The sequence below is a fragment of the Streptomyces sp. NPDC034103 genome (genome assembly GCF_055575395.1).
The window spans coordinates 279,542-391,929 of record NZ_JBVISS010000002.1; the positions used below are offsets into that span (position 1 = coordinate 279,542).

Consider the following 112,388-nt stretch of genomic DNA (forward strand, 5'->3'; position numbering starts at 1 on the left):
GCGAGCCGGCCTGCCACAGCAGCGAGGTGGTCAGGCCCGCGTCACCGGTGTCGTTGGCGATGTAGGCCTTGGGGTCGGCCTTGTGGAGCTTGCGGGCCGCGTCCAGGTACTCGTCCCAGGTGGTCGGGACGGCGATCTTGTACTTGTCGAAGACCTTCTTGTTGTAGAACAGCGCCATCGGGCCCGAGTCCATGGGCAGGCCGTAGACCTTGTCGCCGTCGCTGACCGCGTTCCACGGGCCGGGCGTGTACTTCGAGGCGAGCTTGTCGGCGCCGTAGGGGGCCAGGTCGGTCAGGCCCTTGGTGAGGGAGTACTGGCCGAGCGCGAAGTACTCGACCTGGGCGACGTCCGGGACGCCCTTGCCGGCCGAGATCGCGTTGGACAGCGCGGTGTAGTGCTTGTCGCCGGAGCGCTCGCTGACCAGGTTGACCTTGACCTTGGGGTACTTCTTCTGGAAGTCGGCGGCCACGGTCTTCAAGGTGGGCTCCCATGCCCAGACCGTGATGTCGCCGCCCTTGTCCAGGGCCGCCTTGATGTCCGCGGCGGAGACGGCCTTGGTGTCGGAGTCGTCGTCGGAGCCGCCGCAGGCGGTCAGGCCCAGGGCGAGGGTGGAGACGAGGGCGATGCCGCGCAGGATGCGGCTCGGTGTTCTGCGCATGGAGGTGCTTCCACTTCTGCGTGGGTGGGACAGGTGAGGGTGGGGGTGGTGCGGGTGGTGCTCCAATGGGGGGCTTGCGGGCGCCGGCCTCGTCACTCCTTGACGCTTCCGGCGGCGAGACCGGACTGCCAGTACTTCTGGAGGAACAGGAACGCGGCGATCAGGGGGATGATCGTGAGCAGCGAGCCGGTGATCACCAGGTTGAAGATCACGTCGCCGCCGATCGTCTGGGCCTGCGAGCTCCAGGCGCTCAGACCCAGGGTCAGCGGGTACCAGTCCGGGTCCTTGAGCATGATCAGCGGCAGGAAGTAGTTGTTCCAGGTGGCGACCGTGGTGAACAGCAGTACGGTCACGATCCCCGGCGCCAGCAACGGCAGCGCGACCTGGAAGAAGGTGCGCACCTCGCTCGCCCCGTCCATCCGGGCCGCCTCCAGGAGTTCGGTCGGGATGGCCTCGGCGGCGAACACCCACATCAGGTAGAGGCCGAACGGCGAGACCAGGGACGGGATGATCACCGCCCAGGGGGTGTCGGTGAGCCCCAGCTTGCTGAACATCAGGAAGGTCGGCACCGCCAGGGCCGTAGCGGGTACGGCCACCGCGCCGATGACGACGGCGAAGATGGCGCGCTTGCCGGGGAAGTCGAACTTCGCCAGCGCGTAACCGCCCAGCACCGCCAGCAGCGTCGCGCCGCCCGCGCCGAGCACCACGTACAGCAGGGTGTTCAGCAGCCAGCGGCCGAAGATGCCGTCGTGGTAGGTGAAGGTGGTCCGGATGTTGTCCCACAGGGCGAAGTCGTGGGCGAACCACAGCCCGTTGGAGTCGCCCAGACCGGCCTGGGTCTTGGTGGAGTTGATGACCAGCCAGATCAGCGGCACCACGGTGTAGAGGACCATCAGGGCCATCAGCACCGTCATCAGCACACTGCGGCGCGGCTTGTCCGGGCTGTGCTTGCGCGGGGTCCGCAGCCGGGGCGGGCTGCTGCTCCGGCTGCTGCTCTTGGCGGGGGAGGCGGTGGGGGCAGAGGTGCTCATCGGGTCACGCTCCCTTGCGCATGCCGCGCAGCTGCACGACGTAGGCGACCACCATGGTGAGCAGGCCCATGATGATGGCGACCGTCGCGGAGTAGTTGTGCTGCTGGCCGGCGAAGGACAGCGAGTACGTGTAGAAGTTCGGGGTGTAGTCGGTGGTGATGGCGTTGGGCGCCAGCGGGCGCAGGATGCTCGGCTCGTTGAAGAGCTGGAAGCTGCCGATGATCGAGAAGATCGTGGCGATGACGAGCGCGCCCCGGATCGCGGGCAGTTTGATCGAGGTGATCACGCGCCACTGTCCGGCGCCGTCGATCTCCGCCGCCTCGTAGAGGGAGTTGGGGATGACCCGGAGCGCCGAGTAGAAGATCAGCATGTTGTAGCCGACGAACTCCCAGGTCACGATGTTGCCGATGGAAGCGAGCACCCAGTCGGGGGAGAGCAGGTCGGGCAGCGAGGTGCCGAACGCCTCGTTGATGTCGCCCACCAGGCCGTACTTGGTGCCGTACATGAAGCCCCACATCAGGGTGGCGACCACGGCGGGCACGGCGTACGGCAGGAAGATCGTGATCCGGAAGAAGCTCTTGCCGTAGAGGCGGCCGCTGTCCAGCGCCAGCGCCACCAGCAGGGCGATACCGAGCATGATCGGCACCTGGATCGCCAGGAAGAGCCCCACCCGGCCGACGGCCGACCAGAACTGGTCGTCCTTGAGGGCCTGGGTGTAGTTGTCCAGGCCGACGAAGTGGTTGCCGCCGATCAGCTGGTTGCGGAACAGGCTCAGGTAGATCGAGTACGCGATGGGTGCGAGGAAGACCAGCGCGAAGACCGCCACGAACGGGCCGATGAATCCCCACCCCGTCCAGGAGCGTCGGTCCCGTTGTGCCGGAGGGGGCGCCGGGCGCGGCTCGGCGGTGGCCGGCGGGTGCAACGTTGTCATGATCGTTCCTCGCTCGTTCACTCATGGAACCCCCGCCCGCACCGGTTTCCCGCGTGGAGCGGCCGAGATGTTTACGCAAACACCGAACAGCGAAAAAAGAGATCTGAGCTGTTATGTTTACGTAAACATCCGATGGCGGCATGTCTACACTCCTCCGATGACGCGGGTCAAGAGTCTCCCGGGCGGATCGTGATCAAAGCGATGTAATGACAGGCAGGGGGTAGGAAATGGACGCCACGCAGGACTCGCCGCCACAGGCGCCCGCACCTGCGGTGACCCGTGGTCGGCGCTCGTCCGGAGGGGGCCGGTCCTCGGTCTCGATGGCGGACGTGGCACGGCTGGCCGGGGTGTCGTCCCAGACCGTCTCCCGCGTGTCCAACGGCTACGCCGGTGTCAACGAGGAGACGCGCCGTCAGGTCCTCGCCGCCATGCGGGAGTTGGGCTACCGCCCCAACAGCGCGGCCCGCGCCCTGAAGCGAGGCGAGTTCCGCACCCTCGGCGTGATCACCTTTTCCCTCTCCACGACCGGCAACGTCCGCACCCTGGAGGCGATCGCGACCGCGGCCGCCGCCGAGGGGTACGCGGTGACCCTGCTCCAGGCCACCGTCCCCACCCAGGACGAGGTCCGGGGCGCCTTCTCCCGCCTGGAGGAACTCGCCGTCGACGCGGTGATCGTCATCATGGAGGTGCACCTCCTGGACGCGGCCACCATCAACATCCCGCCCCATGTGCAGGTCGTCGTCGCCGACTCCGACGCGGGCGAACGGTATACGGTCGTCGACACCGACCAGGCCGGCGGCACCCGCGCGGCCGTCGAGCACCTCCTCGAACTCGGCCACGACACCGTCTTCCACCTCGCGGGCCCCGAGGACTCCTACGCAGCCCAGCGCCGAACCGACGCCTGGCAGGCCACGCTCGTCGAGGCGGGCCGCAGCGTGCCGCCGCTGGTGCGCGGCGACTGGTCCGCGGAGTCCGGCTACCGGGCGGGCCTGGAGCTGGCCGCGCGCGAGGACTGCACGGCGGTCTTCACCGCCAACGACCAGATGGCCCTGGGTCTGCTGCGCGCCCTGCACGAACGCGGTCGGCGCGTCCCCGAGGACGTCAGTGTCATCGGCTTCGACGACATCGCCGAGGCGTCGTCCTTCCAGCCGCCCCTGACCACCGTCCACCAGGACTTCGCCGAGGTCGGCCGGCTCTGCGTCCAGGCGGTCCTGCGCAAGATGCGCCACGACGGCGTACCCCACGGCGCGCCTCACGGCACGACCCTTGTGCCGACCCGGCTGATACTCCGGGCCAGCACGGGACGTCCGCGAGGGCGCTGAACGTCGGCGGGGGGTGGCGGCCCGGGGTGCGCGGGGCCGCCGCGGCGGAGGGCTCGCCCGTGCTTCTACGGCTGGGGCTTCTGACGGTCTGCCTTCGAACGCGCCTCTCGTTCGACGCCGCTGCACGCCAGGAGTTCGGTTCCGGTGGCGTCGAAGTACAGCGTGAAGTGCCAGGACCGGTCCGGCGTGTCGATGAGGCCGGTACGCAGGGGCTCGCCACGGTGCCGAGCCAGGATATCGACGGTCTCGTCGAGGCCGAGGGTCGTCAGGCCGATCCGCAAGGACCGCCTCAGCCGTGTGGCGGTGATGCCGTAGACCATCCAATGCGGCCCGGCGTCACCGCAGAGCGTCACCGTGCCGCCGGCGGCGATGGCGGCACGTGCCGCCCCACAGGCACGGGTCTGGTCGGTGAGCATCGCCGCGATGTCGGGCTGAGCTGGGGGCTGGTCCTGGGTGGCCATGGGGTGACTTTAGGGAGGGGGTCGAGGGTGTGGCCATGGGGTTTCGCGGGGTGGGGTGTGTGGGGGTGGGGGGCTTGCGTGGGCGGAGGCGGGGCGGGGCGCCCGCGCCCTCCTCCATGCGCTGCGCGCTCGCCTGAAGCTCTGGCGCGTCACCTGGGCGGCCAGGGCCATGAACGGGGCTATGCCGGTGGTGGGCTCGCAGTGGTCGATCACTCGTGCCGAGTTCCGTCGGCGACCGCGTGGAGCTTGTCGGGGTTGGCCACGTTGTGGATGGTCGAGATGCGGCCTTCCTGATCGAAGTCGAAGGTCAGCGTGGCGACCACGCGGTCCGGGCCGCGGAAGACGACGCCCGGCCCGCCGTTGATCCAGGTGAGCTCTGCCCGCATGTGCCCGGGCTCGATGCCCTGGTAGGTCGCGGTGCCGAGCGCGGCGAACCAACGGGCCACGGTCTCGAGGCCGACGACCGGCTTGAGGGCCTGGCGGACCTTGCCGCCGCCATCGGTCCAGAGGGTCACGTCCGGGGAGAGCAGTTCCATGAGGGCGTTGATGTCGCCGCCCGCCGTCGCCGCGAAGAAGCGCTCGGTGACGTCGCGTTGGCGGGAGCGGTCCGCGGAGAAACGGGGCCGGCGGGCCTGGACGTGCTCGCGGGCGCGGTGCGCGGCCTGCCGGACCGCCACCTCCGAGCGTTCCACCGCCTCCGCGATCTCCGCATAGCTGAAGGCGAAGACCTCCTTCAGCACGAAGACCGCGCGCTCCAGGGGACTCAGCGTCTCCAGCACGACCAGCAGGGCCATGGAGACCGAGTCCGTCGTGGCGACGCCGTCCGCCGTGTCCGGGCCGGTGAGGATCGGCTCCGGGAGCCAAGGCCCGACGTAGGTCTCACGCTGGTGGCGAGTCGAACGAAGCCGCTCCATCGCCAGGTTGGAGACGATCCGGGTCAAGTAGGCCTTTGGGTCGGCGACCTGGGAGCGGTCGGCCGCCGACCACTTGAGCCAGGCGTCCTGGACCACGTCCTCGGCATCGGCGGCGCTGCCGAGGATGCGGTAGGCGACGGAGAAGAGCAGGGTGCGGTACTGCTGGAAGGCGAGCTGGTCGGGGTCGGCCTGCTGCGGCTGGGTCACTTGGCGCTCCGAATCCGGGTGTAGCGGCCGCCGTGCGGCCAGAACGCGCCCGAGACGGGCATCTTCTTCATGCGGGCGAAGGTCGGCCACGGCGCGGCGGTGACCGCCTCCTTGTACTTCGCGGCCCGCTTGCCGGTCAGCACGATCCGGCGCGGGCTGTCGTCGGGGTGGGTGAACTGCACGACGGCGTCGTTCCGGCCCAGACTGACGGGTGTGTGGTAGTAGCCGAAACGGAAGGGCTTGGGCTCCTTGCCGGCCAGCACCCGCAGGATCGAGAGGGCCGCGTGCACACCGGTGGGCATACCTCCCTGACAGGTCCCGTGCATCACGCCGTAGCCCTGACGGATCGCCGCCGCATCGCCCACGGCATAGACATCCGGGTGGGAGACCGAGCGCAGCGCGCTGTCGGTGACCACACGGCCGCGCTCGTCGACGGTCAGGCCCGCGGTGGCCGCCAGCGGCGAGACACGGGTGCCGCTGGTCCACAGCACCGCGCGCGCCGGGATGCTGGATCCGTCCGCGAGCTCGACACTGTCCGGCAGCACCTTGGCCACCTCGACGCCGCTGCGTACCCGCACGCCGAGCCGGGCGAGTGCCGCGTCCAGGTAGGCCTTGGCCTTCGGGTGCATGCTCGCGCCCGGCTCCTGCCGGCCCAGCAGCAGCACCTCGAGCTCCGGGTGCCGCTCGGCGATCTCCGCCGCGGCCTCGACGCCGGTGAGGCCGCTGCCGCCGACCACGACGGTCCCACCGTCGAGCCGGGTCAGCCGGTCGGCGAGGACGGCGGCGTCCTCCGGGCTGTTGAGGGTGTAGGCGTGGTCGTCCACGCCGGGGACGGCGGCGGTGTCCGCGATGCTGCCCAGGCCGTAGACCAGGGTGTCGTAGCGCAGGACCCGGTCGTCGTCGATCCGGACGGTCTTCGTCTCGGCGTCCACGGCGGTGACCCAGCCACGGACGAAGCCGGCGCAGGTGCCGTCCAGCAGATCCGGGATGCTCATCTCGGCCGTCTCCTGACCGGTGGCGGTCATGTGGAGTCGGAGTCGCTCGGTGAAGGTGTCGTAGGGGTTGACCAGCGTCACTCGCAGGTTCCCGCCTTTCCTGGTGCGGGCCGCCAGCTGGATCGCGGCGGAGAGGCCGGCGTAGCCGGCGCCCAGGACCAGGACCTCGTGCTGCTGCGCTGCTGTCGCGTTCATCGCTCTGTTGTCTCTTTCCTGTCGGTCGCTCCCGCTGAGCGGACGACCAGCAGACGCAAGGTGCCCTGCCGTTCGTGACATGGGTTCGATGTGACCCGCGTCACATCCTGAAGAGAGAGTGGGCGCGCGGTATCGGCCCCCCGAGCACCGCGACGCTCAGCAGTCAATCATGATCGACTGGCTCCGCACAGGCACTGACGGAACAACAGGAGCCGGAGGTCAGCGGCGGGGCGTGCCGTCCGCGTCGGGATTGAGCTGCCCGGCACCGCGGGGGCGCTCTCGGTGAGGGCGGTGGCTGTTGGGCTGCGGTTTCCCAGGGTCACCGTCGATTCCCCCTCGCGCGAGGTGAACGAAGCGTCCGTAGACAGGACGGCGCGTCCGGATCGGGGGAGGATGGTCGGTATGACGCTGCCTGCCCTGCCCGAGGAATCCTTCCAGCGTGTGCTCTGTGTCGTCGCCCATCCTGACGACATGGAGTACGGCACGTCCGCGGCCGTCGCCCGCTGGACCGCGCGCGGTATCGAGGTCGCCTATCTGCTGCTCACCCGCGGCGAGGCCGGCATGCCGAATCCTCCCGAGGAGACGGCTCGCCTGCGCGTCGCCGAGCAGCAGGCCGCCTGTGCCGCCGTCGGGGTCGAGCGGCTGACCATCCTCGACCATCCGGACGGTGTGCTCGTCTACGGCCTCGACCTGCGCCGCGACATCTGCCGGGAGATCCGCCGCTTCAAGCCCGACGCGGTGCTCGGTGGAAGCTACGACATCGAGACGCCCTTCGGCTTCGACCAGGCCGACCACCGCGCCGCCGGACTGGCGACACTGGACGCGGTGCGCGACGCCGGCAACCGGTGGGTCTTCCCGGAGCAGATCGACGACGAGGGTCTTGAACCGCACTCGGCGCGCTGGCTCATCCTCCCCGCGTTCGCCGGCGCCGGCGCGACCCACGGCGTCGACGTCACGGGTGAGCCGTTGCGCCGCGGCGTCGCCTCCCTCGAAGCGCACGCGGCGTACCTGGCCGCGCTCCCGGGCCACCCCGCCCCGAGGGACTTCATCCCGAAGATCGCCGCCATGAGCGGCAAGGCCCTGGGCGTCGAGCACGCGGTCCTGTTCCGCGCCCATGACCTGGAGGCACCACCGGAGTTGTTCACCGAGGCCGCGCAGGACTGACGCCGGGAGTCCCCGGTGGCGAGACCGCCGGTCAGGCGCATCGCAACGTCCGTGCGCTGCTCCCGGTCCTCGTCCGGCGCCCTGATGGGGGCGAACTCCCCCTCGCCCCAGCGGACTTGAGGTGCCGTACTGACCGTCCCCGGGGGCGGGGAATCCGCCCGCCGGTCCGCCTCGTCCGCATCCGGCCGGTCAGTGGTGGCCGGCCAGTGCCTGGTCGGCGTTGGCCAGTTGCGTACGTATGTCCTGCTGGACGGCGGCGAGTTCGCGCTGCTTCCCCGTCATCGCCCGCCGTTGGTACGCCGCGTCGACGGCGGACCAGACGCCGATGACGTTTGTCTCCCGTTTGCACGCCACGTCGGCCTTCGCGAGCGCGAGTTCGGCCCGGCCGGCGGTCGGGCCCTTGAACTTGGGTTCCTTGCCGGGTAGTTGGGTCGGGTCGGCGTAGGTGTAGTCGTCGTTGTGCCGCGCCATGCACCGTGACCAGGCATGGAAGACCGCCACCACACGAGGATCGCGTTGTGAGTCACGGTAGCTGCCGATGTTGATCGCCCCGACGAGTTCCCGGTTCCCCAGCTTCCGCGGGTCGCCCGACAGCGCTTCTACAGCCTCGCCCTGGCAGCCGCCCGCGGGGAGCCGACGACCGCGCGAGTCGGTGCCCGCGGGTGTGCCGTCCGGCTTCAGCCCGCGCAGAACGAGCATGGCCTCTCGCCCCGGCTGCGGCCCCGTGGCCTTGTCCTTGACCTGTGGCGGCACTGAGCCGGGAACCGGGTGGTAGCCATGGCGTGCTGCCTCGGCCGCGTCCGTATGGGGTGTTGGACGTCGGTGACTTCGCCGTACAGGTCGGGTAACTCGTCGAACTTCTCGTCGGTGACGCCGTGGGTCAGCGTGCTGCCGCGGGGGCGGGTTCGGTTGTGACGGCCTGCTTCGGCTTCGATGTGCGGGCGATGGTCAGGAGGAGTACGCCGCATGCGGCGACGAGGATCCAGCCGGGGCGGGAGGCGTGCGCGAGTCCGGCGGGGGTGGTGTCGGCGACCAGGGCGCCGGCGAGGGCGATGCCGAGGGCGGCACCGAGTTGTCGGGCGGTGGAGGTGACGGCTCCGGCGACACCGGCACGCGCGGATGGCAGTCCGTTGACCGCGGTGTTGGTGAGGGGGGCGTTGGCGAAGCCGAACCCGATGCCGATGAACGCGTACGAGGTCAGCAGCAGGAGCACGCTCGTGTGCGCGGTGAGCCGGGTCAGGCAGAGCCCGCCGGCCGTGATGAAGCCGCCGGCCAGGAGCAGCGGCAGGCGGGGACCCGCGCGGCCGACCATGCGGCCGGAGAAGGGGGCGCAGAGCGTCGCGCCGAGGGCCAGGGGCAGGGTCGCCACACCGGCGGCCAGTGGCGTCCATTGCCGGGTGTGCTGGAGATAGAGGGTGTTCAGCAGCAGGGTCGTGTTCAGGGCGACGAAGACCGTCACCGCGCCGACGACGGCGGCGCTGAAGGACGGGCGGGTGAAGAGCCGCAGATCCATCAAAGGCTCCCGGCGGCGTGACTCGACCCGCACGAACCCGGCTGCGGCCAGCACCGCCGCCGCGTACCCCGTCAGGGCCATGGACGATGTCCAGCCGATGTGCGGGCCCTCGATCAGGACGCCGACCACGGCCGCGAGGAGCAAGGTCAGCAGCACCTGGCCGGGCAGGTCGAGTCGCCGGGCGTGCTGGGCCCGGGACTCCGGTACCAACACGGCGCTGAGCAGGAGGGCGGCCGCGATGACGGGTGTGTTGATCCAGAACAGGGCCCGCCAGTCGAGTGCCGCGAGGAGCGCGCCGCCGGTCACGGGGCCGGCGGCCATGCTCAGGCCGAACACGGACGCCCAGATGCCGATGGCCTGCGCCCGTTCCTTCGGGTCCGGCATCGCGTTCACCACGATCGCCAGCGCGACGGGGCTGAGCATCGAGGCGCCGATGCCCTGAAGGGCGCGGCCGGCGATCAGGACACCTGCCGACGGGGCCAGGGCGCAGAGCAGCGAGGCGGCGCCGAACGCGGCCAGCCCGTACTGGAACACCCGGCGGCGTCCGAAACGGTCCGCCAGCGCGCCGGAGGAGATCAGGCAACTCGCCAGGACGAGGGTGTAGGCGTCCACGATCCATTCGAGATGGCGTGTGTCGACCTCCAGGCCGCGCCCGATGGCAGGCAGCCCCACATTGACGATGGTGGTGTCCAGACCCACCAGGAACATGCTCAGGCAGCACACGGCCAGGATCGTCCAGCGTCTGCGCGCGCTGAGCGCGGGTGGAACGGTTTGTGTCGTCGCGGTCATGGTGTACCTCGCAGGTGCGGGAACAGTGCCCGGCAAGACTCCGCTCGGGTCCCGGCCGCGGCCCATCAATTTTGCGAACACTGCAAAAATGGGTCCATGAACACAGGCGCCGGCTCCACGCACACCGGTCTCCAGGACGCCGAGCTGACGGAGATTCTCGACGGCATCGGGTCCCGACTGCGCCGACTGCGCAGGGAACGGGGTCTCACGCTGGAGGCGCTCGCGGCCACGACCGGGATCTCGGTCAGCACGCTCTCCCGGGTGGAGTCGGGCAAGCGGCGCCCGACGCTGGATCTGCTGATCCCGCTGGCACGCGCGCACCGCGTCGCACTCGACCAGCTGGTGGCGGCACCGGCCAGCGGCGACCCCCGGGTGCATCTGCGGCCCCTGCACAGGGACCGCGGGAGCGTCCTCGTCCCGCTGACGCAGTACCCGGGCCGGGTGCAGGTCTTCAAACAGGTGCTGGCACCCCGTCCGCCGGAACTGGTCACCCACGAGGGTTACGAGTGGCTCTACGTCCTCGCCGGCCGGCTCCGCCTGATCCTCGGGGCGCAGGACTTCACGCTCCGCCCCGGCGAGGTCGCCGAGTTCGACACCTCCGAGCCCCACTGGTTCGGGCCCGCGGACACCGAGGCCGTGGAGATCCTGCACCTGTTCGGTCCCCGCGGAGACCAGGCCGTCGTCCGCGCCAGACCGTCGGCGACCGACCCGACCGAGCCGTCCGACCCGTCCGACCCGAACCCACCGGGGATGACGTCATGACGGGGCGCCCGGGCGGTTCTCATCGGAACTCCGCAGGGCGGGCACTCCTCACCCAGTGGGTCAAGGACGCCAAGGGGTGATGGCGTAACCGTTCAGGGAAAAGTCGGCGGCCCGGGGCGACCGGGTCCGCCGACTCCCGCGGTTGCCTCGCCCTCACCTGGCGCGCCGTACAGGTCATGCCACGGCGTCCTCCACGGTCGCCCGTACGTCGAGAACCGTGTCGGCCCCGGTCAGTTCCAGGATCCGTCGCAGTTGTGAGGGCGGCCCGGCCAGCCGTAGCTCGGTCTGCCGGTGCAGGTGCAGCAGGAGATTCAGGAACGTTGAATCGGCGAAGGTGACACCGGCGACATCCAGCACGACCCGGGCATGCTTCTCGGCCGCGGTGCCCAGCGCTTCTGCGAGCGGAGGCAGCGAGTCCATGTCGTAGGAGCCGTGGGCGACCACGACCCACGCCCCGTCGCGCTCGTACTGGACCACCACCCCGGACTGCTCCTGAGCGAACCCGTTGACCTGGTCGGATCCGTTGGCGTGGTCGAACGATCTCTTGTCATCGTCGGCGCTACTCATCGCGTCATTATCCCCGCGGGGCGCTTCGCGGTGGATCACGGATGGATCACGCGTGTGGGCCGCTCGTCTGCCCAGCCGCGGTCCGGCGTGACGCGGGGGTGACTTCGTCCGCGGTGCTTCGACTCCGAGCGGCTGACCGGTTGACCGGATGCGTCCCAGGTGGGTGGAGGCGTGCCTGTCTCGAATGACGACGTCGGTCTCCAAGACCACAACCAGGTCTTGGAGACCGACGTGACGTCAGGCCCTCCGAGGCGCGGGCCGGGGGCGGATCACGGAGGCGAGCAGGGGTAGTTGTTGCCGGTGCCCAACACGATGGAATTGATCGGGCTCAGATTCTCCACAGACCCGTACGGGGCGGCGAAGATGATCGCTTCGCCGCGGCCGGTTCCGTTGTAGCCGGTGCACAGCTCCACCCAGGCGTTACCGTACTGGTTGTTCACCACGTAGTGATCGCCGTACTGGTTGCTGAGGTTGTGCGGGCCGTAGGCCCAGTAGACACCGCCGTTCTCGATGCCCGAGTCGGGGTTGTCGTTGTTGTAGATGCAGACGGCTCCATACGGACAGCCGTAGTAGGTGGCGTCGGCCCTCGCGGACGCCGGCCCGGCGCTGACGGCCATGAGCGACCCTGCCACCGCGACGGCCGAAACCGCCAGCCTCACCAGTTTGCCGAAAATCGCAGGTACCTCCTTGTAGAAGCCCGGGTGGACAAGTGATGTGCCTCGGTCGGCAGTTGCGTATCGACCAGGCCGGATCCCAGTCCCCGTCGGGTGCGTCGTGCTGACCGCATGTGTGAGGTGGTGCGCACAGCAACCTAGAGGGACGTCGATCCCGACGGTCCTGACAGATGTCAGGGGGCTGCCGCCGGCTGTGGTGGCACCTGCTGAGCTCTCGATGTCGCCCATGGGAAAAGAACTTGGCCCGGATTGAGGGGCCTTGAAGAATGGTGGCCATGCAGATTCGACAGGCATGGCCTGATGACGCATCAGCGGTTGCTGGTGTCCACGTGCGCTCCTGGCGAGCGGCCTTTGCCGGTCTTGTTCCGCAGCACTACTTGGACGCCATGGACCCGGTCCGCGAAGAGTCCGACTGGAAGACACGCATCGCGGAGACACGATGGCCGTCATCGGGGGTACTGGCAGCCGAAGCCGAGGCGGGAATCATCGGATTCACCAGTTTCGGCCCGTCTCAGGAGACCCCTGCCGTCGCGGAGATCGGCACGCTCTACGCCCTCCCCGAGGTGTGGGGCACCGGGGTCGGAAAGCAGTTGATGCTTGCCACTTTGGCGACGCTCGGACAGGCCGACTACACCCGAGCCACGCTGTGGGTACTGGAAGGCAATGAACGTGCCCGGCACTTCTACGAGGCCGCCGGTTGGCGCGCGGACGGCGCGGCCGTGGAGGACACCACCGGCGGGGCCTCTCTGAACAAGTTGCGCTACGCACGCACTCTTGGCTAGGGCCCGTCCAGCGGATCATGTCGCAGTCGCGGGGTCTGGCACGCGTATCTGCGCTTTCCGGTGAAGCCCACCTCAAACGGCCTGATCCGCCGGACAGACCCTGGCGGTGACCAGGCGTACGTTGAGCTACGTGCGGGTGACGATGGCGGGGGCGGCTACTCCAGCAGCCGTTGCCTGATCAGCTCCATCACTTCCGCGCGGCTGCGCTTGCCGTTGTCGGCGGCGTTGAAGTGGTTGCCGATGCGCACCGAGGTGGCGAGCAGGCAGCGGACCTCGACCTCGTCCTCGTCGGGGCAGAACGAGGAGAACAGGGAACGCAGGTAGTCCATACGGCGGTTGTCGACGCGGCGCAGGCGCTCGGCGACGGACGCGTCGCGGCGGGCCCAGTCGCGGATCGCTATATCGGCGGTGGTGCCCCGCACCGGCCCGTCGGTGGCGGCCGCGACGATGGCGAACAGCCGCTCCAGTCTGGCCCTGGCGTCTCCGCCGCCGCTCTCAACCTCCTCGATCACGCTCTCGGTGACCTCGTACTCCCAGGTGTCGAGCATTTCAGTGAGCAGCGCACCCCGGTTGCGGAAGTACCCGTAGAAGCCACCTTTGCTGACGCCGAGTGCCTGCGCCAGTGCCTCGATCCGGACGGCTTCGGGGCCACCTGCGACCAGCGCCCGCAAGCCTTCCTCGATCCACTTGCCGCGTGGCGTGCGGGTCGCGCCCATGGTGTGTGCCTCCTCACGCCGTGCCGAGTATACGGCGGCGTATAGATGGGTCTACGCTCGATCTATACGCCACCGTATAGACAGGGGCCTGCTCATGCGACTTCCCCGTACCGCCCACACCGGCCGCCCCTGGCGCATCCACGAGATCGCCGACGACTTCACAGTCGAGGACGTGTGGGCACTGCCCACCCCCGGCGGACCCGACGACCTTGTGTGGCTGGTGCGCCAGTTCGCCGAAGGCATGCAGAACGGGGTGCTTGGAGAAGGTCCCGTGTCCCGCGTGCTCTTCGCCGTCCGCTGGAGGCTCGGAGCACTGCTCGGCTGGGACAGGGCCGGTACCGGCATCGGCGCCCGGCTGCCTTCCCTGCGCGACCGGTTGCCGGCGGACCTTCGCGAGGGTCCCCAGGGTCCCGACCTCGGCTCGTCCGCGTTCACCTCCCTCTATCAGCGGGATGACGAATGGGCCGCCGAGATGGGCAACAAGACCGTGCAGGGGGTGATGCACATCGGCTGGGTCCCGGACGGGTCCGGCGGCTACCGCGGTCAGATGGCCGTCCTGGTGAAGCCGAACGGGCTGCTCGGCACCCTCTACATGGCCGCCATCAAGCCCTTCCGGTACATCGGGGTATACCCGGCGCTCATACGCTCCATCGGCCGCGAGTGGCAGGCGAACGCCGCCGGGCGGAGCGTGCGCTGACCGACTCCGTCGCGTTCGTGAATCACCTACCGGAGATGCGCCGCGCGTTGACTGACCCGAGGGGCGCGCCCGCTGTGGCGCGGGGTCCGCTTCCGCCCAGCGCGTGGGTGGCTGGGCGGAAGCGGGGCGGCTCCCCTCCGGTGGTTCTTGAGCACGAGGGGTCCGCGCGGCCTTCCAGACAAGGAAGGTGCGACGCCGGGGTGGCGTACGTTTTCCATGGTGCGCCATCCGGCTGGTGCCGCAAGAAGAACTACGGCTTCGCCATCAAAAGGGTTCATTACCCCATGATTTGGCGGCGGTAAAAGCGTTCTTGCGGTAACGCGCCCTGATATGCGGGGGCCTGATGGGACGTCAGCGACGCCGTGCGATCGCCTGGTGACGATGTGTTCACTCGGCGACATTGTTCCGCAATCTCATGATCACGTTGAGTGGTGGCCGCCTCACCCAGCATGCTGTCGTGCAACTCCTCCGAGGCGCTTGAGCACCGCCTCGGAGGGGCCTTTCCAGACGCCTGTACGTCCTTCCAGGGAAGGTGCCATGACAAGCAAGCAGGTGATGACCGTCATCGTCCTGGCGGCGGTCCTCACATGGAGCACGGTGATGACCGTGCTGGGCCAACTCGCGGCCATGGTCGCGCTGTTGCCCACGCTGGGGCTCCTCATCCAGCAGATCGTCTCCGCGCTCGGCGGCTCGGACACACGGGCCACCACGGCGGCGCCCGCACCGCCCGCGGGGCCGTTGGGAAGTCAGGAGCCGCCCCAGTGATAACACCCCCCGTACCCGAACGACCCGCTGAACCTCCCCATCGGCGCGGCCGCCCGCCGGAGCCGATCTGCAAGGAGGCCGGAGTCGCGCACAGGACGTGGCTGGAGCCGGTCCGCACCCGCTTCGCCGCCAGCGGACTGACCCTGGACGAGCTGGTCGGCCGTTCCGGCTTCTCCAAGACCCGCCTGTCCGAACTGATGCGAGGCAAAGGCCTCTACCCCACCTGGGAGATCACCTACAGCGTGGTCCGTGCCCTGGACATACCCGTCGGCCCGTTACGCAGGCTGTGGCGGGTCGCCGCCATCGAGGCGGAGAAGAAACCGTCCTGGATAGACGATCGCATCCAGGCCGTCCAGTCGGCTGACGCCGATGAGCAGCCCCTCGCCCACGTAGCGCTCTACCAGGCCATGGCCGAGCCCTACAGCGCCTACGCCCAGGCCTTCCTCCAGTCCCTGCCCCGCGCTCGCCACGCGGTCGGCGAGGTCTTCGACCTTCTCTGGCTGACCTGGGACGAAGCCACGTCCAGCCCGGACATGCCGCGCCACGCCTGGCAGATGCTGCGGGCCACCGTCCTGTCGAGGGCCGCCAAGCGGCCCGCCGGTCACCACGACCTGCGTGCCGCTGCTTTCACCACCACTCATCAGGCGCAGGCCCAGAACCTGATGGAGCGCCTGGCCCGCATCGACGCCCTGGCCCGCTTCTTCGACGCGATCGCCCAGCTGCCCGACGACCAGATGGACGTCACGGTCCTGCGCTACCTGTGCGGGATAGACCCCGACGCCATCCCCGCCGTGGTCGGTCTGCCCCCGGCCATGGTCCACACCCTGGACCACCACGCCCGCTGGGCTCTCAAGCAGCTTTTCCCCGACACCGAAACCCAGGAGTGATCCCGCCGCCATGAGCACCATCGACGACCTCCTCGCCCAGTCGCTGCTGCTGCGTGAGCCCCACGTCCCCGCCGATGTCGTCCCTCATGACGAGGCTCTCGACGACGACCTGCTGCTGTGGCAGCACCGGGCGGACGACACCACCGACAACAGCGCCGCCCACAGCCTGAACGCCCTGTGCGAAACAGTCGTCAGTCACTGCACCCCCGACCAGCTCGCCGACTTCCTCACCGACCAGATCCCCCAGCCCCGCACCGCCCGGATCCTGGGGTGCGCCCTGCACCTGGCCGGAGTGGACATCGGCGCCCGCTTCTGGTGGCAGTACGCCGCCGGTGCCGAAGACGCCCCCGCCTCCTACTGCCTCTACCTCCAACACCTCGCCCACGGCGAGACACACGCCGCCGCCCTCTGGCACGCCCAGACCGATGCCCCCGCACCGGCCGAAGGCAACACCGACGCCGACGCCGAGGAGTACGCCCCGGCCCTGCACTCGATGACCGCCGACAGCAGCCTGGCCACCGTACTGCGTGTCCTGGCCCAGCTCACCCGCACCATGCCCACCCGCCGGCACACCCCGGCCGCCCGCGCCGTCATCGAGTTCGTCGGCACCGCCGTCGCCGGTGGCTACGCCCGCCATCCCGACCTCGAAATCCCCCTGCCCGGCACCTACTTCGCCGAGCGGCTCGAGATCGTCGTCGCGGCCACCACCAGCAGCGATCAGGTCCCGCCCACGCCCGCGCACGCCGCCCCCGCGCATCCGTCGCCCTCGGCGGACGACCTGCCCAACCGGCTCGCCCCTGACGAGGGCCGCAAACACATTCCCAGCAGAGCCACCCCCCGCGACCCCGAACACCTGCTGGTCCAGGTCACCGCCGCGGACCACGAACCCACCACCGCGCACACCTTCTTCGAGAACGCCGCGGCCGTCTGCTGGAGGACCGCGACCGAACAGGACACCCGGGGCAATGGCATGGCCTACCGCCTGCGCCGCTTCGCCCAGCGCCTGGCCCCGGCGCCCTCCGGCTTCGGCCAGCTCAGAGCGGCCTCACCCTCCGGTGGCGCACCCGTGCCCTTCCATCGGCTGTGAGAGGGCAGCTTGAGCAAGTGCCCCGAACTTTCCTTCATAAACAAGGCGATATTCGGGAGTTGAGGCGCAATGCGAGGGCAATCGAGGGTGCAGGAGGTTGATAACTATGGTTCCCCTGCTTCTTGTTCTGCTTCTCGCGTTGCTTCTCTTCGGTGCTGGATTTGCCGTCAAGCTGCTGTGGTTCGTTGCCGTCGCGGTGCTGGTGCTGTGGCTGCTCGGCTTCGTGATGCGCTCCACCACCGCCGGTGGTGGTCGCGGTCGCTGGTACCGATGGTGACCTGACGAGGTAAGCACCCCTTCGTAGGGCCCGGCCGTCTTGACGGCCGGGCCCTACGGGTATGCCCCGACGAGAGCCGGACGCCCCGACCCTCGTGCCGAGGGCGCCGCTCAGATCTGACCGTGGCTGTCCTTCGGGTGCCCGCAGCGCACGATCGCGTGGCCCCCGTCGACATCGCCCTCGGTGTAATCGGTGAAGGTGTTCCGGCAGGGCTCGCCATTGCTGCCCCGGTAACGCGGGCAGAGGCAGGTGTGATGGACCGGCGGCGGGGGCAGTTGCGCCATGCAGCGGTCTCCCGCGAACCACTCGCGCTCCTCGGGCAGCAACTCCGTGCCCCCTCTCCGCAGGATCTCCATGGCATCGCGTTGTGCGCCGGCGACCAGTGCCGCGGCTTCCGCCAGCGCCTGCCGCTGCTCCTCGGTCCGCTGGTGCGTCGTACTCGCGTCTTCGGACATGTACGCCCTCCTCGGAGTGGTCGAGGCCAACCTCGTACAAGACAGTCGACGCCAGATCGGGGCAGGGCGCGCGCCGACAGCGCCGCACGGCGGACCCCCGCGGCCTTCACGCAGGGGACCGGGTGGCCCGAAGCGCCGCGCACCTGCACACCCGCCCTCCGCACATCCGCGGACCCGCGCATCCGCCCTCCGCGCCCCGCGGACCCGCCCTCAGCGCACCGCGCTCTTCCCCCGCCACTCCTCCCACGACAGGTTCCACGCGCCGAACCCGTTCCCGGGTGCGACCACGCCCTTGGTCTCCTTGCCGGTGATCTCGAAGGGGTCGCCCGGCCGCACCTGCCGGTAGAACCAGGCCGCGTCCGCGTCGCTCATGCCTATGCAGCCGGAACTGTGGTTGGCGTTGCCGAAGTAGCGGGCGTTCCACGGGGCGGCGTGCGCGTACATGCCCGACCAGGTCAGCCGCATCGAGTAGTCGACCATCTTGTCATAGGCGTTGGCGAGGCCGACCGTCTCGGAGTTCATGTTGATGGTGCCCTCCTTGGCCATGAGCACGGCGGTTCCGCGCCAGGAGCGCCGGTCGCCGCCGGGGGTGCCGCCGGAGACGGGTATGCGACGGACCGGCTCGCCGTCGCGCAGGAGGGTGAGCTGATGGCTGTCGAGGTCGACCTTGACGATCTGCCGGGCGCCGACGGTGAAGGCGGTCGTGTAGTCGCGTACGAACCAGCCGCCGCCCGCGCCCGAGTCGGTGCCGTTCAGCCGGGCGTTCAGCGTGACCTTGGTCCCGGGCTTCCAGTACGTCCTGGGCCGCCAGTCCACCCGGTCCCGGCCCGACCAGTCCTGGATCCAGCCCCAGGAGCCCTCGGTGTTGTTCGAGGTCGTGATCTTGAGCTGCTTCTCGACCTCGGCCTTGTTCTTGACCGGGTTGTCGAAGACGAGCGAGATCGGCTGGGCGACCCCGACGGTGGCCGCGGCGCCCGGTCGCCAGTCGACCTTGTTGACCTTGTCCGCCGGGGCCGTGGTGAAGGCGGCCTTGGTGGTCCTGGTGGTGCCGTCCTCGGTCCTGGTCGCCGCCGTCACCGAGTACGCCGCCCCGGGTACGGCCTTGCGCGCGGAGACCCACGACCGGCCGTCGGCGGCGAGCTTGCCGACGAGCCGCTGGCCCTCGGCGTCGGCGACGGTGACCGAGGTGAGGCGGCCGCCCGCGGCCGTGACGCGCACGGGCCGGCCCGCCCGCACCTGGTCTCCCTCAGGGGTGAAAGTGACCTTGACGGGACGGTCGTCGCCGCCCGGTGCCGGCTTGGCGTCCTGGGCGCCGGGGGAGGCGTTCGACGAGCAGGCGGCGAGCGGCACCAGCAGGGCGGCCACGACGGCGGCCCTGACGCGGGCGGGGGCGAGTGCTCGGGTGCGGGACATCGGGACCTCCGGGGAGACGGGAACGGGTGGGCAAGTCGGGCGATGTCGTGACTGTAGAGCCGGAAAACCCGAGGTCAGCCGCTGTAGGGCTGTGTGACGGCGACTGGTGAGGAACGGTCATGGTCCGGTCACATTCGCCGCGCGGAGCGGTCATGGTCCGCTGTGAGCATCCTTTGCGTCCCCGCGAACAGGGTCCGGGGAGAAGGAGAGGCTCAGACTGTGTCAGCGCTGCTCGTGCCACCCAGCCGCGTGTGCCGATCGGGCAACCGGGGCTTCGCCCTGCGGACCATCACCGCTCGGACCTACCGGGCCTTCCTCGCGTCCCGCGACGGTGCCGCGCTCGGCGCCGGCTTCCTGCAGTGCCCGTCCTGGGCCGACGTCAAGGAGGGCTGGCGCGCTCACCTGCTCGGGTGGGGGCCGGATCCGGAGGCAGGGGCGCTGGCGGGTGTGGCGCTGGTGCTGATGCGGCAGTTCCCCGGCACCCGCAAGTACTTCGCCTACCTCCCCGAGGGACCCGTGGCCGACTGGAACGATCCCGACGTCGACGGCTGGCTCGATCCGCTCCTCGAACACCTGCGCCGTGCGGGCGCGTTCGCCGTGCGGATCGGCCCGTCGCCCGCCTATCGGCGCTGGGACGCCGCCCTGCTCAAGCCGCTCGTCGGTCCAGGCCGACACCTGGGCGACGTCCTCGCCAGTGAGGTCGACCCGCTCGGCACGGCCGTCGCCGAGCGGCTGCGGGCGCGCGGCTGGCGCCGCTGCGGTGGGGACGGCACCGGAGAGGGCGCGGACGCCCAGCCCCGGCACGTCTTCCACGTACCGCTCGCCGGACGCACCGCCGAGGACCTGTGGTCCGGGCTCAACCAGGAATGGCGGCGCAACGTGCGCCGGGCCCAGAAGGAGGGCGTGGAAGTGGTGGTGGGCAGTGCGGCCGAACTCCCGGAGTTCTACCGGCTGCTGGGCATCACCGAGCGCCGCGACGGCTTCCGGCTCGGCCGCTCGCTCGCCTACTACGAGCGTCAGTACGCCGCGCTCAACGCCGAGGAACCGGGCCGGATGAAGTTGTACCTGGCCCGTCATCAGGGGGAGATCCTGGCCGCCCACACGATGATCACGGTGGGTCGCCGGGCCTGGTACCAGACCGGTGCCTCGGCCGACCACCGCCGTGAGGTCCGGCCCTCCAACGCCCTGCAATGGCGGATGCTGCTGGACGCCCACGCCCTCGGCGCCCACGTCTACGACATGCGCGGGGTACCCTCCACTCTCGATCCGGAAGAACGTTCGTACGGATTGCTGCGGTGGAAGCTCGGCACCGGAGGGCAGGTCGTCGAGACGCTGGGGGAATGGGAGAGGGCCTTGGGCGGCAGCGCCAACCACGCACTTCACCGTGCTTTCCAGGCATACCTGAACCGCCGATGAAACAACAGATGTCGACCATGTCGAACAGCGCGCAGAAGGAGACCAAGGCGGTCTCCGCAGCCCGCGGCAGCGCCGTCATGGCCGTCGGATCCATCGTCTCCCGCGCCACCGGGTTCGTCCGGTCCGCCGTGGTCGCGGCGGCGCTGGGCACCATCGGGCCGACCGCCGACGGCTACGCGGTCGCCAACGCCCTGCCCACCATCGTCTACGTGCTGCTGCTGGGCGGCGCGTTGAACGCGGTGTTCGTCCCGGAGCTGGTCAAGGCCGCCAAGGAGCACGACGACGGGGGTGCCGCCTACACCGACCGCCTCGTCACCGTGTGCGTCGTCGCCCTGCTGGCGATCACCGCGACCGCGGTGTGGGCGGCTCCCGCGATCATCGACGCGTACACCGACTACACCGGCCCGCAGGCCGCCATGACCACCGCGCTCGCCCGCTACTGCCTGCCGCAGATCTTCTTCCTCGGACTGTTCACGCTGCTCGGGCAAGTACTCAACGCCCGGGGCCGGTTCGGCGCGATGATGTGGGCGCCCGTCCTGAACAACGTCGTCGTCATGACCGTCTTCGGCCTCTACCTGGCCCTCGCCATGGGCGGGGACGGCCGCCTGCTCACGCCGACCGAGACCCACGTGCTCGGCTGGGGCACGACCGCCGGCATCGCCGTCCAGGCACTCGCTCTCCTCCCCGCCCTGCGCGCGGCCCGCTTCCGCTGGCGGCCCCGCTTCGACTGGCGCGGCAGCGGACTGACCCGGCCCCTGCGCTCGGCGGGCTGGCTGGTGCTGCTGGTCCTGGCCAACCAGGCCGCGTACTGGGTCACCACCCGGCTGGCCACCACCGCGGGCCTCGACGGCGGCCCCGGATACGGCGCGTACAACAACGCCTATGCCCTGTGGGTCGTACCGCACGGCATCATCACCGTCTCCGTGGTGACCGCGCTCATGCCCCGGATGAGCGCGGCCGCCGCCGACGGGGACACCTTGGCCGTGCGGCGCGACGTCTCGCACGCCCTGCGCGTGTGCGCCTCGGCCGTCGTCCCCGCCGCCTGCGCCCTGTTCGCCCTCGCCCAGCCGGTGACGGCCCTGGTCTTCGGCCACGGCAGGACCAGTGCCGACGACACGGCCGCCATGGCCGGGATCCTGATGGCCTTCGCACCGGGACTCATCGCCCTGTCCGGCCAGTACGTGCTGTCCCGCGCCTTCTACGCGCTCTCCGACACCCGGACGCCGTTCCTGCTCAACCTGGTGATCGTCGCCCTGAACGCGGGACTGTCCCTGGTGGCCGCACAGTCGCTGCCGGCCCGCTGGGCCGTGACGGGCATGGCGGCGGCGTACTCGCTGGCGCTGTGCGTGGGCTGGGCGGTGACCGGGCTGGTGCTGAGCCGCCGACTCGCCGTCGCACACCCGCTGCGCTCGTCCGCCGCCGGCGCGCACGCGCGGTTGCTGCTCGCCGCCCTGCCCGCCACCGCTCTGGGCCACCTCGCGACCCTGGGCGCGGTGCGGGCCGGCTCCCTGGTCTCCGCAACTGCCGGGGCGGTCGTCGTCGTCCTCACCTTCGCCCTGCTCGCCCGTCCGCTGCGACTCGCCGAGCTCACCGCGCTGCTCTCCGGCCTCCGCCGGCGACGGACGCGGATCTGACCTTCACCTAGGGAGAACTGCCCATGCCCCGCGTGCTCCTCATCGAGGACGACCCCTTCGTACGCGAGGGGGTCGAACTCGGTCTGCGCCGCCGCGGCCACGAGGTACGGGCGACCGCGACCGGCGAGTCGGGCCTTGCCGCGCTGGCCGAGTTCCGCCCCGACCTGCTGCTCCTGGACCTGATGCTGCCCGGGATGACCGGCGTCCAGGTGTGCCGGCAGGTCCGCGAGCACAGCCAGCTGCCGATCATCATGCTCACCGCGCGCGGCGACGACTTCGACGTGGTCATCGGTCTCGAGGCCGGCGCCGACGACTACATCGTCAAACCCGCGCGCCCCGAGGTGATCGAGGCCCGCATCCGTGCCGTGCTGCGCCGCCTGGACGACAGCGGTCCGGGCCGTCCGGCCATCGAGGTCTACGGCGAACTCACCGTCGACCGGGCCGGGTTGACCGTGACCAAAGCCGGCCGCCGGCTTGAGCTCGCGCCCTCGGAGCTCAAGCTGCTGCTGCATCTGTCCGCCGCCCCGGAGCAGGTGTTCAGCAGGCAGCAACTGCTGGAGCACGTGTGGGAGCACAGCTTCCACGCCGACGCCCGCCTCGTGGACGCGTGCGTCCGCCGGCTGCGCGGCAAGATCGAGGACGAGGCCGGCAGCCCCCGTTACGTCCAGACCCTGCGGGGCTTCGGCTACCGCTTCGGGCCGCTGTGACCGTCGGCGAGCGGTGGCGGATGAGGGCGTTCGGGCTGCGTACGCGGCTGTTGCTCGCCTTCCTTCTGGTCGCCGCCGTCAGCGCGGGCACGACGGCGGCCCTGACCTACCGCGAGGCCCGTAACGCGCTGCTGAAGACGGCGCAGGACACGGCGGTCTCGTCGTTCCGCGACCAGGTCCAGCAGACGGGCTTCTCCCTGCCGGTGCGGGAGGAGGGGCTGGAGGAGGTCCTGCGCGACATCGCCCGCAAGGGCAAGCCGCACCCCTGGGTGGTCTTCGCCGAGTACGGTTCCCTCCGCGCATCCTCGGGCGAGAACCCCGTCTCCACCGTCATCACGCCCGAACTGCGCCGTGCCGCGCGGGCCGACCCGCACGGCAGCTTCGAGCGGGTCGTCAAGGACGGCGTCCCCTACCTGACCATCGCCATGCCCACCGTGTTCAAGGCGAGCCCGGACAGTGTGCTGCCCACCGGACTCGTCCTGTACGCCGTCATGCGGATGACCGACGAGCAGGTCAACGTCGACGCCCTGCTGACGGCCGGGCGGGACGGCGCCGTGCCCGGTCTGGCGGTCGCGCTGATCCCCGGTCTGATCGCCGCGCGGAGCGTGCTGCGTCCGGTGCGCAAACTCCGCGAGGCGGCCCTGAGCATGGGCAGCGGCAAATTCGACACCAGGATCCCGGTACGCGGCAGTGACGAACTGACGGACCTGGCACGCACGTTCAACGCCTCGGCGGGGCAACTGGAGCAGTCCGTGCGGGAACTGCGCGAGGCCGAGGCACGCGCCCGCCGCTTCGCCTCCGACGTCTCCCACGAACTGCGCACCCCCCTCGCCGGAATGCTCGCCGTCACCGAGATCCTCGACGACGGCGCGGAGGGCCTGGACGCCGACACCGCCAGGGCCGTCCGACTGGTCAGCGCCGAGACGGGGAAGCTCGCTGTGCTCGTCGAGGACCTGATGGAGATCTCCCGCTTCGACGCCCGCGCGGCCGAGTTGAACACCGACGAGGTCGACGTGGCCGAGGCCATTCGAAAGACCCTCCACAGCCGGCACTGGACCGACGACCGGATCCGCGTCGAACTGCCCGACGGCATCCGGGCCCGGCTCGACCCACGCCGTTTCGACGTGGTGCTCGCCAACCTCGTCGGCAACGCCCTGCGCCACGGAGGCGCACCCGTCACCGTGCGTCTGCGCAGCGAGGCGCGCGACCCGGGCCCGCCCGTGCTGATCACCGACGTCATGGACAGCGGACCGGGCATCCGGCCAGAGGTGCTCCCGCACATCTTCGACCGCTTCTACAAGGCCGACGCGGCCCGCACCCGTTCGACGGGCAGCGGTCTGGGGCTGGCGATCACGCTGGAGAACGTGAAGCTGCACGGCGGAACGATCCATGCGGGGAACCGTGCCGGGGGCGGTGCCGTCTTCGCCGTCGAGATCCCGCTGCACACGGAGGAGACCTGCGGATGAGGCGACGTACGTCCGCCGTCGCCCTCGCCCTCGCCGTCACGGCCGCCCTGCCCCTGCTCGGCGGCTGCGGGATCCAGGAGAGCGACGTCATCGAGGCAGGCGGTCCCGCCAGCGTCCAGGCCTTCCTCAACCGCGAGTACGACATGCTGCTCTTCTTCCGTTCCCCCGACGGGGACTTGAGCCCTGTGATCCGCACGACCGGCCCCTCGGCAGGCTTCGACGGCGAGTACGAGGTGGCGGGCGCGGAAGGCCAGAACACCGGTGACCCGGAAGGACCGGTGCCGACGGAGAAGGTCGTCCTGGCATTGCTCGCCGGCCCGCGGGAACTGGACCGGGCCGCGGGCCTGAGCACCGCCCTCCCTGCCCTCACCCGCGGCGCCCACGTCAAGATCGGTCCCCCTTCAGGCGGCAGGGTCACCGCCCGCGTGCCACTTGCCCTGGCGGCCCTGGACAGCACGGCTCTACGGCAGCTGACCTGCACGATCGCCTACGGCGAGGACCCCGAGGGCCAGCTCGTCGTGGAGCTGAACGGACAGGACGGCGCATCGCGGTCGGACACCTGCGGACTGGCCCCGGCGGCACGGAGGACGTCCCCGTGAAGGCCGGGAAGCGGGCGCCGGGCACGCCCCTCCAGCCGATTCCTTGGGTACGGCTAGGGGAACTTATGGGGCGCATCACTACCGGCGGGTGTCGCGGCAGCACCGGCCGTTAGGGGACGGTGCTGCCGCGTCCGGGTGTCAGGGCTGAGCGGCCAGCCGGAAGCTCTGCGCGGCCGAGTTGTCGCAGGCGCGCTGTACGAGCTGCACGCTGTTGGCGGACGTGCCGTTCGTGCTCAGGCACTTGCCGCTGTGCCGCGCGACGAAGCGATAGGTGCCGCCGCTCTCGCGTACCGGCAGCCACTGCTGGTTGCCGCCTCCGCCGTACGCCCACAGTTGCAGGGGCGCGTTGTCGGCCGTTGACACGTTGGTGACGTCGATGACCTGCTGGGGATTGCCGCGGTTGGCGATACGTGTGTATCCGTTGTCGGTGGAGCGGAACTGGAACTGCTGGGCGAGTGTGCCGTTGCAGGTGTACTGCTGGACCGCCGTGCCGTTGCCGGTGGCCGCGCCGCGTGCGTCGGCGCAGACCGCGGCCGCGTTGCTCGTCAGGGAGTACCAGGTGGTCTCGGAGATGGGGTCGGTGGGCGCGGGGTCACCGCCTGCGCCGCCGAGCCACTTGAGCCCGTCGATGAGGAAGCGGTTCTGGGTGGGACTGGCGAACGTCGAGGACAGCCGGGTGTTGGTGTCGTAGTTCATGGCGTTGTGCCCGAAGTTCGCGTACAGCATCCGGTACTGGGTGTTGGTCCACAGGATCGGGTAATAGCCGCTGTACCAGGACTGGTTGGGGTCCGTGCCGAGGGGGAAGCTACTGGGGTCGACGGAGGCCAGCACCTTGATGTTCGGGTTGGCCCGCAGGTCGTTGGACCAGCTGTACCACTCGCTGACCGCCGAGGTGAACGTCGTGGGAAGCGCGGCGGTGGCGGGGTGGGCGCGGTCTTCGGTGCGCAGGACCGCCGTCGTCGGGCCCCAGGTGTTCGAGCGGAAGCTGCCGCTGCCGAGGAAGGTGTTGTAGTACCAGGGCCATTCCCCGGCATTGGTGGTGAACGCCGATACATGGAAGCCCAGCCAGCCCCCGCCGGCTCGCATGTACCGCTCGAAACCCGCCTGTTGGGCAGCCATGGGCGGGGCGTCGTCGAGGAACAGCACGACCTGGTATTCGTTCACGCCGCCGTTCGCCAGCAGGTTCCAGTCGGTGGTCGCGCGGTAGGTGAAGTTGTTCTCCGCCCCGGCCCGGGGAAACCACTCGTTGGCTTCCTTCACGAAGTCGATGTGGGCGGCGTCCCAGGTGCCGTTGTAGAAGGCGATCACCTTGAACGGGTCGGCCTGGGGCGCGGCGGACACGGAGGGGGCGGGCGTGGTGAACGCCAGGACGAGCGCCAGCAGGGTCAGCAGCTTAGCCGCGAGCCGTCTTACGGATGACTCGACGGGACGGTCGCGCAGGTGGACGGGGCGAAGGGGCCACGGTCGGGTGGGTCGGGGCATGACTGCTCCTCCTGCCGCCGAAGCGGCCAGAGACGGGGGGTGGGAGCGGTGATGGGTGCGGTCAGCCGCTGTACTGGGCGAAGACGCGGGTGAAGTCCCAGGGCTGCTGGGAGACGCCCGAGCAGGTGTCGGCGCCACCGCCGGTGCAGGGGCGGTCACGGTTGACGGACCAGAAGGTCAGCCGGGCCAGGTGTCGCTGCTGGGCGTAGGCGAGGATGGTGCGGAAGTCGGCGACGGTCACCGTCTCGCCGTTGTCCGTGATGCCGTTCATCGAGGAGATCCCGGTGTGCCGGTAGGCCTGGTCGTCGCTGTAGCCGTACGCGTTCTTGACCGCGGTCTTCAGGCCCTCGGCGGCGCGGACGGTGAGCTGGCCCATGTTCTGGCCGGCCCCGCCGAAGTTGAACGGCATGATCGTCCAGCTGTCCACGGTGAGACCGGATGCGGCGGCCTTGTTGATCAGGCTGCTGTCCGGCCCGTTCTGGCCGGTACCGAAGGTGACGTACACCTTGATGCCGGGGTTGTTGGCCTTGACCGTCTTGAGGGCGTCGACCGTGCGCTGCTGCACGGTCGGGCTGTCGTAGGCCGCCGCCTCGATGTCGATGTCGATCGCCTTGAGCCCGTAGGCGTTGATGACCTTCTGATAGGCGGCGGCCAGTTCGCCCGCGCTGCCGCAGGAACTCTCCAGCTTGTTGCCGCTCCAGCCGCCGAAGGACGGGATGACGTCGCCGCCCGCGCCCCGCACGGTGTTGATCGTCTGCTGGTCGACACCGCCGGTCAGCGGACGGTTGCCGTCCCACTGGGGGTTGCAGTAGCCGTTGCTGAGCACGAAGGCGAGCGTGAACCACTTGACGCCGGTCGCGTTCATCACGGTGGTGGGGCTCGGCGGGCTGCCCCAGCCGTTGTAGAGGTAGGGTGCGACCGCCATCGCGCCCGGACCCGGTGATGGGGTGTCGCCGGCGGGGGCGGTCCACTTCTGGTTGGCGGCGCCGGTGCAGGTCCAGATCTGCAGCGGGGTCGCGTTCGCCGAGCTGTTGCCGGTCGCGTCCAGGCACTTGTCGGCCTGCGGGTTGACGATGTCGCGCGCCGCGGTGACGGTCCACTGCTGGGCCCCGCTGCCGTTGCAGTCCCACAGCTGGACCCGGGTGCCGTTCGCGGTGCCCGCGGCGGCGACGTCCAGGCACTTGCCGAGGGCGCGGATCGTGCCGTCGGAGCGGACGTCCCACTGCTGGGCGGCGCTGCCGTTGCAGTCGTAGAGCTGTACGGGGGTGCCGTTGGCCGTGGCGGCGCCCGCCACGTCCACGCACTTGCCGCCGAGTCCGGTGATCTGTCCGACGGCCGCGGCAGCGGCGCCCGCCGGTGTGCCGGTCGTCCCGACGAGGAGCGCGGCAACCGCCGCACCGAGCGCACCGCGGACCGCGGCTTTGGGGAGAGGGGTCGTCGTCATGCGTCGCGTCCTGTTCTGTCGTCAGCGGCCGCCACATGCTTCGCGGGTTGGGGTGCCCATGACATGTGGGCGATCAGGCATGCCCATGACATCTCAGGTCGAGGGGAGGGGCTGCGAAGTCGTGAGCGGCGCGCGGCGGTGGGGGGAGGTGAGGGGCCAAGGGGCAAGGAGCCAAGAGGCGAGGAAGACAGGGTTACTTCACACCGTGATTTAAGATCTGGCGTAAAGCCCTGTCAAGAGTTTGGTCCAGTCCAATCGGCTGTCTCGTCGGCATTGGTGATGAGTTTTCGGCCCCCCGGCCGTCACACATACGACGGGAGATCGACGCGGCGGAGGGACGAGGCGATGGGTGCGGACACGGAACTCGGTGAGCTGGACGTGAGCGGTCTGGGCAAGGTCGGAGAGGCGGCGTTCTCGGGGCTGGCGGAGCGGCATCGGCGGGAACTGCATGTGCACTGCTACCGGATGCTGGGGTCGTTCGAGGACGCCGAGGACGCCGTACAGGAGACGTTCCTGCGTGCCTGGCGTCGGCGGGAGACCTTCGAGGGGCGGTCGACGCTTCGGGCGTGGCTGTACCGGATTGCCACCAACGCCTGCCTGGACCTCCTGGCCAAGTGCCGTCCGGAGCCCGCGAGCGGGGGTGAGGTGTTGTGGCTGCAGCCCTACCCGGACCGGTTGCTGGACGAACTGCCGGCGGCGGACGCGGACGAGCCGGAGGCGGTCGCCGTCGCCCGGGAGACGATCGAGCTGGCGTACCTGGTCGCCGTCCAGCACCTCGCGCCGCGCCCCCGGGCCGTGCTGATCCTGCGGGACGTGCTCGGCTGGCCGGCGAAGGATGTCGCCGAGTGCCTGGGGGACTCCGTCAACTCTGTGAACAGCGCGCTGCAGCGGGCCCGCGCCGGCATGCGGGAGCACCTTCCTGCCGAGCGGCAGGACTGGTCCGGCGGTGAACAGGACGCCGGTACACGTGAGTTGGTGCGCCGTTACACCGAGGCCAGCGTGGCGACCGACATGGACGGCATCGCCGCACTGCTGCGGGACGACGTGCGCTGCTCGATGCCGCCCACGCCGGGCCTGCACGTCGGCCGCGACGCGGTGGTGAACGACTGGGTCGAGAGCGGCTTCGAGGGTATGACGGGCCTGCGCGCGGTCCTGACCCGCGTGAACCGGCAGCCCGCGGCCGCCTTCTACCTCTGGCGCGAGACGGAGGGCGCGTACCTGCCGCTGACGATCGACGTACTGCGCGTCACCGGCGGGGCGATCGCCGAGATCGTCACGTTCCACGACGACCAGTTCCCGCGGCTCGGTCTGCCGGAGCGCCTGCCGGCGGACGTCACGCAGTAGCCCCGGCGGTCGGCTGTTCACCCCCTGGGGCGGGCATTGTTGGGGCATCTCCGGGGCCTGAACCCTCGTATGCCGGTCAACGCCCCTTACCTCCTGTGCCGGTTATCGGATTGCGGAGGATCGACATGGACAACGCGAAGGGCGCCGGGTGGTCGCGGGACCGGTGTCGGGTCCTACCGCTCCTGCTCACCGGCTTCGCGGACTCGCCGGGGCCGGTCTGGCTGCCGCGCTCACGGCGACGGTGGTGACCACTCTCGCCGCGGCGCTCGCCCGGGCGATGGGCGTCGACTTCGAGATCCCTGACGGCGGCGAGAGCATCCCGTTGTCCGGCATCGCCGTGGTGACCGGCTTCTTCTCGGTCGTGGGCGTCCTCATCGCCGTAGCTCCCGCCCTGGCGCGGAGACTGCGCGCCAGGACTGGTTGACGGCGGGCAGAGGACTTTGTCCTGTGGGTGGAAAAAGAAGCACCCTACTCGCGCGTAAGTACTTCCCAGCCTGGAAAATGGTTGTTACGTTCCTCTCCGACAGGCAGACGGCGCAGTCGGTGCGACAGACGCCTGGGGGCCCCGCAGCGGGGGAGGGGAGGGATCGTGCGACGTATGACCGCTCGACCTGAGAACGCACATCAGGCGCGGCTGCTTCGTCTACTGCGTGACAACGGCTCCAACTCTCGAGCCGAGCTGGGTGACTTGGTGGACCTGTCCCGTTCCAAGCTGGCGGTCGAAGTGGACCGGCTCCTGGCGACGGGGCTGGTTGTCGCGGACGGGCTGGCGCCCTCCCGGGGCGGCCGGCGGTCGCACAACATCCGGCTAGCGCCGACGCTGCGTTTCCTCGGTGTCGACATCGGTGCCACGTCGATCGACGTCGCCGTGACGAACGCGGAGTTGGAGGTCCTGGGGCATCTGAATCATCCGATGGATGTCCGCGAGGGCCCGGTCGCGGTCTTCGAGCAGGTCCTGTCCATGGCCGCCAAGCTGAGGGCCACGGGGCTCGCGGAGGGGTTCGACGGTGCCGGCATCGGCGTCCCGGGTCCGGTCCGCTTCCCCGAGGGCGTACCGGTCGCGCCGCCGATCATGCCGGGCTGGGACGGCTTCCCGGTCCGGGAGGCGCTCAGTCAGGACCTGGGCTGCCCGGTCATGGTCGACAACGACGTGAACTTGATGGCGATGGGGGAGCAGCACGCGGGCGTCGCGCGGTCCGTGGGCGACTTCCTGTGCGTCAAGATCGGCACGGGTATCGGCTGCGGCATCGTCGTCGGCGGCCATGTCTATCGCGGGACGACCGGCAGTGCCGGCGACATCGGTCATATCCAGGTGGAACCGGGAGGCCGCTCGTGTGCGTGCGGCAACCAGGGGTGCCTGGAAGCCCACTTCAGCGGTGCCGCGTTGGCCCGTGACGCCGAGCAGGCCGCGCGTGAGGGCCGGTCGATGGAGCTCGCTGTCCGGCTGGAGACGGCCGGGCGTCTGTCGGCCGAGGATGTCTCGGCCGCCGCGGCGGCAGGGGACGCGGTGGCTCTGGAGCTGATTCGGGAGGGCGGGAAGCGTCTGGGGCAGGTCATCGCCGGTCTGGTCAGTTTCTTCAACCCGGGGCTGGTGGTGATCGGCGGCGGTGTGACCGGGCTCGGACACACCTTGCTGGCCAGTGTCAGGACCCAGGTGTACCGGCAGTCGTTGCCGCTGGCCACGGGCAACCTGCCCATCGTGCTGGGTGAGTTGGGACCGGCAGCTGGAGCCATAGGCGCCGCGCGGCTCATCAGCGACCACGTCTTCTCGCCGGCCTGACCGCGGAGGCCCCTCGGCGAACGACCACGACTGGTGGCATCACTGCCCCCCCGTCGGGTGCACTGCCCCCGACGGGGTCACTGCTCCTGATGACGCCACCGCACATGCCGTCACAGCCACAGCCACCCCACTGGCGACACTGAGCGCTCATAGCGGCTCGGCCACCTCACGGTGCCCTCGGCGACCCCGAGTGCCACCGTGACCTCCGGCGAGCCACCGCAACCCCGGGACGGGCACCGGAATCCCCGGGCAGTCAACGAAACTCCCGGGGCGCCCACCACACCCCCGACGACCAGCGCGACTCCCGGACCCAGCGCACTCCTCGGACGGCCGGCGCAGCCCTCAGCTCAGCGCGACCCTCGGACGACCAACCCAGCCCTCAACCCAGCGCAACTCTCATCGGCGCCCGGGCTGAGCTCTACGCAGTGATTCGCCGACTGGCCGACGACGGTCTGGCCGTACTTCTCGTGTCCAGTGAGGTGCCCGAGGTCCTGGGCCTCGCCGACCGGGTGCTGGTGCTTCGCGAAGGCAGCGTCGTGCACACGGCGGACGCCCGGGAGCTGGACGAACACCGTGTACTCGATCTTGTGATGGAAGGGAGCCCGACGTCATGACGCAGCCGGCCACCGCGGCGCAGCAGGAAACGCCGACGTCCGCCAGCAAGTCTCCTCGGAAGCAGTCGAGTTCGGGCCGCCCTGGACTGCCGTGGGACGTGCGCACGCTGTCCCTGCTCGGTGTCCTCGCCGCCCTCGTCGCGGTCGGCGGGATCACCGCACCGGACGAGTTCCTGTCGACGAGTAACCTCCAACTCGTCCTCACCCAGGCATCCGTGATCGGCGTCGTCACCGTCGGCATGACGTTCGTCATCACCAGCGGCGGGATCGACCTGTCGGTCGGCGCCATGGTGGCGACCACGACGACGACCAGGGCGTGGGCGCGCTGCGCGCCATCGACCAGGCCGGCCGCGACGACTTCCTGATGGTCGGCGGCGCGGGCGCCAAGTCCGCGATGGACGCCATCAAGGCCGGTGACAGCGTGCTGAAGGCGACCGTCCTGTACCCGCCGACCATGGCCGCGTCCGCGATCGACCTCGCCCGTGCCCTGGGACAGAGCAAGGGTGTCGGCGGGCTCGCCGAGTTCGAGATCCCGTCCTCGCTGACCCTCTACTCGGCCGTGGTCACCAAGGACAACGTCGAGCAGTACCCGCCGACCGGCTTCATCTGACCCGGCCGGGCCGCGAGCCAGGCCAACACGGTGATGAGTCAGTGACACTCCGACGAGGAGGAATCCGTATGGGAAAAAGGGACGTTGGGACCGCAGCGCCGGCACTTGGTGTGGGCATGGTCGGTTACGCGTTCATGGGCGCCGCCCACTCACAAGGGTGGCGCACCGTTGGGCACGTCTTCGACCTGCCGCTGCGGCCGGTCATGGCCGCGATCGCCGGCCGCGACCCGGTCGCGGTGCGAGCGGCGGCCGACAAGCACGGCTGGGCGGCGGCGGAGACCGACTGGCGCGCCCTCGTGGCCCGTGACGACGTGCAGCTCGTCGACGTCTGCACCCCGGGCGACAGCCATGCGGAGATCGCGATCGCGGCGCTGGAGGCGGGCAAGCACGTGCTGTGCGAGAAGCCGCTGGCCAATTCGGTCGCCGAGGCACAGGCCATGGTCACGGCCGCCGAAGCGGCCCGCGCACGCGGCCAGTTGGCCATGGTGGGCTTCAACTACCGGCGGGTGCCCGCCCTCACCTTCGCCCGCCGGCTGATCGCCGAGGGCAGGCTCGGCGTGCTGCGCCACGTGCGGGTGAGCTACCTCCAGGACTGGCTGGTCGACCCTGAATTCCCCCTGACCTGGCGGCTGCAGCGGGAGCACGCGGGGTCGGGGGCGCTCGGCGACCTCGGCGCGCACATCGTCGACCTCGCCCAGTACCTGGCCGGTGAGACGCTGGTCGGGGTCTCCGCCCAGATGGAGACCTTCGTCAAGGAGCGCCCCCGCCTCGACGGCCCCTCCTCCGGGCTGAGCGCTTCCGGCGGTACCCGGCGCGGTCCGGTGACGGTCGACGACGCGGCCGTGTTCACCGGCCGGCTCGCCTCAGGGGCCCTCGCCACGTTCGAGGCGACCCGGATGGCGTCGGGGCGCAAGAACGCCCTGCGGCTGGAGCTGAACGGCGAGCACGGCTCGCTCGCCTTCGACCTGGAGCGGCTCAACGAGCTGTCCTTCCACGACCACCGGGAGCCCGCCGCCACGGCCGGGTTCCGCAGGATCGTCGTCACCGAACCCGAGCATCCGTACCTGGACGCCTGGTGGCCGCCGGGCCATGGCCTCGGTTACGAGCACACCTTCGTCCACCAGGCCCGCGACCTGGTCGAGGCCATCGCGTCCGGCACCGACCCGATGCCGTCGTTCGCCGACGGACTCCAGGTCCAGCGCGTCCTCGCGGCGGTCGAGGAGAGCGCCGAGAAGAACTCCGTCTACACCCCCGTCCAGGCAGTCGAGGCCGAAGTCCGGTAGAGAGCCGCCAGGAACCCCGCTCGGAGGCACCATGCCACGCCAGTTCACGTTGCGAGGTCCACCCCAGTGAGCATCTGGACGGCCGCAACGGCCGTCTGGGCTCGCACCTGCCCTGGGGGGACCCGCGCCGGGGCTGGGACTTCGTCTCCGCCGGTCATGGTGATGCGCATGGACCGGCTCCAGGGTGCCCCGGAAGCGCTGAAGAGTCTGAAGGCCTACGACAGAGCCTGAAGGCCTAGGACTTCGAGCCGCCGTCGGCTTCCTTCGACGCCGCGTTCGCAGGCGGCGACGACTAGGTGCTCCGCCGGTGCCCGGTGGCGGTTGCGCCGCCGGGCCGGTCCGTGTTGCCCCCAACTCTCCTTTGTCCTGGGCCTGGAGGAAGTTGGCGCTCTTCGTGCATAAGGGGTTCCGGTCGGGGACGAACGGGGCTACGGTCCCCTCGTGCACAGGAACCACACGGTGGTTCGAAACTGACGGCTCATTCGGACCGGGCGGCACACCGCTCGACCGACCGACCTATGAAGCAGCGCCCCTGCCCAGCGCAGGGCCAAGGCCTTCGGGTATCCCGCACGTCTCACCGGCGGTCCATGTGCCGCCCACTCGCACGCCGTAACCGCGCCGACCACGGAGACAGCTCCTGGGCCGCGGCCAAAGCCGCCCAAATGCCGGCGGTGGGCGGGAGGCCACAGCGCCCCCCACCCACCGTCCTCCACACCACATCGGAACTTCGACATGGCAGGGAGGCAGCCCGTGAACCACGACGGGAACGCATCGGAGCCCCAGATCCGTGACCGGACCGCACGCACCGGCGTCTGGTTCGTCGGAGCCCGCGGATCGGTGGCCACCACCGCTGTCGCCGGGTGCGCGGCAGTCACCGCCGGACTGCACGCCCCGACCGGCATGGTCACCGAGACACCGCCGTTCGACGGCACCGGCCTGCCATCGCTGGCCTCACTCGTCTTCGGCGGCCACGACACCGCCCACTGCCCGCTGCCCAAGCGGGCCGAACACCTCACCGAGGCGGGCGTCCTGCCGCACGGCCTGGCCCCCGCCGTACGCGCCGAACTCCAGGCCGTGGACGCGGAGATACGGCCCGGCGGCCCGCTCCCGGACGACGCACGCAGCGACGAGGAACTCACCGAGGACTTCGCCACCGACCTCACCTCGTTCCGCGTGCGCAACGCACTGGCACGGGTGGTCGTCGTCAACGTCTCCTCCACCGAACCCCTGCCCGCGCCCGGCGCCGAGCGTCTCCCGCCCAGCTCCCTGTACGCGGCCGCCGCCGTGCGCGCCGGCTGCCCCTACGTCAACTTCACCCCCTCCACCGGGCTGCGCACCGCGCACCTCACCGACGCCGCGGCCGCGAGCGGACTTCCCCACGCGGGCCGTGACGGCAAGACCGGCCAGACGCTTCTGCGGGCCGTGCTCGCCCCGATGTTCGTCCAACGCGCCCTTGAGGTGCGGGCCTGGTCCGGCACCAACCTGCTGGGCGGGGGCGACGGTGCGGCGCTGGCCGACCCGGGGGCTGCCGCGGCGAAGAACGCCGGCAAGGAGCGGGTCCTGGCCGAGATCCTCGGGCACACACCGCAGGGCGAGGTACACATAGACGACGTACCGGTGCTCGGTGACTGGAAGACCGCCTGGGACCACATCGCCTTCGAAGGCTTCCTCGGCTCACGCATGATCCTCCAGACCATCTGGCAGGGGTGCGACTCGGCCCTGGCCGCACCGCTCGTGCTGGACCTGGCGCGCCTGGTCGCCCGCGCCCACGAGGCGGGCCTGTCCGGTCCGCTACCGGAACTGGGCTTCTACTTCAAGGATCCCGACGGGGGACCGTCGGGCCTTGCGGAGCAGTTCACCGCGCTGCTGGGGTTCGCCGACCGCCTACGGGAGGCACGGTGATCCGCCTCCTGGCGAACCGCCTCGCGGCGCCCGTTGCGCGGCCCGCCCGACTCCGGAACGACCAGCGCCCCGTGGCCACCGGGCCAGGGCGGGGGCTGCGGGCCCGGCTGGGGGACTGGGCCGAACTGCTGCGCGTCTCCGCGCTGTTCACCGTGCCCGGTGACGCCCTCGCCGGTGCCGCGGCCGGTGGATCGCGACCCAACCAGGGCACGGTGTACGCCGTGGGCGCCTCGCTCTGCCTCTACGAGGCGGGCATGGCACTCAACGACTTGGCCGACCGGGACGAGGACGCCCTCGACCGCCCCCATCGACCCATCCCCTCCGGCCGTATCTCCCGCTCCAGGCCACGCTCGCCGCCCGGGCCGGGGCGAACGTCACCGCCCTCGCCCTGCTGGGCCTCGTCCCCGTGGCCCGCACCCTCGCACGGAAGGTGAGCCTCACATGAGCCCGCGACAGCGACTGCGCCTCGGTTACGGCACCAACGGACTCACCGACCTCCGCCTGGACGACGCCCTCGGTCTGCTCGCGGACCTGGGCTACGACGGCGTCGGTCTCACGCTCGACCACATGCACCTCGACCCGCTCGCCCCCGATCTCGCCGCCCGTACCGCCCGGGTCGCCCGTCGGCTCGGTGAACTGGGCCTGACCGCGACCGTCGAGACCGGCGCCCGCTATGTGCTCGACCCGCGCCGCAAGCACGGACCCTCACTGCTGGACGCGGAGCCCGAGGCGCGTGCCGCCCGCGCCCGGTTGCTGACCACGGCGGTCAGGGTCGCGGCCGACCTCGGAGCGCATGCCGTGCACTGCTTCAGCGGCATCACACCGTCCGGCACCGACGACGACACCGCGTGGCAGCGGCTGCGCGAGGCGCTCGGGCCCGTGCTCGACGCCGCTGCCGCCGCCGGCATACCGCTGGCGATCGAACCCGAACCGGGCCATCTCCTGGCCACCCTCGCCGATTTCCATCACCTGCGCACCTCGCTCGGCAGCCCTCCCGCGCTCGGTCTGACCCTCGACATCGGCCACTGCCAGTGCCTGGAGCCGGATCCGCCCGCCGAGTGCGTCCGCGCGGCCGGGCCCTGGCTGCGGCATGTGCAGATCGAGGACATGCGCCGCGGGGTGCACGAGCATCTGCCGTTCGGTGACGGCGAGATCGACTTCCCGCCCGTGCTGGACGCCCTCGCCGCCACCGGCTACCAGGGCCTGACCGTCGTCGAGTTGCCCCGCCACTCCCACGCCGGGCCTGAACTCGCCCGCAGCTCGATCGAGTTCCTCCGAGCCGCGGGAGCCGCCACGCGAGAGGCGACGGCGGCATGACGCACACCGCTCCCTGGACCCGCGACGACGTCGCCGCCTCGCTGCCCGCGGGCACCGCGCGCGCCTGGTTCGACGCGGCGCTGGCGGAGGCCGCGTCAGCCGCCCAGGCACCGCCCGCGGCCCCCTCCCCGGACCTCGCCCACAGCTGGGAGTCGCGGTTCGCCGCCGCCGGGCGGCACTGCGGCCACGACCACGCGGACGCCGTCCGTACGCTGCTGCTGGTCGAGGCCCGGGCGAGACCCGAGACCCTGACCCGGCTCTACCAGCAGGGCAGTGCCGCCGAACGCCGCGCCGTGCTCCGGGCGTTGCCGACCCTGGTCGAGGGACCACACGCCCTTCACCTCGTCGAGGACGCCCTGCGCAGCAACGACACCCGGCTCATCACCGCTGCCGTCGGCCCGTACGCCGCCGCCCACCTCGATCCGCACGCCTGGCGTCACGCCGTTCTGAAGTGTCTGTTCACCGGCGTCCCCGTCGACGCCGTCGCCGACCTGGCGCGGCGGGCGGCAGGCGACGGTGAACTCGCCCGCATGCTCGGCGACTACGCCGCCGAGCGCACCGCCGCCGGCCGTGCCGTCCCCGACGACCTCGGCCGCGTGCTGACCCTGACGGGCGAAGCGCCCGAGGAGGCGTGATGCGCGTTCTCGCTCCGCCCGTCAGAGCGGCCCGCCCAAGACCCGAAAGGTCCCCGACCCCCCGCTCGACCCCGCACCCGGCCGCGGCAGCCACGGTCGCCGCCCCCCCGAGCGACGGCGAAGGTCCACTCGTCCTGGTCTCCACCCCCCGCGCAGTGTCCGGCCGCGTCGCGGCCGCCGAAGTGAGGTCCCTTCTCCCGCGGCTCGCCGGCCTCTCCTGAGGCGGGGGCCGTCAGACACCCGCAGCACCGCGACAACGAATCAGACACCCGCAGCACCGCGACAACGAAAGAGAGAACCACTGTGACCGCGTTCAACGACGAAGCCGTCACCGGCGACTCCCTGCGCCGCGCGCTCGGCGTCAACCGCCGCCGTTTCCTCAGCACCTGCACGGCCGTCACCACCGCGGCGATCGCCGCCCCTGTCTTCGGCGCCGGCCCCGCACTGGCGCAGGACGGAGCGGAGGCAGCCGGCCATGACCGGGGCCGTTCCGCGCTGGTCCCGCCGCACAAGCGCGGCATCATCCTCTACACCGTCCGTGACGCGATCGGCCGCGACCCGCTCGCGTCCGACCTGCCCTCCGGCTTCCGCGAGGTGTTCCGGCAGCTGTCGCGCTTCGGTTACCGCCAGGTGGAGTTCGCCGGTTACGGCCAGCACGCCAACGCCCCCGGCGGCGCCGATCTGGGCACCGTCGCGGGCGCGAAGCTGCTGCGCTCCTGGCTCGACGAGTACGGCCTGCGGGCCCAGGGCAGCCACGGCTTCATCCCGCCGTCCTGGCCGCTGACCTCGTCCGACCTGGACACCTTCAAGCGGTTCCTGGAGATCGCCAACATCCTCGGCATGGCACACATGGGCACCGGGGCCGACCCCACCAACACCCCTTACCGGGCCGACTGGGACGTGGCCGCGGAGAAGTGGAACACCCTGGGCGGCATCGCCCGCCGCGAGGGCATCAAGCTCTACACCCACAACCACGACGCGGCCTACGACTTCCTGCTCGACGGCGGCCCCCTCGACGCCCAGGGCCGGCCGACCCGCAGCTCCGGGACCCGCAAGCTGGAGTACTTCCTGAAGGTGACGGACCGCAAGAACGTGTATCTGGAGCTGGACGTCTTCTGGGCACACGTGGCCCGGTACAAGTTCCACACGTACACCGCCCACGACGGCTCGCAGCGCAGGGACGTCTTCGACCCGGCCGCGCTCGTGGTCCGCAACACCAACCGCTTCCCGCTCTTCCACGCCAAGGACGGTGTCGTCAACCTCCAGAGCGGTCTGGGCTACGACATGGTGCCCTTCGGCACGGGCGACATCGACTACCGGAGGTTCTTCACCCGGGTGGGTGCGAAGAACTACCACAACCCGATGGTGGAGCAGGACAACGCACCGAGTGCGACCGCTCCCGGCCAGTCCCTGGAGTTCGCCAAGATCGGCTACGACAACCTCGCGGCCCTGCGCGCCTGCAACTGACGACCCGTCACCAGCGGTCCCCGCCCGGTGCCTTAGGGCGGGGCGGGTCCCGGGTGCGCCCGGAAACCATGAAAGACAGGGACAAACTTTCCTCGGACTGCTTGTGACTTTGTCCTTGACGAGTTGAAAGTGGGCGCCCTAGCGTCCACCCCACGGCGTCCAACTCACGCGTTTCGCCTGGCTTTTCACCTGCTGGCCAGACCAAAGGAGTTCTGAGTGCGCAACAGACGGATCGTCACCCTCGTGGGTGCGGCTGCGTTGGCCGGAGCCGTCGGGCTCCTGCCGCTCTCCGTGGCCGAAGCCGCCAAATCAGACCCTGTGCCGCCGAATTCGTCGGACTTCCAGAAGGTCACCCTCAACGACCGCCCGGGCGAGCCCATGGCCCTGGCCGTCCTGCCCGACCGGCGGGTGCTGCACACGGCGCGCACCGGAGAGGTCCGCATCCACGACCCCAAGAGCGGCGTGAACTTCCTCGCCGCCGACATGAAGAAGAGCCCCGCCGGGCTCTACCAGCACGACGAGGAAGGCGTGCAGGGCATCGCCCTCGACCCCGGCTTCGCCAAGAACCACTGGGTCTACCTCTACTACTCGCCGCGCCTTGCCACCCCCGTGGACGACCCGGCCACCCCGGGCGTCAACGAGGGGGACGCACCCCAGTTCGGCACGGCCCAGGACTTCGCCAAGTACAAGGGCGTCACACGGCTTTCGCGGTTCAAGCTCGTGGGCAACAAGCTCGACTTCGCCACCGAGCAGAAGGTCATCGACGTGCCCGCCGACCGCGGCATCTGCTGCCACGTCGGCGGCAAGATCGACTTCGACCCCAAGGGCAACCTGTTCCTGTCGACCGGCGACGACTCCAACCCCTTCTCCTCGGACGGTTACGCCCCGCTCGACGACCGCCCCGACCGCAACCCGGCCTACGACGCGCGACGCACCGCGGGCAACACCAACGACCTGCGCGGCAAACTGCTGCGCATCAAGGTCAAGCAGCGCGGCGGCTATTCCATACCGAAGGGCAACCTCTTCGCGCCGGGCACCGCGAAGACCCGCCCCGAGATCTACGCCATGGGTCTGCGCAACCCGTTCCGCTTCGGCGTGGACGACAGGACCGGCGAGGTCTACGTCGGCGACTACTCGCCCGACGCCAACACCGCCAACCCGGGCCGCGGCCCCGCCGGCCACGGACGCTGGATGGTCATCGACCGTCCCGCCAACTACGGCTGGCCGTTCTGCGTGACCCAGGACATGCCGTACCAGGACTACGACTTCGCCACCCAGACCTCCAGCGGCGCGTTCGACTGCGCCAAGCCGGTCAACGACTCGCGCCACAACACCGGCCGCAGCGCGCTGCCTCCGGTCGAGGACGCGGAGATCGTCTACGGCTACGGGGCCTCCGCGGAGTTCCCCGAGCTCGGCACCGGCGGCATCGGCCCGATGGGCGGCCCGGCGTACCGTTACGACCGGCACAACAAGGCCGCGAACCGCTGGCCCCAGTACTTCGACGGCAAGCCGCTCTTCTACGAGTGGACCCGTGACCAAATGAAGGCCATCACCCTCGGCAAGAAGAACGAGGTACTGAAGATCGAGGACGCCATCCCCTCGATCAAGACGGACGGCCCGATCGACGCCGAGTTCGGCCCGGACGGCGCGCTCTACGTCCTCGAGTACGGCACCGGCTACTTCGCGGAGCTGCCCGAGGCCCAGCTCTCCCGCATCGACTTCACACGCGGCAACCGCACCCCGGAGCCCAAGGTCGCCGCGGACGTGGTCAACGGCACCAGCCCGCTGACGGTCCAGTTCTCCAGCGCCGGCACGAAGGACGCGGACGGCGACGCACTGCGCTACGCCTGGGACTTCGACGCCGACGGCATCGTGGACTCCAGGGAGGCGAACCCTAAGCACACCTACGACAAGAACGGTGTCTACGACGCCACGCTGAAGGTCACCGACAGCACCGGCCGCTCGGCCTCCGCGTCCGTCCCCGTGGTGGTCGGCAACAAGGCGCCGGTCGTCGCCCTCACCACCGACCCGGCTCCGCACGGCGGCACCGCGTTCCACTGGGGCGACACGGTCACCTGGCAGGTCACCGTCACCGACGACCAGCCGGTGGACTGCTCGAAGGTCACCGTCTCGTTCATCCTCGGCCACGACTCGCACGGTCACCCGCTGTCGACGAGTACCGGCTGCTCCGGGTCGTTCAAGACCTTCGTGGACGGCGGTCACAGTGGTTCGGACAACCTGAAGGCGGTCTTCAACGCCACCTACACCGACACGCCCCCGGCCGGCCTGCCGGCTCTCTCGGGCAGCGCCGAGGTCGCCCTGACACCGGCTGACTGATCACCGGCGACGACACCACGACGGGGCGCCCTTCCGGGGGCGCCCCGTTGGGGGTCACGGACGGACGTGACACTCCGCCCGGTCGGTCAGGCGCAGGCGCCCCCGTTCAGAGCGAAGGCGGCGGGAGCGGGATTGCCACCGCTGAGCGAGCCCTGGACCCCGAAACTCGCCGTCCCACCAGGTGCGATCACCCGGTTCCAGTCGGTGTTGCGGGCCACGACAGCCGTCCCGCTCTGGGTGACGGTCGCGTTCCAGGCGCTGGTGACACGCTGGCCACCCGGGTAGCCCCAGGTCAACTGCCAGCCCTCGACGGGGGACTGGCCCGTGTTCTTGACGGACACGGTGGCCGTGAAGCCGTCGCTCCAGGCGTTGTCCACCTTGTACGTCACCGTGCACGCCGCGGCAGGCGGCTCACCGCCGGTGGACGTCCGCTCGGCGGCGTAGGCGGCGAGCCACGCCAGCGGGGCGTTCCAGTTGACGGCCACCTCGTTGGTGGAGTACGAGCCGATGTCGTCGACGTAGCAGGCGGCGGGCGCGCATCCGGCCAGCTTCTGCTGTGCCACCGGGTCTTGCAGACCGGCGTTGGGGCCGCCCGCGAGTGAACCCGCCGGAGGATTGGGCAGCGAGGCGTCGGACTGGTGCGCCCAGAAACGGTGATGCTGGTTGCGGGAGTCCTTCTCGCCGTAGCCGGTGACGTAGGACTGGCCGAGGGCGTTGCGGCCGAGGAGATAGTCCATCGCCTCCAACACGCCGGTGTGATAGCGCCCGTTGCCGGTCAGCTCCCCGGCGACGGCCAGGACGATCGCGTTGTTGCCGACCATGCTGTTGGAGCCCCAGACATACCCGTCCGCCGGGAGGGGAACGGCGTAGCCCTGCGCGGCCATCCGGGACAGGTAGCCGTCGGCGGCCGACGTCACCGAGGTGCGCACGCGCGCGAGGTCGGAGGCGGGCAGCCCGTTGGGGACGGTGGCCAGGGTGAGCCGGCCGAGGGCGGCGGTGTCGGCCCAGCCGAAGCCGTAGGGGGTGAAGGCGTCGGCGGAGGTGTGCCAGGACGAGGACGTCACGGCGTCCCGGTAGGTGCTCTCGCCGGTCGTCGCGTACAGCTCGGCGGCCGCCCAGTAGAACTCGTCCGTGACCCTGGTGTCGCCGTAGGCCCCGCCCCCGGTGCTGTCGGAATCCGGCGCGTACATCGCGGGGTTGGCCCGGGCCGCCGTCCAGGCCCGGCGGGCGGCCGCCAGGCAGCGGTCGGCGAAGGCCGCGTCGTACGGGCGGAAGACGCGGGCGCACTGGGCGGCGCTCGCCGCGAGGTTGAGGGTCGCCGCGGTGGACGGGCGGTGCAGCTCGCGCTGTTGGGCGTCCTGCTCCGGGCGGGTGGGGATGCCGGTCCAGTTGGCGTCGTGGATCTTGTGGAAGGCCATGCCCGCGTACGGCTTGCCCACGGGCACCTGCATCCGCAGCAGGAAGTCCAGCTCCCAGCGCGCCTCGTCCAGGACGTCCGGGGTGCCGTTGCCGCGTTCGGGGACGCGCAGGGTCGAGTCGCCCAGGGCGCCCGCCGTGCCCGCGCGTTGGGCCCGCTCGAAGGAGTTGACCACCAGCCAGGCGGAGATCCCGCCGTTGACGACGTACTTGCCGTGGTCGCCGGCGTCGTACCAACCGCCCCTGACGTCCTGGGTGTAGTCGCAGACCCCGGACTGGCAGGGGACGGAGGTGTCGCCCTTGTTCGGCGCGACGCCGAGGTGCCCGGCCGGGTGGGCGTAGGCGGAGCCCACCAGAGAGGCGTCGATGGCGATCCCGCTGCGCTGGTGGTAGAAGAACGCCATCGCGTCGGAGCGCAGCCCGTCGTAGAGGTTCGCGCGGATGTCGAACGGGTCGCTGGTGCTGCCGTCCGCGGTCAGGACATAGCCCGAGCCGGGGGTCTGGTACGACGAGAAGTCGGCGACCTGCACGGACTGGCCGGAGGGGGCGTCGGCGCCGCGCGGGGTGGTGGAACCGGAGGCGACCACGGTGCCGGCGGCGTTGCGCAGCTGCCAGGTGAGCGACTGGGCCGCCGTGGTGACGACCGTGGCGCGCTTGGGTCCCTCGGGCAGGTAACCGACCTGGTTGACGCGCACGGCGCTGGTCGCCGCGGCGGCGGTGGGGGCGGTCAGCACGCCACCGAGGAGGAGTGAGCTTGTCAGCAGGGCGACGGCGAGGGGCCTGCTGTGGTGACGTAGCGAGACGAACGTGGGCATCAGCGGCTCCTGATGGGGGATGTGCGCATGAGGTGGGAGCGCTCCCACTGGGAGCGTGGCATGGGCACGTCCACTCGTCAATCGGTGTGCACGCGGGAGCCGTGGGAGGCCCGCCCCGCACGCGGCGGGGCGGGCTCCGGTCACTGTCCGGGCGTGAGGATGTAGGTGTTGAGGGTGGTGACCGTGCTGAGCGGGGTGGGGGAGCCCAGGTCGTAGCGGTCCACGGCGAGGTAGGTGGGCTTCTTGCGGGCGGCGGGGGTGCAGAAGTTCTGGGCGCGGTTGAGGAGTTTGCCGTTGTCCGTCGTGGCGGTGGAGGCCATGGTGTAGTCACGGAAGTGGTTCATGACGAACAGGGGGTGGAAGGCGGACGAGTCGGTGGTGAGCGGTCTGTCGGTGCCCCAGCGGCTGTAGCAGGACCAGTCGGAACCGCCGATCCCGCCGCCCATGGACCAGTAGTTCTCCACGGTCCATTCGCGCTGGTACATCACCCCGAAGGTGTCCCGCGTGGTCCAGCCGTTCGCGGTGTCGCTCGCCCGGGTGCGGTCGCTGAAGATCAGCAGCTGTCTGCCGCGGGCGGCGAGATCGGCCATGGTGGGCCAGCCCTTGGTGGCCACGCCCTCCTGGTCGGGCCGGTAGAGCACGTCGTACAGCCCGCTGACCGAGGCGAGGGACGACTTCAGTACGTCGGAGGAGACGTAGTCCTCCAGGAACACCGTGACGAACTGGCCTGGGTGCGCCTTGAGGAAGTCGACCATCCGCTGGAGGTCGGTGGCCAGAGGCACGGGGTTGCTGACGCCGCCGCAACTGTTGTGGCACAGCACGGGCCGGCCCGAGACGGCGTAGTCGTCCAGCATGAAGCCGCGTACCCCGTCGTTCAGTTGCCGGCTGATGCCGTTGCTCTGGTTGGGGAACAGGCTGACCGGGAACGAGGCGAAGTTGCCGTCGGCACTGTTGGCGAAGGCGTTGTGCGAGGTCAGGAACGTGACCTGGTCCAGGGTGCGGGTGTCCCCGGAGGCCGCCGTGGTGGCGTAGGCGGCCGGGGTCAGATACCAGCGGGCCAGGTCGCCGGAGGAGCCGAGCTGTACGGCGGCGGAGTTCGAGGGCGCGGTGGTGAGGTACTGCGAGGTCCCGGGCGCGGAGACGGTGTACGTACCGCCGGCGGCGGCCGTGATCGTCCACGCGGTGCCGTCCGCGCCGCACGAGGCGGTGACCGCCGAGGTGCCGCTGCGGCCGAGACAGGTGCCGGACTCGTCGGCGTTCTGGAACTGGTAGCCGCCGCTGACCGCGACCGGGGTCCACTGCTGGTGGTCCTCGTTGCCCTTGGGGTTGTGGGCGGCGACGGTGCCGCCGCTGTCGGCCGCGTTCAGGCCGGTGACGTAGTTCTGGAGATAGACCGTGGAAGTGGGGACGGCGGCCGCGGCCTGGGCGGGGTGCAGGACGGGCAGGGTGAGGGCGAGCGCGGCTGTGCCGCACAGCGCGCGCAGGGGGTGTATGCGCACGGGGGGTCCTTTCTCCGACACTGAGGGTGGTGTGGCAGAGACATGACATATCTGAAGTGGGGGGCGCGTGCCAGGCCTGGCGCGTGAACTGTGGCCGCCTGTTCAGAGGTGCGGGCTGAAAGGTGGGCAAACGCGCCCCCCTCGGGGCCGGGGCGCCGTCAGCGTTGCCGGCCTTCGGCGCGTGTGCGCGGCGTGCCGACGAGTGAGTCGGCGAAGGCCAAGGACGTGGTGAAGCACTGCTCGACGTCCTCGTCCGACAGGCCCGCCCATGCGTGGTCGGCACCTGGAACGGGGCGGAAGTCGACGTGCGCGCCGGCCTGTTGGAGAGCCGCGGCGAGTTGCTCGCCCTGGGCGAGCGGGATGAGCGTGTCGTCGGTGCCGTGCAGGATGAGGAAGGGCGGGGCGTCGGCGGTGACGTGGGCGACCGGACTGGCGGCACGGGCGCGGTCCGGGGCCGCCGCGAGAGGCGCTCCGATGAGCTGGGCCTCGCGTGTCGTGGGGCTGGCGGGGTCGTAGGCGCCGGGTCGGGACTGGTCGGGCAGCGTGGTGAGGTCGGTGGGCCCGTACCAGGCGATGCAGCCGCGGACCGGGGCGGTGAGGGCCAGCAGAGCTGCCAGATGGGCCCCGGCGGATTCGCCCCAGGTGACGGTCCGGTCGGTGTCCAGGCCCAGCTCGTCGGCGCGGGCCTCCAGCCAGGCCATGGCGGCGGTGACGTCCTCCAGCTGGGTGGGGTGGACGGCCTCGCCGGTGAGCCGGTAGTCGAGGCTGGCGACTGCGAACCCGGCCTGTGCGAGGCGGGCGAAGGGACTGGGCAGCCACGTCCGAAAGCGCGGTCCCATGTCCGTACGGGTGCCCGTCCGCCAGCCGCCGCCGTGGAGGTAGACGATGACCGGCACCGCTCCTCGCGGCTTCTCGGGCAGCCACAGGTCGAGTTCCAGTGGCCGGATGCCCTCGGGGGCGGCGTAGACGACGCCGCGCAGCAGTTGTGCGCCCGGGGCGGGGTACGCGGCGGGTGGAAGCGGCAGTTGGGCGGGGGCGGGCGCGGCGAGAAGGGCGGCGAGCTCCGGCGACATGGGCATGGGCGGGCACTCTCTTCGAAGGGACGGGCGGAGCCGAGGGTGAGTTGGCGTGCGGGTCAACGCGGTGCGGTCGGCAGGCAGGTGCAGTGGGAGGGCGGTCCAGGGGCGGTGGGGGGCGGGGCCGGAGGGGTGCGGTGGCGGGCCACCCGGACGCCCAGCGCCGTGGCCGCGCGTTCCCCGACGCCGATGCCCAGGAGCCCGGTGAGCCCGAGCAGGGCCGGCGCCGGCGCCCTGAGGTCCCAGGCCCAGTAGAGGGCGCCCATCGCCAGACCGGCGGCGAAGGAGATCACGATGCGGCGGCCGTACGCGAAGGCGCGAGCCCGGCGCGCGGGCCTCACAGCTTCTCCAGCAGGCTCTGCCCGAGCAGGATGCCCAGCAGGCCGGCCAGCGCGACGGGCGGGGGAGCGGGGGCTTTGACGCGCAGTGCCGCGTACAGCACGCCGACCAGGGTCCCGGCCAGCAGCGCGTGGACGTACGCCATCGCGCTCAGTTCCCGGTGCGCCACTGGTGGTCGGGCAGGAACCGTACGTCGTACTCGCGCGGCACGGTGCCGAACTTGTGCGGCTCGGGAACGTACGGCCGCGCGGGCAGACCGAGTTCCTCGGTGGGTGTGCCGAGGTTCTCGAAGAACCGCTCGAAGGTGCCGCCCGGGCCGGCGGCCACACCGACGATCCGGCTGTGATGGCGCTCGATGCGGTAGGCGTGCGGGCAGTTCTTGGGTACGAATCCGAAGTCTCCCGCGGTGAGGAGCTTTTCGTACTGCTCGCCCTGGAGGTCCTCGACGAAGAGCCGGACCGCGCCGTCGGTGACGTAGAAGACCTCGTGGGTGTCGGCGTGGGAGTGGGCGGGGATGAGGTCGCCCCTGGGGCCTTCGACGGTGAAGAAGTTGAAGGCGTTCTCGGTCTGCTCGCCGCCCGCGTAGACGGTGACCAGGTCCGTGAACAGGTGCGCGCGGTCGCCCATGCCCTTCTCGATGAAGTACGGCTTGCCCGCCTCGGCGGGGATGCGGGAGCGGGGGCGATAGCGGGTGGCGAACTCCATGGTCATGGAAAACCTCCGGCAAGACGAGGAAGCAAGGATGTCAGGCTACCTGACATTATTGTGTTGGGGTGCCCCTCTGCGACGAAACCGGGTTTGCCGCCCGGGGCAGCCGGTGATCTGTTCCGCTGTGCTCGTCGGTGATCTGTCTCGCTATGCTCGACACCCCGTCCCGCCGAGGAGTCATGATCACGCCCGCGCCCAACCTGCCCCAGCTGTTGACCGAGGCCAAGCGGTGGTTCGACGACGCGTTGCTGGCCAGCATGGAGGCCGCGGGGGAGCAGCCGGTGACCGTCGCCCAGGCCGCCGTCTTCGCCACCCTGGACGAGGACGGCACCACGATCTCCGAGCTCGCCCGCCGGATCGGCGTCACCCGCCAGACCGTCCATCAGGCCGTGCACGGCCTGATCGGCATGGGCCTGCTGGAGCAGGTCCCCGACCCCGCCTCCGCCCGCAGCCGTCTGATCCGGCCCACCGGGGAGGGGGTCCGCGTGCATCACCGGGCCCAGGCCGCGCTCGCCGTGATCGAAGGCGTGCTGGCCGAACGCATCGGCACCGCCGCCGTCGACGCGCTGCGGCAGGCGCTGGCCGTCTCCTGGGGGGAACCGCCCCTGGTGCGGGCTCCCTGAGTTCCTGGGAGCGTTGCCTCCGCGGCGGACTCAGGTGGACACCTCGGCATGCCCCTCGGCAGGTGTGCTCGTGGAGCGTGTCGACCGTGTAGGTGTGTGTGTTCCAGTCCCCGCGGTCACGGTGCCGCCTGTCGGGAGGCGAAATTCTGCCTCGGTGCCTGGAGGGATCGGTGCCGTGCGGGTGAACTGCCTGTCCTCCAGGAGCCATTGGCTTGCTGCGCAATCGTGCGGCGACGTGCCGGGCTCACCTCCGCGTCCGGGCCGGGCCAGAGAAATGGCGAGGCGCCGGTATCCGGCTTCGCTCGCGTGCGGATGGGGGAGACGAGCCGGCCGGCTGTGCGGGCACTGAGCGGGGCGGTGTCGGGTCGAGGCCCGCGCGCACGAGGGTGGCCTGGATGTCGGGGCGATCGTGCCGTCGGCGGTGAGGTACTCGCGCTGCCAGGAGCGGTCCCGGGCGCCCTCGGTGATGCGGTGGTGGTGGGCCTCGTCGGCCCGGCGCCGGAGCGGAACGGCGGTGCGGATCAGCGGGGCAGCAGATCGGCCGAGCGATGCAGGTAGGCGGTGGCCACGTCGGCGTGGTGGTGACGGCTCTGCCGTCCTCCCTGTTCGTCCCGCCCCTGCGTGCCCCGGAGAGGGAGGATCTGCGGGCCGAGCCGCATCCGGTCTGAGGGCGTGGGCTGCGGTGCCGTGTCTGGTGCCGGGGATAGCCGATCGGGGCGGGGGCGCCGTCAGGTGAGCGGCTCCGGGGCGGGGAGGCGACAGCTCACGCGTGGGCCTCATCGGCGCGGCCGCCGCACCGTCGAGGTCGCCGCCTCGGACCGTCGTACTCCGTACGAAGGCAGCGCGGCGGTATCCGGCCCGGAGTCCGGACCGGACACCAACCAGCGCGTCGTACGGTCGTCAGTTCGTGCCCTGGGACCGGCGGCGGCGCACGATGACGAGCGTGCCCGCACCCGCGACCAGGGCGGCGCCGGCCGCGGCACTGAGCGGCAGCGTCGAGGAGCCGGTCTCGGCAAGATGACCGCCGTCCGGCGTCGTCCCGTCGCCGCCGGTCGACGACGACCCGCCCGCCGAGCTGCTCGGGGCACCGGACGGGCTGCTCGTCGGGCTGCTCGTCGGACTACTCGTCGGGCTGTTCGTCGGGCCGGTTGGCACCCCGCCCGTGACGTCCAGCGTGATGGCGGCCTTGTCGTTCTCCTTGTTGGGGTCGAACGGCCGTGCTTCGCTGCTCAGCGCCACCGACCCCGTGGCGTCCGGCACGCGCTTCTCGATCTTCAGTTGGAAGGTGTAGGTCTCTCCGCTGCCCTCGTGGAGCGACCGCATGCCGCAGACATACGCCGCACCCCTGGCCTGGCAGAACTGGCCGCGCTTGACGACGGACGTGCCGGCGGGAGGTGTGATGCGGACGCTGACGGCCTTGTCCCCCTCCCTGGGCCAGACCCAGGCCGGCCCGGCGTTGGTGAACGTCGCCTTCATCGTCACCGTGTCACCGACGCTCCCCTTCAGCGCGTCACCCGTCACTTGGTAATCGGCCGTGTTGACGGCCGTGACCGGCACGTCGACAACGCTCCTCGAGCCCGCGCCCCCGGCCGGTGCCTGGACCAGTGTCACCGCCGGCGCGGTGCCCGCCACCGGTTCGGTGCCGTTGTCGTCAGCCGCGGGCTGGACGCCCTCGACCCGCACACGTAGCTCCTCGTTGAGCGCGCGGTCCAGCACCTTGACGCCCACGGGCTTGTCCGTGGTGTAGACGGCGCCCGGCTCCACCGCCTGGTCGAACGCGCACGCCGCCGTCCATCTCTCGGGCATCTCGTCGTAGGAGGGGATGTGCTGCACGAGGCAGTTGGAGGGCACGGCCGCGAAGTCGAGGCCCCGGGTGACCGAGTAGGAGACCCACACCTTCTCGGCGGTTGCGACGCCCTTGTTCGCCACGGTGGCCCGCACGTCGAAAGCGCCCCCCGGCTTGACCCCGTCGATCGCCTGGATGCCGCCCGCGACCAGTTCGGGCCCGGGTTCATCGCCGAAGGCGGCGGGAGCCGCGGCCAGCGCGATCAGGCAGGCGGCGCCCAGGACGCCGACAGCGGTACGAGAGGCGCGGCGGTGGCGCGGGGGCATGAGCATGGGGAGATCCTCTGGTGAGACGTGGTAAAGGGACGGTGCCTGCGAGGAGGCCCAGTCCTTCGCTCGCTAGACTCCCGCCGCAGTCGCAGGGTTGCACGGTCGGTGCCACTTCCGTTCAGCGGGTCACATCCACGTGCCGGCGCGTGACACCGGTCCCGGTTGCGAGGTCATCGGAGGTCACCTCGGCCGTCCGGCGGCCGAGCCGCCGTGGGCCGCCGTCGGCAGCCGGCGTTCCGTACGGCTCCCGGTGGCGCGGCGCGGCGTCTCGCACTCACGCCTGTCATCGGCTCCGGCCGGCCAACTGCGCGGCGCGCGGTGGTCGTTGGGGTGGGGGAGGGGAATGATGATCCGCCGTGTCCGAGGCGTGTGTCGGCCACTCCTTGCTCGTTCACCGTTCATCTATCGGCTCGATCCTCCACACACGCGGCGCGGTCGCGCGGCGGAAGGCAGCCGCAGCAGGCAGCGGCAACCAGGAGGCGTCATGGGTCACGGACATCACCACCACAGACACGACCACGAGCACGGTCACAGTCACGCGCAGGAGGCGGCCCCCGCCCTGCCCGCGGCCTTCGACACCTCCGTACCCGACGATGCCCTCACCCCGGAGCAGCGCTCCCGTCGCACCCTGCTGCGCCGGGCCGGACTGCTCGGCGCGGGGCTGGCCGCCGGGAACGTACTCGGCGGCGCCACGTCGGCCGCCGCCGCAGCGCCCGGGGCCGCCCCCTCCGGCGGTCGGCGATCGCACGGTTTCCTGTGGCTGGCCGGCGATCACCACATCCACACCCAGTACAGCAGCGACGGCAAGTACCGTGTCGTCGACCAGGTCCGCCAGGGCGCCCGCCACGGTCTGGACTGGATGGTCATCACCGACCACGGCAGTGCGACGCACGCCAGGATCGGCGTCGACAAGGTGAACCCGGACATCCAGCAGGCCCGGGCCGCCCACGAGGACACGCTCGTCTTCCAGGGCCTGGAGTGGAACATCCCGGCCGCCGAGCACGGCACCGTCTTCGTGCACCCCGGCAAGAACGAGGTCGCCGTCCTCAAGCAGTTCGAGACGGACTACGACGGCAGCGTGAAGGGCGCGAGCGACTCCACGCCCGCCAACGAGGCGCTGGCCGTCGCGGGTCTGAACTTCCTCGCCGAACAGGTGCGGCGGCGCAAGGTGAAGGACGCGCTGATGCTCGCCAACCACCCGGCGCGGCGCGGTGTCGACTCCCCGCACGAGATCCGCGGCTGGCGGGACGCGACCGGCACGGGCCGCCAGATAGCGGTCGGGTTCGAGGGCGCCCCGGGCCACCAGGCCGCCGGTCTCCCCGGCCCGCTCGGCATGGCCCGCGCCCGCGGCATCTACGACAACAGTCCCAGCGCCGCCTCCTTCGCCGGCTACCCGCTGGAGAGCTACCGCACCTGGGGCGGCTTCGACTGGATGACCGCCACGGTCGGCGGACTGTGGGACAGCCTTCTCGCCGAGGGCAAGCCGTGGTGGATCACCGCCAACAGCGACAGCCACCAGGTCTACGGCGACACCGCGGTGCGGGGACCCGGCGGAGACTTCAACGCCAACGGCCGGTACGAGGACCCGGTGTACGGCGGCAAGATCGACATCACCCAGGGCGACTACTGGCCCGGCCAGTACAGCCGTACGCATGTCGGCGCCGACGGGTTCTCCTACGCCGCGGTGATGGACGGCATCCGCGCGGGCCGCGTCTGGGTGGACCACGGCGGGCTTCTCAGCGGTCTGGACGCCAGGGTCTCGGGCGGCGGCCGCTGGGCCACACTGGGCGGAGCCCTCCATGTGAAGAAGGGCGCGAACGTCACGCTGACGGTCGATGTGGCGTTGGCCGGAGGCCCCAACTGGGCCGGTTTCGTGCCCACGTTGGCACGCGTGGACGTCATCCGGGGCGCGGTGACAGGTCCCGTCGCGGACAAGGACACGTTCACCGCCCCGACGGCGCAGGTGGTCCGCTCGTTCGAGGTGGACAAGTCCTCCGGCGTGGTCCGGCTGACGTACCAACTCGGCCGCGTGGAAGACCCGTTGTACGTCCGTCTGCGGGGCAGCGACGGCAACCGGTCCGCCGTCGGTGCGATGGGTGCGGCGGTCGACCCGGCGGGTCCGGCGATCGACGTCGTGGGTGACGCGGACCCGTGGCTCGACCTGTGGTTCTACTCCAACCCGATCTGGGTGCTGCCGTCGTGACGCGCTACGCCCTCACCGTGGACCCCGGTGTGCGGGATCTGCGTGCGGCCGATCACGTGCTTCAGGAACTGGCTGCCGAACTTGCCCTCACAGACGGCGTGTTCGGCTGCACCCACCTGGTGCGGGGAGACCGGCCGCGCGTCGTTCTCTCGCTCGTCCTGCCGGTCGGGCCGCTCGCGGGCACCGTCGAGGAGCGGCTCACGGCCCGGGGTCTGGAGGTGCGGGGCGGTGTGCCGGACGCGGTGGGCCGTGCGGTGCTGTATCCGGGGGGCGCCGCCCTCACCGGCACGCTGACGGTCGCGGATCTGCTCGCGCGCTCCGCGATCGACCGGGTGGCGGTACTGGGTGCCCCCGGTCCGCCCGACCCCGGTACGTCGCTCGTCACGCGCGACCACGTGCGCCCGCAGTGGCAGGACGGGGAGCTCGTACTGACGGCCATGCCGGCGGCCGGGGGCGCCCTCGTGCCGTTCGAGGTGCCGGAACCGACCCCGTGCTGCGCTGACCACTGACAATCGGGCCGTGGCGGCGGCGGTCCACCGGCTCACCGTCCTCGCCCTGGCCCCGACCACCGGCCGTCATGTCACCGCGGAACAGGGGTACTTGAACGGTCATGACTGTGCCGAAGCCGTTGAAGATCGCCCTGCTGGTAGTGCTGACCTACGCCGTTATCGTGCTGTTCATGCACTACCGAAGGGAGGGCATGGACTGGGGACCGGCGCTCCTGATCGGTCTGCTCGCAACGCCGCTGGCCCTCCTGGCGTCCTGGGGACGGGATCGCCTGAACGGCAAGGCGAGAGAGGCGGGGCTGCGGGCGCGGGCCCGCCGTCGAGGCGAGACGACCGAGTGACGCCTGCTTCATCGGTACGCGCCGACTGACGGCTGCGTGATCCGTATGTGGCGAGTGATGCCTGCGTGATCCGTGTGCGTGGGGGTGCGTGCTACCTAACGGCGGCACCTCGGCCCAGGCCGCAGCCCGGCACCCGCGCCGGTTGTTCCGGGCGGGGTGCCGGGTGGTGTGGTGAACCGAATGCGGGGTCAGAGGGGTGATCGGCGCCTGGAGGCGGTGACCAGTTCCGCGACCGTGGCGAGCTTGGTGCGCGGTCTGCCGTCGCGTCCCCCGCGCAGGCGCTCGGCCCGGTCGATGGCGGCCATGCCACGGGCGTCCACGACATGCGGCGCGCGACGGCGGGCCAGGCGCGAAAAGGACTTCGGCGCGTGACCCGGTGCGCGCAGAACGCCCTCCACGGCATCGGCGAGCAGACTGCCGACGGTTTCGGCGGCGCACGTCCGGTTGGCGCCGATACCCCCTGACGAGCCGCGCTTGATCCATCCGACGACGTAGGTGCCTGGCAGCCCGGTCACGCGCCCCTTGTCGTGGGGCACGGTTCCGGTCGCCTCGTCGAAGGGCAGACCGGGCACCGGTGCGCCGCGGTAGCCGATGGCCCGCACCGCCGTCGTGGCGTGCAGCAGTACGTCGCCATTCGCACCGCTGACGCGCACGGCCCGCACCCTCGCGTCGTCGGTGCCGACGAACTCCGCGGGCGCGGAGTGGAAGCGCAGGACGATACGGCGGCCCGGGGCAGGCGGTTGTGCCCAGTCGACCTTCTCGCGCCGTACGTCACGCAGGAGCGCGGCGGGCTCGTGCGGCCCGGCCGTGTCGATGGCGTCGGCGATGCGCGGGTCATGCTCGTCGACGACCAGGCGCACACCGGGCAGCTGGGTCAGGGCGAGCAGCTCGGGGCGGGTGCAGGCGGCGTCCTGCGGGCCGCGGCGTCCCAGGAGCACGACCTCGCGGACGGTGGCGCCACGCAGGGCACGCAGCGCGTGGTCGGCGATGTCGGTCCCGGCGAGTTCCTCCGGGTCCGTGACCAGGATCCGGGCCACGTCGAGGGCGACATTGCCGTGGCCGACCACGACGACGCGCTCGGCGGACAGGTCGACCGCGTCGGGCGCGATGTCCGGGTGGGCGTTGTACCAGGCCACGAACGTCGTGGCGGACACGCTGCCCGCCAGGTCCTCCCCGGGGATGCCGAGCCGCCGGTCGGCGGAGGCTCCGACGGCGTACACCACGGCGTCGTGATGGGCGGCGAGCTCCTCCGCCGTCACGTGCTCCCCGACCTGAAGCCCCAGCAGCATCCGCACCCGGGGGTGGGTGTGGAACCGCGCGAACGTGTCCCCGATCCCCTTGGTCCCCGGGTGGTCGGGAGCGACGCCGTACCGGACGAGGCCGCCCGTCACCGGCAGCCGGTCGATGAGCGTGACCTCGGCGTTGGTGTGCAGCAGCAGGTCCTGGGCGGTGTACATGCCGGCCGGTCCCGTGCCGACGACGGCGACACGCAAGGGACGGAAGTCGGCCGGCAGGGCGCGGTCGAACGTCGGGCTGTCCCAGGCGTGGAAGTTCGGGCTGCCCTCGGCGGGTTCGGGCGCCGGGGCATCGGCGAAATAGGCGGCGTTGATGTCGACGTACGCCTTCTGCGGGCCGGTGAGTTCGTCCACGGGGAAGATGGCGTCGACGGGGCACGCGTCGGCGCACGCGCCGCAGTCGATGCAGGCCCTGGGGTCGACGTAGAGCATCTCGGTGCTGCCGAAGGCCCGTTCCCGCGGTGTGGGGTGGATGCAGTTGACCGGGCAGACGGCGACGCAGGTGGCGTCGGCGCAGCAGGTCTGAGTGATCGCGTAGGTCATGGGGTCCGCTCTGCTCGGCAACGCTGCCGTCGGGTCGGTCAGATCAGGTGGGCACGCTTGTAGAACGCCAGGGCCGGCTTGGTCAGCAGCCCGGTCGAGGCCAGGAACTCCATCAGGCCGGCGCAGCTCGAGCGCATCATCGCCTTGTGGTGCTCGTTGGCGCGTGCCTCGGCGAGAGCCCGCTCGGAGTCCAGTCCGGCGTTGGCGTACACGGACTTGTTCACCATGCTCGTCACGATGACGTAGGCCGCCACGGCGATCACGAACGCGTGGATGTGGCGGCGCACCCGCCCCGCCTTCGCCAGGTGACGGCGCGTCTCCTCGCGGGCGAACTTCATGTGGCGGGACTCCTCGACCACATGGATGTTGTTGATGGTCCTGACGAAGGGCACGACCCGCTCGTCGCGCATCCAGTCGCGCTGCATGACGTCGAGGACCTCCTCGGCGACGAGGATCGCCGCGTAGGCGGCCTCGCCGAACGCCAAGGTCTTGAAGGCCCTGCCCAGTTCGATCGCCACCCGGCGCGGTCGGTAGGCCGGTGCCTGGAGCTTCTTGGCGCCGCGGGCGAACATGATCGAGTGCCGGCACTCGTCCGCGATCTCGGTGAGGGCCCACTGGACCGTCTCGTCGGTGGGGTCCTTGGCGTAGACGTCGCGGAGGATCAGCTGCTGGAGGATCATCTCGAACCAGATGCCGGTGCTGGCGACGGAGGCGGCTTCCTGCCGTGTCAGCTCCTTGCGCTGCGCGTCGGTGAGCTCGTTCCAGTACGAAGTCCCGTACAGGGTGCTCCATTCCGGGCTGGCGCCGTGGAAGTCCTTGTCCAGCGGGGTCTCCCAGTCCACCTCGGTGAGGGGGTCGTAGGAGAGTGTCGCGGCCGAGTCGAGCAGTCGGCCGGCGACCTCGCCGGCCGGAGTGCCGCGCTCGACTCGCGGCCGGGCGGTGCTGCTTGCCATGCTCCCAACTCCTCAGTCTCGATGACGGACCGTCTTCGTCTGTCGGGCTTCGTCTGTGGTGCGTGCGATCGCGGGGCCTCCGGCAGCGTCCCGAAGCGGGAGGAGGTCTCCCTTGCGTTCACGCGCGGGCGCGGAGGGCCGCCGGGCCACCCCGCGGGCGTGACCTGCTCAAGGGCAGCGTGCGGTACGGGTTCCCCACCCGCTCCCTTGTTAGACGGAATGTATAACAAGGGAGTGGGCTGGGCCTACCCCCGAGTAAGTAAGAGTCCGCGGGACTGTCCGCCGACGCCGCGTTGTCAGTGGTGGGTGCCATGCTGACCTGCATGGACTGGTCGCAGATCATGCGGGGCCGTGTGTACGGCGCCGACCACGACGATGCCGGGCCCCGGCCGGACCGTGACTACGCAGAACTGGTCGGGGGGCCGCTGGACGGACTGTTGCTCGACATCACCGGCCGCCCCGAGCGGGAACTGCGGGAGGGCGTGCAACTCCCCACGGAGATAGGGGCCCACGGCCCGGGCGGCCGCGCGCTGTACGTGCTCCGCGCGGCGGACGACAGGCACCTGGACTGGCGTGGCGACAGCCCTTGACCGGATGTCCACCGGTGATCCGAAGTCCGCCGGTGATCCGACGCCGGTGATCCGAAATCCACCGGTGACCCGAAGTCCACCGGTGATCCGAAGTCTGCCGATTGCGTCCGCCGCCGCGTTCCGTGTTCGGCTCGCAGGCAGATTCCGCGTTCGGGCCGCCGCCGGACCCGCCGACCGAACACGGCCTGCACCGAGTGGTCACCAGACCTTCACCTGGTGCGGGTCCGGGGTGGCCTTCGGTGGGAACCCGGCCGCTCACCCACCAGGAGGGAACCGGACCGTGTTCGCTGTTGCCGTTGTTCTGCTGCCCGCCCTGGGTGTGCTGTTGTACGCCATGGACCGAGTCGAGGGCTGGCTGTCCGCCGGACCGCCGACGGCCCGCCACGCCCGCCGCCGCCACCTTCGACTGGTCCACGACGCCGACTCGTCCGTCGACGAGCGCAGTCCCTCTCCGCGGGAGACGCGGCACATCGAGGCGGCGTGACGCTGCCGCAAGGCAGGTCATGATCGGGGCCGCCCGCCCCGGCACGGGGTTCGCACGTCACCCCCCGTCGAGCTCTCCGGCACCACTGCGGGGAGCTCGGCCCCTTTCCGGGCAGGATTTTTGGCGCGCATGCCTGATGAGGAGTACCGGGCGCCACATGCCCCGGAGCCACGGCGCGGGGCACGGCGGAGTACCCCCAGATCAACTCAAGGACGGTTGGGTCTCTGCCGCGGGGTTACTCGGGCGACATGAAGCTGCATCTTCCAGGGCGTAAAGAGCATCACGGCAGCGACGAGGCTCCACGCGAGGTCCCGCCGCCGGAAGAGGCGGGCCCCGGGCCCGACGTGGAGCGGCGAGCGCCGGATACACCGACGGAGCTGCCGAAGACAGCGTGGGGTGCGGTGCTGAAAGGCAGCCTGCGCGAGTTCAAGGACGACGAGCTGACCGACCGGGCCGCGGCGCTGACCTACTACGGTCTGTTGTCGCTGTTCCCGGCTCTGCTGGTCCTGGTGTCCATGCTCGGTCTCACCGGCAAGTCCGCCACGGAAACGGTGCTGAAGAACCTCCAGCAGTTCACCCCCGGCTCCGCCCGCACCATCATCACCGGTGCTGTCGAGCAGCTGCAGAACAACGCCGGGGTCGGCTCACTCATGGCGATCATCGGCATCGTCCTGGCGGTGTGGTCGGCATCGGGGTACGTGGCCGCGTTCATCCGGTCCGCCAACCGGGTCTACGACATGCCGGAGGGGCGCCCCATCTGGAAGATCCTTCCGGTACGGGTCGGTCTGACGGTCGTCCTGCTGGTGCTCGCCGTCATCAGTTCGCTGATCGTCGTCTTCACCGGCACCCTGGCCAGTAAGGCGGGCAAGGCACTCGGGATCGGTGACAGCGCCCTCACGGTGTGGTCCATCGCCAAGTGGCCCGTGCTGGTGATCCTGGTCACGATCATGATCGCGCTGTTGTACTGGGCTACCCCGAACGCCCGGGTGAAGGGCTTCCGGTGGATCACGCCCGGCAGTTTCCTCGCCCTGGTGATCTGGCTGATCGCGTCCGCCGCCTTCGCGTTCTACGTCGCCAACTTCGCCTCGTACAACAAGACCTACGGCACCATGGCCGGTGTCATCGTCTTCCTGATCTGGCTGTGGATCAGCAACCTGGCGATCCTGCTGGGCCTGGAGTTCGACGCCGAGACCGTCCGGCAGCGGGCGATCGCCGGCGGTATGCCGGCCGACCAGGAGCCCTACACCGAGCCGCGCGACACCAGTAAGTGGGATGAGGAAGACCTGAAGCGGCTGGACGAGTCGTGACCACACGCAGCGCGTGCGACGAACCGAACCGGACGGACAGGGCTGCTCAGCCCGGGGAGCTTGGGGACAACCGCAGATCATGAGGCTGCTGACGGGCCTGGAGAAGGCCGATCGGGAACTGACACAGCGAGCCGCTTCCCAGACCCCACCGGGCCTGGCGAAAGCGCTGTCGGCGGTGGAGGAGTGCGCGGAGAGCTCGAAACTGTGGTGTGGCGCCGCGATCGCCATGGCATGGCTGGGCGGGTGGCGGGGGCGCAAGGCCGCGGCCGCGGGTCTGGGCGCGCTGGTGATGGCGCAGGTGGTGTCGAACGGTGTGGGCAAACAGCTCGCCGACCGGCCCAGGCCGCCCGTGGAGTGGATTCCGCACGACGAGGTGGAGGACCGCCCCGACTCTTCGTCGTTCCCTTCCGGACATACGGCGGCCGCGGTCGCCTTCACCGCCGCCGTCGCTCCCACATGGCCGGCCGCGGGCGCGCTGTGCGCGGTGCCCGCGGTCATGGTGTCCGTGGAACGGGTGCAGTCCGGCGCCCATTATCCCAGCGACGTGGCCGCCGGCGCCGCCATCGGCCTGGCCAGCGCCTGGCTGGCGCACCGCGCCCCGTCTCTCCTTCTGCGCCACTGGCTGTAGCACGAGAGCCAGCGGCTGGACATAAGGGAAGGGGCTTCCATCGAGGTCGGCCGAGTGCGCGGAGCCGTTCTCGGGAGCCCTACGAGTTCCTGCGAGTCCTTGGGATTCGGCACGAGGTGGCTGATCGGCTCGGGGTCGTCTGCTCTAGACGGCCCCGACATCGGTCAGGGCGCTTTCCGGCTCGTTCCCGAGGGCGATGCGGGCGCTGACGCGCTTGCCGACCGACGTGGGCTGGGCGTCGAAGCCATGGGCGACGGCCATCACGATCTCAAGGCCGTGCCGTCCGATCCGGCCCGCGTCCGTGGCGCTGGCCACCGGCAGCGTCGGCTCGGAGTCGCACACCACCACTTCGACCAAGCCGTCGACGATCCGCAGCTCCATGAGGACCGGGCCGGGCGCGTATTTACGGGCATTGGTGACCAGCTCGCTCACCACCAGCTGGGTGACGTCCTTGGCGCGCTGCGACACGGACAGCCCGTGCTCGACCTGCGCGCGCATGAGGAAATCGGCCGAGAGGCGACGGGCTTCCGCGATGCAGGTGCTGTTCCCGTCCAGGGCCACCGCGGTCTGGACAACGTGATCGTCCGTAACGGTAGCGTCCTCACCCCCAGGGAAGCTGTCCACGTCCACTTTGCCCCTTCTCGCCCTGTTCATACATCCGTGCGTACCCGAACCAGCCCGAGGCACGCTCACCGCCGCTCCCGCTCCCGCTCCCGTTGCCCGGCTGCGATGCCGCCGCCGCTGCTGCCGGTCGGGCGAGCACCTGCTGGAATCCACCCCCCATACATTCAAGCTCGGATCAGAAGATACCGAGGGCTTGCTCCTCCCGGGCTCGACCGTTCCAGGCCGACTCCTGGGCACGGGGTGTGATCCCTTGTGCAGACGCCCTGTGCGGCGGCGCGGTTTCATCCAGCGGGCGGTTCCGGGACCTGGGTGGGGCCATGACGGTCGAGTGTGTCTTCCAGCGAGGCGCGGACCTCTGGGGGGATGTCGCCCTTCTGCCCCCAGATCAGGATCAGCTCCGCGACGTTGCGGAGCCTGATGTTGGTGTGCTGGGAGACCTCCTTGAGGACGTTCCAGCCCTGCTCCGGGGTGACCCGGCCGAGGGCGATCATCATTCCGATGGCCTGGTCCACGACGGCATGCGAGGCGATGGCCTGCTTGAGCTGCTGGACTTCCTCTTGCAGCTGGCAGACGCGGTCGGTGTCGCTGTCGCGCTCGTGGTCGCGCTCGTGCTCGTTCTCGCGCTCGTGGTCGCCGGACAGTCTGTTCGTCGTCGATGTCACACGTCCATCGTGGTCACGGCTGTGGATCGGTGCCACAGGGGCGGCTCCGCCGTGGACAGGAACGGTGAATTTCCCTGTGTGTCTCCGGCTGCTCAGCCCCCGGAGGCGCTGAGCAGATGGTCAAGCAGCTCAGGGGCGCAGCCCTGGAGGCGACGGTGCAAGCCGAACACCCGCCTGGCGCCGGGCGCGGCGCGCCCGTCAGGGACCCGTGGCCACAGGAGGGGACCGACATCTTCGGCAGTCACGGCAAACACAGGGTTATCTCTGCTCAATCCGGGTTACCCGAACAGCGTGGCCTTCCGGGCAGCCGCGGCGGCGCTCTCGGCAGGCTTCTTCCGGGGTGTGTCCGGCGGTGTGGGGCTGCCGACACACAACTGCCGGCCCGCTCAGCAGGTCCGAGCGGGCCGGCTCGGGCGAGCCGTGCCCCCGACGTCCTGCGGAAGTGCGCCGACCGATCCGCAGTACCCCACCCCTTCGGCAACCCAAGGCGCTCAGAGCGCTGCCGATACCTCCACAACGACCCCGCACCTGACCGAGCCGTTCATCACGCGCTGATTGACCGCCGACCCCGCCCCGAGTCGGCTGACGCCAACCCCCTCGCGGCCATGGCGGGCCGCATCGCCGACGCCGAGGTCTGCGCCCGAACCACTCCTCCGCGGCCAGGGGCGGCTCGAGGATCGCCTCGCACGTCCAGTCGCCGCCGCTGACCCAGACCGCGACACGCACACCGAAACGGCACGCACACGTCGACCGGTTCGCCCACCACTCAAGCGTCGCGATGCCCTCGTAGCTGTCCACCGGCCAAGTATCGCGGGCACGTGCCTCCCCTCGGCCCTGGCCCGCGGTGGTTCCGTCGGGACGCCGTCCGTGTCCGGGTCAGGGGGTGAAGACCTGCTCGAGGCGGTCGATGGCTCCGTCCGCGCCGAGGTGGTACTGGAAGACCAGGCCGCTGTCGGGGTGGGCCTCCAGCCAGTCCAGGAACTCCTGGACACCGATGGGCTGGTTCTCGGTGCTGGCCACAATGGGGTTGGTGACGGTGATGTACGCCGCCTGGTCCATGGGCAGATAGGTCTCCTTGCCGACCGTCTCGAACGGTGCGCCGTCCGAATCGGGTGTGCCGCAGCCCCAGTTGCCGTGGCGGAAGATCAGGCTCAGAGCCCCGCCCTCGGGCGTGTAGCGGTAGACGGCGATCTCGTCCGGTGAGATGGGCATCTTGTGATCGCAGCCGTCGTCCTCGCCACCGCTCCCGGCGGCGATCGGCGAGCCCGTGGGCGACACCGCCGGAGAGGTGGCGGACGCCTTGCTGTCGGGCGACGCCGAGGTCTTCCCTGCGGGCAGCGCTTTGGCGGACGCGGACGCCGACGCGGTCGCCTCGGCGCTCTTCTCGCCCTTGGCCGGCGAGGGAGTGACGGCCGGCGTCGTACTGTCCGCGTCAACGGAGGTGGGGGAGCAGGCGGAGAGCGCCAGGACGCCGGCCGCCCAGGCACTCAGGGCGAGCGTCCGGAACGCGATCCGTCTGCGGCGATGCGTGGTCATCATGATGTGTCCCCCAAGGTGGTGGCAGCGGTCACCTGCGCGACCGCGTGAGCTGGAAGACCATATTCAGCCACACTGCCGGGTTCTCGATCACCCTGGCACCGTCCGTTGCGAAGCGGTGACCAGACCGACGCAATCCGAAAGGGCACCGGTGGCCCTGCCATTGGCCAAGACCTCGGCGCTCTAGGGAGTGTTGTCGTCGGCGCGCTCCTCCTCGGGGGTGCGGCGGATGCGCCAGACGCCGAAAGCGGCTCCGAGGACCCCGCCCACCACGGCCGCCACACCCGCCCCCACGTCGCTGCCTGAGAGCCCTACCACCAGCAGACTGGCCAGGAGGGACCCGAGCAGCACATACATGAAGACGATGAACCCCATGGCCAGATGACGGTCCCGCAGCGGGGCCATGCCCCCGCTCATCCTCTCGCTCCTCGAGCGCGGTCCGCGCGGAGAGCCGCCACGGCAGGTCGGCGTCGTTGCATGAGGCTCCTCGATTCGTCGTCTCAGGTAAGTCGTCCTCCTGACGTGTGTCCCGCAACGGCCGCGACAACCCGGCGCCACGACGGGTCGTGTCAGCACGACGACCGGGTCGCACCTCCGCTCAAGGCCGCCGCAAGGCACGTTCCCCGGTTGGCGCGCCCGTGCGCTCATCGTGGCGCCGGTACGGCGTCGGCACGCGTGCAGGCGCCCGGTGCCCCGCCGTCGGCCTGGCACAACTGGTGGGACGTCAGGCGGGGTAGGCGTGGGTCTGGGCAGCCTTGACGGTCGCCCAGACCTCGGCGCCCGGGTGCAGGTCGAGTTCGGCGGCGGCGATCGTGGTGAGGTCGGCGGCCAGCGGCAGCTCACCGGTGAGGGCGGCACGGATCTGGTCACCGTGGGTCTCCAGGCCTGCCACTTCGCAGCGCCAGAGGTTGCGGGCGCTGGAGCCGGTGGGGCGTTCGCGGTGCAGGGTGACCGCGCTGGGCGGGAAGGCGACGAAGACCGGGCCGGTGAGGTTCTCCGTGGTCGTGACCTCGGCGGCGCCGTCCACGCGGACCGCGTGGCCGTCCGCCTCGCCCCGGTAGAGGTTGAGTCCGACCAGATGCGCGATGTAGTCCGTACGAGGGTGACGGGCGATGTCGGCGGGCGCGCCCTCCTGGACGACGTGCCCGTCCTCGATGACGACGAGCCGGTCGGCGAGCACCATGGCGTCCAGCGGATCGTGCGTCACGAGCACGGCGACCGCCTCGAACTCCGCCAGGTGGCGGCGGAGTTGGGCGCGCACCTCCAGCCGGGTGCGCGCGTCGAGTGCGGCCAGCGGCTCGTCGAGCAGCAGCAGGCGCGGACGGGTGGCGAGAGCGCGGGCGAGTGCCACCCGCTGCGCCTGGCCGCCGGAGAGCCGTCGGGGCTTGGCGGACTCGTGTGCCGAAAGGCCCATGCGTTCCAGCCATACGGCGGCCTCGGCGCGGGCTTCCGCCTTGCTCGCGCCGTGGCATCGCGGACCGAAGGCCACGTTGTCGAGCGCGGTGAGATGCGGGAAGAGCAGGTAGTCCTGGAAGACGACCCCGACAGGGCGCGACTCGGGCGGTGTACGGTCCAACTCGGCTCCGTCCAGGCGCAGATGCCCGTCGGTGAGCGGGGTGAGCCCGGCGAGGGCGCGCAGCGCGGTCGTCTTGCCGGCGCCGTTGGGCCCGAGGAGCGCGACCACGTCACCGGGGGCCGCCGTGAGTGCCACGTCGAGGCGGAAGGAGCCCCGTTCGACCACGAGCCGGGCGTCGAGTCCGTCACCGGCGGGGGCGCCGACGTCATGGCGCGCGGTGCGCTCGGGGCGGGTCATGAGGTGGTCATCCAGCGGTCACGCAGTCCGGCCAGCACCGCGATCGACACGGCGAGCAGGACCAGGCTGAGGGCGATGGCGGTCTCCGGGTCGTTCTGGAGGGCGAGGTAGACGGCGAGCGGCATGGTCTGCGTGCGGCCGGGGAAGTTGCCGGCGAAGGTGATCGTCGCTCCGAACTCGCCGAGCGCACGGGCCCAGGCGAGCACGGCGCCCGCCGCGATGCCGGGGGCGATCAGCGGCAGGGTGACCCGGCGGAACGCGGTGAAGCGGGAGGCGCCCAGGGTCATCGCGGCCTCCTCGTAGCGCGGGTCGGCGGCGCGAAGTGTGCCCTCCACGCTGATGACGAGGAACGGCATCGCCACGAACGCCTCGGCGACCACGACTCCCGTGGTCGTGAAGGGCAGCGTGATCCCGAACCAGGCGTCCAGCCACGTGCCGACGACCCCGTTGCGGCCCAGCGCCATCAGCAGTGCCACACCACCCACCACGGGCGGCAGCACGAGCGGGAGCGTCACCAGGGCCCGGACGAGACCCCGTCCCGGGAACTCCACCCGGGCCAGCAGCCACGCCAGCGGCACCCCGATCACCAGGCTCACCGCGGTCGCCGCCGTGGCGCAGAGCAGGGACAGCTGGAGTGCCTGCCACACCTCGGCGCTGGTGAGCAGATCGGGCATGCTTCGCCAGGGCGCCCGGATCAGCAGGGCGATCAACGGCAGAACCAGGAACGCCAGACCGATCAGCGCGGGCAGGAGCAGGGGCAGCGGGGCGCCGCCGCGGACGTTCTTGCGGGTCCGGCGGCGCCGCGGCCCACCCTTCAGCGTGTCCACGGCATCGGCCTTCCCGGCGGAGAGAGGGGTCACGGGGTGAGGAACCCGGCCTCGGTCAGCACCTTCTGCCCCTCGGTCGATCGCACCAGGGCGATGAACGCCTTGGCGGTCTCGGTGTTCCTCGACTCCTTGAGCAGGGTGATGGGGTAGTCGTTGACGGCGTCGGCGGACTCGGGGAACTCCACGCCCTCGACCTTGTCACCGGCCGCCTTCACGTCGGTCTTGTAGACGACCGCCGCGTCGGCCTCCTTCAACACCACCTTGTTGAGCGCGGACCTGACGTCCTCCTCGTAGGAGACCGGGGTGAGCTTCAGCTTGCCCGCTGTCAGGGCCTTCTCCGCGGCGGCACCGCAGGGCACCGTCCTGTCGCAGAGCACGACCTTCAGGTTCTTGTCCGTGAGGTCTTTCAGCGAGGAGATCTTGTCCGGGTTGCCCGGCAGGGTGGCGATCTCCAGCTGGTTGCGGACGAAGGTGGCCGGGGAAGCGGCGTTGTCGCCGGCGTCCATGACGATCTTCATCGTCTTCGGGCTGGCGGAGGCGAACACGTCCGCCGGCGCGCCCCCGGTGATGGAGGCGGCGAGCGCGTCACTGCCGCCGAAGCTGAACGTGACCTTCGTGCCTGGATGCGCCTTCTCGAACTGCTTGCCCAGCGTCTCGAAGCTCTCCTTGAGTGAGGCCGCGGCGAAGACGGTGACCTCGCCGGACAGCTTGCCCGAGGACGCGGAGGAGCCCGACGAGCCGGAGTCCGAGTCGGAGGAGGAGCAGGCGCTCAGGGCCAGCAGCGCGGCGGCCCCCGCCCCGGTCACCTGCGTCATCCGGCGGGGCCTGCGCACGGTACGGGTCATCACGCGTCCACTCTTCCTGGTCCTGACGGACTCGGCTACGACTCGCTCGCGTCCACCGCCGGAGCGCGGGGTGCCGGCACCGACACCGAGCGAGGCGGCGGCGTTCCCGATCCGATGGGTGGCCATACGTCGATCATACTGACGCATATGCGAGGCGTAGGTCTCCTGTCGCATTGCATGAGCAGGGCCTTCCGCCCGTTGGCTTGGTATGTGCGTTTGTACGAGATCTGCGGTCCGGGAATCAGAGTTCCGCCCACGCGGCCCGCTCACCCCTGCGCCGAGGGCCGGCAACCGCGCCGACGCCCGCGTGTGTCCGGGGTCTTGACCGCACTGGCGGGCATCGTTAACTTTCGTCAGGTCCACCACGTGGACACTGTTCAGAATGTCGAACGACAGGTAGCGCCTGACTGAATCCGCAGGGCGGCGTCGGGCGACACAGCAGCACTTTCCGCCGAAATGAGCACGTGTGTAGTCATCCATGCGAATGGGAGCGCTCCCATGGACTTCGTGCCGAGGTGGGCCGGTGAAGCCCTCAGAGGTCCGGAGCGGAACCCGCGGCCCAAAGGAGGAGACGTGGCACAGAGTCGGAAAGAGCCCCTGAGCGCCGACCGGAGAGCACCGAGCCGGAGGTCCGTCCTGGCGACGATGGGGGCCGTGCCCGTCCTCTCCGCCACGGCGTCGGTCGCGCGAGCCTCCGACGCCGGGACCGCGGCGGTCGCGGCCACTGCGGTCATCGATCCGTCGGCGACGCGGCAGACGATCCGTGGCTTCGGCGGCATGACCCACTCGGCCTGGATCGGCGACCTCACGGCGGCTCAGCGGGACATGGCCTTCGGAACCGGCGACGGGCAGCTGGGGTTCACGCTGCTGAGGATCCCCGTGCCCGAGGACCGGGCGGCCTGGAACCGCGATCTGGCGACGGCGAAGCGCGCGGCCGAACTCGGTGCCGCCGTCATCGCGTCACCCTGGAATCCGCCCCCGTCCATGGTCGAGACCTTCGTCCGCGGCAGTCAGACCGACGCGCGACGGCTCAGGTACGACATGTACGGCGCCTACGCCCAGCACCTGAACGACTTCACCACCCACTTCCGCAACAACGGGGTGAATTTGTACGGCATCTCCGTGCAGAACGAGCCCGATTACGCGCATGACTGGACGTGGTGGACCCCCGCCGAAATGGTCCGGTTCCTGCGCGAGAACGCCGCCTCCATCGGCACCAGGGTCATCGCGCCGGAGTCCTTCCAGTACCTCAAGAACATGTCGGACCCGATCCTCAACGACCCGGTGGCACTCGCCAACGTGGACATCATCGGGGCCCACCTGTACGGCACGCCGTTCTCGAACTTCCCCTACCCCCTCTTCAAACAGAAGGGCGCGGGCAAGGAGCTCTGGATGACGGAGGTCTACTACCCCAACAGCTCGGATTCGGCGGACCTCTGGCCGCAGGCGCTCGACGTGGGGGAGCACATGCACCGGGCCCTGGTGGACGCCGAGTTCCAGGCCTACATCTGGTGGTACATCCGGCGCGGCTACGGACCCATGCGCGAGGACGGCAGGATCAGCAAGCGCGGCGCCGCCATGGCGCACTTCGCCAGGTTCGTCCGACCCGGGTACGTGCGGATCGGGGCGACGGCGAATCCGGCGACGAACGTCTACGTCTCCGCCTACCGCGGTGGCGGCTCCACGGTCGTCGTCGCCATCAACAAGGCGACCGCCGCGGTGAGCCAGCAGTTCACCCTGGCGAACGGCTCCGGCTCCAGTGTCGCTTCGTGGCTGACCGACGCGAGCAGAAACGTCGCGTCCCAGGGCACGCGCGGCATGTCGAACGGCTCCTTCACCGTAGCGCTGCCCGCTCGAAGCGCGATGACGTTCGTGATCCGCTGAACGGGACGTCCCAGGTACCCGCAACGCAGTCATGGACGGTTGTCGTGTCTGCCTGCGTCTGCCCGCGTCGGCTTGCGGAAGGCCTCTGTCCGCAAGCCGGTCCGCGGTCGTTCGGGGTGCGGATCGCGCGGTCCCTGCCGAGACTGCCGGCGGGTAGCCATTCCCGGCCCTGAGCAGCCGCCGCATGGGGCAAGGAGCGCGGCCACGAACGACACCGGCCGGTTCACGGGGCCCCGCCTCGCTTCTCACCACCAGTTTTTCGTCGTCGTCGCAACCAATCCGTACTCCCGACAGGAACGGATTAGGTACGGACATGTCCCGACGACGGAGGCCCTCGGTGAAGGAAGCAGTACATATCGGCAGACATGCGGCGGCCGGGCCTGACCTGCAAGAACTGGTCAGTCGGGTGGCCCTGGGCGACGAGGCGGCGTTCGCCGGTGTCTATGACACCGTCGCCGGCGGGGTGCTGGGAGTCGTACGGGCCGTGGTGCGAAACCAGGCGCACTCGGAGGAGGTGGCGCAGGAGGTGCTGGTGGAGGTGTGGCGGACCGCCCCGCGCTACCGGCCCGAGCTGGGTACGGCCATCAACTGGATTCTCACGCTGGCACATCGGCGGGCGGTCGACCGGGTGCGCTCGGTGGAGGCGGCGGCGGCCCGCGACCACAAGGCCGCCCTGCTGGAACAGGTGCCCGCATACGACGAGGTGGTCGAGCATGTCGAGGCGCGACTGGAACGGGAGCAGGTGCGGCGCTGTCTGCGCACGCTGACCGAGCTCCAGCGCCAGGCCGTGACCCTGGCGTACTACCGGGGGCTGACGTACCGCGAAGTGGCGGAGGTGCTGGCGCTTCCGCTGGGCACCGTCAAGACCCGACTACGGGACGGGCTCATCCGTCTGCGTGACTGCCTGGGGGTGACCGCGTGACGACCACCGATCCGCACCGACTGACCGGCGCCTACGCCCTGCACGCCCTGTCCGACGACGAGGAAGAGGCGTTCGAGCGGCACCTCGACGGGTGTGAGGCCTGTGCGCAGGAGACTCTCGAGCTGCGGGCCACCGCCGCGCGACTGGCACTGGCCGTGACCGTCCGGCCCGCCCCGGAGCTACGCGCGCAGGTGCTCGGCAGAATCACCTCCGTCCGACAGACGCCCACAGCGCCGACTCGGGCACTGCCGCTCCGGGCACGGGTGCGGCGGCGGGCTCTGTCCCGGTGGGCACTCGCCGCCTGCCTCGCCGCCGCGGCGGCATTGGGCGGAACGACCGTATGGCAGCAGCAACAGGCCCAGGAGGCTCGGGATCAGACGCGCCGGGCCGCACAGGCCGCGGACGAGCTCGCCGCCGTGCTGGCCGCGCCCGACGCCCGGACCCGGGCCGCGGAACTGCCGGGCGGCGCCACCGGCACCGTCACGGTGTCCGGCGACCGGGACAAAGCGGTGTTCGCCGTGTCCGGGATGGCCCCCGCGCCGAGCGGGAAGGTCTACCAGCTGTGGTTCGACGACCACGGCACCATGCGCTCCGCCGGTCTGATGGACCCCGGGCGCACCCAGCAGGCCGTGCTCATGAAGGGCGCCGTCGACGGGGCGTCCGGTATGGGTGTCACCGTCGAACCCAGCGGCGGTTCCGAACAGCCCACCTCCACGCCGATCGTCCTGATGAGCTTCCCGGGGTGATCGAGTCCGCACCCACTGGCGGCCGCTCCCACGATGAACTCGTCGGAGCGGCCGTTCTGTTCCGCAGCTCTCGGCAGACGCGCTTTTCGGTGGGGATCAGATATGCCCGCATGCCGAAGGCGGTGCGTCCTCGCCGCTTCGGCGGCGCCGAAAAGGGCAGCGGTCTTTTTTGCGATCCGTAGCCGTAACGCCTCCGGATTGGCCCAGAAGAAATATTCATTCGATCGTGGGCACGACCAATCCGGAAGCGTCGCAGGGCCGGATTCCCCACGTGACCGAGAACAAGAAGGACCGGCGGATCCGCCCCGGCCAGTGGGCGCTGGGAGCCCTCAGTGGCGTACTGGCGGCTTTCGCCGCGCTTGCGGTCGCCGAGCTGGTGGCCGGAATGATCCGCCCGCAGGCCGGACCGGTCGTCGCGGTCGGTGGCGCCGCCATCGACCGTACGCCCGCCGCTGTCAAGGATTGGGCGATCCGGCATTTCGGTACCGACGACAAACTCGTGCTCCAGCTCGGAATTCTCGCCGTACTCACGCTTTTCGCATTGCTGCTCGGAATGGTCGCAGTGCGTTTGAGGCGCGGTGGGGCCGCTGGTGTGCTGCTGTTCGGTGTGGTCGGAGCAGCCGCGGCCATCAGCCGGCCTGACTCCACCGGTGCGCTCGACGCCCTGCCCTCGGTGGCGGGCGCTGTCGCGGGTGCCGCGGTCCTGTATCTCCTCGCGGGCCGTCTCACGCCTCGTCGCCGGGTCACGGCAGCAGACGAGGTCTCCTTCTCCGGTGCCGACTGGGACCGGCGCGGGTTCGTGATCACCGCGATGGCAGCCGCCGCCGCGTCGGCCGGGGCGGGCGTGCTGGGCCGTTCACTGAGTGGTTCCCGGGCCCGGAACGCGGCCGCCTCCCGCAGGGACGTGGTCCTCCCGGCGCCGGCTTCCCCGGCCCGGCCGGTGCCGAGGGGCGCCGCGTTGCGCATCCCGGGAGTCAGCGCCTTCACCACGCCCAACAGCGACTTCTACCGGGTCGACACCGCGCTGGTGGTACCCAGGGTCGACGCGACGGCCTGGCGGCTGCGCATCCACGGCACAGGAGTACGACGGCCCGTCACCCTGTCCTTCGACGACCTGCTGCGGCGTGCGCTCGTCGAGCGGGACATCACGCTGACCTGTGTCTCGAACGAGGTCGGCGGCCCCTACGTCGGCAACGCCCGCTGGATCGGCGTACGCCTGGCCGACCTGCTGGCCGAGTGCGGGGTGCGTCCACCCTCGAAGGGCGGCCCGGCCGACCAGCTGGTGGCGCGCTCGGTGGACGGCATGACCATCGGCAGCCCGGTCGAGGACGTCATGGACGGCCGCGACGCGCTCCTCGCCCTCGGCATGAACGGCGAACCGCTGCCCTTCACCCATGGCTTCCCGGTCCGCATGGTGGTGCCCGGCCTGTACGGGTTCGTCTCCGCCTGCAAATGGATCGAGGACCTCGAACTCACCACCTTCGGCGCCTACGACCCCTACTGGGTCAAGCGCGGCTGGGCCCGCGAAGCACCGATCAAGACCCAGTCCCGCATCGACACACCGAAGCCGTTCGCCCGGCCCAAGTCCGGCACGGTCATGGTCGCCGGGGTCGCCTGGGCCCAGCACCGCGGCATCGACACGGTCGAGGTCCGCGTCGACGACGGCCCCTGGCAGCAGGCCCGGCTCGCCACCGAGAACACATCCGACACCTGGCGCCAGTGGTCCCTCCCGTGGGAGGCGACCAAGGGCGGCCACACGCTCACCGTGCGCGCCACCGACCGGACCGGTCAGGTGCAGACCGACAAACGCACCCGGACCATCCCCGACGGCGCCAGCGGATGGCACTCCGTCGTCGTCACCGTCGACTGACCCCGAAGCCACTTCTCGACCCCCATCAGGAACGCGGCATGCCCGCATCCACCAACAGGAGAAACACCATGAACACCCGTATCCGCCGTACCGCCGTCACCCTGGCCGCCGCGGCCGTCCTGCCGCTGGCCCTGAGCGCCTGCTCCGGCAGCGGGAGCGACTCCGCCAAGTCGGACTCCTCGTCGAAGGCGTCGGCATCCGCCGCGGCGCCGGACGACAGCATGTCGGACTCCGGCGCCGCCGCCGCGGCGGACCAGCCCTTCGGCCCCGCCTGTGCCACGGTGCCCACGAGCGGCGCCGGGTCCTTCGACGGCATGGCCCAGGACCCGGTCGCCACCGCCGCCTCCAACAACCCGGCCCTGTCCACCCTGGTCACGGCGGTGAAGAAGGCCGGGCTCGTCGACACCCTCAACAACGCCCAGAACATCACCGTGTTCGCGCCGACCAACGACGCCTTCGCCAAGATCCCCAAGGCCACCCTGGACAAGGTCCTCAACGACAAGGCCCAGCTGACGAAGATCCTCACCTACCACGTCGTCGGCCAGAAGCTCGCCCCCAAGGACCTGGAAAGCGGCTCCTTCGAGACGCTGGAGAAGTCCAAGCTCACCACCGCCGGCTCCGGCGAGTCCTACACCGTCAACGACTCCGCCAAGGTGGTCTGCGGCAACGTCAAGACCGCCAACGCCACGGTCTACATCATCGACACCGTCCTGATGCCCACCAGCTGACACACCCCGCCTGCCGGGCACCGCGCGCTGGTGCCCGGCAGGCGCGTTCTCACCCGCCTGCTCACCGCGGGTCCCTCACACCAACCATCTGCTGGCACCGGCCGTTCTGAGGTCCCAGGTCGCCGAGGTCGAGCGCGTCCACTGGCATGTGGGCCTGCGTGTGGCCTGGGAAGCGTGGCTCGACGCCCCTCTCTGCCACCCGGCAGACCGTCCTGGACGGCGCTCCGCGGTCCATCCGCAACTCCTGCTTGGCGCAGCCGGGTTCGTCGAGGGACCGCAGCAAGTTCGGTTGGGCGCGCCGTAGTCGAGGGGGGCGTTGGGCCGTCGTAGGGCGAGGTCAGCTCGTGGGGTATGACCGTCCGCGGCTCGCTCCGGGCCGTAGGAAGTGTCATTGGCGGGTTCGGCCGAGGGGCGGCAGGGAGGCGCGTGCCCGGGGCCGGGTTCAGGCGGTGGCTGGCACGGGGGTCGCGGTTTCCCAGACGAATCCGTCCGGGTCGTTGAACGGACCGGCGGTGCTGGAGAGGACGAGTCGGTGCGACCCGGTGCCGTCCGCGGGGACCCCCGCGTCCTTGGCGAGTGCGCGGCGCTTGTACAGAGCGAGCCTGACGGGGCTCGACCCGGTGGCGAACTCGACGTACTTCCCGCCGAAGCTCTTCCCGACGGACAGGCCTCGCTCGACATAGAACTGCTTCGTGGCCTTCACGTCCTCGACGCCCAGCAGGAGCACTAGGTCGTCGAACTGGCGGGCCACCGGGGCCGTGTCCTTCTTGGCCGACGTGGCGATCTTCCAGATCGTGCCGTCCGGGGCTTGAACGACACCGCCGTAGCCCCACAGCGACTTCGACATGGGCTTGAGGACGGTGGCGCCGGCGTCTAGAGCGGCGCTGACGAGGGCGTCGACGTTGCCCGGCTGCGACACCACGAGCGACAGCGTGAAGCCGCGGAAACCGGTCGCGGGGGTGTCACAGGCGCGCAGGCGCAGCTGCGAGGAGTCCAGCCCGAACGCGGCGGAGTAGAAGCGGGCGGCGGCCGTGGGGTCGGCCACCTCGAGCGTGATGGAGTCGATGGAGTTCATGTCCTTGACGTTAGGGGCGGCCCCGTCGCGGACGCTTCTCGAAAACTGACCGGCCCGGCCTGGCCCGGCGGCCAGCCGTGCTCTCGCACCGAGCAGCCGAGCGAACGAGGTAGTTGTACGGCTCCGCCGTTCAGCAAGTCGACCAGCGAGCACGCCGCGCGGCCGCGCCGGACACGGCGACCACCGGTCCGGGCATCGCGCCCGAGGGGTCACGGAGACCAGAGACGGACCACACCGTCGCCAAGTTGGCAGAACTGCCGTGCTCCTGGGTGGTGGTGCGTGGGGGAGAAGCCGGGAACGGTACCCAGGTGTTTCCCTTCGACCGGATCCCAGATCGACAACTCGGTGTCGCCGCAACCGAACAGGTGGGTGCCATCGCTGAAGAAGCGTCCGGTCGGGCCCTCGAAGGCGAGCAGTTCCGTCACTGCCGGTGACTTCCACAGTTCACCGTGACCGGTTCGGCTCGTGTCGAAGATCCGTGCCCCAGGCCGCATGACACCGCCGTCGTCGCCGAGGCCCTCGACGGCGACCCGGGTCGAGTCGATCCAGGTCACGGAGTGATTCCAGTAGTAGCCCCGATCGCAGACCTCGACCCGGCTCGGACCGTCCTCAGACTCCCAGACGTTGTTCTCGATCCATTCGACCAGATCCCATACCGCGGGGATCCCGGCCGGATGCCACACCCAGCCGTCGTCCAGGACCCGCTTCCCGTCGGGGCTCACACAGAGCGCGCCGTGGAAGTAGTCGAGGTAGTGCTCGGGTGCGGGGTCCGTAGGCGTCGGCGCGGGCAGCGAGCGATCAGTCAGCAACATCCCCGTTCGCGCGTCGGAGACATCCAGCCGGTTGCAGTTCGTTCGGTGGATCACCACGCAGCGGCCGCGATGTCGCGCGAAAGCCAGTGAGAACGGCACTGTCTCCTCGTGATCTCCCTGGTTGTCCAGGGCCAGAGTCACCTCGCCGGTCCGGAGGTCGACCACCTCGCCAAAGCGGCCGTAGTCGTTGACCACCGCGGCGAACATGCCGTCGTGGGAGGCATGCAGGCGCCGTTGGAGCCGACGGCCGTTCCATGGCTCGTGATCGGCTTCCGGAGCAACGCTGGTGACCCCGACCACCTCGTGAATCCCCGATGCCAGGTCCCACCGGCTGATCGTGCCGTCCTCAGCCAGCGCCAGCCAGACAGGCCGATCGCGATCGCGCACCGGAGCCAGATCGACAACAACCGAACCTGGCGGTACGGAGATCTCCGTTATGGCGTCGTCGCCACCTGCCATGGCTGCCCCACTCCCCAAGGGGATGCCCCTCGCGGACGGTCCCGAAGTCAGTCTCCACGCCGGGCGGGGAAACAGCACCCTGAGCGGGCCCATGCAACCCCCGGCCGCCACCAACTCCCCACCAGTGGGGCGTCGTTGACACCCCGCACACGTGGGCGGTCCGGCGGAGCGTCAGCCGGAGTTCTCGTCAGGCCGGAGGTGTGAGGAGCCGGTGAAGGCGTCCCGGTGGGCGAGGGCCCACTGACGGAAGGTGCGCGGCGGTCGGCCGGTCACCTGCTCGACGGTGGGGTGGATCAGGGACTCGTCGATGGTCCCGTCGCCGTAGAAGCTGAAGAACGCGTCGACGTACTCCTGCGGCATGCGTCCGGTCATGTCGGCCCGCGCCTCTTCGTCGGTGAGGGCGCGGAAGCGCAGATCGCGGTGGAGTACGTCGGCGAGGACGGCCAGGCGCTGGGCGGGCAGCAGCCGTTCGGGACCGCTGAGGAGGTGAACGCGCTCCTCGTGGCCGGGGTCGAGCAGGGCTCGGACGGCGATGGCGGCGATGTCGTAGGGGTCGACGGAGGCGATGGGCACGTCACCGAAGGCGTCTTCGACGATGTCCCCGGTGCGCAGTTGGGGCAGCCAGCGCAGCGCGTTCGACATGAACGCGTTGGGGCGAAGGAACGTCCAGGCGAGCCCGGACTCACGGACCGCCGTCTCGGATCGGATCATGAACTCGGAGACGGCGTTGTCGGTGTCGGTGGCTACGGCGGCCAGGCTGGACAGCAGCACCACGCGTTCCACCCCCGCCCGCCGCATCCCGGCGAGCAGACCCGGCATGTCGCGGTAGCCGGGCAGCAGGAACACCCCGCGGACGCCGTCGAGGGCCGGGGCGAGCGAGTCCGGGGCGTTGAGATCCCCGACCGCCTGCTCGACGGGCAGGTCGGCGGGTTTGCGTACCAGCGCGCGGGCCGCTTGCCCGGCCCCGGTGAGGGCCCGGACGACTTCGCCGCCGACCTGACCGGTGGCTCCGGTGACGAGGATCATCGCAAGGTCCTTCCGAAGTGGGCGGCCACGGTGTCCGCCGCGAGGGTGACGAGGGGTTCCTGGTCGTAGTAGTCGAACTGGGTGCCCTGCGTCCAGAGGATGTCCTTGGGACCGGCCAGCCCGGCGTGGAAACGGCGGGCTCCCTCGGGGATGGCCGCGTCCTCGCTGTGGACGAGCAGGGTGGGCTGGGTGATGCGCGGTGCGAGGGCGATGGAGTCGTAGGTGAGAGCCAGTCCTCCCAGGCCACCGACGCGACCCAGCACCTGCTCGCCAACCACCTGGTGACGCCGGCGGGGGACACCGCAGAGTGCGCCCGCGGTGGCATCCCGGCCTGGCCCAACCGTTTCGCCGTGACGCACCTCACCGGCGAACACCTCCTTCAGCGCACCCCACTCGCGCTGGTCGGCACGGGGAGTCCGACAGGCGGGTCGTGTCGGCCGGCAGCACGAGTCTGGACGCGGTGACCTCGCCGGGGGAAACAGCAAGATCTTGTGCCTGATACCGCAAATCGCTGTGGGAGCTAGGGTGTTGAACGTGAGCGAAATCGACCTACGGCACCTGCGTTCGTTCCTGGCCGTGGCCCGGCGGCGATCCATCACCGGCGCCGGGGCGGCGCTCCATCTGACGCAGCAGGCGGTGTCGACCCACGTACGGCAACTCGAACGGTCCCTGGGCGTCGACCTGTTGGTGCGCACCTCACGTGGTGTGCTGCTCACGGCCGCCGGAGAGGAACTCGCCGCCGGTGGCGCGACCGTCATCGACGACGTCGTCCGCTTGGCGGCGCGGGTGCGTGCCGTGGCCAACGCCGAGACCGGCACGCTTCGTCTGGCCTGCTGCCCCGCCGCCACCACCCTGTTCGCCGTCGACGTGGCCGATGCCCTGGAGGCGGCGGTGCCCGGGCTCCAGGTGACCTTGAAGGGTGCGCAAAACCCCAGGCAGGAGCGGGAACTCCTCGACGACGGCCACGCGGACGCGGCCTTCATGTGGCTGCCGCTCGGTGATGTGGGCCTGCACACCGCGGTGGTCCGCACCGACCCCCGCGCCGTGGTCCTCTCCGCCCGCCATCCGCTGGCCGACCGTTCCACACTGACGCTCGCCGACCTGGCCGACGACCCGGTGGTACGTCCTGACGTCCTGGTCTCGCCGGAAGCCGAACGGTTCTGGCTCGCGGACCCACGACCCGACGGCCGTTCCGCACCACGCGGCCCGAGTGTGCCCACCGTCGAGGACTGCCTGTGGGAAGTCGGCCGCGGCCACGGGATCTGGTTCGCCCCGCAGCCACTGCACGCACTGCTGCCGGCCGGCAACGTGCGCTGGATCGAGGTCACGGACGCCGAGCCGTTCGACCTCGCCGTGGTCTGGACCGACCGCTCTCCGCAGCCCTTGATCACCCGCCTGATCGCCGAAGTCCGTTCCGTCGTCGAGCGCGATCCCCGGCTGCACGCCGCGTAACGCACACAGACGGCTCGCACGACGCCGCCCTGGACCGCTTGCTCGAACATCTGGACGACACTCCGGCACCTAGTCACCCAGGGACCCGGTCAGTCCGACACCCGGGCAGTCGGCCACCCGCGCACACCCCCGCCCCCCGAGGGTCGCCCCGCGCCCGGGTATCGCGCCCCGACACACCCACAGGTGTCGCGCTCGTCTGCGCGGCACGTATCCCATACGGGCATCTCCCCGTGCTTACAGATCCGCGTCCTGGGAACTTGGTCTTCGTCGCAGCCGCCGTATCGCCCGGTGAGGGACTCGCGCTCCCGGGACGGCAGGTATCGAGGCCCAAGGAGTGACCGTGAGCGTGCGTATCGGTGTCGAAGAGGAGTTTCACCTCCTGGAGGTGAACAGCGGCCTGCTCGTGCCGCGGGCCGAGGCGGTCCTCCGGCGGCTTCCGCGGGAGACCTTCACCAGTGAGCTGCATCAGTCGACCGTGGAGTCGAACAGCGCCGTGCACACGTCGCTGCACGATCTGTTCGCCGACCTTTCCAGAACGAGACGGCGGCTCGACGCGGCAGCCGGCTCCCTGGGACTCGCGGCGGTGGCCGCGGGCACGGTGCCGCTCGCACCCGCGTCCTCGGGGCACCCGACCGCCGACGCCCGCTACCGGCACATGGTCGACGAGTACCGCCAGGTCGCCGACGAGCAGCTGATCTGCGGCGCCCAGATCCACGTGGATCTCGCTGACCGGGACCTGGCGGTGCGGGTCATGTGCGCGGTCTCGCCGTGGCTCCCCGTGCTGCTGGGGCTGTCCGCCAGCTCACCGTTCTGGCAGGGCTCCGACACCGGCTATGCCAGCTGGCGCACGATGCTCTGGCAGCGCTGGCCCACCGCCGGCCCGATCGGCTGCTTCCCGAGCGCGAGCGCGTACGACGCGGCGGTACGGGACCTGGTCCGCGCCGGGATCATCAGCGACTCCGGGATGATCTATTACGACATCCGTCCCTCCGCGCACCTGCCGACTCTGGAGCTGCGGATCTGTGACGCCTGTCCGCGCGCGGAGACCGTCGTGCTCCTCGCCGGGCTGTTCCGCGCCCTGGTGACCGAGGCCTGTGAACGGCTGCGCGCGGACGACGCGCCGGCCTGTCAGGGCGGTCACGAGTGGCTGCGCGGCGCAGCTTGGCGGGCGGCTCGCTCCGGCCTCGAGGGGACCCTGGTGGAGCCCGAGACGCGCGAGGAGGCGCCCGCGCCCCAGGTCGTCCGGGCCATGCTCGCCCGGCTGCGTCCCGCGCTCGAGGCCCAGGGGGACTGGCAGACGGTCAGGGAACTGACGGAGGAGGCCCTCGCCGAGGGCAGCGCCGCTGAGCGCCTGCGCCGTACGGCGCGGAAAGAGGGCCTGCCGGCCTGTGCCGACCTGCTGATCGCCGAGACCCGCGGCGACCGCGGAAGCCGCGCGCCCCTGCCGTTCGGCAGCGTCAGTGTCCCGTGCCGCGGCTCGGAGGCGGCCGGTCCGCCGCCCGGCACCGGGGTCCCGGAGGTCATCGGCCGCTGACATGCCCGTGGACGTCCTGAGGTCGGCCCGGCCCGTCGTCGGCACCTCACCTCGCAGCGCCCTGCTGCGTGAATCATTTGTCGAAGAGAGGTTCACCATGCCCACCAGCACGCTCCGGCCCACGGAGGAAGGCGGTCTGAAGGGAGGCGGAACGACATGTGCGGTCTGAGCGGTGAGATCCGCTTCGACGGTCACAGTCCCGACCTCGCCGCAGTCGAGCGCATGAGCGATCGGCTGGCGGCCCGCGGCCCCGACGGAAGCGGAGTCTGGACGCACAAGGCGGTGGCACTGGGCCACCGGCGCCTGAAGATCATCGACCTGTCGGACTTCGGCGCCCAGCCGATGACGGACGAGGCGGGCCGGATCACCGGTGTCTTCAACGGTTGCGTGTACAACTACCGGGAGCTGCGCGAGGAGCTGCGCGGACTGGGCCACAGCTTCGCGTCGACGTCCGACACCGAGGTGATCCTCAAGGCCTACCAGCAGTGGGGAACCGCCTGCGTCGAACGCTTCTACGGCATGTTCGCCTTCGCCCTGGTCGAGCACCGGACCGGCCGTGTGGTGCTGGGACGCGACCGGCTGGGCATCAAACCCCTCTACCTGGCGCGGACGCCGGGCCGGTTGCGGTTCGCCTCCTCGCTGCCCGCCCTGCTCGCCGCCGGGGACGTGGACACCTCCCTCGACCCGGTCGCCGTACACCAGTACCTGAGCTGGCACGCCACCGTGGCGGCGCCCCGCACCGTCCTCAACGGCGTACGCAAGCTCCCGCCGGCCACCGTGCGTGTCGTGGAGCCGGACGGCACCGAGCGGGACCACTGCTACTGGCAGCCGTCGTACACACGGCGCTCCGAGTACGCCGACATGGCCGTCGACGAGTGGCGCGACGCGGTGCTGGGGGCGCTGCGCACCGCCGTACGCCGCCGGATGGTGTCGGACGTGCCGGTCGGGGTGCTGCTCTCCGGCGGACTGGACTCGAGCCTGATCGTCGCGTTGCTGGCCGACGAGGGTCAGCGTGATCTGCGGACCTTCAGTGTCGGCTTCGAGGCGGAGGGCGGCGAGGAAGGGGACGAGTTCGCGTACTCGGATCTGGTGGCCCGGGAGTTCGGCACCGACCACCGCCGGATGATGATCCCCTCCCGCCGGGTGTCGGAGGCGCTGGACGGGGCCGTCGCGGCGATGAGCGAGCCGATGATCAGCCATGACGCTGTCGCCTTCTACCTGCTGTCCGAGGAGGTGTCGAAAGAGGTCAAGGTCGTGCAGAGCGGGCAGGGCGCCGATGAGGTGTTCGCCGGCTACCACTGGTATCCGGACCTGGCGGGGGTCCCCCGTGAGCAGGAGCCGGAGCAGTACGCCGAGACGTACTTCGACCGGCCGCATGCCGACCTCAGCCGGATCCTGCGGCCCGGCATGCTCCCCGCGGAGGACGTCTCGCGCCGCTTCGTCGAGGACCACATGGCCGTCCCCGGGGCGGAAACGGCGCTCGACGCGGCTCTTCGGCTCGACACGCACGTCATGCTCGTCGACGACCCGGTCAAGCGGGTCGACAACATGACCATGGCCTGGGGTCTGGAGGCGCGTGTGCCGTTCCTCGACCACGAGCTGGTGGAGCTGGCCGCGGCCTGCCCGCCGGAGCTCAAACTGGCCGACGGCGGCAAGGGCGTGCTGAAGGCAGCCGGCCGAAAGCTTCTGCCCACGCAGGTCGTCGACCGTCCCAAGGGCTACTTCCCGGTCCCGGCCGTCCGGCACATGGCAGGCCCGGTCCTGGAGCGGGTGCGCGAGGCGCTCGAAGCGCCCGAGGCCAAGCAGCGAGCGGTGTTCCAGGAGTCCTACCTGGCCGAGCTCCTGGCGGCACCGGACCAACACCGGACCAAGCGTGGAGCCAACGCCCTGTGGCAGGTGGCTCTGTTGGAGATATGGCTGCAGACGCACGGAATCAAGTGAGCGACGAGCTGAGCGCTCGGGCCCCGCGGGCGGCGGCACCCACCGGATCGCCGGCCGCCGCCCGCCCGCGCACCCCCGGCCTGGCGTCACAGGCCCCGCCGCCTTCGGAGACCTGGTCGGCCGACGGGCACGGGCCTGCCTGGGCCGCTGCGCCCGCCCTCACACCGCTGCCCGTGGCGGGCGGGCCGCGGGATGCCGTGACACGGCTGCGTGCGCACGGCTGCTGGTATCCGTCCGCCAACGCCGAGGGCACCGAGGTCGCCTTCATCTGCGACCGAGGCGGCGTACCCCAGTTGTGGGCCGGGCCCGTCGACGGTGACGGGGTGCGGCTGCTCGACTCCTCCCCGGACCCCGTCAAGGAGGTCGCCTGGTCACCGGACGGCCGCTGGATCGCGTACACCACCGCACCCGGCGGCGGCGAGCACTCACGCGTGCTGTGCGTACGGCCCGACGGCTCCGGACGCCGCCTCCTCGCTGGAGCGGAGCCGGGCAGTACCGCGTACCTGGGATGCTGGACCCACGACGGGTCCGCCGTCGCCGTCACCGTCGCCGCGCCGAGCGCGTACGACCACGCGCCGAGCACGGCAGCGCGGCACTCCACGGACTCCGACCCCACCGAGCTTCCGCTCTCCGCCGACTGGACCGGCCGGGACGGCCGCGCGACGCTCCTCGGCGGAGTCCACGACGAGGCCGCGCAGCCCTCGATCGATCTCAGGGCGCGAGCGGCACCGGCGGCACGCCCCGGTGGCGGACTGTCGGCCTACCTGCTCGACCCGGACGGTCTCGCCTCCCCGGTGCTCCTCGCCACGGAGACCCACGCCGCCACCCTGCGCGTGTGCGACCTCAGCCACGACGGAAAGCTCGCACTGCTGCGCCGGGGGCCGCGCGGACGGCGTGAGGCGGTGCTCCGGCGCACGGCCGACGCGGTGACGACGTACACCGCGCCGGTCGCCGACGGCGATCCGTGGATCGGCCGGTTCTCCCCGGAGGGACGAACCCTCTGGCTGCGCAGCGACGCCGACCGCGAGTACGCGGCCCTGCTGGCGATCGCCCTCGGCGCCGACGGCGAACCGCGCGGCGCCTCGGTCGTGGCGGAACGCCAGGACCAGGAACTCGAACTGCTCACGATGGACCACGACGGTCGTACGGCCGTGCTGGTGTGGAACGCCCAGGGCGCCGGGGAACTCGAACTCGTCGAGACCGTCCCGACGCGCCAGGAACCGGCGGTGGGGCCCTCCAGGCCGGTCGCCCTGCCGCACGAAGTCGTCACGCGCGTCGCGGCGGCCGGACCGGGACGCCTGCTCCTCGCGCTGTCCGGCTCGCAACGCCGCCCGGGCGTGTGGTGGGCCCACGAGGGCGTGTCCCTGTCGCGCACCCCGTGGTCCTCACGCGACGAGGACGCCGTGCCACCGGGCCGACCACCCGTGCGCCCCGTTCCCCTGCGCTTCACGGCACGCGACGCACTGCCCCTGAGCGGCTGGTACTACCGGGCGCCGGGGCGCCCTCCCGGCGAGCCCGCGCCCTGCGTGATCCATCTGCACGGCGGACCGGAGGAACAGGAACGCCCGGTCTTCAACCCGCTCTACCACGAACTGCTGGGGCGCGGGCTGGACGTCTTCGCCCCCGACGTCCGCGGCTCCTCAGGACACGGCCGGTCGTTCGTCGACGCCGACCTGGGCACAGGCCGCTTCGCCGCGCTCGACGACGTCGCCGACTGCGCGGCCCACGCGGTGACCGCGGGCCCCGCCGACCCGACCCGGCTGGCGGTCATGGGGCGCTCCTACGGCGGCTACCTGACGTACGCCTCCCTCGTGTGGCACCCGGACCTCTTCCGCACCGGGGTGGCCGTCTGCGGCATGTCCGACCTGCTGACCTTCTTCGCCGCCACGGAGCCGTGGATCGCGGAGTCGGCGGCGCACAAGTACGGCCACCCCGAGCGCGACCGCGAACTGCTGCGGGCCCTCTCCCCGATGAACCGTGTCGACGCGCTGCGTGCCCCGCTGCTCGCCGTCCACGGGGAGCACGACACCAACGTGCCACCGGGGGAGTCCCACCAGTTCGTACGGGCCGCCCGGGAGCGCGGCATCCCCGCCGAGCTGCTGTCCCTGCGCGACGAGGGCCACGACTTCCTGCGCGCGGACAGCCGACGCCTGTTCCGCCGGACGGCGGCCGACTGGCTGGAACGACACCTCAGCGGCTGACCCCTGCCTGTGCCCGTACGGGGCCCGGCCGCCATGTGTCATGTGCCGGGTACTTGGTACTCCGTACTCGGAAATGATCAGGCACGACCCGGAGGCGATCATGAGTGATGAGGCCATGGCGGATGACGTCTACCAGCCCACCGGCGGCAATGAGGAGCAGGAGGACGCCGCCCCGCTGGACCTTCAGGACGCGGTGGACGAGCGCACCTACGACGACCAGCTGGACGAGGGCTACTCGCCGCCGGAGAAGCCTCTGGGCGTGACCAAGGTGGGCACCACGGCCGCCGAGCAGCACGAGGGCGAGTCCCTGGACGAACGCCTGCGCCAGGAGGTCCCCGACGTGGAGGCGCCGCTGGGGGACGAGATCGGTGACCTGCCCGACGGGGAGGGCGAACCCCTCGACCCGGAAGCCGGGGCCGAGCGCGCCGGCCGCCTGGTGGCACCGGACGAGGGCGTGCGGGAGGACACCACCAAGGAGCTCGTCGCCGAGGACGAGGGCATCGACGGGGGAGCGGCGGGCGCGGAGGAGGCCGCGATGCACGTCGTACCGGACGACCAGCTGCCGTAGCCCGGCGAGCGGTCGGAGCACGGCCCAGGACTGAGCCGCCGACGCACAGAGGCCGGCGCGGCCCGGACGGCGAGGTGGTGAACCGTCATCGTGCTCCTGGCAGGAAGGGAGAGCGAAGCGCGACGAAACACCTCGACCTGCAATCCACCTGGGTGAGTTGACGATTTCCTGGGGTCGCCGCGGCTTCCGGGGGTATGGGCATCACGATCGTGTTCAAGCTTCTTGCGAAGGTGGGTGCCAAGGCCGTGGCCGACGATGCCTTGTTGTTCGTTCTCCCCGAGCGCCATCCCCGGCTGGGTGCGGCTCTGACCGCTGTCGGTGACTTGGAGTGCGCCGAGACTCCCGCGGTACTGGGGTGGCTGGGCGCGCACGGGGTTCCCGCCTCCTCCGAGTGCGTCCGGATCGTCCCGGCCGGGGCCGAGGTGCTCATCCCCGAGGACGCGGAGCGGTTGCCGGTGCCGCTGACGGAGGAGGAGACGGTACGGGTGGAGCAGGCCTGTGCGCCCACGTCCGTGACGGACATGGAGTCCGAGCTGCTCAACTTCCGGGACACCACCCAGGACTGGCAGTCCCTGGTCCACCGGGCGCTCACGTCCGGGATTCCCGCTGCGCGGATCGCGCAACTCACCGGACTGGACCCGCAGGACATCCTCAAGGCCGCCGAGGGCTGATCCCTCGCGGAATGCCCTCGGCTCCCGGGACCTGGCCGAACCGCTCGGGAGCCGAGGGCATGGAGCCGCCTTCGGTGGGCGGGGTACTGGCGCCGATCGTGAATTCCCCCCAGGTGGCTCGTCGTTGCCGCGGTCGGTCGGCCGCCCCACGCGCTTCTACGTGAGTGCGTCGGCGTAGACCATGTGGTGCACGTTGTCGACGCTGCCGCAGCGTGCGTCCAACAGGTCGGCGCGGGTCCGCGCGAAGTCCTCTGCGAGGTCTGCCCGGGAGTCCGGGCTGAGGGTTTCGCGCACGTGGTTGACGAGGGTGCGTTCCTCCTCGTCGGTGTGGCGGGCGACGGCCAGGGCCAACTGCTTCAGCCGCCAGTCCCATTCGACCGAGCCGACCTCGCGCACCTCCAGCAGCGCGAGGAGGACCTTGACGGCTTCCCGGTGTGCTGCCTCGACGTGCTCGACGGTGTCGGAGTCCTCGAAAGAGGCGAGTACGGAGTGCACCGAGGACTCCTCGGCCTCGCCGTGCGCGACCATCAAGTGCGCGAAGTCGTGCAGTGCGGCCTCTCGGTCGGCCTCGACGCTGCGCATCACGCGAAGCAGGTCCTCCAACGTCCGGTGATCCTCAAGGATCAACTCGACGACATCCTGGGGCGGTGTCATGCGATACGCCTCCTCCCTGGAGTGGTTCACCTCCCGCTACCCGATCCGGCGGTGGCCAAGGCTCTTGATGCCCCATATGCGCTAGAGCTCCACATCTCCCCGTCCAGTACCGCTCAGCGCGGGGATACGCGGGCACTGTCAAGACGGCCCGGCCCCCGCGTGGTTGGCGATCACCGCTACGGGGCATCACGAGTGGGCGGAACCGCCCGCACAAGACGTGAAGCGGCCCCGGCGAGCGGCCGGCCGCGGGGGTGCAGGTTGTCCAGGAGGGGAAGTGATTCGCCATGCGTACGCATCGGCGTACCCATCGGCGTTCCGTACGAGTGGAATACCTACTGCCCGAGGAGGCCGCGTCGGCGGGAAGGGCGCGGCGGCTGACCACCGTGTTCCTCGCCCGGTCCCGCCATCGGATGGCCAAGGTGGACGCCAGGCACATCGATGACGCGACCCTGATCGTGTCCGAACTGGTCACCAACGCCACCCGGCATGGCCGCAGTGCCTGCCGTCTGCGTCTGCAGGTGTCCGACGACCGGGTGACCGTCGAGGTCTACGACGGCAACCCGAACCGGCCCCGGGTGCGGCCGTTGACGGCCGACGGCGAGAGCGGCCGGGGTCTGGCCATGGTGCGGGGTCTGGCGGATCGATTCGACGTCACCCCCGTCAACGGGGGCGGCAAGCGGGTGCGCGCGATCCTGGCCATCTGAACCGTCCGACGCCAGGGCTCGGCAGGCCGTGATGGTGCCGGTCGGTGTCGGAGGCACCGGAGGCGCCGGAGGGCGATGCCGACCGGACACCTGTTCGCCTTCGTGACGGTCCTGCGGAACGGCAGACGTGGACCGTTCGGCTCCGGAACGCCCGACGACGCCTGTGGGTCACGGCGCCGAAGCCCCGGGCGGAAGCGGATGCGTGTCACTCGCCAAACGCACACAACAGTGGTTGCTTGCTCGTCGGGTCTTCGGGTACTGCGTTTGAATGAGCATTGCATTTGCATGGCCTCGGGCTGACGGAAAGTGACTCGTTCGTGACCCACCTCGACAGCACCGGCGACGAGCAGGCGAAGGGACCGGGCGGCAGCCCTGAGGCCATCGCGCTCGAGATCGCCGACGCTGTGGAGAGCCTGACGGATCTGTGGACCGTCGCCGCACAGGGCGCGGCTCTGCGCCTGTCCCTGCACCAGTTGAGGGCGCTGCGTGCTCTGGAGGCGGCCCCGGGGTTGAATCTGACGGCCTTGGCGGAGCGGCTGGACATCGGGCTGCCCACGGCCAGTCGACTGTGCGACCGGCTTGAGGCGGCCGGCTTGCTGGAGCGCGCCTACCATCCGCGCAGTCGCCGTGAGGTGCAGCTGAGCCTGACCGTGACCGGTCGGCATGTGCTCAGGGACGTGGCCGGGCGGAGGGCTCAGGCCGTGGCGGCCGTTCTGAGGGGGATGGGACCTGCCGAGCGGGTCGCGTTGAGCCGGGGGCTGAAGGCCTTTCTGGACGCGCGGCGCGCCGCGCCCTCGCGGCCGGAGGAGCCGGGCCGTGGGTGAGAAGGGTCAGTGCGTCGGCGGTGCGCCCTGCCACCTCAGCTGACGCGTCCCTTCCAGTCCAGGCACACGACCGCGGCGTCGGCGGCGAGTTCGTCGCTGCCGAAGTGCTCCATCAGGCCGGCGACCATGGCACGCGCCGCCTCGTGCGGGGGTGTCAGCCGTGCGGCGCTGATCGTCTGGCGCAGGGCGCGTTCCCCGAAGGACCCGCCGTCGGCGGCGCGTGCGCCGTGTACGCCGCTGCTGACCGCGATCAGGCGGTCGCCCGGCTCGACGTGGAAGGTCTGCTCGTCGTAGAGGGTCTCCTCGAACATGCCGAGAGGAAGTTGGGCTTCCAGCTCGATCTGCTCGATGGCACTGCCGCGCTGGCGGTAGAGCTGGGGGGAGCCCGCGTCGACGGCGCGCACGGTGCCGGAGTCCAGGTCGAAGTTCAGCAACAGGGTCGAGGCGTACGCCTTGCCCCCGTACTGGGCGAACAGGGCCTGGTCGGCGAGGCAGGCCTGGTCGGCGAGCCCTATACCGGCGCGGCGGGCGTTGCGCAGCGCGCTGACGGTGAGGCTGGTGAGCAGCGAGGCCTCGATGCCCTGGCCCATGCCGTCGGTCACGGTGAGGGTGAGATGGTCGGCGCTGGTCGACCAGTCGAAGTTGTCACCGCCCACGGCGTAGGCCGGCTCCAGGTGGGCGCCGATGACGTACTCCTGGCGCGAGCAGCCCCGGCCGGGCAGCAGCTGCCACTGCATCTCGGCGGCGAGGGTCAGCCGCCGGGTGCGCCGGGCCTGGAGGTAGAGGTCGGTGTCGCGGGAGGCGGTGGTGACCTCGTGGCCCAGGGCGGTGGCGAAGTCGGTGAGCTGGAGCACGGTGGTGGGGGTACCGGCGTCACCGGGCAGGCGCACGGACAGGACGCCGAGACGGTCGCCGCGGACGGTGATCGGCAGATGCACGAGGTTGGTCGCCGTCGCGTCGTCCCTGACCTCGACGACCGGGGTCTGGCCGTTGAAGGCGCGTCCGGCGGGGCCGTCGTGGGCGGGCACCGCGGGACCGGTGTGCGGCAAGTGGGTGACCGGTTGCAGGACGCTCAGCCCGTAGTCGGCCAGGAGCAAGGTCATGTCCTCCGCGCCGAACCGTTCGGCCAGCAGGCGGCGCGCGGTCGCGACCAGCTCGTGGGGTGGGGCGGCGCGGAGCCGGCCTTCCGCGGACGGGCCCGGTTCAGATGTGTTCACGTCATCCACCCTCTTCGTTTGTCGCCTCCACGCTATCGCTGCGAGCGACGGTTGCGCGGCGCGCGGAGGGAAGCATGAATCGGTCCACCGGTGCGGCCTGGGCGTGTGGCGGCGCGCTGACGGGCGGTGCGGACGCGGTGTGGCACAGCAGCAGGCAGATGTCGTCGTCGCGCTCGGACTCGCGGAGCAGGGGCTCGAGCAGGGATTCGGCCGCGGCGTCCAGGTCCTGGTGCAGTTCCGTGGCGTTCAGCGAGGACAGGGCCCGGGCGAGACGGTCGATCCCGAGGTCTATCCCCAGGGCGCGGCGCTCGACCAGTCCGTCAGTGTAGAGCGCGAGCGTCGAGCCGCCGGTCAGCTCGACGGAGTGGTCCTCGTAGGTGTAGGGCAGGGGGACACCCAGCATGATCCCGGGTTTGGTGTCCAGGATGCGCACCGTCCCGTCGGATGCCCGCACCACGGGTGGCGGATGTCCGGCTGAGGCCCAGACGACGTGGGGATCGCCGGGTCGGAAACGGACGAGGGCGGCGGTCGCGTACAGCTCCGGCTGCTGGTGGTGGAGCAGTCGGTGCAGGCGGGTGAGGAGCTGGGCGGGGCTGTCGCCCTCGACGGCGTAGGCGCGCAGCGCGGTACGCAGCTGGCCCATCATGATGGCCGCGCGCAGCCCGTGTCCGGTGACGTCGCCTATGACGGCGAGCAGGCTTCCGTCGGGCTGCTGGAAGGCGTCGTACCAGTCGCCGCCGATGTTGAGCCCACGGGTGGCGGGCAGGTATCGGGCGGCCAGAAGCAGGCCGTCGGCGGCGGGCAGTTCGGTGAGCTGGGCGCGCTGGAGGGCTTCGGCGGTGTCCCGGTGCTGTTCGTAGCGGCGGGCGTTGTCCAGGGCGATGCCGATGCGGCGGGCCAGTTCGACCAGCATCACGGAAGTGTCGGGATCGAAGTGGGGGCCGGGCGAGACGAGGGTGAGCACCCCCAGGGTGTGACGGACGGTGAGGGGGATGCACAGCAGCGGGTGCGAGGGGGCCAGAAGCGAGGGCGGCAGGTCGTCGACGCCTGGCAGGCCACCGGGATGGGCGGCGGCGTGCTGCGGGCGGCCCGTGCGGGCCGCGGCGACCGCGGCGGCCGGCCGGTGACCGCTATGCGGAACCGATTCGTCGTCGAAGAGCCAGAGGTCGACCTGGCTGGCGTACTCGGGGATCAGGAGCTCGGGCAGGCGGCGCTGGATGTCCTCGTGGTTGAGGGACGCGATCACCTCGCCGCTCGCGTCGGCCAGGAAGGTCAGCAGCCGCCTGGCCTTCTCCGCCTCGCTGCGGGCGGTGCGCTCACCGTCGAGCAACTGGCGCTGAAGGAGCGCGGAGGCGTCCAGTTCCGCGTGGAGTGCCAGAACGCCCTGGTTGGTCCGGTGCAGCTCCTCCCGGTGGAAGCGGATCAGCTCCTCTTGCTCGTCGAGCCTGCTGAGCACCGCCGCGGTGTCGTCGTCCGACGCCAGGAGGGCCTTGGTGAGGGCCGTCCCGTCACTGCCGGACGGGTGGGGCTGTGCGGGCCCGCGACAGGGGAGCGTGAGCTGCCAGGGGGGCGAGTGGTCCGGTGGGCCTCCCGCCGGGCGCACGGCGACGGTCAGATGCCCATGACCGAGCCCGTCGGAGGCGGCGGGCGGCTGGGTGCTGAGGTGAAGTTCCCAGCCACCGCCCTGTTCGAGACGTTCGCGGAGGTGCGCGGTGAGGGCGGTCAGCGAGCGTGCGCGCTCGGTGAGGGGCACCTCGGCGGCTGACATGAAGTGGGCCGCGAGGGCACGGGCATGGGCCGCGTCGGTGGTGGAATCGATTTTCCAGGTTGCGGAGGCGGCTGTCATGGGCTCAGGTCCGGTCGTCGGGGGCCAGCACGGCGACGCTGGTGTCGTCGCGCACGGGGCGGGCGTCGCTGCCGGCGTTCCGCAGGATGGCCGCGGCCACCACGGCCGGCCGGGTCGCGGGCCAGCAGGACGGCGGCGTCGTTCGGCGGTGTCCAGCGACTGGGCGGTCCGTCGCTGTGCAGGACCAGCAGGCTGTCGGGGTGCCAGGCGACGCGCTGGACGGGCACGGTGTGGGGGAAGCGCGCGCCGACGATGCCGGGATAGGAGAGCAGCGGCCGCCAGCCCGCGGGGGTGTCCAGGCGTGCACCGATGTTGCCCACGCCGGCGAAGCAGAGCCGCTGGGCGTCCGTGTCGAGCTGTGCCACCGAGACGGCGGCGCCCCGGGTGCTCCGGAGCCGCGCGTGCGGGCGCCGCAGGATCTCGGCGGGCGGCACATGGCAGGCGCGGGCCAGCTCTCCCGCGGCGGCGTTGGACGCCTCCGCGGCTCTGGCGCCGTGGCCGAGCCCGTCGGCGAGCATGAGGGTCGTGAGCGTGGCGGAGCGCGCCCAGCTCCAGGTGTCGCCGGAGAACTCGGCCCGGGCGAGGGGGACGTTGACGCCTCCGGCCCGTGCACCCCTCGGACGCTGTGGCGTCCGGTGGTGGCGAGACGCGGGCCCGTGGTCGATGCGGGCTACCGCGACCGTCCCCCGGCCGGGCGTGCCGTGCAGGCCGAAGTCGTTGGACACGCGCATGCAGGTTCCCAGGCCCGCGCCGAGTGAGGCGGTGACGGTGGTGTGGCCGTCGCGCAGCGCCGCGCTGACATCGGTGATGCCCGGGCCGTGGTCGAGGGCGAGGAGTTGCACCGCTGTCCGGTGGGCGTCGGGGCCGGCGGGCAGGCGGCCGACGAGGTTGATCAGGATGTGTCCGCCCCCGGCGTGCTTGAGGAGGTTGGTCGCCGGCTCGGTGGCCACGAGAGCGGCGACCGCGGTGCGGTGGGGAGTGAGCCCGGCATGCGCGCAGGCCGACTCGGCGGCCACGCGGAAATCCCGGACCCGCGTCGAGTCGTGCACCGGGATGTCCCACACCCGGCTCACGCCGGCCCCGGCCGGGGTGAGGGCACGCCGCCGGCCCAGGCGACGACGGTGACCGTGGTGCCCTGACCAGGCCGGCTGTCGACGGCGAACTCCTGCACCAGCCGCTTGGCGCCGCTCAGGCCGACCCCCAGACCGCCGCCGGAGGTGTAGCCGTCGGTCATCGCCTGCTCGAGGTCGCGGATGCCCGGGCCGGCGTCGATGAACGCCAGTCGGAGTCCCAGCGTCTGCGCGTGGTCCAGCGGGGTGATCTCCACGTACCCGCCCCCGCCGTGGATGAGGGTGTTGCGGGCCAGTTCACTGGCGGCGGTGACGAGTTTGGTCTGCTGCACCAGGCTGAACCCGAGCTCGGCCGCGGTTCGGCGCACGTGCTGCCGTACCCAGGCCAGGTCCGCGTCCGAGCCGATGGGCAGGTTCGTCGCGGTGGCGTGGCGGGAGGCAGGCATCATGGACCGCCTTCCGCGCCCACGGTCGGCACCGGCCGGTTGAACAGGTCCCTCGCGCGGTCGACGCCCAATGCGGTGGACAGCCCCGGCAGGGTGAGTCCCAGCTCGACAAGGGTGTTCGCCACCGCGGGACGCATGCCGGCCAGGACCGTGCGTGCGGCCGACAGGCGGGTGCTGGAGGCGATCTCGGCGAGGATCCGTCCCAGGAACGAGTCGACGAAGTCCACGCCGGAGACGTCGATCACCACTCCGGTCGCCGTGCTGTGCGCGATGCGACGGGTGACGTCCTGCTGGAGCTGCTCCGCCGTCCCGTCGTGCGGTTCGCCCTGCAAGGTGACCAGCAGGGTGTCTCCGAGAACCAGGACCGGAACCGGAGGCGCGAGTGCGGAGAGCGCGCCGTTCACCGCCGGCTCGCCCCGGCCGGGGTGCGCGCGGAGACTTCGATGCCCTGCTGGCTCAGGGCATGGGCCAGGGCGTCGGCCAGCGAGGAGCGGGTGAGCACGGTCCCCAGGTCGATGCCGAGCTGGACGATGGTCTGCGCGATCGCGGGTCGGATGCCGGAGACGACGCACTCGGCGCCCATCAGCCGGGCCGCGGCCACGGTCTTCATCAGATGCTGGGCGACGAGGGAGTCGACCGTGGGTACACCGGTGATGTCGAGGATGGCGTACTGGGCGCGCTCGGTGACGATCGCGTCCAGCAGGCTCTCCATCATCACCTGGCTGCGAGCGCTGTCCAGGGTGCCTATCAGCGGCACCGCGACGACGCCCTCCCACAGGTTGATCACCGGTGTGGCCACTTCCAGCAGCTGCTGGCGCTGCCGTTCGATGAGTTCCTCGCCCGTCCTGAGAGCCGTCTCCATCACGACCAGGCGCAGGGTGCCCATCAGTACGGTCAGAGCCAGCAGGCACTCGTGGAGACGAGCGTCGGAGAGGTCCGGGAACTCGCTGCGCATGAGGCTGATCACCGGGTCGCGCAGCTTGGCCACTTCGTCGGCGATCCGGGCCGGGGAGCAGCCGGCGCGGGTCCTGGCGGCGGTCATCCGGCTGAGTTGCTCACGCACCGGCGAGAATCCGGGCGCCGTGATGTCCTCGAGCCGGCCGGAGGCGGCCACCGTCGCCAAGGCGTCGACGACGGCTTTGGCGGCCTCCACGGCCTCGTCCCGGGAGACCGTGAACACGGTCCGGAACACGGCGGCGTCCGCCCATCGCTGAGCTACCTGCTCCTGGCGACGCACAAGGAACTCGCCTGTCTGCCGCGCCGCCGATCCGGCGACCGCTTCCTGTTCCGACACTCAGGTCTTCTCTCTCTGGACAGGGCTCCGTGGCTACCGAACGGCAGGCGAACCGCCATTAGTTGCCGTATGACAAACATTAGCGGTTGGGGTGTGGCGCAAACAACACGCGCCCGCCGAAACCTGGGCCGGGTCACGTGACGGCGGTCACGCCTGCCGCCCGCGCCAGTCCAGGCAGACCACCAGGGCGTCGTCGTTCGGCATGGCCTGGCCGCGGTGGCCGGTCAGCTCCCGCAGAACGGCCCCAGGGACCTCGGCGGCCGGCAGCAGCTGCGTGGAGAGGATCGCGCGGGTGAGCGCGGCGTCCCCGTACGTCTCGCCACCCGGCGAGGCGACGGCGTGGACCCCGTCGCTGACGAACATCAGGCGGTCGCCCGGCTCGACATCGAACTCCTGCACCACGTAGTCGGTCTCCTCGAACATGCCCAACGGCAACTGCGCCTCGAAGGTGATGCGCTTCACCGTGCCGTCGCGCAGGCGCAGCAACTGCGGGGACCCGGCGTCCACGGCCTGGACCCGTCCGCTGGTGAGGTCGAAGTCGAACATCAGGACGGACAGATAGCAGTGACCCCGGTAGTGGGCATACACGGCCTGGTCGGCGAGGGCCGCCTGATCGGCCAGCGGGAGGCCGGCGCGCCGGGCGTTGCGCAGCGCGTTGACGGCCAGGTTCGTCAACAAAGAGGCCTCTATCCCCTCGCCCATGCCGTTGGAGACGTACAGCATCAGCCGGTCGGCGGTCGCCGACCAGTCGAAGTTGTCGCCGAAGATCGCGTACGCCGGCTCCAGCTGCGCCCCCAGCTCGAATTCCGGGCGGGCGCAGGACCGGCCGGGAAGCAACTGCCACTGCATCTCGGCGGCCAGGGTCAACCGGTCCTTGCGGCGCGCCTGAAGGTAGAGGTCGGTGTCCCGTTCGGCCACGACCACTTCGTGCCCGAGCACCTCGGCGATCTCCGCCAGCTCCTTCAGGCAGCCGCGTGCGTGGTCCCCGCCGGGCAGGGTCACCGACAGGACGCCGAGCCGGTCTCCGCGCACGGTGACGGGGAGATGGACGCGGACCCGCCCCTCCGGGGCGCCCTCGATGAACGCCTCCTGAGCGCCGAAGGCGCGGCCGGCCGGGCTGTTGTGCGCCGACACCGGCTCCAGGGTGTCCGGCAGCACGGAGACCGGCTGGAGCACGGTCAGGCCGTAGTCGGCCATGAAGAGCTCGACGGAGTCCGCCGCGTACTGCTCCGCCAGCACACGACGGACCGCGTCGAGCAACTCATGAGGTGCCGCCGCACGCAGGGCGCGCTCAGCGGTCACAAATCTGTTCACGATGGTAAACACACCAATCTTTCGTCGGATGGCGACAGGTCGCGCACACGAGACCACCCCTTGGAAAGGGCGGCGCCCGGGCCCGGCCCATCCCTAGTCGGCCTGCTCGCCTAGTACGCTGGCCGTCACCCCGGTGCCTGCGAGAGTGTGACTGTGACTTCCTTCCGCCCCCGCCCAGAGCCTGACGAGGTCGCGCGCGTGACCTCCACGGCCGCGGAGCTGCTGGAAGTCCTGTGGGGCCGGGCCTCCACCGCGCCCGTGTCCGCGTCCCAGCTGCGCGTCCTGCTCATCCTTGAGCACCATGAGGACATCAACCTGCGCAGTCTCGCGGACAGTCTGGCGTCCACGCCGCCCTCGACGAGCCGGCTGTGCGACCGACTGCAGGCCGCAGGCTTCGTCGAGCGGGTGGTGAGCCCGACCGACAGGCGTGAAGTGCGCCTGCACCTCAGCGGTCGGGGCCGTGACTTCCTCACGGATCTGCGTGCGCGCAGGGAAGAGGCGCTGCGGGCGGTCCTCGACCAGATGCAGCCCGCCCAGCGGACCGCGCTGTTGCAGGGGCTCGAGGCGTTCTGCGACGCCGCTGCGGCCCAGATACACGACGACGCCCAGGGCTCCGGTAGCCAGACCGCCTGAGCGGACCGCCGCGGCACCGGACTCGCCGTACACCGGAGCATTCCAGGTCCTTCCCCGCGCACGTCCGACCTCCACTTTCTTGCCTCCTGGCTATAGTTGTCAAATAGCAACTGTCGCCCTCTGGATACCCGTTCGCCTTCAGATCTCGCTTACCCGCTGTCTCGGCGACCTGCATGACTGTGGGAAACGTCTCTGAGTGGCATGAGGCGGAAGGGAGCCTCTGACGTGGCTTGCGTCGCCGATCGAGCGGCCTGCGCTCCGGCGCCCTGGATTGCGCTCCACTGCGCTGTTTCGCGGCGGCTTGGGCCGGGCCTCGACGTCTGACCTTGATGCGGGCCAGGGCGAGTGGGGCCGGCTCCCGGCTCACGTCCGGCAGCCCAGCTCATGCACTCCGTGCTGCGGACTGCGGACTGCGGACTGCGGACTGCGGACTGCGGACTGCGGACCGTGGACTGGACGCTTGCGAGCGTTGAAGTGCCGAGCGCTGCGAGCCAGGTGACGGCGGACTCGGAAGGACATGGCGCCGGCCGTGTGCGGTCCACCTGTCCACCAGCTCTGCCGTCCGCGGTCTCGGCCGGACGGCAGAACGGGCGGACACGTTGAACGCTGGCTCAGGGCCGAACCGGCGTACGACGCGACCTCCGGCAACCGTGTCCCCGAACGCGTGCGCGTGAAACGTCTACAAGGCGGGCCGGGCGAGCCCGGGCCGGGCGCCGGTACGGCGACGGCGCCTCGTCGCGAGCGTGGGGCGCGCCGGCCGTTCCGGGGAGCGAGGCGACCGCCTGACTCCACGTGACCTCCCGCGGCGGCGCCATGGACGAGGGCTTCCGGCGCTGTCTGGGAGCCGTCGCCCGATCGGGGCGGGTCCCACCCGTGTGCCTCGAATGGGCAGCGCTCGGCGTGGCCCTGACCGTAGGCTCCCTGGCCCTGGTGACCCGACACCTGGTCGTGCGGCACCGCCGCTCTGCCTCCTCACGCAGGACGTGAGGGATGTCGGCGGCCGCCCCGGGCGTACGGCTCACGTGGACTCCAACCGCCTGAGGGCTATGCGCTCGTCGCAATTGAGGCCGGTGCCGGTGCCGGTGTTGAGCCGCAGCCGGGGAGCCGTCCTGTGGGCGGACGGGACGGCCGCACCGGGCCAGATCGTTCTCTCGTAGGCGCCGTCGCGATCCTAGTCGACCGGTCTAGTAGCGACGTAGGCTGGAGCTGTGGGACGGACCAGTGACGCCAGGAAGAACATCCTCAGTGCCGCGCGCTCGCTCATCGCGGAGCGTGGCTACTCGGCCCTGGGGGTGGCCGAGATCTGCAAGACGGCCGGGGTGCCGAAGGGTAGTTTCTACTACTTCTTCGAGTCCAAGGAGGCTCTCGCCCTCACCGTCGTCGACGAGCACTGGGCGGCGCAGCGGTGCGATTGGGCGCGGGTCCTGGGCGGTGACGAGGAGCCGCTGGCCCGGCTTCGGCGGCTGTTCGCCGAGACGGAGGCCGGCCAGCGCGCGGCGCAGCATGCGTGCGGAACCGTGTCGGGCTGTCTGTTCGGGAACCTCTCCCTGGAACTGAGCAACCAGGCGGAGACGGTCCGGCACCGGTTGCAGGAGATCTTCGACGAGCAGGTCGACATGGTCGAGACCGTCGTCATCGAGGCCCGCGAGCGCGCCGAGGTCACCGTGCCGGACAGCCGGGCGGCGGCGCGGGCTGTGGTGGCGCAGCTCGAGGGCCAGGTGATGTTCGCCAAGCTGTACAACAGTCCGCAATGGCTGAGCCCGCTGTGGGACAACTGTCTGGCCATGCTGGGCGCCACGACGCCCCGGTAGCCGCGCCAGTTCATCCGCGCGGCGCCCTCGGGCTGCCGCTACGGGACCAAGGGCTGGTGGACCGACCCGCCCGGGTCGGGTCGGTGGGTCCAGCCTGCGCCCGCCACCCGTGCCGATGCCTCGGCCGGCCTTCTCACTGCTGAGAGGCGTGGCCTCGCAGCCCGCGTAGCATGACGGGCGTGGAGCTGCGCCAGCTGAGGTACTTCGTCGCGGTTGCCGAGGAGCTGAACTTCGGCCGGGCCGCCGAACGACTGCTCATCGCCGGGCCCTCGTTGTCCCAGCAGATCAAGGCGCTCGAACGCGACCTGGGCGTCCGGTTGTTCGAGCGGGACCGCCGCTCCGTCTCCCTCACTCCGGCGGGTGCCGCCCTCCTGCCGCACACCCGCGCCCTGTTGGAGCAGGCCGACGAGCTCCGGCGCCGGGCCGGCCGGCTGTCGGGCTCGGAAGCGGTACGGCTCGGCTATGTCAACTGGCTTCCCTCGGACCTGACAGCACGGACCGCCGCCGTGGCCAAGGTGCACATCGACGCGTGGGTCGCCCCGTCCCACGCCCAGGCCGCCCGGGTCGCCGACGGCAGTCTGGACCTGGCCGTGTGCTGGGTCCGTACGGAGGATCTGGCGCGGCTCGGACTGCGGGCCCGGTTGATCGGCGCCGACCGGCTCTACGCCGTGGCCGTCGGCACCGACAGGCGTGACGTCCCGGCGGGGGAGACCGACGTCCTCGTCGACGACGACATCACGTCCTGGCGGTCGTGGAACGACTACGCCGAAGAACTGGCCCGCACCACGGGCGCCCGTGAGGTGCGCATTTCGGACGGAGCCATCACCGGTCCGGCCTTTTTCGACCATGTCCGCCGGTGCCGGCGTCCGGTCGTCAACTCCCCCAAGGGGCAGACCCTGCCGCTGCCTCCGGATCTGGTCCGGCGGGAGATCGTCGGACCGAAGGTGTACTGGACCTGGTCCCTGGTCTGGCGCGAGAAGGAGCAGCGCGCGAGCGTTCTCGCCGTGGTCGACGCCCTGTGCGACGGCGTCGGCGACCTCGGTGTCCACGCCCCGGACGCCTGGCTTCCCGCCGACGATCCGTACGCGCTCCAGCGATGACCTGTACTGGAAGGCCGAGCCTTCCAGTCAGGAGAAAGCCCGTCCTTCCTCCCCGGTGTGTGTGGACCTACCTTCTAAATAGTCGACCGGTCGGCTAGTACCGGTCATCCACACGAAGAAGGTCACCATGAACCAGAAGGTCGCGATCATCACGGGCGCCTCGCAGGGCATGGGCGCCGCCCTTGTCGACGGCTACCGCAAGCTCGGCTACGCCGTCGTCGCCACCTCGCGCGGCATCGCCCCGTCCGACGACCCCGACGTCCTCACCGTCCAGGGCGACATCGCCGACCCGGCCACCGCCGAGCGCCTCGTCGCCGCCGCCGTCGAGCGGTTCGGTCGTCTCGACACCGTCGTCAACAACGCCGGCATCTTCGTCGCCAAGCCGTTCACCGAGTACACGGCCGAGGACTTCGACGCCGTGACCGGCATCAACGTCGCCGGTGTCTTCCACCTCACCCAGCAGGCGATCCCGCACCTGCTCGCCCAGGGCGGTGGCCACATCGTCAGCGTGACGACCAGCCTGGTCGACAACGCCAACGCGAGCGTCCCGTCCGTCCTCGCCTCGCTGACCAAGGGTGGCCTGCAGTCCGCCACCAAGTCCCTCGCCATCGAGTACGCCACCCGCGGCATCCGCGTCAACGCCGTGTCGCCCGGCACCATCAAGACCCCCATGCACGCGGAGGAGACTCACGAGTTCCTCGCCGCCCTGCACCCCGTCGGCCGGATGGGCGAGGTGAGCGACATCGTCGACGCGGTGCTCTTCCTGGAGACGGCTCCCTTCGTCACCGGCGAGATCCTGCACGTCGACGGTGGTATGAGCGCCGGCCACTGATGTCAGGTCAGACAGCTGAGAAGGAGGAGACATGAGCACGACGGACGACAAGGCGATCCTGCGCGCGGTGCTCGACCAGTGGAAGGAGGCGGTCGACGAGCACCAACCCGAGCGCGTCGCCTCCCTGTTCACCGAGGACGCCCTCTTCCAGGGCCTGCACCCCTATACCGTCGGCCGCCGAGGGGTCGCCGAGTACTACGACTCCCAGCCCCTCGGTCTGAAGGCCGACTACCGCATCCTGGAGACCAGGCGTCTGGCCGACGATCTCGTCCTCGGCTACCAGGAGGTCGAGTTCTCGTTCACGGACCGGCCTGCCCTGAACGTCAAGCTCGCGGTCCTCGTGAACCGTGTGAAGGGCGAGTGGCTCGTCAGCCATTACCAGGTGTCCCGGCTGGGCTGACGAATCCGCGCATGGTCGGCCCTGGCAGGTCGCGTGGCGGCGCGCGCCGGCAGACGCCGGGCGGCTCCCCGCAGGCTCCGGAGGACATCTAGATCTTCGGTCCAGGATTCTTGGGTTGGCCACCCATTCTGTGGTCGCTCCAGTCGATGCCGTCGTCGTGCTCCTTGCTGCCCGCGAGTCCGAGGAAGCCGAGGAGGGGCAGCAGAATGAGGATCACCCCGCACAAGGTGCCGACAGCGACGTATGCCGCGGCTGCGGCGAGGACCGAGAACGTGATGTCGCACAGGATGCGAACCCATCGTGGGAACGGCGCACGCCATGCGCGGTACCGGCGATACAGACGCCTGAGTCGGCCATGCTTTCCCCGGCCTGGTTCCTCGCTCATGAAAGAAGAGCGACCGGGGGATTTTCTTCGCTGCTTCTGCCGCTGTGAGGCCACGGGACGAGCGTAGGGCGGCGGTGGCCGTGTGGTTTGGGTATGCCCACAATCGACCAGGTGGGGCCGAAGGTGTTCGTTGAGGTGCGATGCCTGGTCTGTGGACGGCCGGGGGCCTGGGACGGTTGCCGCTCGGGATGTCGGTCAGCCATGAGGCGGTGCGCAGCTTGTCGGCCGTCGGCTGTGTGTTCCGGCGGCTGGGGGGCATCCGCACGGCACACGGGCTATCAGCCCCAACCCGGAGGGAATTTCCCCATGTTGGCCATCATCTCCGCAGTCCTGTTCTTCATCGCGTTTCTGATCAACGCCGCTGACATCTCGACGAACGACGCCTTCAGCTCGACGAACGTGATGCTCCTCGGGCTGACCGTGCTCGCTCTGCACCTTGCCGGCATCGGCAGTGGCTGGTCGCGTGGCGGCCGCAGAGGCTGACGCCGATGTCGCCGAGCACGCCGGTGCCGGTCAGGTCCGCACGTGACCTGACCGGCACCGGCTGCCTGGGCGCCGCGCGGGCCAGGGGGCGGTCACCGCGCGGCACGCCGTCCGGCAACGGCGACTCGGCGCCCCTCGGCGGCTCGGAGCAGTACCCCGGGGAGCGTGCCCGCGAGGTCCGTCGCGGCCCCTGCCGACCCGTGCCCGCGCCCTCGGGCGGCGTATCCTGCGCTCGTGGAACTGCTCTTCGGGATACGCCGGTCCGACTCACCGTGGGTCGACAGCGTATGGACCTGCGCCAGTGAGCGGGTCACGTCGATGACGTCGGTTGCGGGGGTGCGCTGGGGCCTGGTGTTCTGGGAGCGGGACGGCCGGTCCTACGCGGCCGTCACCGGCCCGGAGACCCGGACGAGCACGGCGCCGGTTCCGGAGGGCGCCGTCTTCACCGGCATCGACTTCGCCGTGGGCACCTCGCTGCGGGCCCTGCCCACACCGGAGCTGGTCGACGGCGGCGTCGAGCTCCCCGACACCACACGCCGGACGTTCCGGCTCGACGGCGCGCGCTGGCAGACGCCGGGCGCCGATGACGCCGAGGCCCTGGTGGAGCGACTTGTCCTGGCCGGGATCGTGGTGCGTGACCCGCTTGTCGCCGACGTCCTGCGAGGTTATGAGCCGGACGTGTCGGGACGGACCGTCGAACGCCGTTTCCGGGCCGCCACCGGCCTGACGCGGGGCGCCGTCCGGCAGATCGAGCGGGCCCGTACGGCGGCGGAGCTGCTGGCGGCCGGAGACACGGCCGCCGATGTCGTCGCCAAGCTCGACTACTTCGACGAGCCGCACCTCGCCCGGGCGCTGCGCACTTACGTGGGACGCACCGTCGGGCAACTGCGGGAGGGAATGGGCGGCGCGATCGCGCTCGACCTGGGTCAGCGCTTGACGTCGTAGATCACCTTCAGGATCCCGTTGGAGTAGCTCTCCGACTCCCGCAGCGACAGCATCTGCTTGTCGCGGTCGGCGCGGTGGAACAGGCTCTTGCCGGCACCGAGCAGGACGGGGAAGACGAGCAGGTTGTACTGGTCGATCAGGCCCGCCTCGGACAGCCGCCGCGCCAGCTCCGCGCTTCCGTGGATGTAGATGGAGCCGCCCTCGCTCTCCTTGAGCTTCGCGATGTCCTCCGTCGTGCGCAGGATCGCCGTCGGCCCCCACCCGTCGACGAGGGAGTCGTCCGGCAGCGTGCTGGACACCACGTACTTGGGCAGCTCCTTGTACGAGGCGTGGTCCTCCGATTCGGGCCAGACCGAGGCGAAGGCCTCGTAACTGCGGCGGCCGAACATCAGAGCCGTCGTGTCGGTAAGCTCCTCGCCCTTCAGCGACCAGGCCTCAGGGACGAACTCCAGGTCCTTCACCACCCAGCCACCGCTGCGGTGCCCCTCCTCGGGCCCGCCGGGCGAGTCCAGAACGCCGTCGAGCGACATGAATCCGGTGTAGACCAACTTACGCATCTGCTGTCTCCTCATCACGGGCCGAGCTCCTGGGATGAGGCTAGATCGCGGCCGGGCGGGTGTCTTGGACGGAAACGACATCGGGTGGGGACGGGTGGGTCCGGGACACCACACGGTTCGTGTCCACCTGCGCGCGGCGGGGTTCTCGGAGACCGCAGCGCGTCCTTGGAGGAGGACGAACCCGTACGGTGGCCGTTCCTCGTCGTCATCTCAGCGGTGGGAATGCCGACAGGGGTGGGCGTGTTGAACGGGGCGTGGGAGTGAAGGGGACAGTGTCCCCGGGCCTCATCCATTGCCTGCGGGGACGATCGTTCGGCTGAAGCCCCGCAGAGCCTTTCGCCGCGTAGGCGACCGCCCTTCACCCCCATGTTCTTCGCCGTGATCCGGGCCGGGCTGGGACGCCCGCCGGGGCACGGCCACACCGCTCCGGCCCGCGCCGGGAGCGGTGAGCGCGGGGAATGAGACAACGCCCCGCCTTGTTGCAGAAGTCGTATGACATGTCCGAGTCAATCAGCTCGGCACATGGTGGAAGGAGTACCTCATGGCACGCAGCACCACGCGCCCCGTCGTGAAGCTGAAGTCGACGGCCGGTACCGGCGTCACCTACGTGACCCGCAAGAACCGTCTCAACGATCCCGACCGAATGGTCCTGCGCAAGTACGACCCCCAGGTCGGCGCGCACGTCCTGTTCCGCGAAGAACGCTGACCCTCGCCTTCACGGCACCCCGTCGAAGGCAACAGAAAGGCCACCCATGAGGCACGGCATCCACCCCGTCTCCCGCCCGGTCGTCTTCCGCGACCGTGCGGCAGGCTTCCAGCTGCTCACCCACTCCACCATCGACTCGGAACGCACGGTCGAGTGGGAGGACGGCGCCACGTACCCGGTCGTAGAGGTCGAGGTCTCTTCGGCCAGCCACCCGTTCTACACCGGCACCTCGCGGGTCATGGACACCGCGGGCCGCGTGGAGCGTTTCCAAAGGCGCTACGGCGCCACCGCTCCCGTCCGCCCCTGACGCCCGACCCCGTTCGATCCCTCGGGAGGAGACCGCGATGAAGGTGCGCAAGTCCCTGCGCTCGTTGAAGGCCAAGCCCGGCGCCCAGGTGGTGCGCCGACGTGGCGTCACCTTCGTGCTGAACAAGAAGGACCCGCGTTTCAAGGCCCGCCAGGGCTGACGTCCTGAGCCGCGACAACGTTCCGGCCCGGCACCGCAACCGCGGTGCCGGGCTGTTCGCTGTGTGTGCCCGGCGGCAGGTGGCAGGCGGCAGGCGGCGGGACACGGCAACGCGGCGGTGGCGGCGGGCTCGCGGGCTGCGGGCCTGCCCGCTGCCTCAGCGGGAGGCCAGGGGGTCTTCCTGGGGTGTCGCGGAGGCGCGTGAGCCGTCCAACTTCCCTTCACAGCGGGGTTATGGCGGAAATTGGGCGTGGCAGGTACATGACCCGTGGGGCTTCCGGGGCTTACCATCGCAAGGCCCCGGAGGGGCGGTCGACGGAGCGTCCGGCCCCACCGGACAACCCATGCCGCTCCTTCGCGTACCCGGCCCCGCTGGGGCCGGATTCCCCCCACGGATGAAGGAGCAGCAATGCCCCTCGGCACATGGCTCAAGGCAAGCACTTCCGCCGCGGCGCTCGTCCTCGCCACGGCGAGCGCCGCGACCGCCGCCCCCACGAGTGAACCGCCCACCGCGCAGGCGGCCGTGGTGACCCTTCGCTACGACGACAGCCGTGCCGGAGGCTGGGAAGCCGCGATCGCGGCCGGAGTCTCCTCATGGAACACGAACGTGAGCAACGTCAGACTGGTGGAAGCGGCACCCGGTGGCGCGGCCGAGATCCTGATCGTCGCCACCACGGGGTGGCCGCAGGCCACACTCGGCCCCGTTCGTCCGGGCCGTCAGGTCCGGGTCGAACTCGGCAGCCAGGCCGTGAGCCAGGGCTACGACAAGACCCGGATCGCCGCCCACGAGCTCGGGCACAGTCTCGGCCTGCCGGACACCAAGCCCGGCCCCTGCTCACAACTGATGTCGGGGTCGAGCGCCGGCACGTCCTGCACCAACGCCGTGCCCAACGCGACCGAGCGGTCCCGCGTGCAGTCCGCCTACGCGAGCGGCGTCGCGGCGTTCCTGCGCACTGATGGTCGGACCCTCATCGACGCACCCTGAGCCCATTGCCACGGGTGACGGCGTCCCTGAAACCTCGAAGAGGTCTCCGGGACGCCGTCACCCTACGGCCCGCACAGGAAGAAGGCCTGCCTGCGCCATGACGGTGTCTCCCACGTCGCTGGACAGCGAGCGGGGCTCGGTCACGGTGCTCGGCTTGGTCGGCCTGAAGACGCCGCCGGATCTCCTGAAGCAGCTGCGGAACATCCCTCCGCACTGGCGCTGACCAGAACGCTGGGCGGCAGGAACCACAGGCCGGTGAGGGCGGGTTGATGCGGTGCGAGGTAGGACCCGCCTTGCCGTGAGTATCAATGTCAGTCCCCTCCACTATCCTTCGGGCCACCACTCGCCTACGGGGAAGATTCAGAGACTTGACTGACCTGTCCGCTTTTCCACTGCCCTTTCACGCTTCCGGTTACATAGGGGCCGCAACACCCCGGACTTTGCGGGAACTCCAGATGATGGAGTGCAGCTGGCAGATTCGGGCGAAGCCGCGGTGGTTCGAGAAGATGAACGACGCCGACATCGTGGCCAGGTGGACGCGGGAAGCGATCGCCCAGGGTCTCACCGAAGCACAGGTTCGCTACGTGTTGGACGAGCTTCGGCACTACGCCGCGCTGCGAGACGCGCGAACCGGCATCGAGGTTTCGGCCGTCGACGGAGTGTGGCAGTCGGACACCCTCATCGATGACGAGCTGGGATCGCGGCTGCGTGAGGCGGTGCGGGTTCTGGAACGGGTCCCCGAAGCGGAGAAGGACTGGCACCCCGGATCAGACGGTCTCGTACTGGATCTGGTCCATCCCTCGCTGTTCTGCTTGGTGAGAGAGGTGAGCGGTGCACCCGAGCGGGCTTGGCGAAATCCGACGGACCGGTACTCGAAGTACGAATTCTCCGAGAAGTTCCAGTGGCTGCCGACGGACGTGGACGTCAGCGACGACGGCGCTGTTTCCTTCCGGTCCTACGTGAACAACGTCCACCCGGAGACCCATCGCGAACTGGTCTCCGTGCTACCGGAGTTGTTCGCTCGCTTCCGCCCGCTCTGGGAGAACGTGCTGACCGACCTGCACCATCCGAGACCGCCGCGGATCGAGGCCGATCCGTACGGGTGGTACGACTCGGGGCCGGAATACCCGGACAGGTCCTCCTACGCTGATGATCAGGCGTACGCCGAAGCCCGCTACGCATGGGCGGAAGCTCGCGATGCCTGGTGGGAGAACCGCCGTCCGGTCATCCCGGACGCCCCCGCCTTCACCCCGCCCGAGACGCCGGACGGCGCCTCCCGGGTGGACCTGCGGGGCCGCTCTCTCCAGGTCATCGTCAAGATTGCCGCTATTCATCTCACCCCGGACAAGCCTGAATACCCCGGCGGTTCCTGGCACGTCGAGGGAATGATGAACGAGCGGATCGTCTCGACCGGCATCTATTACTGGGACAGCGAGAACATCACCGAGAGCCACCTGAGTTTCCGCGCGGCGCTCGACGACCCCCGCTACGAACAGAGCGACGACAACGGCCTGCGGGAGGTCTACGGCCTGGAGGACGAAGACGCCCTGAACCAGGTGCTCGGATCGGCGTCGACTCCAGAGGGGCGCTGCCTGGCGTTCCCGAACGTCCTGCAACACCGCGTCGGTTCATTCCGCCTCACGGACCCGAGCCGCCCGGGGCATCGCAAGATCCTCGCGTTCTTCCTGGTCGATCCGTCAGAAAAGATCGTCTCGACATCCGACGTCCCGCCGCAGCAACCGTGGTCCGCCACCTCGACCATGACACTTGAGCAGGCCAAGGAGTACCGCGAACAGCTCATGCGGGAACGCAAGTTCTTCGTCGACGAGCACAACGAGCAGCTCTACGAACGAGAGTTCTCCCTCTGCGAGCACTGAACCCCATCCAGCCTCCGCGCGGACGACGTGCGTTGGAAGCCGGAGCGGAGCGGAGAGTGCGGGAGCTCAGCGCCGCCTCATGTGGAGCGGCGCTGAGCTGTGGCGGGCGTCAGGGTTGCAGGGGCATGGTCCAGCAGTTGGAGCCGGTCGGCTTGCCGGCGAGACGATCGCTCAGCCAGTCGATGGCGTCGCCCTGGTCGGTGATGAGGGGCACGAGGTGGTTGGTGAGGATCTTGTCGCCGAGGTTGGGCAGTTGAAGAGGCTCGTAGGAGACGTTCGCGCCCTTGCGGCACCAGTCCACCGCCAGTTGCCTGGCCTGGGAGTGCGGGACGATGTCGTCGTGCACTCCGGTGGCGACGCGTACGGGGCCGGCAGGCTTCAGCGTGCCGACGCGCTGGGCGTCCAGGACCGCCTGTGCCGTGGCCTCGGCGGCGATGACGTCGCCGATGGACTTGCCGCTGGTCGTCCACTTGGTGCTCTTCGTGAAGCCATAGCCGAAGATGGCATCGCCGACGCACATGGTCGACGCGTCCTTGAGCGCTGCCTTGCCGGTGTCGTTGATGTTGGCCTCGACCACTTTTCGCAGGTCGGGGTAGGCCTGGGCGAACCCGTTGACCGACCAGGCCAGTGCGCCGGCCAGGGCGCTGCCGTCGATGCCCTTCATGGTGGAGGTCAGGTCGGCGGGAGGTGCCCCGGCGTAGGTCCCGGCGAGGGGCACGTCGGGGGCGTAACCGGGCTGGAGTTCGGCGGCCGAGGCCGAGGCGCCGCCGCCCTGGCTGTAGCCGTACAGGCCGGTCGGTGAGGCGGCGGTGACGGAGGCGCCCGGCACGCTGCGAGCGGCGCGGGCCGCGTCCAGCAGCGCGTGGCCCTGGTCGAGGCGGTTGACATAGGTGTGCAGCCGGTCGGTGGCGCCGAGCCCGACGTAGTCGGTGATGACCACCGCTGCGCCGGTGGCGAGGATGCGGTAGACGGCCAGGGCCTCGTAGCCGACGGAAACGGTGTCGCCGGTGAGGGTGAGCGGATGCTCCAGGGCGAAAGAGGGAGCGCACTGGTCGCCCTGTCCCATGGTGCCCGAGGCGACGGCGACCAACGGGCGCGGCCCGGATTTCGTCCATGCCACCGAGGGTTCGATGTAGGTGCCGGTCACGGCGACGGGCCGGCCGGTGGAGTCGGTGGACCTGTACATCAGGCGGGTCGCGGTTCCGGGCATGGGGCGGCCGTCGAGGCCGGGAATGCTCAGCCCCAGATTCATCGGCTCGGTGCGGACCAACGCGCCGTTGGAGCTGGGGAGTTCGGCGGGCGGGGTGTAGAACGCGGGGATGGTGACGCCGCGGGAGACCACGGGCGGGGCGTCGGCGGCGGATGCAGGAGCACTGGCCAGGCACACGCACACGGTGCTCGTGACGGCGCCGGCGATCAGGCGTAGACCGGCCGGCCTGCTGCGGTGGCTTCGCGGCCGTGCGGGGGCGGCAGGGGAGGTGATACGGGAACGGGATCTCTTGCGGCTCAAGGTGGGCTCCTCGTTCGCGAGGGGTTGGTTTGCGTGCCGGTCGGGTGACCGTGCCGATGTCCTGGGTCGTGGTGGCGTCCATCGCCCGTTCGGCAGCGGCGGTGATGGGCCGTCGAGAGGGTGCGGGCTTTCGCGGCGCTGGGGATCAAGGCTCCGTTCAGCCCGTACAGGGGCCACCGGCCCGTCGAGGTCGCAGAGGGCGCCCGGTAGCTCGTGACGTCGCCGTCCGGGGACCGATGCGGTGGTGGAGTCGTAGGCAGGCTGGCCTGGCCGGTGGCCACTGCGAATGCCGACGAGTGCCGTTGCGCTGGTGACACTTCCGACGGTCGTGATCAGCGCACGAGCGGTGAGGATCTTCGGCTCGTGCATGGTCTCGCGGATCGGCATCGGGATTTCGGCAAGGCTGTATGCGGCGTTGCGGACCCGGTCGGGGCAGACCCGAGGCGTACGCAGGCGAGTTGACCAGCACCTCGGTGCGATGGACACCTACAGCACGCGTGCGACGTGCGGGTAGGGGATCTGGGTTCACGTACCGCCAGTCGGGCTGGTCAGGCAGCCAGGTGTTGAACACCGCCCCGAGGGCCGGAGGGTCATCTCCCGGTAGAGGAAGAAGCTGGCTCCGGTCGCGCAGAGGCTCAGGAGGCGATCGTCGATCCGGGGAGGCCTACGTAGGACGGCCCGCCGAGGAGGCGGGCGAGCGGCACGACGGCTTGAGCGGCAGCACCTGATGCTGGGGACGCGTCTGCTGGGGGAGGACATGGACAGCTCCTTGGCGAGGGTTGTGGGGTGCTGTCGATCGATGTCAGTGTGCGCGCCCGGGGTCACCGGTACGAGCTCACCAAGGGCGTGAGCGTGCCAAGCAGAGCTGATACGAGTGTGGTTACTCCAGAGTCAGCTACTGCAGAGTAGAGTTGGCTGTCACCCAATGACAAGGTGTCTGCGCGCGTCGCGTGCGAGGCGCCGGGGAGGGGCGCTCGGAGGTCCGCACACCGTGGGTGGCCGGGCCGGTGTCGAGCGCCGTGGTCTGCCCGCTGTCCAGGGGCCGCCCGTTGCTGTTTACGGCGCCCCTGCTCACGGCGGGCCTCGACTTCGCCGTTGAGCGACTGCGCGACTGCCCTTCGGATACGAGTCTGTTGGACTTCTTCGCCGACACCTGCCGCAATAGCGACCTGCCTCCCACGACACCCGGGATCCTCGACCTGATCCGTATGACCACCTCCGATCCGGCACCGCGCTCCGTCTGGCTGCAAGCTCATGACGATGCGCTCCCGGTCCTCGGTCGGCTCCTGGCGCAGCGCGCGGGCGCGGACCTGAACGACCTGGGCATCGCTGTGCATGCCGCGACACTCAAGGGGGCGTTGCGAGCGGCCGTGAAGGAGTTCGCGCGCGGGCATGCGAGCGACCCGGACGCCGCCGACGCCGAGATCGACGCGTACCTCGACGCTGCCCTGTGCGCGGCCGCAGAGGGCTTGCCCTATTGATGGCGCAAGTACAGGTGGCGCAGCAGCAGTTGCATGCGCGAAAGCGCCCTCAAAGAGCCCTATGGGTAGGTAAGTTGGAACCGTCTTCGCTCTGAATTCGGGGGGACGGGTCCGACCGCCGTGCGCGGTGGGGCCCCGACCGGGGCCACTCGGCCCCCACGCAGAGAGGAGCGAGACATGGCCGACGAGCCGTCGACCAAACGGGAAAAGATCCTTCGGGAACTGGCTGCACGTGTGGCGGTGGCCCTGAGCGTTCGCGCTCTGTGGGCCGTCATCGTGGAGCTGGTCCGCGGACACGATCTTTGAACGCCCGGCGCGCGAGGTTCTCCCCCCTTCCTCGCGCGCCGCGGGTGGTGCATCCGGCTGTCGAGCGGACTCCACTGCCGCATACGGGCCGACGAGGCCTGTGTCCCACCACGCGCGCCGTCTGCGGCCGCAGTCGGCTGGTGCTCGCCGCAACCGGTCATCGGGCAGGTTCCAGGGACTGCCGGGCTGCCGCTTTCGGGATCGCCGCCAGAGGTAGGGCGCTGGGCGGGTTGTGATCGATTTGATCGCGAAGAGGGAAGAAGTCGGCCGAAGTTGTTCTCTTCAAACTTTGAAATGGTCACAAGAAGATCACTAAGGTGAGGTCTTCCACCTTCGCATGGATGATCACTCGCACGAGGTGAGTGAACGGTGAAGGGGCGCCGTCCATCCGTTGTGCTGTGGGCGGTGAGAGGAAGAAGGAGTCCGTCTTCGTGGCGCTTCACCGTCGACCCAAGCCGCAGAACCGCACCCGTGTGAGTGTGCTCACCGCGACGGCTGCCGCTGCGGTGGCTCTCACCTCGCAGGCTGCGAACGCGGCCCCCAAGCCGACGAAGAGTGAGGTCAAGGCGCAGGTTGACAAGCTCTACGAGGAGGCGGAGCGGTCCACCAACCAGTACGACGGGGCCAAGGAGAAGCAGGAGAAGCTGCAGAAGGAGATCGGTCTGCTCCAGGACGAGGTCGCCCGCGAGCAGGACGAGCTCAACGAACTGCGCACCGGCATAGGCACGATGGCCAGTGCCCAGTACCGCTCCGGTGGCATCGACCCCTCGGTCCAGTTGCTGCTCTCCTCCGACCCGGACGACTACCTCGACAAGGCGTCCACGCTCGAGTCGCTGTCCGCGCAGCAGTTGGAGTCGCTGAAGAAGGTCCAGGCGAAGCAGCGGGAGCTCGCCCAGCAGCGCGCCGAGGCCACGGAGAAGCTCAAGGACCTCGCCGAGACCCGCACCGAGCTCGGAGAGAAGAAGAAGGAAATCCAGGTCAAGCTCAGCAAGGCGCAGAAGCTGCTGAACTCCCTGACCGCCGCCGAACGTCAGGAGATCGCCGATGCCGAGAAGCGCGCCAGCCGCACCGCCGCGGAACGCGTCGACCTGGGCAGCGAAGCGGCCGCTTCCCCCTACGGCGCCGCCGCCCTGAACGCCGCCGCCACTCAGGTCGGCAAGCCGTACGCCCGCGGCGGCACGGGGCCGAACTCCTATGACTGCTCGGGCCTGACGCAGTGGGCGTACGCACAGGCCAATGTGCACATATCCCGGGTCACTTACACGCAGGTAAACGACGGGACCCGGATCGGTATGAGCGCGCTCAAGCCAGGTGACCTGGTGTTCTTCAACAACACCGAGCACGTCGGCCTCTACGCGGGCAACAACCAGGTGTTGCACGCCCCGTACCCGGGTGCCTACGTGCGCTACGAGTCGATGAGCACCATCGGATCCTTCCAGTTCGGCGTTCGGGTGGTGGGCTGATCAGTTCCGCATCTGCTCCCCTGTCGAGGACGGGGGAGCGCTCACCACGCTCTCGGCGGCGCCGGACCACAGTCCATGGCCCGTGAATGACAGGCGGACGCCGACAGTTCCGAACTCGGATGTCGCGGCGCACGCGGGCCTGGTGGCTGACTGCCGTCGAGGTCGACCGTGCGGGACGGCAGAGCGCTGCTTGACGGTCTCATGGCTACACCAGTCGTAGATGCGGCCCATGCGAGACGAGGCGGCGCGGCGGCCCCCGCGAGACGAGGCGGCGCGGCGGCCCTCGCGAGACGAGGCGGCGCGGCGGCCCTCGCGAGACGAGGTGGCCGGATTTGGGGCCCGCCGCCTCCGGAGTTCGTGGCCCGACCCTCGACTTTGTCCTGATCATGGAAAAAGTCGAAGGATTCGATGCGAAAGGGGTTACGCCCCCGCGCGAACGCCGCTAACTTCCTTGAAATGAACCGGTCATTCAGAGGTGACCGCTTCAACGGCGCGACGGCGCGCGCCTGTTCTCCCCTCGTCAGGACCGATCGTGTCCTGCTGCCACCCCATCCCTCGGGAGACTCTGTGCGCACAAGACTGCTCAGACCCATGCTCCTCCGCACGTTGGCGCTGGCGGTGACCTGTGCCGTCGGCTGCCTCACCCCAGGCACCGCGACCGCCGCACCGCCGGATCAGGCGAGCGAGGCAAGCGCGGCGGCCCCGGTGTTCCAACAGGTCACGCTCGCCAAGGGCGTGGCCGAGATGGGCGAACCCATGACGCTGACGGTCCTGCCGGACCGGTCGGTGCTCCACACATCGCGCGACGGCACCGTCCGGCGAACCGATGCGGCCGGCAACACCGCCGTGGCGGGCAAGCTCACCGTATACAGCCACGACGAGGAAGGCCTGCAAGGCATCGCGACGGACCCGGGGTTCGCGTCCAACCGCTTCGTCTACCTGTACTACGCGCCTCAGTTGAGTACGCCCGGCGGCGACGCCCCCTCCGACGGCGCGGCCTCCGACTTCACGCCGTTCGACGGAGTCAACCGGCTCTCCCGGTTCGTGCTGAAGGCCGACAACACCCTTGACCTGGCGAGCGAGAAGAAGATCCTGGACGTTCCCGCCTCCCGCGGTATCTGCTGCCATGTGGGCGGCGACATCGACTTCGACGCGGCCGGCAACCTCTACCTGTCGACGGGCGACGACAGCAACCCGTTCGCCTCGGACGGTTTCACCCCGATCGACGAGCGAGCCTCGCGCAACCCCGCCTACGACGCACAGCGTTCCGCGGGCAACACCAACGACCTGCGCGGAAAGGTGCTGCGCATCAAGGTCAACGCCGACGGGACCTACTCGATCCCGAGCGGCAACCTCTTCGCGCCCGGCACCGCCAAGACCCGCCCCGAGATCTACGCGATGGGGTTCCGCAACCCCTTCCGTATGAGCGTCGACAAAGCCACCGGCACTGTCTACCTCGGTGACTACGGCCCCGACTCCGGCACCGCCTCACCCGGGCGGGGCCCCGAGGGGCAGGTCGAGTTCAACCGCATCACCAAGGCGGGCAACTTCGGCTGGCCGTACTGCACGGGGAAGAACGACGCCTACGTCGACTACGACTTCGCCACCGGCGGCTCGGGTGCCGCGTTCAACTGCGCCGCGCCCAAGAACACCTCGCCGCGCAACACGGGGCTCACCGACCTGCCCGCGGCACAGCCGGCCTGGATCCCCTACAACGGCAACTCCGTACCGGAGTTCGGCGACGGCTCCGAGTCCCCGATGGGCGGCCCCGTCTACCGTTACGACGCCGCGTCGAACTCCGAGGTCAAGTTCCCCCAGGAGTACGACGGCGACTTCTTCGCGGGCGAGTTCGGACGCCGCTGGATCAAGCGCATCGAGTCGGGCACCGACGGCACCGTACAGTCCATCAACTCCGTTCCCTGGAGCGGCACTCAGGTGATGGACATGGCCTTCGGCCCGGACGGCGCCCTGTATGTCCTGGACTACGGCACGGGCTACTTCAACGGCGACGCGAACTCCGCTCTGTACCGGATCGAGCACGCCATCGACGGACTCGCACCCACCGCCCAGGCCAAGGCCGACATCACCTCCGGAACAGCGCCTCTGGCCGTCTCCTTCTCCTCGGCCGGCAGCGCCGATCCCGACGGCGGTGCCCTCGCCTACGCCTGGACGTTCGGAGACGGGGCGACCTCCACCAGCGCCAACCCCTCTCACACCTACACGGCCAACGGACAGTACACAGCCACGCTGAAGGTGACCGATCCGACCGGAAAGACCGCGACCGCGTCGGTGCAGATCACGGTCGGCAACACCGCACCCACCGTGCGGCTCGACCTGCCCGCGGACGGCAGCATCCACGACTTCGGCGACGCGATCCCGTTCAAGGTCACGGTGACCGACCCGGAGGACGGCACCATCGACTGCTCCAAGGTGGAGGTCTCGTTCATCGTCGGACACGACAGCCACGGCCATCCGCAGACCTCGACGACCGGATGCACCGGCACACTCCAGACCCTGGCCGACGGCGAACACGACCCCAACGCCAACATCTTCGGTGTCATCGACGCCGAGTACACCGACAAGGGTGCGAATGGCCAGCCCGCGCTGACCACCCACGACCAGCACGTCACCCAGCCCTCCCACCGCCAGGCCGAGCACTACGGTGACTCCTCCGGCGTCGACGTCATCACCCACACCCCGGCCCACGGCGGCAAGACGGTCGGAAACATCGGGAACGGCGACTGGATCTCCTTCAAGCCGTACTCCCTCGCCAACGCCACCCGATTCACCGCCCGGGTGTCCTCCGCCGGTGCGGGCGGCACCATCGAGGTCCGCGCCGGATCACCGACCGGAACCCTCCTCGGCACCGCGACCGTACCGGTCACCGGCGGCTGGGAGACCTTCCAGGACGTGACCGCCGGCCTGGCCAACCAGCCCAGCGGCACCACGCAGTTGTACCTCGTCTTCAAGGGCGCCAGCGGTGCGCTGTTCGACGTCGACGAGTTCTCCTTCACCACCTCCGGCGGCACACGTACGGGTGCGGTGAAGGGTGTCAACGGCAAGTGTCTCGACGTGGACAACGCCGGTACGGCGGACGGTACGAAGGTCCAGTTGTGGACCTGCAACGGTACGGGTGCCCAGAGTTGGACGGTCGGTTCGGACGCGACGGTGCGGGCGCTGGGCAAGTGCCTGGACGTGTCCGGCGGGGGCAGTGCGGACGGGACGAAGGTCCAGTTGTGGACGTGCAACGGTACGGGAGCCCAGCAGTGGGCGCCGCAGCCGGACGGCACGGTCCGTAATCCGCAGTCGGGCAAGTGCCTTGACGCCTCCGGCGGTACGTGGAACGACGGCACCGCGGTCCATCTGTGGACCTGCCACACCGGCCCGAACCAGAAATGGACCCTTCCCTAGAAAGGAGGCGACCTGACATGCGTACGCGACTCAAAGCTGCCATCGGCCTGTTCACCGGCCTCCTGCTCTGCCTGACCCCGCAAGCCACCGCCGCGCCCGAACGCACGGACCAGCCCGCCGACACGATCCGCCACGCGGCATCGGCCCCCCGCGCCGCGACCGCCTCGGCAGCCGACCCGGCGTACAAGATCCTCGTCTTCTCCCGGACCGCGGGCTTCAGGCACTCGTCCATCGACGAGGGCATCTCGGCACTGCAAGCCCTCGGCGCGGCACACAACTTCACCGTGGACGCCACCGAGGACCCCCAGGTCTTCACCACCGGCAACCTCGGCCAGTACAAGGCAGTCGTCTTCCTCTCCACGACCGGAGACGTCCTCGGCGCCCCCCAGCAGACCGCGTTCGAGCAGTACATCAACGGCGGCGGCGGATACGTCGGCATCCACGCGGCCGCCGACACCGAATACGACTGGCCCTTCTACGCGGGCCTGGCCGGCGCCCTGTTCCACTCCCACCCCGCCATCCAGTCGGCCACCGTCCGGGTCGAGGACCGGGCCCACGACGCCACCGCCCACCTCGGCGCCACCTGGCAGCGCACCGACGAGTGGTACAACTACCGCACCAACCCCCGCACCAGCGCCCACGGGCTCGCCTCCCTCGACGAGTCCAGCTACACGGGCGGGAACATGTCCGGTGACCATCCGATCGCTTGGTGCAAGGGCTACCAAGGGGGCC

At 70.5% G+C, this 112,388-nt stretch carries 109 protein-coding genes and 4 pseudogenes (2 of these 113 running past the window's edge); 67 read left to right on the plus strand and 46 right to left on the minus strand.

The window, feature by feature from the left end:
• The 3 genes from ACZ56U_RS04365 to ACZ56U_RS04375 form a co-directional block, all read right to left on the minus strand.
• Window positions 1-658, minus strand: partial view of an ABC transporter substrate-binding protein gene (locus ACZ56U_RS04365; RefSeq protein WP_469082516.1) — the start only. Its footprint begins 680 nt before the window's first position; 658 of the gene's 1,338 nt are visible here — the first part of the coding sequence; the start codon lies at window positions 656-658; its stop codon lies beyond the left edge, outside the window.
• A 92-nt stretch (window positions 659-750) separates the two neighbouring features.
• Entirely contained in the window at window positions 751-1,689 is a 939-nt protein-coding gene (locus ACZ56U_RS04370; protein ID WP_469082517.1) for a carbohydrate ABC transporter permease, read from the minus strand.
• Window positions 1,690-1,693: 4 nt separating this feature from the next.
• The gene (locus ACZ56U_RS04375) at window positions 1,694-2,620 is read right to left on the minus strand and encodes a carbohydrate ABC transporter permease (protein ID WP_469082518.1); all 927 of its coding nucleotides are present in this window, start codon (window positions 2,618-2,620) and stop codon (window positions 1,694-1,696) included.
• A gap of 227 nt (window positions 2,621-2,847) precedes the next feature.
• Between ACZ56U_RS04375 and ACZ56U_RS04380 the strand changes: the two genes are divergently transcribed.
• Entirely contained in the window at window positions 2,848-3,942 is a 1,095-nt protein-coding gene (locus ACZ56U_RS04380; RefSeq protein ID WP_469082519.1) for a LacI family DNA-binding transcriptional regulator, read from the plus strand.
• Window positions 3,943-4,007: 65 nt separating this feature from the next.
• Here the strand turns inward: ACZ56U_RS04380 and ACZ56U_RS04385 are convergent, their stop codons facing one another.
• The 3 genes from ACZ56U_RS04385 to ACZ56U_RS04395 all read right to left on the minus strand — a co-directional run bounded on the left by ACZ56U_RS04385 (window position 4,008) and on the right by ACZ56U_RS04395 (window position 6,714).
• Window positions 4,008-4,403: a hypothetical protein gene (locus ACZ56U_RS04385; RefSeq protein WP_469082520.1), complete on the minus strand. Its 396-nt coding sequence runs from the start codon at window positions 4,401-4,403 to the stop codon at window positions 4,008-4,010.
• Between the two features lie 209 nt (window positions 4,404-4,612).
• Window positions 4,613-5,524, minus strand: a complete 912-nt coding sequence (locus tag ACZ56U_RS04390; RefSeq protein WP_469082521.1) for an RNA polymerase sigma-70 factor — start codon at window positions 5,522-5,524, stop codon at window positions 4,613-4,615.
• A complete protein-coding gene (locus tag ACZ56U_RS04395) occupies window positions 5,521-6,714 on the minus strand; it encodes an NAD(P)/FAD-dependent oxidoreductase (RefSeq protein ID WP_469082522.1) in 1,194 nt (397 codons plus the stop codon). The genes ACZ56U_RS04390 and ACZ56U_RS04395 overlap by 4 nt, the downstream gene beginning before the upstream one ends.
• A gap of 402 nt (window positions 6,715-7,116) precedes the next feature.
• Between ACZ56U_RS04395 and ACZ56U_RS04400 the strand changes: the two genes are divergently transcribed.
• The gene (locus ACZ56U_RS04400) at window positions 7,117-7,878 is read left to right on the plus strand and encodes a PIG-L deacetylase family protein (RefSeq protein ID WP_469082523.1); all 762 of its coding nucleotides are present in this window, start codon (window positions 7,117-7,119) and stop codon (window positions 7,876-7,878) included.
• A gap of 189 nt (window positions 7,879-8,067) precedes the next feature.
• On the opposite strand, the gene ACZ56U_RS04405 is transcribed toward ACZ56U_RS04400, so the two are convergent.
• Window positions 8,068-8,577 (minus strand): hypothetical protein, encoded by a 510-nt coding sequence (locus ACZ56U_RS04405; protein ID WP_469082524.1) that lies wholly within the window; start codon window positions 8,575-8,577, stop codon window positions 8,068-8,070.
• A gap of 181 nt (window positions 8,578-8,758) precedes the next feature.
• A complete protein-coding gene (locus ACZ56U_RS04410) occupies window positions 8,759-10,180 on the minus strand; it encodes an MFS transporter (protein WP_469082525.1) in 1,422 nt (473 codons plus the stop codon).
• A 96-nt stretch (window positions 10,181-10,276) separates the two neighbouring features.
• Here ACZ56U_RS04410 and ACZ56U_RS04415 point away from each other — a divergent pair, with 96 nt between their 5' ends.
• On the plus strand, window positions 10,277-10,942 hold the full coding sequence (locus ACZ56U_RS04415; protein WP_469082526.1) for a helix-turn-helix domain-containing protein: 666 nt from the start codon (window positions 10,277-10,279) through the stop codon (window positions 10,940-10,942).
• A gap of 174 nt (window positions 10,943-11,116) precedes the next feature.
• Here ACZ56U_RS04415 and ACZ56U_RS04420 read toward each other — a convergent pair whose 3' ends face one another.
• Window positions 11,117-11,509: an STAS domain-containing protein gene (locus ACZ56U_RS04420; protein ID WP_469082527.1), complete on the minus strand. Its 393-nt coding sequence runs from the start codon at window positions 11,507-11,509 to the stop codon at window positions 11,117-11,119.
• A gap of 269 nt (window positions 11,510-11,778) precedes the next feature.
• The gene (locus ACZ56U_RS04425; protein WP_469082528.1) at window positions 11,779-12,411 is read right to left on the minus strand and encodes a hypothetical protein; all 633 of its coding nucleotides are present in this window, start codon (window positions 12,409-12,411) and stop codon (window positions 11,779-11,781) included.
• Between the two features lie 47 nt (window positions 12,412-12,458).
• On the opposite strand from ACZ56U_RS04425, the gene ACZ56U_RS04430 reads away from it, so the two are divergent.
• Entirely contained in the window at window positions 12,459-12,965 is a 507-nt protein-coding gene (locus ACZ56U_RS04430) for a GNAT family N-acetyltransferase (protein WP_469082529.1), read from the plus strand.
• 155 nt (window positions 12,966-13,120) lie between these two features.
• Here ACZ56U_RS04430 and ACZ56U_RS04435 read toward each other — a convergent pair whose 3' ends face one another.
• A complete protein-coding gene (locus ACZ56U_RS04435; RefSeq protein ID WP_469082530.1) occupies window positions 13,121-13,681 on the minus strand; it encodes a TetR/AcrR family transcriptional regulator in 561 nt (186 codons plus the stop codon).
• A 94-nt stretch (window positions 13,682-13,775) separates the two neighbouring features.
• Here ACZ56U_RS04435 and ACZ56U_RS04440 point away from each other — a divergent pair, with 94 nt between their 5' ends.
• The 5 genes from ACZ56U_RS04440 (at window position 13,776) to ACZ56U_RS04460 (ending at window position 17,394) form a co-directional block, all read left to right on the plus strand.
• Window positions 13,776-14,378: a DUF2867 domain-containing protein gene (locus tag ACZ56U_RS04440; RefSeq protein ID WP_469082531.1), complete on the plus strand. Its 603-nt coding sequence runs from the start codon at window positions 13,776-13,778 to the stop codon at window positions 14,376-14,378.
• 537 nt (window positions 14,379-14,915) lie between these two features.
• Window positions 14,916-15,143, plus strand: a complete 228-nt coding sequence (locus ACZ56U_RS04445) for a hypothetical protein (RefSeq protein ID WP_469082532.1) — start codon at window positions 14,916-14,918, stop codon at window positions 15,141-15,143.
• Complete coding sequence (locus ACZ56U_RS04450) at window positions 15,140-16,030, plus strand: XRE family transcriptional regulator (protein WP_469082533.1); 891 nt, start codon at window positions 15,140-15,142, stop codon at window positions 16,028-16,030. Before ACZ56U_RS04445 ends, ACZ56U_RS04450 begins: the two co-directional genes overlap by 4 nt.
• Window positions 16,031-16,040: 10 nt before the next feature.
• Window positions 16,041-17,117 (plus strand): hypothetical protein, encoded by a 1,077-nt coding sequence (locus ACZ56U_RS04455; RefSeq protein ID WP_469082534.1) that lies wholly within the window; start codon window positions 16,041-16,043, stop codon window positions 17,115-17,117.
• 106 nt (window positions 17,118-17,223) lie between these two features.
• Window positions 17,224-17,394: a hydrophobic protein gene (locus tag ACZ56U_RS04460; protein ID WP_391230953.1), complete on the plus strand. Its 171-nt coding sequence runs from the start codon at window positions 17,224-17,226 to the stop codon at window positions 17,392-17,394.
• Between the two features lie 110 nt (window positions 17,395-17,504).
• Here ACZ56U_RS04460 and ACZ56U_RS04465 read toward each other — a convergent pair whose 3' ends face one another.
• Window positions 17,505-17,849, minus strand: a complete 345-nt coding sequence (locus ACZ56U_RS04465; protein ID WP_469082535.1) for a DUF6422 family protein — start codon at window positions 17,847-17,849, stop codon at window positions 17,505-17,507.
• Window positions 17,850-18,059: 210 nt separating this feature from the next.
• Entirely contained in the window at window positions 18,060-19,262 is a 1,203-nt protein-coding gene (locus ACZ56U_RS04470; RefSeq protein WP_469082536.1) for a L,D-transpeptidase, read from the minus strand.
• A 219-nt stretch (window positions 19,263-19,481) separates the two neighbouring features.
• Here ACZ56U_RS04470 and ACZ56U_RS04475 point away from each other — a divergent pair, with 219 nt between their 5' ends.
• From ACZ56U_RS04475 to ACZ56U_RS04495, 5 genes are read left to right on the plus strand one after another with little or no spacing between them, the layout of a single operon-like run.
• On the plus strand, window positions 19,482-20,678 hold the full coding sequence (locus ACZ56U_RS04475; protein WP_469082537.1) for a lipid II:glycine glycyltransferase FemX: 1,197 nt from the start codon (window positions 19,482-19,484) through the stop codon (window positions 20,676-20,678).
• A gap of 8 nt (window positions 20,679-20,686) precedes the next feature.
• Entirely contained in the window at window positions 20,687-22,312 is a 1,626-nt protein-coding gene (gene murJ / locus ACZ56U_RS04480; protein WP_469082538.1) for a murein biosynthesis integral membrane protein MurJ, read from the plus strand.
• Between the two features lie 23 nt (window positions 22,313-22,335).
• On the plus strand, window positions 22,336-23,019 hold the full coding sequence (locus ACZ56U_RS04485; protein WP_391230962.1) for a response regulator: 684 nt from the start codon (window positions 22,336-22,338) through the stop codon (window positions 23,017-23,019).
• 20 nt (window positions 23,020-23,039) lie between these two features.
• Window positions 23,040-24,485, plus strand: a complete 1,446-nt coding sequence (locus tag ACZ56U_RS04490) for an ATP-binding protein (RefSeq protein WP_469082539.1) — start codon at window positions 23,040-23,042, stop codon at window positions 24,483-24,485.
• Window positions 24,482-25,084, plus strand: a complete 603-nt coding sequence (locus ACZ56U_RS04495; protein ID WP_469082540.1) for a hypothetical protein — start codon at window positions 24,482-24,484, stop codon at window positions 25,082-25,084. The genes ACZ56U_RS04490 and ACZ56U_RS04495 overlap by 4 nt, the downstream gene beginning before the upstream one ends.
• A 138-nt stretch (window positions 25,085-25,222) precedes the next feature.
• Here the strand turns inward: ACZ56U_RS04495 and ACZ56U_RS04500 are convergent, their stop codons facing one another.
• Both ACZ56U_RS04500 and ACZ56U_RS04505 read right to left on the minus strand, forming a co-directional pair.
• Window positions 25,223-26,566, minus strand: coding sequence for a ThuA domain-containing protein (locus ACZ56U_RS04500; protein WP_469082541.1), 1,344 nt, complete (start codon window positions 26,564-26,566; stop codon window positions 25,223-25,225).
• A 61-nt stretch (window positions 26,567-26,627) separates the two neighbouring features.
• The gene (locus ACZ56U_RS04505) at window positions 26,628-28,010 is read right to left on the minus strand and encodes a ricin-type beta-trefoil lectin domain protein (protein ID WP_469082542.1); all 1,383 of its coding nucleotides are present in this window, start codon (window positions 28,008-28,010) and stop codon (window positions 26,628-26,630) included.
• 345 nt (window positions 28,011-28,355) lie between these two features.
• Here ACZ56U_RS04505 and ACZ56U_RS04510 point away from each other — a divergent pair, with 345 nt between their 5' ends.
• From ACZ56U_RS04510 to ACZ56U_RS04575, 14 genes and pseudogenes are all read left to right on the plus strand, one after another.
• Window positions 28,356-29,354, plus strand: a complete 999-nt coding sequence (locus ACZ56U_RS04510; protein ID WP_469082543.1) for an RNA polymerase subunit sigma-70 — start codon at window positions 28,356-28,358, stop codon at window positions 29,352-29,354.
• 163 nt (window positions 29,355-29,517) lie between these two features.
• Complete coding sequence (locus ACZ56U_RS04515) at window positions 29,518-29,778, plus strand: DUF6069 family protein (protein WP_469082544.1); 261 nt, start codon at window positions 29,518-29,520, stop codon at window positions 29,776-29,778.
• A 174-nt stretch (window positions 29,779-29,952) separates the two neighbouring features.
• Window positions 29,953-31,134 carry an ROK family transcriptional regulator gene (locus ACZ56U_RS04520; RefSeq protein WP_469082545.1) on the plus strand — a complete coding sequence of 394 codons (1,182 nt, stop codon included), beginning with the start codon at window positions 29,953-29,955 and terminating at the stop codon, window positions 31,132-31,134.
• Window positions 31,135-31,532: 398 nt separating this feature from the next.
• Window positions 31,533-31,748 (plus strand): annotated as a pseudogene (locus tag ACZ56U_RS04525) (sugar ABC transporter ATP-binding protein); the annotation flags it as partial.
• Window positions 31,745-32,071, plus strand: a pseudogene (locus tag ACZ56U_RS04530) (ABC transporter permease); the annotation flags it as partial. The pseudogenes ACZ56U_RS04525 and ACZ56U_RS04530, both read left to right, overlap by 4 nt.
• Window positions 32,044-32,358: pseudogene (locus tag ACZ56U_RS04535) on the plus strand (sugar ABC transporter substrate-binding protein); the annotation flags it as partial. The pseudogenes ACZ56U_RS04530 and ACZ56U_RS04535, both read left to right, overlap by 28 nt.
• Window positions 32,359-32,426: 68 nt before the next feature.
• Window positions 32,427-33,641 (plus strand): Gfo/Idh/MocA family protein, encoded by a 1,215-nt coding sequence (locus tag ACZ56U_RS04540; protein ID WP_469082546.1) that lies wholly within the window; start codon window positions 32,427-32,429, stop codon window positions 33,639-33,641.
• A 750-nt stretch (window positions 33,642-34,391) separates the two neighbouring features.
• Window positions 34,392-35,543 carry an inositol-3-phosphate synthase gene (locus ACZ56U_RS04545; RefSeq protein ID WP_469082547.1) on the plus strand — a complete coding sequence of 384 codons (1,152 nt, stop codon included), beginning with the start codon at window positions 34,392-34,394 and terminating at the stop codon, window positions 35,541-35,543.
• A 71-nt stretch (window positions 35,544-35,614) separates the two neighbouring features.
• Window positions 35,615-35,977 carry a UbiA family prenyltransferase gene (locus ACZ56U_RS04550; protein ID WP_469082548.1) on the plus strand — a complete coding sequence of 121 codons (363 nt, stop codon included), beginning with the start codon at window positions 35,615-35,617 and terminating at the stop codon, window positions 35,975-35,977.
• Between the two features lie 7 nt (window positions 35,978-35,984).
• A complete protein-coding gene (locus ACZ56U_RS04555) occupies window positions 35,985-36,860 on the plus strand; it encodes a sugar phosphate isomerase/epimerase family protein (RefSeq protein ID WP_469082549.1) in 876 nt (291 codons plus the stop codon).
• Entirely contained in the window at window positions 36,857-37,495 is a 639-nt protein-coding gene (locus ACZ56U_RS04560) for an EboA domain-containing protein (RefSeq protein ID WP_469082550.1), read from the plus strand. The genes ACZ56U_RS04555 and ACZ56U_RS04560 overlap by 4 nt, the downstream gene beginning before the upstream one ends.
• Window positions 37,496-37,556: 61 nt before the next feature.
• Window positions 37,557-37,716 (plus strand): annotated as a pseudogene (locus tag ACZ56U_RS04565) (alkaline phosphatase family protein); the annotation flags it as partial.
• An 82-nt stretch (window positions 37,717-37,798) separates the two neighbouring features.
• On the plus strand, window positions 37,799-38,962 hold the full coding sequence (locus ACZ56U_RS04570; RefSeq protein ID WP_469082551.1) for a sugar phosphate isomerase/epimerase family protein: 1,164 nt from the start codon (window positions 37,799-37,801) through the stop codon (window positions 38,960-38,962).
• 216 nt (window positions 38,963-39,178) lie between these two features.
• The gene (locus tag ACZ56U_RS04575) at window positions 39,179-41,299 is read left to right on the plus strand and encodes a PQQ-dependent sugar dehydrogenase (RefSeq protein ID WP_469082552.1); all 2,121 of its coding nucleotides are present in this window, start codon (window positions 39,179-39,181) and stop codon (window positions 41,297-41,299) included.
• An 86-nt stretch (window positions 41,300-41,385) separates the two neighbouring features.
• On the opposite strand, the gene ACZ56U_RS04580 is transcribed toward ACZ56U_RS04575, so the two are convergent.
• The 6 genes from ACZ56U_RS04580 to ACZ56U_RS04605 all read right to left on the minus strand — a co-directional run bounded on the left by ACZ56U_RS04580 (window position 41,386) and on the right by ACZ56U_RS04605 (window position 47,155).
• Entirely contained in the window at window positions 41,386-43,530 is a 2,145-nt protein-coding gene (locus tag ACZ56U_RS04580) for a glycoside hydrolase family 9 protein (RefSeq protein ID WP_469082553.1), read from the minus strand.
• 140 nt (window positions 43,531-43,670) lie between these two features.
• Complete coding sequence (locus tag ACZ56U_RS04585) at window positions 43,671-45,029, minus strand: RICIN domain-containing protein (RefSeq protein WP_469082554.1); 1,359 nt, start codon at window positions 45,027-45,029, stop codon at window positions 43,671-43,673.
• Between the two features lie 158 nt (window positions 45,030-45,187).
• On the minus strand, window positions 45,188-46,108 hold the full coding sequence (locus ACZ56U_RS04590; RefSeq protein WP_469082555.1) for an alpha/beta hydrolase fold domain-containing protein: 921 nt from the start codon (window positions 46,106-46,108) through the stop codon (window positions 45,188-45,190).
• Window positions 46,109-46,164: 56 nt separating this feature from the next.
• Window positions 46,165-46,446 carry a DUF1427 family protein gene (locus ACZ56U_RS04595; RefSeq protein ID WP_469082556.1) on the minus strand — a complete coding sequence of 94 codons (282 nt, stop codon included), beginning with the start codon at window positions 46,444-46,446 and terminating at the stop codon, window positions 46,165-46,167.
• Complete coding sequence (locus ACZ56U_RS04600; RefSeq protein WP_469082557.1) at window positions 46,443-46,589, minus strand: DUF1427 family protein; 147 nt, start codon at window positions 46,587-46,589, stop codon at window positions 46,443-46,445. The genes ACZ56U_RS04595 and ACZ56U_RS04600 overlap by 4 nt, the downstream gene beginning before the upstream one ends.
• Window positions 46,590-46,594: 5 nt before the next feature.
• Entirely contained in the window at window positions 46,595-47,155 is a 561-nt protein-coding gene (locus tag ACZ56U_RS04605; RefSeq protein WP_469082558.1) for a quercetin 2,3-dioxygenase, read from the minus strand.
• A gap of 176 nt (window positions 47,156-47,331) precedes the next feature.
• Here ACZ56U_RS04605 and ACZ56U_RS04610 point away from each other — a divergent pair, with 176 nt between their 5' ends.
• Window positions 47,332-47,775 carry a MarR family winged helix-turn-helix transcriptional regulator gene (locus ACZ56U_RS04610; RefSeq protein ID WP_469082559.1) on the plus strand — a complete coding sequence of 148 codons (444 nt, stop codon included), beginning with the start codon at window positions 47,332-47,334 and terminating at the stop codon, window positions 47,773-47,775.
• 900 nt (window positions 47,776-48,675) lie between these two features.
• On the opposite strand, the gene ACZ56U_RS04615 is transcribed toward ACZ56U_RS04610, so the two are convergent.
• Entirely contained in the window at window positions 48,676-49,893 is a 1,218-nt protein-coding gene (locus tag ACZ56U_RS04615) for an LPXTG cell wall anchor domain-containing protein (RefSeq protein WP_469082560.1), read from the minus strand.
• A gap of 481 nt (window positions 49,894-50,374) precedes the next feature.
• Between ACZ56U_RS04615 and ACZ56U_RS04620 the strand changes: the two genes are divergently transcribed.
• The 3 genes from ACZ56U_RS04620 to ACZ56U_RS04630 all read left to right on the plus strand — a co-directional run bounded on the left by ACZ56U_RS04620 (window position 50,375) and on the right by ACZ56U_RS04630 (window position 52,940).
• Complete coding sequence (locus ACZ56U_RS04620; protein WP_469082561.1) at window positions 50,375-52,093, plus strand: PHP domain-containing protein; 1,719 nt, start codon at window positions 50,375-50,377, stop codon at window positions 52,091-52,093.
• The gene (locus ACZ56U_RS04625) at window positions 52,090-52,602 is read left to right on the plus strand and encodes a hypothetical protein (protein WP_469082562.1); all 513 of its coding nucleotides are present in this window, start codon (window positions 52,090-52,092) and stop codon (window positions 52,600-52,602) included. The genes ACZ56U_RS04620 and ACZ56U_RS04625 overlap by 4 nt, the downstream gene beginning before the upstream one ends.
• Before the next feature lie 101 nt (window positions 52,603-52,703).
• Window positions 52,704-52,940, plus strand: a complete 237-nt coding sequence (locus ACZ56U_RS04630) for a hypothetical protein (protein ID WP_398835845.1) — start codon at window positions 52,704-52,706, stop codon at window positions 52,938-52,940.
• Window positions 52,941-53,128: 188 nt separating this feature from the next.
• On the opposite strand, the gene ACZ56U_RS04635 is transcribed toward ACZ56U_RS04630, so the two are convergent.
• Both ACZ56U_RS04635 and ACZ56U_RS04640 read right to left on the minus strand, forming a co-directional pair.
• The gene (locus tag ACZ56U_RS04635) at window positions 53,129-54,778 is read right to left on the minus strand and encodes an FAD-dependent oxidoreductase (RefSeq protein WP_469082563.1); all 1,650 of its coding nucleotides are present in this window, start codon (window positions 54,776-54,778) and stop codon (window positions 53,129-53,131) included.
• Between the two features lie 38 nt (window positions 54,779-54,816).
• Window positions 54,817-55,731 carry an AurF N-oxygenase family protein gene (locus ACZ56U_RS04640; protein WP_469082564.1) on the minus strand — a complete coding sequence of 305 codons (915 nt, stop codon included), beginning with the start codon at window positions 55,729-55,731 and terminating at the stop codon, window positions 54,817-54,819.
• A gap of 323 nt (window positions 55,732-56,054) precedes the next feature.
• Between ACZ56U_RS04640 and ACZ56U_RS04645 the strand changes: the two genes are divergently transcribed.
• The 4 genes from ACZ56U_RS04645 to ACZ56U_RS04660 all read left to right on the plus strand — a co-directional run bounded on the left by ACZ56U_RS04645 (window position 56,055) and on the right by ACZ56U_RS04660 (window position 58,740).
• On the plus strand, window positions 56,055-56,321 hold the full coding sequence (locus ACZ56U_RS04645; protein WP_469082565.1) for a hypothetical protein: 267 nt from the start codon (window positions 56,055-56,057) through the stop codon (window positions 56,319-56,321).
• Between the two features lie 280 nt (window positions 56,322-56,601).
• Window positions 56,602-56,805 carry a hypothetical protein gene (locus tag ACZ56U_RS04650; RefSeq protein WP_469082566.1) on the plus strand — a complete coding sequence of 68 codons (204 nt, stop codon included), beginning with the start codon at window positions 56,602-56,604 and terminating at the stop codon, window positions 56,803-56,805.
• Between the two features lie 248 nt (window positions 56,806-57,053).
• Window positions 57,054-58,112 carry a YihY/virulence factor BrkB family protein gene (locus ACZ56U_RS04655; RefSeq protein ID WP_469082567.1) on the plus strand — a complete coding sequence of 353 codons (1,059 nt, stop codon included), beginning with the start codon at window positions 57,054-57,056 and terminating at the stop codon, window positions 58,110-58,112.
• Between the two features lie 79 nt (window positions 58,113-58,191).
• A complete protein-coding gene (locus ACZ56U_RS04660) occupies window positions 58,192-58,740 on the plus strand; it encodes a phosphatase PAP2 family protein (RefSeq protein ID WP_469082568.1) in 549 nt (182 codons plus the stop codon).
• A 144-nt stretch (window positions 58,741-58,884) separates the two neighbouring features.
• Here ACZ56U_RS04660 and ACZ56U_RS04665 read toward each other — a convergent pair whose 3' ends face one another.
• The 7 genes from ACZ56U_RS04665 to modA all read right to left on the minus strand — a co-directional run bounded on the left by ACZ56U_RS04665 (window position 58,885) and on the right by modA (window position 65,047).
• The gene (locus ACZ56U_RS04665; protein ID WP_469082843.1) at window positions 58,885-59,364 is read right to left on the minus strand and encodes an ATP-binding protein; all 480 of its coding nucleotides are present in this window, start codon (window positions 59,362-59,364) and stop codon (window positions 58,885-58,887) included.
• Between the two features lie 281 nt (window positions 59,365-59,645).
• On the minus strand, window positions 59,646-59,927 hold the full coding sequence (locus ACZ56U_RS04670; RefSeq protein ID WP_469082844.1) for an ANTAR domain-containing protein: 282 nt from the start codon (window positions 59,925-59,927) through the stop codon (window positions 59,646-59,648).
• Window positions 59,928-60,902: 975 nt separating this feature from the next.
• The gene (locus ACZ56U_RS04675; RefSeq protein WP_469082569.1) at window positions 60,903-61,565 is read right to left on the minus strand and encodes a hypothetical protein; all 663 of its coding nucleotides are present in this window, start codon (window positions 61,563-61,565) and stop codon (window positions 60,903-60,905) included.
• 180 nt (window positions 61,566-61,745) lie between these two features.
• Window positions 61,746-61,979, minus strand: coding sequence for a hypothetical protein (locus ACZ56U_RS04680; RefSeq protein WP_469082570.1), 234 nt, complete (start codon window positions 61,977-61,979; stop codon window positions 61,746-61,748).
• 307 nt (window positions 61,980-62,286) lie between these two features.
• Window positions 62,287-63,375, minus strand: a complete 1,089-nt coding sequence (locus ACZ56U_RS04685; RefSeq protein ID WP_469082571.1) for an ABC transporter ATP-binding protein — start codon at window positions 63,373-63,375, stop codon at window positions 62,287-62,289.
• On the minus strand, window positions 63,372-64,235 hold the full coding sequence (modB, locus tag ACZ56U_RS04690) for a molybdate ABC transporter permease subunit (protein WP_469082572.1): 864 nt from the start codon (window positions 64,233-64,235) through the stop codon (window positions 63,372-63,374). The genes ACZ56U_RS04685 and modB overlap by 4 nt, the downstream gene beginning before the upstream one ends.
• Window positions 64,232-65,047: a molybdate ABC transporter substrate-binding protein gene (gene modA, locus ACZ56U_RS04695; protein ID WP_469082845.1), complete on the minus strand. Its 816-nt coding sequence runs from the start codon at window positions 65,045-65,047 to the stop codon at window positions 64,232-64,234. The genes modB and modA overlap by 4 nt, the downstream gene beginning before the upstream one ends.
• A gap of 645 nt (window positions 65,048-65,692) precedes the next feature.
• On the opposite strand from modA, the gene xynC reads away from it, so the two are divergent.
• The 5 genes from xynC (at window position 65,693) to ACZ56U_RS04720 (ending at window position 71,197) form a co-directional block, all read left to right on the plus strand.
• A complete protein-coding gene (gene xynC / locus ACZ56U_RS04700) occupies window positions 65,693-66,931 on the plus strand; it encodes a glucuronoarabinoxylan endo-1,4-beta-xylanase XynC (RefSeq protein WP_469082846.1) in 1,239 nt (412 codons plus the stop codon).
• A 337-nt stretch (window positions 66,932-67,268) separates the two neighbouring features.
• Window positions 67,269-67,853: an ECF RNA polymerase sigma factor SigK gene (sigK, locus tag ACZ56U_RS04705; protein WP_469082573.1), complete on the plus strand. Its 585-nt coding sequence runs from the start codon at window positions 67,269-67,271 to the stop codon at window positions 67,851-67,853.
• Entirely contained in the window at window positions 67,850-68,599 is a 750-nt protein-coding gene (locus ACZ56U_RS04710; protein ID WP_469082574.1) for an anti-sigma factor, read from the plus strand. The genes sigK and ACZ56U_RS04710 overlap by 4 nt, the downstream gene beginning before the upstream one ends.
• Window positions 68,600-68,870: 271 nt before the next feature.
• Window positions 68,871-70,469 carry a molybdopterin-dependent oxidoreductase gene (locus ACZ56U_RS04715; protein ID WP_469082575.1) on the plus strand — a complete coding sequence of 533 codons (1,599 nt, stop codon included), beginning with the start codon at window positions 68,871-68,873 and terminating at the stop codon, window positions 70,467-70,469.
• A gap of 68 nt (window positions 70,470-70,537) precedes the next feature.
• Window positions 70,538-71,197 (plus strand): fasciclin domain-containing protein, encoded by a 660-nt coding sequence (locus ACZ56U_RS04720; RefSeq protein ID WP_469082576.1) that lies wholly within the window; start codon window positions 70,538-70,540, stop codon window positions 71,195-71,197.
• Between the two features lie 442 nt (window positions 71,198-71,639).
• Here the strand turns inward: ACZ56U_RS04720 and ACZ56U_RS04725 are convergent, their stop codons facing one another.
• The 4 genes from ACZ56U_RS04725 to ACZ56U_RS04740 form a co-directional block, all read right to left on the minus strand.
• Entirely contained in the window at window positions 71,640-72,272 is a 633-nt protein-coding gene (locus ACZ56U_RS04725) for a VOC family protein (protein WP_469082577.1), read from the minus strand.
• A 209-nt stretch (window positions 72,273-72,481) separates the two neighbouring features.
• Window positions 72,482-73,543 carry a hypothetical protein gene (locus tag ACZ56U_RS04730; RefSeq protein WP_469082578.1) on the minus strand — a complete coding sequence of 354 codons (1,062 nt, stop codon included), beginning with the start codon at window positions 73,541-73,543 and terminating at the stop codon, window positions 72,482-72,484.
• 171 nt (window positions 73,544-73,714) lie between these two features.
• Window positions 73,715-74,569 (minus strand): NAD(P)H-binding protein, encoded by an 855-nt coding sequence (locus ACZ56U_RS04735; protein WP_469082579.1) that lies wholly within the window; start codon window positions 74,567-74,569, stop codon window positions 73,715-73,717.
• Complete coding sequence (locus ACZ56U_RS04740; protein WP_469082580.1) at window positions 74,566-74,832, minus strand: hypothetical protein; 267 nt, start codon at window positions 74,830-74,832, stop codon at window positions 74,566-74,568. The genes ACZ56U_RS04735 and ACZ56U_RS04740 overlap by 4 nt, the downstream gene beginning before the upstream one ends.
• Window positions 74,833-75,103: 271 nt before the next feature.
• Here ACZ56U_RS04740 and ACZ56U_RS04745 point away from each other — a divergent pair, with 271 nt between their 5' ends.
• From ACZ56U_RS04745 to ACZ56U_RS04770, 6 genes are all read left to right on the plus strand, one after another.
• A complete protein-coding gene (locus ACZ56U_RS04745) occupies window positions 75,104-76,021 on the plus strand; it encodes a LysR family transcriptional regulator (protein ID WP_469082581.1) in 918 nt (305 codons plus the stop codon).
• Between the two features lie 340 nt (window positions 76,022-76,361).
• On the plus strand, window positions 76,362-77,555 hold the full coding sequence (locus tag ACZ56U_RS04750; protein WP_469082582.1) for a carboxylate-amine ligase: 1,194 nt from the start codon (window positions 76,362-76,364) through the stop codon (window positions 77,553-77,555).
• A gap of 156 nt (window positions 77,556-77,711) precedes the next feature.
• The gene (locus ACZ56U_RS04755) at window positions 77,712-79,496 is read left to right on the plus strand and encodes an N-acetylglutaminylglutamine amidotransferase (protein ID WP_469082583.1); all 1,785 of its coding nucleotides are present in this window, start codon (window positions 77,712-77,714) and stop codon (window positions 79,494-79,496) included.
• Window positions 79,469-81,697, plus strand: coding sequence for a S9 family peptidase (locus tag ACZ56U_RS04760; protein WP_469082584.1), 2,229 nt, complete (start codon window positions 79,469-79,471; stop codon window positions 81,695-81,697). Before ACZ56U_RS04755 ends, ACZ56U_RS04760 begins: the two co-directional genes overlap by 28 nt.
• 100 nt (window positions 81,698-81,797) lie before the next feature.
• Entirely contained in the window at window positions 81,798-82,265 is a 468-nt protein-coding gene (locus ACZ56U_RS04765) for a DUF5709 domain-containing protein (RefSeq protein ID WP_469082585.1), read from the plus strand.
• Between the two features lie 209 nt (window positions 82,266-82,474).
• Entirely contained in the window at window positions 82,475-82,936 is a 462-nt protein-coding gene (locus ACZ56U_RS04770) for a DUF6003 family protein (protein WP_469082586.1), read from the plus strand.
• A gap of 156 nt (window positions 82,937-83,092) precedes the next feature.
• Here the strand turns inward: ACZ56U_RS04770 and ACZ56U_RS04775 are convergent, their stop codons facing one another.
• The gene (locus ACZ56U_RS04775) at window positions 83,093-83,590 is read right to left on the minus strand and encodes a hemerythrin domain-containing protein (protein WP_469082587.1); all 498 of its coding nucleotides are present in this window, start codon (window positions 83,588-83,590) and stop codon (window positions 83,093-83,095) included.
• Window positions 83,591-83,874: 284 nt separating this feature from the next.
• On the opposite strand from ACZ56U_RS04775, the gene ACZ56U_RS04780 reads away from it, so the two are divergent.
• Both ACZ56U_RS04780 and ACZ56U_RS04785 read left to right on the plus strand, forming a co-directional pair.
• Window positions 83,875-84,294: an ATP-binding protein gene (locus ACZ56U_RS04780; RefSeq protein WP_469082588.1), complete on the plus strand. Its 420-nt coding sequence runs from the start codon at window positions 83,875-83,877 to the stop codon at window positions 84,292-84,294.
• 317 nt (window positions 84,295-84,611) lie between these two features.
• Window positions 84,612-85,118, plus strand: coding sequence for a MarR family winged helix-turn-helix transcriptional regulator (locus ACZ56U_RS04785; protein WP_469082589.1), 507 nt, complete (start codon window positions 84,612-84,614; stop codon window positions 85,116-85,118).
• A 35-nt stretch (window positions 85,119-85,153) separates the two neighbouring features.
• Here ACZ56U_RS04785 and ACZ56U_RS04790 read toward each other — a convergent pair whose 3' ends face one another.
• The 7 genes from ACZ56U_RS04790 to ACZ56U_RS04820 form a co-directional block, all read right to left on the minus strand.
• Window positions 85,154-86,344: a PP2C family protein-serine/threonine phosphatase gene (locus ACZ56U_RS04790; protein ID WP_469082590.1), complete on the minus strand. Its 1,191-nt coding sequence runs from the start codon at window positions 86,342-86,344 to the stop codon at window positions 85,154-85,156.
• Window positions 86,337-88,181 carry a PP2C family protein-serine/threonine phosphatase gene (locus tag ACZ56U_RS04795; RefSeq protein WP_469082591.1) on the minus strand — a complete coding sequence of 615 codons (1,845 nt, stop codon included), beginning with the start codon at window positions 88,179-88,181 and terminating at the stop codon, window positions 86,337-86,339. Before ACZ56U_RS04795 ends, ACZ56U_RS04790 begins: the two co-directional genes overlap by 8 nt.
• The gene (locus tag ACZ56U_RS04800) at window positions 88,178-89,254 is read right to left on the minus strand and encodes a SpoIIE family protein phosphatase (RefSeq protein ID WP_469082592.1); all 1,077 of its coding nucleotides are present in this window, start codon (window positions 89,252-89,254) and stop codon (window positions 88,178-88,180) included. Before ACZ56U_RS04800 ends, ACZ56U_RS04795 begins: the two co-directional genes overlap by 4 nt.
• On the minus strand, window positions 89,251-89,697 hold the full coding sequence (locus ACZ56U_RS04805; protein WP_469082593.1) for an anti-sigma regulatory factor: 447 nt from the start codon (window positions 89,695-89,697) through the stop codon (window positions 89,251-89,253). Before ACZ56U_RS04805 ends, ACZ56U_RS04800 begins: the two co-directional genes overlap by 4 nt.
• Complete coding sequence (locus ACZ56U_RS04810) at window positions 89,697-90,101, minus strand: STAS domain-containing protein (RefSeq protein WP_469082594.1); 405 nt, start codon at window positions 90,099-90,101, stop codon at window positions 89,697-89,699. Before ACZ56U_RS04810 ends, ACZ56U_RS04805 begins: the two co-directional genes overlap by 1 nt.
• Window positions 90,098-90,991, minus strand: coding sequence for an STAS domain-containing protein (locus ACZ56U_RS04815; RefSeq protein WP_469082595.1), 894 nt, complete (start codon window positions 90,989-90,991; stop codon window positions 90,098-90,100). The genes ACZ56U_RS04810 and ACZ56U_RS04815 overlap by 4 nt, the downstream gene beginning before the upstream one ends.
• A gap of 147 nt (window positions 90,992-91,138) precedes the next feature.
• The gene (locus tag ACZ56U_RS04820) at window positions 91,139-92,305 is read right to left on the minus strand and encodes a PP2C family protein-serine/threonine phosphatase (protein WP_469082596.1); all 1,167 of its coding nucleotides are present in this window, start codon (window positions 92,303-92,305) and stop codon (window positions 91,139-91,141) included.
• Between the two features lie 147 nt (window positions 92,306-92,452).
• Between ACZ56U_RS04820 and ACZ56U_RS04825 the strand changes: the two genes are divergently transcribed.
• From ACZ56U_RS04825 to ACZ56U_RS04845, 5 genes are all read left to right on the plus strand, one after another.
• Window positions 92,453-92,938, plus strand: coding sequence for a MarR family transcriptional regulator (locus ACZ56U_RS04825; RefSeq protein WP_469082597.1), 486 nt, complete (start codon window positions 92,453-92,455; stop codon window positions 92,936-92,938).
• Between the two features lie 1,208 nt (window positions 92,939-94,146).
• Window positions 94,147-94,749 (plus strand): TetR/AcrR family transcriptional regulator, encoded by a 603-nt coding sequence (locus ACZ56U_RS04830; protein ID WP_469082598.1) that lies wholly within the window; start codon window positions 94,147-94,149, stop codon window positions 94,747-94,749.
• A gap of 170 nt (window positions 94,750-94,919) precedes the next feature.
• On the plus strand, window positions 94,920-95,849 hold the full coding sequence (locus ACZ56U_RS04835) for a LysR family transcriptional regulator (RefSeq protein ID WP_469082599.1): 930 nt from the start codon (window positions 94,920-94,922) through the stop codon (window positions 95,847-95,849).
• 127 nt (window positions 95,850-95,976) lie between these two features.
• Window positions 95,977-96,681, plus strand: a complete 705-nt coding sequence (locus ACZ56U_RS04840; RefSeq protein WP_469082600.1) for an SDR family NAD(P)-dependent oxidoreductase — start codon at window positions 95,977-95,979, stop codon at window positions 96,679-96,681.
• Between the two features lie 31 nt (window positions 96,682-96,712).
• Complete coding sequence (locus ACZ56U_RS04845) at window positions 96,713-97,081, plus strand: SgcJ/EcaC family oxidoreductase (RefSeq protein WP_469082601.1); 369 nt, start codon at window positions 96,713-96,715, stop codon at window positions 97,079-97,081.
• Window positions 97,082-97,169: 88 nt separating this feature from the next.
• Here the strand turns inward: ACZ56U_RS04845 and ACZ56U_RS04850 are convergent, their stop codons facing one another.
• On the minus strand, window positions 97,170-97,298 hold the full coding sequence (locus ACZ56U_RS04850) for a hypothetical protein (RefSeq protein ID WP_391231036.1): 129 nt from the start codon (window positions 97,296-97,298) through the stop codon (window positions 97,170-97,172).
• Between the two features lie 474 nt (window positions 97,299-97,772).
• Between ACZ56U_RS04850 and ACZ56U_RS04855 the strand changes: the two genes are divergently transcribed.
• On the plus strand, window positions 97,773-97,949 hold the full coding sequence (locus tag ACZ56U_RS04855) for a hypothetical protein (protein ID WP_469082602.1): 177 nt from the start codon (window positions 97,773-97,775) through the stop codon (window positions 97,947-97,949).
• Window positions 97,950-98,183: 234 nt separating this feature from the next.
• Window positions 98,184-98,894, plus strand: coding sequence for a helix-turn-helix domain-containing protein (locus tag ACZ56U_RS04860; RefSeq protein WP_469082603.1), 711 nt, complete (start codon window positions 98,184-98,186; stop codon window positions 98,892-98,894).
• Here the strand turns inward: ACZ56U_RS04860 and ACZ56U_RS04865 are convergent.
• The gene (locus tag ACZ56U_RS04865; RefSeq protein WP_469082604.1) at window positions 98,876-99,451 is read right to left on the minus strand and encodes a dihydrofolate reductase family protein; all 576 of its coding nucleotides are present in this window, start codon (window positions 99,449-99,451) and stop codon (window positions 98,876-98,878) included. The genes ACZ56U_RS04860 and ACZ56U_RS04865 overlap by 19 nt on opposite strands.
• 541 nt (window positions 99,452-99,992) lie before the next feature.
• On the opposite strand from ACZ56U_RS04865, the gene rpmG reads away from it, so the two are divergent.
• From rpmG to ACZ56U_RS04895, 6 genes are all read left to right on the plus strand, one after another.
• On the plus strand, window positions 99,993-100,157 hold the full coding sequence (gene rpmG / locus ACZ56U_RS04870; protein ID WP_398835773.1) for a 50S ribosomal protein L33: 165 nt from the start codon (window positions 99,993-99,995) through the stop codon (window positions 100,155-100,157).
• 46 nt (window positions 100,158-100,203) lie between these two features.
• Window positions 100,204-100,464 carry a type B 50S ribosomal protein L31 gene (locus ACZ56U_RS04875; RefSeq protein ID WP_469082605.1) on the plus strand — a complete coding sequence of 87 codons (261 nt, stop codon included), beginning with the start codon at window positions 100,204-100,206 and terminating at the stop codon, window positions 100,462-100,464.
• A 37-nt stretch (window positions 100,465-100,501) separates the two neighbouring features.
• The gene (ykgO, locus tag ACZ56U_RS04880) at window positions 100,502-100,624 is read left to right on the plus strand and encodes a type B 50S ribosomal protein L36 (RefSeq protein ID WP_046258531.1); all 123 of its coding nucleotides are present in this window, start codon (window positions 100,502-100,504) and stop codon (window positions 100,622-100,624) included.
• 408 nt (window positions 100,625-101,032) lie between these two features.
• Complete coding sequence (locus ACZ56U_RS04885) at window positions 101,033-101,608, plus strand: snapalysin family zinc-dependent metalloprotease (protein WP_469082606.1); 576 nt, start codon at window positions 101,033-101,035, stop codon at window positions 101,606-101,608.
• Window positions 101,609-101,705: 97 nt separating this feature from the next.
• A complete protein-coding gene (locus tag ACZ56U_RS04890; protein ID WP_469082607.1) occupies window positions 101,706-101,831 on the plus strand; it encodes a hypothetical protein in 126 nt (41 codons plus the stop codon).
• A gap of 145 nt (window positions 101,832-101,976) precedes the next feature.
• The gene (locus ACZ56U_RS04895; protein WP_469082608.1) at window positions 101,977-103,485 is read left to right on the plus strand and encodes a DUF4246 domain-containing protein; all 1,509 of its coding nucleotides are present in this window, start codon (window positions 101,977-101,979) and stop codon (window positions 103,483-103,485) included.
• 109 nt (window positions 103,486-103,594) lie between these two features.
• On the opposite strand, the gene ACZ56U_RS04900 is transcribed toward ACZ56U_RS04895, so the two are convergent.
• Window positions 103,595-104,995, minus strand: a complete 1,401-nt coding sequence (locus ACZ56U_RS04900; protein WP_469082609.1) for a lipase family protein — start codon at window positions 104,993-104,995, stop codon at window positions 103,595-103,597.
• Between the two features lie 1,007 nt (window positions 104,996-106,002).
• Here ACZ56U_RS04900 and ACZ56U_RS04905 point away from each other — a divergent pair.
• The 5 genes from ACZ56U_RS04905 to ACZ56U_RS04925 form a co-directional block, all read left to right on the plus strand.
• Window positions 106,003-106,476 (plus strand): hypothetical protein, encoded by a 474-nt coding sequence (locus tag ACZ56U_RS04905; RefSeq protein ID WP_469082610.1) that lies wholly within the window; start codon window positions 106,003-106,005, stop codon window positions 106,474-106,476.
• 177 nt (window positions 106,477-106,653) lie between these two features.
• Window positions 106,654-106,782 carry a hypothetical protein gene (locus ACZ56U_RS04910; protein WP_469082611.1) on the plus strand — a complete coding sequence of 43 codons (129 nt, stop codon included), beginning with the start codon at window positions 106,654-106,656 and terminating at the stop codon, window positions 106,780-106,782.
• Window positions 106,783-107,213: 431 nt separating this feature from the next.
• Window positions 107,214-108,245, plus strand: a complete 1,032-nt coding sequence (locus ACZ56U_RS04915) for a C40 family peptidase (RefSeq protein WP_469082612.1) — start codon at window positions 107,214-107,216, stop codon at window positions 108,243-108,245.
• A gap of 591 nt (window positions 108,246-108,836) precedes the next feature.
• Window positions 108,837-111,656 carry a PQQ-dependent sugar dehydrogenase gene (locus ACZ56U_RS04920; RefSeq protein ID WP_469082613.1) on the plus strand — a complete coding sequence of 940 codons (2,820 nt, stop codon included), beginning with the start codon at window positions 108,837-108,839 and terminating at the stop codon, window positions 111,654-111,656.
• A 17-nt stretch (window positions 111,657-111,673) separates the two neighbouring features.
• Window positions 111,674-112,388: the 5' portion of a ThuA domain-containing protein gene (locus ACZ56U_RS04925; RefSeq protein WP_469082614.1), read on the plus strand. Its footprint extends 1,067 nt past the window's final position; 715 of the gene's 1,782 nt are visible here — the first part of the coding sequence; the start codon lies at window positions 111,674-111,676; the stop codon falls past the right edge of the window.

Coding starts and splice junctions, on each gene's coding strand:
- ACZ56U_RS04615 (WP_469082560.1), bottom strand. CDS start 49,893: ATGCTCATGCCCCCGCGCCACCGCCGCGCCTCTCGTACCGCTGTCGGC.
- ACZ56U_RS04495 (WP_469082540.1), top strand. CDS start 24,482: ATGAGGCGACGTACGTCCGCCGTCGCCCTCGCCCTCGCCGTCACGGCC.
- ACZ56U_RS04735 (WP_469082579.1), bottom strand. CDS start 74,569: ATGATCCTCGTCACCGGAGCCACCGGTCAGGTCGGCGGCGAAGTCGTC.
- ACZ56U_RS04400 (WP_469082523.1), top strand. CDS start 7,117: ATGACGCTGCCTGCCCTGCCCGAGGAATCCTTCCAGCGTGTGCTCTGT.
- ACZ56U_RS04560 (WP_469082550.1), top strand. CDS start 36,857: ATGACGCACACCGCTCCCTGGACCCGCGACGACGTCGCCGCCTCGCTG.
- ACZ56U_RS04395 (WP_469082522.1), bottom strand. CDS start 6,714: ATGAACGCGACAGCAGCGCAGCAGCACGAGGTCCTGGTCCTGGGCGCC.
- ACZ56U_RS04655 (WP_469082567.1), top strand. CDS start 57,054: ATGAAGCTGCATCTTCCAGGGCGTAAAGAGCATCACGGCAGCGACGAG.
- ACZ56U_RS04510 (WP_469082543.1), top strand. CDS start 28,356: ATGGGTGCGGACACGGAACTCGGTGAGCTGGACGTGAGCGGTCTGGGC.
- ACZ56U_RS04845 (WP_469082601.1), top strand. CDS start 96,713: ATGAGCACGACGGACGACAAGGCGATCCTGCGCGCGGTGCTCGACCAG.
- ACZ56U_RS04505 (WP_469082542.1), bottom strand. CDS start 28,010: ATGACGACGACCCCTCTCCCCAAAGCCGCGGTCCGCGGTGCGCTCGGT.
- ACZ56U_RS04610 (WP_469082559.1), top strand. CDS start 47,332: ATGATCACGCCCGCGCCCAACCTGCCCCAGCTGTTGACCGAGGCCAAG.
- ACZ56U_RS04420 (WP_469082527.1), bottom strand. CDS start 11,509: ATGAGTAGCGCCGACGATGACAAGAGATCGTTCGACCACGCCAACGGA.
- ACZ56U_RS04660 (WP_469082568.1), top strand. CDS start 58,192: ATGAGGCTGCTGACGGGCCTGGAGAAGGCCGATCGGGAACTGACACAG.
- ACZ56U_RS04435 (WP_469082530.1), bottom strand. CDS start 13,681: ATGGGCGCGACCCGCACGCCACGCGGCAAGTGGATCGAGGAAGGCTTG.
- ACZ56U_RS04685 (WP_469082571.1), bottom strand. CDS start 63,375: ATGACCCGCCCCGAGCGCACCGCGCGCCATGACGTCGGCGCCCCCGCC.
- ACZ56U_RS04875 (WP_469082605.1), top strand. CDS start 100,204: ATGAGGCACGGCATCCACCCCGTCTCCCGCCCGGTCGTCTTCCGCGAC.
- murJ (WP_469082538.1), top strand. CDS start 20,687: ATGTCGACCATGTCGAACAGCGCGCAGAAGGAGACCAAGGCGGTCTCC.
- ACZ56U_RS04425 (WP_469082528.1), bottom strand. CDS start 12,411: ATGGGCGACATCGAGAGCTCAGCAGGTGCCACCACAGCCGGCGGCAGC.
- ACZ56U_RS04455 (WP_469082534.1), top strand. CDS start 16,041: ATGAGCACCATCGACGACCTCCTCGCCCAGTCGCTGCTGCTGCGTGAG.
- ACZ56U_RS04765 (WP_469082585.1), top strand. CDS start 81,798: ATGAGTGATGAGGCCATGGCGGATGACGTCTACCAGCCCACCGGCGGC.
- ACZ56U_RS04485 (WP_391230962.1), top strand. CDS start 22,336: ATGCCCCGCGTGCTCCTCATCGAGGACGACCCCTTCGTACGCGAGGGG.
- ACZ56U_RS04775 (WP_469082587.1), bottom strand. CDS start 83,590: ATGACACCGCCCCAGGATGTCGTCGAGTTGATCCTTGAGGATCACCGG.
- ACZ56U_RS04380 (WP_469082519.1), top strand. CDS start 2,848: ATGGACGCCACGCAGGACTCGCCGCCACAGGCGCCCGCACCTGCGGTG.
- ACZ56U_RS04500 (WP_469082541.1), bottom strand. CDS start 26,566: ATGCCCCGACCCACCCGACCGTGGCCCCTTCGCCCCGTCCACCTGCGC.
- ykgO (WP_046258531.1), top strand. CDS start 100,502: ATGAAGGTGCGCAAGTCCCTGCGCTCGTTGAAGGCCAAGCCCGGCGCC.
- ACZ56U_RS04675 (WP_469082569.1), bottom strand. CDS start 61,565: ATGATGACCACGCATCGCCGCAGACGGATCGCGTTCCGGACGCTCGCC.
- ACZ56U_RS04720 (WP_469082576.1), top strand. CDS start 70,538: ATGAACACCCGTATCCGCCGTACCGCCGTCACCCTGGCCGCCGCGGCC.
- ACZ56U_RS04910 (WP_469082611.1), top strand. CDS start 106,654: ATGGCCGACGAGCCGTCGACCAAACGGGAAAAGATCCTTCGGGAACTG.
- ACZ56U_RS04555 (WP_469082549.1), top strand. CDS start 35,985: ATGAGCCCGCGACAGCGACTGCGCCTCGGTTACGGCACCAACGGACTC.
- ACZ56U_RS04835 (WP_469082599.1), top strand. CDS start 94,920: ATGACGGGCGTGGAGCTGCGCCAGCTGAGGTACTTCGTCGCGGTTGCC.
- ACZ56U_RS04580 (WP_469082553.1), bottom strand. CDS start 43,530: ATGCCCACGTTCGTCTCGCTACGTCACCACAGCAGGCCCCTCGCCGTC.
- ACZ56U_RS04540 (WP_469082546.1), top strand. CDS start 32,427: ATGGGAAAAAGGGACGTTGGGACCGCAGCGCCGGCACTTGGTGTGGGC.
- ACZ56U_RS04760 (WP_469082584.1), top strand. CDS start 79,469: ATGGCTGCAGACGCACGGAATCAAGTGAGCGACGAGCTGAGCGCTCGG.
- ACZ56U_RS04520 (WP_469082545.1), top strand. CDS start 29,953: ATGACCGCTCGACCTGAGAACGCACATCAGGCGCGGCTGCTTCGTCTA.
- ACZ56U_RS04780 (WP_469082588.1), top strand. CDS start 83,875: ATGCGTACGCATCGGCGTACCCATCGGCGTTCCGTACGAGTGGAATAC.
- ACZ56U_RS04470 (WP_469082536.1), bottom strand. CDS start 19,262: ATGTCCCGCACCCGAGCACTCGCCCCCGCCCGCGTCAGGGCCGCCGTC.
- ACZ56U_RS04630 (WP_398835845.1), top strand. CDS start 52,704: ATGACTGTGCCGAAGCCGTTGAAGATCGCCCTGCTGGTAGTGCTGACC.
- ACZ56U_RS04405 (WP_469082524.1), bottom strand. CDS start 8,577: ATGCTCGTTCTGCGCGGGCTGAAGCCGGACGGCACACCCGCGGGCACC.
- ACZ56U_RS04465 (WP_469082535.1), bottom strand. CDS start 17,849: ATGTCCGAAGACGCGAGTACGACGCACCAGCGGACCGAGGAGCAGCGG.
- ACZ56U_RS04920 (WP_469082613.1), top strand. CDS start 108,837: ATGCTCCTCCGCACGTTGGCGCTGGCGGTGACCTGTGCCGTCGGCTGC.
- ACZ56U_RS04385 (WP_469082520.1), bottom strand. CDS start 4,403: ATGGCCACCCAGGACCAGCCCCCAGCTCAGCCCGACATCGCGGCGATG.
- ACZ56U_RS04415 (WP_469082526.1), top strand. CDS start 10,277: ATGAACACAGGCGCCGGCTCCACGCACACCGGTCTCCAGGACGCCGAG.
- ACZ56U_RS04375 (WP_469082518.1), bottom strand. CDS start 2,620: ATGACAACGTTGCACCCGCCGGCCACCGCCGAGCCGCGCCCGGCGCCC.
- ACZ56U_RS04605 (WP_469082558.1), bottom strand. CDS start 47,155: ATGACCATGGAGTTCGCCACCCGCTATCGCCCCCGCTCCCGCATCCCC.
- rpmG (WP_398835773.1), top strand. CDS start 99,993: ATGGCACGCAGCACCACGCGCCCCGTCGTGAAGCTGAAGTCGACGGCC.
- ACZ56U_RS04600 (WP_469082557.1), bottom strand. CDS start 46,589: ATGGCGTACGTCCACGCGCTGCTGGCCGGGACCCTGGTCGGCGTGCTG.
- ACZ56U_RS04445 (WP_469082532.1), top strand. CDS start 14,916: ATGACAAGCAAGCAGGTGATGACCGTCATCGTCCTGGCGGCGGTCCTC.
- xynC (WP_469082846.1), top strand. CDS start 65,693: ATGGGGGCCGTGCCCGTCCTCTCCGCCACGGCGTCGGTCGCGCGAGCC.
- ACZ56U_RS04620 (WP_469082561.1), top strand. CDS start 50,375: ATGGGTCACGGACATCACCACCACAGACACGACCACGAGCACGGTCAC.
- ACZ56U_RS04440 (WP_469082531.1), top strand. CDS start 13,776: ATGCGACTTCCCCGTACCGCCCACACCGGCCGCCCCTGGCGCATCCAC.
- ACZ56U_RS04410 (WP_469082525.1), bottom strand. CDS start 10,180: ATGACCGCGACGACACAAACCGTTCCACCCGCGCTCAGCGCGCGCAGA.
- ACZ56U_RS04430 (WP_469082529.1), top strand. CDS start 12,459: ATGCAGATTCGACAGGCATGGCCTGATGACGCATCAGCGGTTGCTGGT.
- ACZ56U_RS04855 (WP_469082602.1), top strand. CDS start 97,773: ATGTTGGCCATCATCTCCGCAGTCCTGTTCTTCATCGCGTTTCTGATC.
- ACZ56U_RS04490 (WP_469082539.1), top strand. CDS start 23,040: ATGAGGGCGTTCGGGCTGCGTACGCGGCTGTTGCTCGCCTTCCTTCTG.
- ACZ56U_RS04725 (WP_469082577.1), bottom strand. CDS start 72,272: ATGAACTCCATCGACTCCATCACGCTCGAGGTGGCCGACCCCACGGCC.
- modA (WP_469082845.1), bottom strand. CDS start 65,047: ATGACCCGTACCGTGCGCAGGCCCCGCCGGATGACGCAGGTGACCGGG.
- ACZ56U_RS04640 (WP_469082564.1), bottom strand. CDS start 55,731: ATGGCAAGCAGCACCGCCCGGCCGCGAGTCGAGCGCGGCACTCCGGCC.
- ACZ56U_RS04755 (WP_469082583.1), top strand. CDS start 77,712: ATGTGCGGTCTGAGCGGTGAGATCCGCTTCGACGGTCACAGTCCCGAC.
- ACZ56U_RS04680 (WP_469082570.1), bottom strand. CDS start 61,979: ATGAGCGGGGGCATGGCCCCGCTGCGGGACCGTCATCTGGCCATGGGG.
- ACZ56U_RS04890 (WP_469082607.1), top strand. CDS start 101,706: ATGACGGTGTCTCCCACGTCGCTGGACAGCGAGCGGGGCTCGGTCACG.
- ACZ56U_RS04805 (WP_469082593.1), bottom strand. CDS start 89,697: ATGCCTGCCTCCCGCCACGCCACCGCGACGAACCTGCCCATCGGCTCG.
- ACZ56U_RS04730 (WP_469082578.1), bottom strand. CDS start 73,543: ATGGCAGGTGGCGACGACGCCATAACGGAGATCTCCGTACCGCCAGGT.
- ACZ56U_RS04370 (WP_469082517.1), bottom strand. CDS start 1,689: ATGAGCACCTCTGCCCCCACCGCCTCCCCCGCCAAGAGCAGCAGCCGG.
- ACZ56U_RS04590 (WP_469082555.1), bottom strand. CDS start 46,108: ATGCCCATGTCGCCGGAGCTCGCCGCCCTTCTCGCCGCGCCCGCCCCC.
- ACZ56U_RS04885 (WP_469082606.1), top strand. CDS start 101,033: ATGCCCCTCGGCACATGGCTCAAGGCAAGCACTTCCGCCGCGGCGCTC.
- ACZ56U_RS04865 (WP_469082604.1), bottom strand. CDS start 99,451: ATGCGTAAGTTGGTCTACACCGGATTCATGTCGCTCGACGGCGTTCTG.
- ACZ56U_RS04635 (WP_469082563.1), bottom strand. CDS start 54,778: ATGACCTACGCGATCACTCAGACCTGCTGCGCCGACGCCACCTGCGTC.
- ACZ56U_RS04460 (WP_391230953.1), top strand. CDS start 17,224: ATGGTTCCCCTGCTTCTTGTTCTGCTTCTCGCGTTGCTTCTCTTCGGT.
- ACZ56U_RS04645 (WP_469082565.1), top strand. CDS start 56,055: ATGGACTGGTCGCAGATCATGCGGGGCCGTGTGTACGGCGCCGACCAC.
- ACZ56U_RS04840 (WP_469082600.1), top strand. CDS start 95,977: ATGAACCAGAAGGTCGCGATCATCACGGGCGCCTCGCAGGGCATGGGC.
- ACZ56U_RS04795 (WP_469082591.1), bottom strand. CDS start 88,181: ATGACAGCCGCCTCCGCAACCTGGAAAATCGATTCCACCACCGACGCG.